At 45.8% G+C, this 113,412-nt stretch carries 120 protein-coding genes, 8 tRNA genes, 3 rRNA genes and 1 pseudogene (2 of these 132 running past the window's edge); 82 read left to right on the top strand and 50 right to left on the bottom strand.

Annotated elements, in window-relative coordinates:
* The 4 genes in view from mreC to rodA are tightly spaced (at most 9 nt apart) and all read left to right on the top strand, a layout consistent with a single transcriptional unit that may run on beyond the window.
* On the top strand, positions 1-553 hold the 3' portion of the coding sequence (gene mreC, locus LZT21_RS02165) for a rod shape-determining protein MreC (RefSeq protein WP_233924405.1). 395 nt of this gene lie to the left of the window's left edge; 553 of the gene's 948 nt are visible here — the last part of the coding sequence; the start codon falls outside the window, past its left edge; the stop codon is at positions 551-553.
* Positions 550-1,077 (top strand): rod shape-determining protein MreD, encoded by a 528-nt coding sequence (gene mreD / locus LZT21_RS02160; protein ID WP_233989156.1) that lies wholly within the window; start codon positions 550-552, stop codon positions 1,075-1,077. The genes mreC and mreD overlap by 4 nt, the downstream gene beginning before the upstream one ends.
* 9 nt (positions 1,078-1,086) lie before the next feature.
* The gene (gene mrdA / locus LZT21_RS02155) at positions 1,087-2,997 is read left to right on the top strand and encodes a penicillin-binding protein 2 (RefSeq protein WP_233924403.1); all 1,911 of its coding nucleotides are present in this window, start codon (positions 1,087-1,089) and stop codon (positions 2,995-2,997) included.
* Positions 2,979-4,121, top strand: coding sequence for a rod shape-determining protein RodA (gene rodA / locus LZT21_RS02150; protein WP_233924402.1), 1,143 nt, complete (start codon positions 2,979-2,981; stop codon positions 4,119-4,121). Before mrdA ends, rodA begins: the two co-directional genes overlap by 19 nt.
* Positions 4,122-4,225: 104 nt before the next feature.
* Here rodA and LZT21_RS02145 read toward each other — a convergent pair whose 3' ends face one another.
* Both LZT21_RS02145 and LZT21_RS02140 read right to left on the bottom strand, forming a co-directional pair.
* Positions 4,226-4,528 (bottom strand): HU family DNA-binding protein, encoded by a 303-nt coding sequence (locus LZT21_RS02145; RefSeq protein ID WP_370634770.1) that lies wholly within the window; start codon positions 4,526-4,528, stop codon positions 4,226-4,228.
* A gap of 96 nt (positions 4,529-4,624) precedes the next feature.
* Entirely contained in the window at positions 4,625-4,933 is a 309-nt protein-coding gene (locus LZT21_RS02140; protein ID WP_370634751.1) for a hypothetical protein, read from the bottom strand.
* A 105-nt stretch (positions 4,934-5,038) separates the two neighbouring features.
* Here LZT21_RS02140 and can point away from each other — a divergent pair, with 105 nt between their 5' ends.
* The 6 genes from can (at position 5,039) to LZT21_RS02110 (ending at position 11,330) form a co-directional block, all read left to right on the top strand.
* Positions 5,039-5,707, top strand: coding sequence for a carbonate dehydratase (gene can, locus LZT21_RS02135; protein WP_233924399.1), 669 nt, complete (start codon positions 5,039-5,041; stop codon positions 5,705-5,707).
* A gap of 81 nt (positions 5,708-5,788) precedes the next feature.
* Entirely contained in the window at positions 5,789-6,682 is an 894-nt protein-coding gene (locus LZT21_RS02130) for a lipid A biosynthesis acyltransferase (protein ID WP_233989155.1), read from the top strand.
* 15 nt (positions 6,683-6,697) lie between these two features.
* Positions 6,698-7,450, top strand: coding sequence for a metallophosphoesterase (locus tag LZT21_RS02125; protein ID WP_233989154.1), 753 nt, complete (start codon positions 6,698-6,700; stop codon positions 7,448-7,450).
* Positions 7,451-7,453: 3 nt separating this feature from the next.
* Positions 7,454-8,878 carry a bifunctional serine/threonine-protein kinase/universal stress protein gene (locus tag LZT21_RS02120; RefSeq protein ID WP_233924396.1) on the top strand — a complete coding sequence of 475 codons (1,425 nt, stop codon included), beginning with the start codon at positions 7,454-7,456 and terminating at the stop codon, positions 8,876-8,878.
* A complete protein-coding gene (locus tag LZT21_RS02115; RefSeq protein ID WP_233924395.1) occupies positions 8,879-9,634 on the top strand; it encodes a pseudouridine synthase in 756 nt (251 codons plus the stop codon).
* Between the two features lie 67 nt (positions 9,635-9,701).
* Positions 9,702-11,330 carry a peptide chain release factor 3 gene (locus LZT21_RS02110; RefSeq protein ID WP_233924654.1) on the top strand — a complete coding sequence of 543 codons (1,629 nt, stop codon included), beginning with the start codon at positions 9,702-9,704 and terminating at the stop codon, positions 11,328-11,330.
* Positions 11,331-11,357: 27 nt separating this feature from the next.
* Here LZT21_RS02110 and LZT21_RS02105 read toward each other — a convergent pair whose 3' ends face one another.
* The 3 genes from LZT21_RS02105 to LZT21_RS02095 are packed head-to-tail and all read right to left on the bottom strand — an operon-like array spanning position 11,358 to position 14,168.
* The gene (locus LZT21_RS02105; protein ID WP_233934795.1) at positions 11,358-12,254 is read right to left on the bottom strand and encodes an EamA family transporter; all 897 of its coding nucleotides are present in this window, start codon (positions 12,252-12,254) and stop codon (positions 11,358-11,360) included.
* Positions 12,247-13,869, bottom strand: coding sequence for a GMC family oxidoreductase (locus tag LZT21_RS02100; RefSeq protein ID WP_233934796.1), 1,623 nt, complete (start codon positions 13,867-13,869; stop codon positions 12,247-12,249). The genes LZT21_RS02105 and LZT21_RS02100 overlap by 8 nt, the downstream gene beginning before the upstream one ends.
* Before the next feature lie 56 nt (positions 13,870-13,925).
* Positions 13,926-14,168, bottom strand: coding sequence for a hypothetical protein (locus LZT21_RS02095; RefSeq protein ID WP_233924392.1), 243 nt, complete (start codon positions 14,166-14,168; stop codon positions 13,926-13,928).
* A 127-nt stretch (positions 14,169-14,295) separates the two neighbouring features.
* Here LZT21_RS02095 and LZT21_RS02090 point away from each other — a divergent pair, with 127 nt between their 5' ends.
* Entirely contained in the window at positions 14,296-14,454 is a 159-nt protein-coding gene (locus tag LZT21_RS02090) for a hypothetical protein (protein WP_233924391.1), read from the top strand.
* Here LZT21_RS02090 and crcB read toward each other — a convergent pair.
* On the bottom strand, positions 14,451-14,843 hold the full coding sequence (gene crcB / locus LZT21_RS02085) for a fluoride efflux transporter CrcB (protein ID WP_233924390.1): 393 nt from the start codon (positions 14,841-14,843) through the stop codon (positions 14,451-14,453). The genes LZT21_RS02090 and crcB overlap by 4 nt on opposite strands.
* Before the next feature lie 53 nt (positions 14,844-14,896).
* The gene (locus LZT21_RS02080; protein WP_233924389.1) at positions 14,897-15,583 is read right to left on the bottom strand and encodes a haloacid dehalogenase type II; all 687 of its coding nucleotides are present in this window, start codon (positions 15,581-15,583) and stop codon (positions 14,897-14,899) included.
* A gap of 188 nt (positions 15,584-15,771) precedes the next feature.
* Between LZT21_RS02080 and LZT21_RS02075 the strand changes: the two genes are divergently transcribed.
* The gene (locus LZT21_RS02075; RefSeq protein WP_233924388.1) at positions 15,772-16,020 is read left to right on the top strand and encodes a hypothetical protein; all 249 of its coding nucleotides are present in this window, start codon (positions 15,772-15,774) and stop codon (positions 16,018-16,020) included.
* 19 nt (positions 16,021-16,039) lie between these two features.
* Here LZT21_RS02075 and LZT21_RS02070 read toward each other — a convergent pair whose 3' ends face one another.
* The gene (locus LZT21_RS02070) at positions 16,040-16,609 is read right to left on the bottom strand and encodes an SRPBCC family protein (protein ID WP_233989153.1); all 570 of its coding nucleotides are present in this window, start codon (positions 16,607-16,609) and stop codon (positions 16,040-16,042) included.
* A 199-nt stretch (positions 16,610-16,808) separates the two neighbouring features.
* Here LZT21_RS02070 and LZT21_RS02065 point away from each other — a divergent pair, with 199 nt between their 5' ends.
* Positions 16,809-17,255 (top strand): hypothetical protein, encoded by a 447-nt coding sequence (locus tag LZT21_RS02065; RefSeq protein ID WP_233989152.1) that lies wholly within the window; start codon positions 16,809-16,811, stop codon positions 17,253-17,255.
* Between the two features lie 32 nt (positions 17,256-17,287).
* Here the strand turns inward: LZT21_RS02065 and LZT21_RS02060 are convergent, their stop codons facing one another.
* Positions 17,288-17,728, bottom strand: a complete 441-nt coding sequence (locus LZT21_RS02060; RefSeq protein ID WP_233925573.1) for a CBS domain-containing protein — start codon at positions 17,726-17,728, stop codon at positions 17,288-17,290.
* Positions 17,729-17,918: 190 nt separating this feature from the next.
* Between LZT21_RS02060 and LZT21_RS02055 the strand changes: the two genes are divergently transcribed.
* A complete protein-coding gene (locus LZT21_RS02055; protein ID WP_233989151.1) occupies positions 17,919-18,482 on the top strand; it encodes a YqhA family protein in 564 nt (187 codons plus the stop codon).
* Positions 18,483-18,521: 39 nt separating this feature from the next.
* Here the strand turns inward: LZT21_RS02055 and modA are convergent, their stop codons facing one another.
* The gene (gene modA / locus LZT21_RS02050) at positions 18,522-19,226 is read right to left on the bottom strand and encodes a molybdate ABC transporter substrate-binding protein (RefSeq protein WP_233989150.1); all 705 of its coding nucleotides are present in this window, start codon (positions 19,224-19,226) and stop codon (positions 18,522-18,524) included.
* A 140-nt stretch (positions 19,227-19,366) separates the two neighbouring features.
* On the opposite strand from modA, the gene LZT21_RS02045 reads away from it, so the two are divergent.
* Positions 19,367-20,011, top strand: a complete 645-nt coding sequence (locus tag LZT21_RS02045; protein ID WP_233989149.1) for a DUF1345 domain-containing protein — start codon at positions 19,367-19,369, stop codon at positions 20,009-20,011.
* Here LZT21_RS02045 and LZT21_RS02040 read toward each other — a convergent pair.
* The 15 genes from LZT21_RS02040 to LZT21_RS01970 all read right to left on the bottom strand — a co-directional run bounded on the left by LZT21_RS02040 (position 20,008) and on the right by LZT21_RS01970 (position 30,914).
* Entirely contained in the window at positions 20,008-20,280 is a 273-nt protein-coding gene (locus LZT21_RS02040) for a SemiSWEET transporter (protein ID WP_233989148.1), read from the bottom strand. The genes LZT21_RS02045 and LZT21_RS02040 overlap by 4 nt on opposite strands.
* A gap of 350 nt (positions 20,281-20,630) precedes the next feature.
* The gene (locus LZT21_RS02035; protein WP_233989147.1) at positions 20,631-21,683 is read right to left on the bottom strand and encodes a glycosyltransferase family 4 protein; all 1,053 of its coding nucleotides are present in this window, start codon (positions 21,681-21,683) and stop codon (positions 20,631-20,633) included.
* Positions 21,680-23,584, bottom strand: coding sequence for a tetratricopeptide repeat protein (locus tag LZT21_RS02030; protein WP_233989146.1), 1,905 nt, complete (start codon positions 23,582-23,584; stop codon positions 21,680-21,682). The genes LZT21_RS02035 and LZT21_RS02030 overlap by 4 nt, the downstream gene beginning before the upstream one ends.
* A gap of 53 nt (positions 23,585-23,637) precedes the next feature.
* Positions 23,638-24,024, bottom strand: coding sequence for a RidA family protein (locus LZT21_RS02025; protein ID WP_233934803.1), 387 nt, complete (start codon positions 24,022-24,024; stop codon positions 23,638-23,640).
* Positions 24,025-24,030: 6 nt separating this feature from the next.
* Positions 24,031-25,167 carry a DSD1 family PLP-dependent enzyme gene (locus LZT21_RS02020; RefSeq protein WP_233989145.1) on the bottom strand — a complete coding sequence of 379 codons (1,137 nt, stop codon included), beginning with the start codon at positions 25,165-25,167 and terminating at the stop codon, positions 24,031-24,033.
* The gene (locus LZT21_RS02015; protein WP_233925583.1) at positions 25,167-25,697 is read right to left on the bottom strand and encodes a peroxiredoxin; all 531 of its coding nucleotides are present in this window, start codon (positions 25,695-25,697) and stop codon (positions 25,167-25,169) included. The genes LZT21_RS02020 and LZT21_RS02015 overlap by 1 nt, the downstream gene beginning before the upstream one ends.
* A gap of 47 nt (positions 25,698-25,744) precedes the next feature.
* Positions 25,745-26,053 (bottom strand): hypothetical protein, encoded by a 309-nt coding sequence (locus LZT21_RS02010; RefSeq protein ID WP_233925584.1) that lies wholly within the window; start codon positions 26,051-26,053, stop codon positions 25,745-25,747.
* A gap of 114 nt (positions 26,054-26,167) precedes the next feature.
* Positions 26,168-26,665: a TlpA disulfide reductase family protein gene (locus LZT21_RS02005; RefSeq protein WP_233934805.1), complete on the bottom strand. Its 498-nt coding sequence runs from the start codon at positions 26,663-26,665 to the stop codon at positions 26,168-26,170.
* A 191-nt stretch (positions 26,666-26,856) separates the two neighbouring features.
* Complete coding sequence (locus LZT21_RS02000) at positions 26,857-27,429, bottom strand: HXXEE domain-containing protein (protein ID WP_233989144.1); 573 nt, start codon at positions 27,427-27,429, stop codon at positions 26,857-26,859.
* A 130-nt stretch (positions 27,430-27,559) separates the two neighbouring features.
* Complete coding sequence (locus tag LZT21_RS01995) at positions 27,560-27,946, bottom strand: hypothetical protein (RefSeq protein ID WP_233925587.1); 387 nt, start codon at positions 27,944-27,946, stop codon at positions 27,560-27,562.
* Positions 27,947-28,018: 72 nt separating this feature from the next.
* Positions 28,019-28,519, bottom strand: a complete 501-nt coding sequence (locus LZT21_RS01990; protein WP_255696350.1) for a DUF2165 family protein — start codon at positions 28,517-28,519, stop codon at positions 28,019-28,021.
* Between the two features lie 84 nt (positions 28,520-28,603).
* The gene (locus tag LZT21_RS01985; RefSeq protein WP_233934807.1) at positions 28,604-29,149 is read right to left on the bottom strand and encodes a nucleoside deaminase; all 546 of its coding nucleotides are present in this window, start codon (positions 29,147-29,149) and stop codon (positions 28,604-28,606) included.
* 114 nt (positions 29,150-29,263) lie between these two features.
* Positions 29,264-30,178, bottom strand: coding sequence for a DUF6803 family protein (locus LZT21_RS01980; protein ID WP_233989143.1), 915 nt, complete (start codon positions 30,176-30,178; stop codon positions 29,264-29,266).
* 73 nt (positions 30,179-30,251) lie between these two features.
* Entirely contained in the window at positions 30,252-30,620 is a 369-nt protein-coding gene (locus LZT21_RS01975; RefSeq protein ID WP_233934809.1) for a hypothetical protein, read from the bottom strand.
* Between the two features lie 21 nt (positions 30,621-30,641).
* Positions 30,642-30,914, bottom strand: a complete 273-nt coding sequence (locus LZT21_RS01970; RefSeq protein WP_233934810.1) for a heavy-metal-associated domain-containing protein — start codon at positions 30,912-30,914, stop codon at positions 30,642-30,644.
* Positions 30,915-30,979: 65 nt separating this feature from the next.
* Between LZT21_RS01970 and LZT21_RS01965 the strand changes: the two genes are divergently transcribed.
* The gene (locus tag LZT21_RS01965; RefSeq protein WP_233989142.1) at positions 30,980-31,585 is read left to right on the top strand and encodes a Crp/Fnr family transcriptional regulator; all 606 of its coding nucleotides are present in this window, start codon (positions 30,980-30,982) and stop codon (positions 31,583-31,585) included.
* Between the two features lie 39 nt (positions 31,586-31,624).
* Positions 31,625-32,005 (top strand): DUF3147 family protein, encoded by a 381-nt coding sequence (locus LZT21_RS01960; protein WP_233989141.1) that lies wholly within the window; start codon positions 31,625-31,627, stop codon positions 32,003-32,005.
* 88 nt (positions 32,006-32,093) lie between these two features.
* On the opposite strand, the gene LZT21_RS01955 is transcribed toward LZT21_RS01960, so the two are convergent.
* The 3 genes from LZT21_RS01955 to LZT21_RS01945 form a co-directional block, all read right to left on the bottom strand.
* Positions 32,094-32,606, bottom strand: coding sequence for an MAPEG family protein (locus LZT21_RS01955; RefSeq protein WP_233934813.1), 513 nt, complete (start codon positions 32,604-32,606; stop codon positions 32,094-32,096).
* 159 nt (positions 32,607-32,765) lie between these two features.
* On the bottom strand, positions 32,766-33,032 hold the full coding sequence (locus tag LZT21_RS01950) for a Txe/YoeB family addiction module toxin (RefSeq protein WP_370634750.1): 267 nt from the start codon (positions 33,030-33,032) through the stop codon (positions 32,766-32,768).
* On the bottom strand, positions 33,026-33,268 hold the full coding sequence (locus LZT21_RS01945) for a type II toxin-antitoxin system Phd/YefM family antitoxin (RefSeq protein WP_233925591.1): 243 nt from the start codon (positions 33,266-33,268) through the stop codon (positions 33,026-33,028). Before LZT21_RS01945 ends, LZT21_RS01950 begins: the two co-directional genes overlap by 7 nt.
* Before the next feature lie 225 nt (positions 33,269-33,493).
* On the opposite strand from LZT21_RS01945, the gene LZT21_RS01940 reads away from it, so the two are divergent.
* Together LZT21_RS01940 and LZT21_RS01935 are read left to right on the top strand one after the other, a co-directional pair.
* On the top strand, positions 33,494-33,817 hold the full coding sequence (locus LZT21_RS01940; RefSeq protein ID WP_233989140.1) for a type II toxin-antitoxin system RelE/ParE family toxin: 324 nt from the start codon (positions 33,494-33,496) through the stop codon (positions 33,815-33,817).
* Positions 33,814-34,125 carry a helix-turn-helix domain-containing protein gene (locus tag LZT21_RS01935; protein ID WP_370623372.1) on the top strand — a complete coding sequence of 104 codons (312 nt, stop codon included), beginning with the start codon at positions 33,814-33,816 and terminating at the stop codon, positions 34,123-34,125. Before LZT21_RS01940 ends, LZT21_RS01935 begins: the two co-directional genes overlap by 4 nt.
* Positions 34,126-34,243: 118 nt before the next feature.
* Here the strand turns inward: LZT21_RS01935 and LZT21_RS01930 are convergent, their stop codons facing one another.
* The 10 genes from LZT21_RS01930 to def form a co-directional block, all read right to left on the bottom strand.
* Positions 34,244-34,453: a BrnA antitoxin family protein gene (locus LZT21_RS01930; RefSeq protein WP_068949841.1), complete on the bottom strand. Its 210-nt coding sequence runs from the start codon at positions 34,451-34,453 to the stop codon at positions 34,244-34,246.
* A gap of 51 nt (positions 34,454-34,504) precedes the next feature.
* On the bottom strand, positions 34,505-34,789 hold the full coding sequence (locus LZT21_RS01925; RefSeq protein WP_233989139.1) for a type II toxin-antitoxin system RelE/ParE family toxin: 285 nt from the start codon (positions 34,787-34,789) through the stop codon (positions 34,505-34,507).
* A complete protein-coding gene (locus tag LZT21_RS01920) occupies positions 34,779-35,015 on the bottom strand; it encodes a CopG family ribbon-helix-helix protein (protein WP_233989138.1) in 237 nt (78 codons plus the stop codon). Before LZT21_RS01920 ends, LZT21_RS01925 begins: the two co-directional genes overlap by 11 nt.
* A gap of 100 nt (positions 35,016-35,115) precedes the next feature.
* Positions 35,116-35,191: transfer RNA gene (locus tag LZT21_RS01915), tRNA-Phe, on the bottom strand.
* An 18-nt stretch (positions 35,192-35,209) separates the two neighbouring features.
* Complete coding sequence (locus LZT21_RS01910; protein WP_233989137.1) at positions 35,210-35,902, bottom strand: response regulator; 693 nt, start codon at positions 35,900-35,902, stop codon at positions 35,210-35,212.
* A 1-nt stretch (position 35,903) separates the two neighbouring features.
* On the bottom strand, positions 35,904-38,225 hold the full coding sequence (locus LZT21_RS01905) for an ATP-binding protein (protein WP_233989136.1): 2,322 nt from the start codon (positions 38,223-38,225) through the stop codon (positions 35,904-35,906).
* A complete protein-coding gene (locus LZT21_RS01900) occupies positions 38,222-38,806 on the bottom strand; it encodes a DUF4390 domain-containing protein (protein ID WP_233923351.1) in 585 nt (194 codons plus the stop codon). The genes LZT21_RS01905 and LZT21_RS01900 overlap by 4 nt, the downstream gene beginning before the upstream one ends.
* On the bottom strand, positions 38,803-40,131 hold the full coding sequence (gene rsmB / locus LZT21_RS01895) for a 16S rRNA (cytosine(967)-C(5))-methyltransferase RsmB (protein ID WP_233934832.1): 1,329 nt from the start codon (positions 40,129-40,131) through the stop codon (positions 38,803-38,805). Before rsmB ends, LZT21_RS01900 begins: the two co-directional genes overlap by 4 nt.
* Positions 40,131-41,141: a methionyl-tRNA formyltransferase gene (fmt, locus tag LZT21_RS01890; RefSeq protein ID WP_233923349.1), complete on the bottom strand. Its 1,011-nt coding sequence runs from the start codon at positions 41,139-41,141 to the stop codon at positions 40,131-40,133. Before fmt ends, rsmB begins: the two co-directional genes overlap by 1 nt.
* 38 nt (positions 41,142-41,179) lie before the next feature.
* Positions 41,180-41,692: a peptide deformylase gene (gene def, locus LZT21_RS01885; RefSeq protein ID WP_233923348.1), complete on the bottom strand. Its 513-nt coding sequence runs from the start codon at positions 41,690-41,692 to the stop codon at positions 41,180-41,182.
* A 71-nt stretch (positions 41,693-41,763) separates the two neighbouring features.
* Between def and dprA the strand changes: the two genes are divergently transcribed.
* The gene (gene dprA, locus LZT21_RS01880; RefSeq protein WP_233923347.1) at positions 41,764-42,672 is read left to right on the top strand and encodes a DNA-processing protein DprA; all 909 of its coding nucleotides are present in this window, start codon (positions 41,764-41,766) and stop codon (positions 42,670-42,672) included.
* A gap of 132 nt (positions 42,673-42,804) precedes the next feature.
* On the top strand, positions 42,805-45,462 hold the full coding sequence (locus LZT21_RS01875) for a DNA topoisomerase III (protein WP_233923346.1): 2,658 nt from the start codon (positions 42,805-42,807) through the stop codon (positions 45,460-45,462).
* A 62-nt stretch (positions 45,463-45,524) separates the two neighbouring features.
* On the opposite strand, the pseudogene mnmC reads toward LZT21_RS01875, so the two are convergent.
* The 7 genes and pseudogenes from mnmC to rpmH all read right to left on the bottom strand — a co-directional run.
* Positions 45,525-46,571, bottom strand: a pseudogene (mnmC, locus tag LZT21_RS01870) (FAD-dependent 5-carboxymethylaminomethyl-2-thiouridine(34) oxidoreductase MnmC); the annotation flags it as partial.
* Positions 46,572-48,440 (bottom strand): phosphoenolpyruvate carboxykinase (GTP), encoded by a 1,869-nt coding sequence (locus LZT21_RS01865; RefSeq protein WP_233989135.1) that lies wholly within the window; start codon positions 48,438-48,440, stop codon positions 46,572-46,574.
* 97 nt (positions 48,441-48,537) lie between these two features.
* Complete coding sequence (gene mnmE, locus LZT21_RS01860; protein ID WP_233989134.1) at positions 48,538-49,926, bottom strand: tRNA uridine-5-carboxymethylaminomethyl(34) synthesis GTPase MnmE; 1,389 nt, start codon at positions 49,924-49,926, stop codon at positions 48,538-48,540.
* A gap of 11 nt (positions 49,927-49,937) precedes the next feature.
* Positions 49,938-51,626 (bottom strand): membrane protein insertase YidC, encoded by a 1,689-nt coding sequence (yidC, locus tag LZT21_RS01855; RefSeq protein ID WP_233923343.1) that lies wholly within the window; start codon positions 51,624-51,626, stop codon positions 49,938-49,940.
* A gap of 14 nt (positions 51,627-51,640) precedes the next feature.
* Complete coding sequence (gene yidD / locus LZT21_RS01850) at positions 51,641-51,883, bottom strand: membrane protein insertion efficiency factor YidD (protein ID WP_233923342.1); 243 nt, start codon at positions 51,881-51,883, stop codon at positions 51,641-51,643.
* Entirely contained in the window at positions 51,883-52,200 is a 318-nt protein-coding gene (gene rnpA / locus LZT21_RS01845; RefSeq protein ID WP_233934835.1) for a ribonuclease P protein component, read from the bottom strand. Before rnpA ends, yidD begins: the two co-directional genes overlap by 1 nt.
* 7 nt (positions 52,201-52,207) lie before the next feature.
* Positions 52,208-52,342 carry a 50S ribosomal protein L34 gene (gene rpmH / locus LZT21_RS01840; protein ID WP_233923340.1) on the bottom strand — a complete coding sequence of 45 codons (135 nt, stop codon included), beginning with the start codon at positions 52,340-52,342 and terminating at the stop codon, positions 52,208-52,210.
* 233 nt (positions 52,343-52,575) lie between these two features.
* Here rpmH and dnaA point away from each other — a divergent pair, with 233 nt between their 5' ends.
* The 26 genes from dnaA (at position 52,576) to priA (ending at position 79,297) form a co-directional block, all read left to right on the top strand.
* Positions 52,576-54,027, top strand: a complete 1,452-nt coding sequence (gene dnaA / locus LZT21_RS01835) for a chromosomal replication initiator protein DnaA (RefSeq protein WP_233989133.1) — start codon at positions 52,576-52,578, stop codon at positions 54,025-54,027.
* Between the two features lie 247 nt (positions 54,028-54,274).
* Complete coding sequence (dnaN, locus tag LZT21_RS01830; protein ID WP_233923338.1) at positions 54,275-55,390, top strand: DNA polymerase III subunit beta; 1,116 nt, start codon at positions 54,275-54,277, stop codon at positions 55,388-55,390.
* Positions 55,391-55,401: 11 nt separating this feature from the next.
* The gene (gene gyrB / locus LZT21_RS01825; protein ID WP_233934838.1) at positions 55,402-57,900 is read left to right on the top strand and encodes a DNA topoisomerase (ATP-hydrolyzing) subunit B; all 2,499 of its coding nucleotides are present in this window, start codon (positions 55,402-55,404) and stop codon (positions 57,898-57,900) included.
* 3 nt (positions 57,901-57,903) lie between these two features.
* Positions 57,904-58,398 carry an SET domain-containing protein gene (locus LZT21_RS01820; RefSeq protein ID WP_233989132.1) on the top strand — a complete coding sequence of 165 codons (495 nt, stop codon included), beginning with the start codon at positions 57,904-57,906 and terminating at the stop codon, positions 58,396-58,398.
* A gap of 15 nt (positions 58,399-58,413) precedes the next feature.
* The gene (locus LZT21_RS01815) at positions 58,414-58,629 is read left to right on the top strand and encodes a DUF3717 domain-containing protein (protein ID WP_233989131.1); all 216 of its coding nucleotides are present in this window, start codon (positions 58,414-58,416) and stop codon (positions 58,627-58,629) included.
* Positions 58,630-58,729: 100 nt separating this feature from the next.
* On the top strand, positions 58,730-59,497 hold the full coding sequence (locus tag LZT21_RS01810) for an ABC transporter ATP-binding protein (protein ID WP_233923334.1): 768 nt from the start codon (positions 58,730-58,732) through the stop codon (positions 59,495-59,497).
* Positions 59,494-60,198, top strand: coding sequence for an ABC transporter ATP-binding protein (locus LZT21_RS01805; protein ID WP_233923333.1), 705 nt, complete (start codon positions 59,494-59,496; stop codon positions 60,196-60,198). Before LZT21_RS01810 ends, LZT21_RS01805 begins: the two co-directional genes overlap by 4 nt.
* Before the next feature lie 28 nt (positions 60,199-60,226).
* On the top strand, positions 60,227-61,423 hold the full coding sequence (locus tag LZT21_RS01800) for an ABC transporter substrate-binding protein (protein WP_233989130.1): 1,197 nt from the start codon (positions 60,227-60,229) through the stop codon (positions 61,421-61,423).
* 3 nt (positions 61,424-61,426) lie between these two features.
* Complete coding sequence (locus LZT21_RS01795) at positions 61,427-62,311, top strand: branched-chain amino acid ABC transporter permease (RefSeq protein ID WP_233923331.1); 885 nt, start codon at positions 61,427-61,429, stop codon at positions 62,309-62,311.
* Positions 62,312-62,321: 10 nt separating this feature from the next.
* Positions 62,322-63,281: a branched-chain amino acid ABC transporter permease gene (locus LZT21_RS01790; RefSeq protein WP_233934839.1), complete on the top strand. Its 960-nt coding sequence runs from the start codon at positions 62,322-62,324 to the stop codon at positions 63,279-63,281.
* A 52-nt stretch (positions 63,282-63,333) separates the two neighbouring features.
* A complete protein-coding gene (locus tag LZT21_RS01785; RefSeq protein WP_233989255.1) occupies positions 63,334-64,083 on the top strand; it encodes a TSUP family transporter in 750 nt (249 codons plus the stop codon).
* 130 nt (positions 64,084-64,213) lie between these two features.
* Complete coding sequence (gene mnmG, locus LZT21_RS01780) at positions 64,214-66,133, top strand: tRNA uridine-5-carboxymethylaminomethyl(34) synthesis enzyme MnmG (protein ID WP_233989129.1); 1,920 nt, start codon at positions 64,214-64,216, stop codon at positions 66,131-66,133.
* A 13-nt stretch (positions 66,134-66,146) separates the two neighbouring features.
* Positions 66,147-66,821, top strand: a complete 675-nt coding sequence (rsmG, locus tag LZT21_RS01775; RefSeq protein ID WP_233923328.1) for a 16S rRNA (guanine(527)-N(7))-methyltransferase RsmG — start codon at positions 66,147-66,149, stop codon at positions 66,819-66,821.
* A gap of 24 nt (positions 66,822-66,845) precedes the next feature.
* Positions 66,846-67,652 (top strand): ParA family protein, encoded by an 807-nt coding sequence (locus LZT21_RS01770; protein ID WP_233923327.1) that lies wholly within the window; start codon positions 66,846-66,848, stop codon positions 67,650-67,652.
* The gene (locus tag LZT21_RS01765; RefSeq protein WP_233923326.1) at positions 67,649-68,545 is read left to right on the top strand and encodes a ParB/RepB/Spo0J family partition protein; all 897 of its coding nucleotides are present in this window, start codon (positions 67,649-67,651) and stop codon (positions 68,543-68,545) included. Before LZT21_RS01770 ends, LZT21_RS01765 begins: the two co-directional genes overlap by 4 nt.
* A 60-nt stretch (positions 68,546-68,605) precedes the next feature.
* On the top strand, positions 68,606-69,121 hold the full coding sequence (locus LZT21_RS01760; protein WP_233923325.1) for an ATP synthase subunit I: 516 nt from the start codon (positions 68,606-68,608) through the stop codon (positions 69,119-69,121).
* Positions 69,122-69,144: 23 nt separating this feature from the next.
* Positions 69,145-70,035: a F0F1 ATP synthase subunit A gene (gene atpB, locus LZT21_RS01755; RefSeq protein ID WP_233923324.1), complete on the top strand. Its 891-nt coding sequence runs from the start codon at positions 69,145-69,147 to the stop codon at positions 70,033-70,035.
* Positions 70,036-70,074: 39 nt separating this feature from the next.
* Positions 70,075-70,341 carry a F0F1 ATP synthase subunit C gene (gene atpE / locus LZT21_RS01750; RefSeq protein ID WP_233923323.1) on the top strand — a complete coding sequence of 89 codons (267 nt, stop codon included), beginning with the start codon at positions 70,075-70,077 and terminating at the stop codon, positions 70,339-70,341.
* 64 nt (positions 70,342-70,405) lie between these two features.
* On the top strand, positions 70,406-70,876 hold the full coding sequence (locus LZT21_RS01745; protein WP_233923322.1) for a F0F1 ATP synthase subunit B: 471 nt from the start codon (positions 70,406-70,408) through the stop codon (positions 70,874-70,876).
* Between the two features lies 1 nt (position 70,877).
* Entirely contained in the window at positions 70,878-71,414 is a 537-nt protein-coding gene (locus LZT21_RS01740) for a F0F1 ATP synthase subunit delta (RefSeq protein WP_233923321.1), read from the top strand.
* 40 nt (positions 71,415-71,454) lie between these two features.
* A complete protein-coding gene (gene atpA, locus LZT21_RS01735) occupies positions 71,455-72,993 on the top strand; it encodes a F0F1 ATP synthase subunit alpha (protein ID WP_233923320.1) in 1,539 nt (512 codons plus the stop codon).
* A gap of 7 nt (positions 72,994-73,000) precedes the next feature.
* The gene (atpG, locus tag LZT21_RS01730) at positions 73,001-73,867 is read left to right on the top strand and encodes a F0F1 ATP synthase subunit gamma (protein ID WP_233934840.1); all 867 of its coding nucleotides are present in this window, start codon (positions 73,001-73,003) and stop codon (positions 73,865-73,867) included.
* A gap of 56 nt (positions 73,868-73,923) precedes the next feature.
* Positions 73,924-75,333, top strand: a complete 1,410-nt coding sequence (atpD, locus tag LZT21_RS01725) for a F0F1 ATP synthase subunit beta (RefSeq protein ID WP_233923318.1) — start codon at positions 73,924-73,926, stop codon at positions 75,331-75,333.
* A 9-nt stretch (positions 75,334-75,342) separates the two neighbouring features.
* Positions 75,343-75,759 carry a F0F1 ATP synthase subunit epsilon gene (locus tag LZT21_RS01720; protein ID WP_233923317.1) on the top strand — a complete coding sequence of 139 codons (417 nt, stop codon included), beginning with the start codon at positions 75,343-75,345 and terminating at the stop codon, positions 75,757-75,759.
* Positions 75,760-75,777: 18 nt separating this feature from the next.
* Positions 75,778-76,881, top strand: coding sequence for a uroporphyrinogen decarboxylase (gene hemE, locus LZT21_RS01715; RefSeq protein ID WP_233923316.1), 1,104 nt, complete (start codon positions 75,778-75,780; stop codon positions 76,879-76,881).
* Positions 76,882-77,164: 283 nt separating this feature from the next.
* Positions 77,165-79,297 carry a primosomal protein N' gene (gene priA, locus LZT21_RS01710; protein WP_233989128.1) on the top strand — a complete coding sequence of 711 codons (2,133 nt, stop codon included), beginning with the start codon at positions 77,165-77,167 and terminating at the stop codon, positions 79,295-79,297.
* Positions 79,298-79,346: 49 nt separating this feature from the next.
* On the opposite strand, the gene LZT21_RS01705 is transcribed toward priA, so the two are convergent.
* From LZT21_RS01705 to LZT21_RS01695, 3 genes are all read right to left on the bottom strand, one after another.
* Complete coding sequence (locus LZT21_RS01705) at positions 79,347-79,532, bottom strand: hypothetical protein (protein ID WP_233923314.1); 186 nt, start codon at positions 79,530-79,532, stop codon at positions 79,347-79,349.
* Positions 79,533-79,579: 47 nt separating this feature from the next.
* Complete coding sequence (locus tag LZT21_RS01700; RefSeq protein ID WP_233989254.1) at positions 79,580-80,605, bottom strand: fatty acid desaturase; 1,026 nt, start codon at positions 80,603-80,605, stop codon at positions 79,580-79,582.
* A 188-nt stretch (positions 80,606-80,793) separates the two neighbouring features.
* Positions 80,794-80,869: transfer RNA gene (locus tag LZT21_RS01695), tRNA-Arg, on the bottom strand.
* A 93-nt stretch (positions 80,870-80,962) separates the two neighbouring features.
* On the opposite strand from LZT21_RS01695, the gene LZT21_RS01690 reads away from it, so the two are divergent.
* Positions 80,963-81,262: a hypothetical protein gene (locus tag LZT21_RS01690; RefSeq protein WP_233989127.1), complete on the top strand. Its 300-nt coding sequence runs from the start codon at positions 80,963-80,965 to the stop codon at positions 81,260-81,262.
* Positions 81,263-81,264: 2 nt separating this feature from the next.
* On the opposite strand, the gene rsmI is transcribed toward LZT21_RS01690, so the two are convergent.
* Entirely contained in the window at positions 81,265-82,158 is an 894-nt protein-coding gene (gene rsmI / locus LZT21_RS01685) for a 16S rRNA (cytidine(1402)-2'-O)-methyltransferase (protein ID WP_233923312.1), read from the bottom strand.
* Positions 82,159-82,169: 11 nt separating this feature from the next.
* Between rsmI and LZT21_RS01680 the strand changes: the two genes are divergently transcribed.
* From LZT21_RS01680 to LZT21_RS01670, 3 genes are read left to right on the top strand one after another with little or no spacing between them, the layout of a single operon-like run.
* Complete coding sequence (locus LZT21_RS01680; RefSeq protein WP_370634769.1) at positions 82,170-82,514, top strand: YraN family protein; 345 nt, start codon at positions 82,170-82,172, stop codon at positions 82,512-82,514.
* A gap of 45 nt (positions 82,515-82,559) precedes the next feature.
* The gene (locus LZT21_RS01675; RefSeq protein ID WP_233923311.1) at positions 82,560-83,162 is read left to right on the top strand and encodes a phosphoheptose isomerase; all 603 of its coding nucleotides are present in this window, start codon (positions 82,560-82,562) and stop codon (positions 83,160-83,162) included.
* A gap of 18 nt (positions 83,163-83,180) precedes the next feature.
* Complete coding sequence (locus tag LZT21_RS01670) at positions 83,181-83,837, top strand: BON domain-containing protein (RefSeq protein ID WP_233923310.1); 657 nt, start codon at positions 83,181-83,183, stop codon at positions 83,835-83,837.
* A 37-nt stretch (positions 83,838-83,874) separates the two neighbouring features.
* Here the strand turns inward: LZT21_RS01670 and LZT21_RS01665 are convergent, their stop codons facing one another.
* Complete coding sequence (locus LZT21_RS01665) at positions 83,875-84,537, bottom strand: GNAT family N-acetyltransferase (RefSeq protein ID WP_233989126.1); 663 nt, start codon at positions 84,535-84,537, stop codon at positions 83,875-83,877.
* A 347-nt stretch (positions 84,538-84,884) separates the two neighbouring features.
* Here LZT21_RS01665 and LZT21_RS01660 point away from each other — a divergent pair.
* The 31 genes from LZT21_RS01660 to rplP form a co-directional block, all read left to right on the top strand.
* Positions 84,885-86,417, top strand: a 16S ribosomal RNA gene (locus LZT21_RS01660).
* A 58-nt stretch (positions 86,418-86,475) separates the two neighbouring features.
* Positions 86,476-86,552: transfer RNA gene (locus LZT21_RS01655), tRNA-Ile, on the top strand.
* 30 nt (positions 86,553-86,582) lie between these two features.
* A tRNA-Ala gene (locus LZT21_RS01650) sits at positions 86,583-86,658 on the top strand.
* 257 nt (positions 86,659-86,915) lie between these two features.
* A 23S ribosomal RNA gene (locus tag LZT21_RS01645) occupies positions 86,916-89,790 on the top strand.
* A 110-nt stretch (positions 89,791-89,900) separates the two neighbouring features.
* Positions 89,901-90,014: ribosomal RNA gene (gene rrf / locus LZT21_RS01640) — 5S ribosomal RNA — on the top strand.
* Together the 16S, 23S and 5S rRNA genes with 5 tRNA genes alongside form the textbook arrangement of a ribosomal RNA operon.
* A 105-nt stretch (positions 90,015-90,119) precedes the next feature.
* Positions 90,120-90,205 (top strand) — tRNA-Tyr (locus tag LZT21_RS01635).
* A gap of 110 nt (positions 90,206-90,315) precedes the next feature.
* Positions 90,316-90,389: transfer RNA gene (locus LZT21_RS01630), tRNA-Gly, on the top strand.
* 23 nt (positions 90,390-90,412) lie between these two features.
* Positions 90,413-90,487 (top strand) — tRNA-Thr (locus LZT21_RS01625).
* A 62-nt stretch (positions 90,488-90,549) separates the two neighbouring features.
* Complete coding sequence (tuf, locus tag LZT21_RS01620; RefSeq protein ID WP_233923298.1) at positions 90,550-91,740, top strand: elongation factor Tu; 1,191 nt, start codon at positions 90,550-90,552, stop codon at positions 91,738-91,740.
* A 20-nt stretch (positions 91,741-91,760) separates the two neighbouring features.
* Positions 91,761-91,836, top strand: a tRNA-Trp gene (locus LZT21_RS01615).
* A gap of 20 nt (positions 91,837-91,856) precedes the next feature.
* Positions 91,857-92,234, top strand: coding sequence for a preprotein translocase subunit SecE (secE, locus tag LZT21_RS01610; RefSeq protein ID WP_233923308.1), 378 nt, complete (start codon positions 91,857-91,859; stop codon positions 92,232-92,234).
* Positions 92,235-92,241: 7 nt separating this feature from the next.
* Positions 92,242-92,814 carry a transcription termination/antitermination protein NusG gene (gene nusG, locus LZT21_RS01605; RefSeq protein WP_233923307.1) on the top strand — a complete coding sequence of 191 codons (573 nt, stop codon included), beginning with the start codon at positions 92,242-92,244 and terminating at the stop codon, positions 92,812-92,814.
* Between the two features lie 132 nt (positions 92,815-92,946).
* Positions 92,947-93,378 (top strand): 50S ribosomal protein L11, encoded by a 432-nt coding sequence (gene rplK, locus LZT21_RS01600; RefSeq protein WP_233923306.1) that lies wholly within the window; start codon positions 92,947-92,949, stop codon positions 93,376-93,378.
* Positions 93,379-93,380: 2 nt separating this feature from the next.
* Complete coding sequence (gene rplA / locus LZT21_RS01595; RefSeq protein WP_233923305.1) at positions 93,381-94,082, top strand: 50S ribosomal protein L1; 702 nt, start codon at positions 93,381-93,383, stop codon at positions 94,080-94,082.
* 231 nt (positions 94,083-94,313) lie between these two features.
* Positions 94,314-94,940 (top strand): 50S ribosomal protein L10, encoded by a 627-nt coding sequence (gene rplJ / locus LZT21_RS01590; protein WP_233989125.1) that lies wholly within the window; start codon positions 94,314-94,316, stop codon positions 94,938-94,940.
* 36 nt (positions 94,941-94,976) lie between these two features.
* Positions 94,977-95,354 (top strand): 50S ribosomal protein L7/L12, encoded by a 378-nt coding sequence (rplL, locus tag LZT21_RS01585; protein ID WP_233923303.1) that lies wholly within the window; start codon positions 94,977-94,979, stop codon positions 95,352-95,354.
* Between the two features lie 228 nt (positions 95,355-95,582).
* Complete coding sequence (rpoB, locus tag LZT21_RS01580) at positions 95,583-99,683, top strand: DNA-directed RNA polymerase subunit beta (RefSeq protein ID WP_233934846.1); 4,101 nt, start codon at positions 95,583-95,585, stop codon at positions 99,681-99,683.
* 1 nt (position 99,684) lies between these two features.
* A complete protein-coding gene (rpoC, locus tag LZT21_RS01575; protein ID WP_233989124.1) occupies positions 99,685-103,956 on the top strand; it encodes a DNA-directed RNA polymerase subunit beta' in 4,272 nt (1,423 codons plus the stop codon).
* A 193-nt stretch (positions 103,957-104,149) separates the two neighbouring features.
* Complete coding sequence (gene rpsL, locus LZT21_RS01570; RefSeq protein WP_233923300.1) at positions 104,150-104,530, top strand: 30S ribosomal protein S12; 381 nt, start codon at positions 104,150-104,152, stop codon at positions 104,528-104,530.
* A 157-nt stretch (positions 104,531-104,687) separates the two neighbouring features.
* The gene (gene rpsG, locus LZT21_RS01565; protein ID WP_068320103.1) at positions 104,688-105,158 is read left to right on the top strand and encodes a 30S ribosomal protein S7; all 471 of its coding nucleotides are present in this window, start codon (positions 104,688-104,690) and stop codon (positions 105,156-105,158) included.
* A gap of 24 nt (positions 105,159-105,182) precedes the next feature.
* A complete protein-coding gene (fusA, locus tag LZT21_RS01560; protein WP_233923299.1) occupies positions 105,183-107,285 on the top strand; it encodes an elongation factor G in 2,103 nt (700 codons plus the stop codon).
* Between the two features lie 71 nt (positions 107,286-107,356).
* Positions 107,357-108,547, top strand: a complete 1,191-nt coding sequence (tuf, locus tag LZT21_RS01555) for an elongation factor Tu (RefSeq protein WP_233923298.1) — start codon at positions 107,357-107,359, stop codon at positions 108,545-108,547.
* A 117-nt stretch (positions 108,548-108,664) separates the two neighbouring features.
* Positions 108,665-108,976, top strand: coding sequence for a 30S ribosomal protein S10 (gene rpsJ / locus LZT21_RS01550; protein WP_233923297.1), 312 nt, complete (start codon positions 108,665-108,667; stop codon positions 108,974-108,976).
* A gap of 207 nt (positions 108,977-109,183) precedes the next feature.
* The gene (rplC, locus tag LZT21_RS01545; RefSeq protein ID WP_233923296.1) at positions 109,184-109,837 is read left to right on the top strand and encodes a 50S ribosomal protein L3; all 654 of its coding nucleotides are present in this window, start codon (positions 109,184-109,186) and stop codon (positions 109,835-109,837) included.
* Between the two features lie 12 nt (positions 109,838-109,849).
* Positions 109,850-110,470: a 50S ribosomal protein L4 gene (gene rplD / locus LZT21_RS01540; RefSeq protein ID WP_233923295.1), complete on the top strand. Its 621-nt coding sequence runs from the start codon at positions 109,850-109,852 to the stop codon at positions 110,468-110,470.
* Positions 110,467-110,781: a 50S ribosomal protein L23 gene (gene rplW / locus LZT21_RS01535; protein WP_233923294.1), complete on the top strand. Its 315-nt coding sequence runs from the start codon at positions 110,467-110,469 to the stop codon at positions 110,779-110,781. Before rplD ends, rplW begins: the two co-directional genes overlap by 4 nt.
* A 2-nt stretch (positions 110,782-110,783) precedes the next feature.
* Complete coding sequence (rplB, locus tag LZT21_RS01530) at positions 110,784-111,614, top strand: 50S ribosomal protein L2 (RefSeq protein ID WP_233923293.1); 831 nt, start codon at positions 110,784-110,786, stop codon at positions 111,612-111,614.
* A gap of 25 nt (positions 111,615-111,639) precedes the next feature.
* Positions 111,640-111,918 (top strand): 30S ribosomal protein S19, encoded by a 279-nt coding sequence (rpsS, locus tag LZT21_RS01525; protein WP_233923292.1) that lies wholly within the window; start codon positions 111,640-111,642, stop codon positions 111,916-111,918.
* Between the two features lie 7 nt (positions 111,919-111,925).
* Positions 111,926-112,258, top strand: coding sequence for a 50S ribosomal protein L22 (gene rplV / locus LZT21_RS01520; RefSeq protein ID WP_233923389.1), 333 nt, complete (start codon positions 111,926-111,928; stop codon positions 112,256-112,258).
* Positions 112,259-112,266: 8 nt separating this feature from the next.
* Positions 112,267-113,142 carry a 30S ribosomal protein S3 gene (gene rpsC, locus LZT21_RS01515; protein WP_233923291.1) on the top strand — a complete coding sequence of 292 codons (876 nt, stop codon included), beginning with the start codon at positions 112,267-112,269 and terminating at the stop codon, positions 113,140-113,142.
* A gap of 2 nt (positions 113,143-113,144) precedes the next feature.
* On the top strand, positions 113,145-113,412 hold the 5' portion of the coding sequence (gene rplP / locus LZT21_RS01510) for a 50S ribosomal protein L16 (RefSeq protein WP_233923290.1). The gene runs 146 nt beyond the window's last position; 268 of the gene's 414 nt are visible here — the first part of the coding sequence; it begins with the start codon at positions 113,145-113,147; its stop codon lies beyond the right edge, outside the window.

Genomic DNA, 113,412 nt, shown 5'->3' with positions numbered 1-113,412 from the left:
AAATCCCATTTCACAACGGATCGTGATTAATCGTGGCAGCAATGATGGTTTGAAAGCAGGGAACCCCATTGCAAATGATGCTGGTATTTTGGGTCAGGTTGTACGAATTTATGAAAACTCAGCTGAGGTGTCGCTACTTGAGGATCGTGATTTTGCTATTCCTGTTCAAGTGGCGCGCAACGGTTTGCGGGCTGCGGTGTTTGGTACGGGTCGCAGTAATCCTTTAGAACTGCGGTATTTACCAGTTGCTAGCGATTTAGAGGTGGGCGATATTCTCTTAACCTCGGGAATTGATGGCACTTATCCTCCTGGGTTTGCGGTCGCCATGATTACCCGCATCGAACGCAATTTAGAAAAAAACGCTGCAAATGTATTTTGTGTACCGATTGCCCCAGTCAATCGCTATCGCCATGCACTGGCCTTGCTGTATGAAACACAAGGCGATGCTAAACCAGCCCTACAGAAGTCCTCTAGTAATCCAACGGGCCAAACTAGTGATAACGCAGGCTTTGCTCCCGGTCGCCGTCAAACCCGCACCAAAGGCATGCAATGATCGACTTTCAAAGCGGCTACATCCTCCGTCCAGTAAATCGTGGATTTATCTATGTCAGTTTATTGTGCGCTCTTTTACTCAATCTTTTACCGCTGGGCAACTACGCTTGGGTACCCGATTTTTTAGTGCTTGCACTCATCTTTTGGAATATTCATCAACACCGCCTGATCGGGGTTATATCTGCATTTGCGCTAGGCTTACTGATGGACGTACATAATTCTGATGTATTAGGAATTCATGCTTTTAGCTATTCCCTAGCGGCATATTTAGCCGTGACTTGGCACCGCCGCATTATTGCCTTGCCAGTAGTTTCGCAAGCACTGCATATAACCCCCTTATTTTTATTAGTAGCCCTTTTTCCCCCACTAATTCATTGGCTCTTAAGCGGCACGATTTATTGGTGGGCAATGGTTAGCGGAGTATTACAAACCTTGATTGAGGCACTACTTTGGCCGCTTGCCACCCGCATACTGTTGGCCCCGCAACGTCGCCCGCTGCATGTTGACCATACTCGACCCCTTTAAATTTTAAGTATGGGCGCGCTTAAAAAACCCGATTTAGGCTCCTTTCAAGAGCGTATCTACATTGCGACGCTATTTGTTTCTTTTTGTTTTTTACTTTTACTCTCTCGACTAGTGTGGTTGCAGCTTTTTAGTCACCATAAATACTCTACCCTAGCTGAAAGTAATCGCATTGCAATTGTGCCGGCACCAGCTAATCGCGGCTTACTAATCGATCGCAATGGTATTGTCATCGGCCGTAACTATTCAGCCCTAACTTTAGAAGTGAATGCTGGCGAAGTTCAAGGAAATATAGATACCTTAATCGACTCTTTAGCAAAAATTGTTTTAATTACGCCGCGCGATCGTAAAAATTTCAAACGTTCTTTGGACGATTCTCGCAACATGGGCACCATTCCCTTGCGCTCGATGTTAACTGATGCTGAAACTGCCCGCTTTATGGCAAATCGTTATCAATTTCCTGGGGTTGAAATTCGGGCGCGCAGTTTCCGTGAGTACCCTTATAACGAACTTGGCTCGCACCTCATTGGTTATATTGGTCGTGTATCGCAACGCGATAAAGAGCGCATGCTAAGTGAAATAGAAACTGCGCGTCCCGACATTAATCCTTATGCACTGCAAGCATCTTTTTTATCTGGCATTCAATACGTCGGCAAAATTGGCCTTGAACAAAGTTATGAGCCAGTGCTGCGAGGTACCCCAGGCATTGATCAAGTGGAGATTACTGCAGGTGGTAAACCCGTGCGGACCTTGGCCAGCTTTCCTTCAACTCCAGGGAAAAATGTTGTTCTTTCGGTAGACATTAAATTACAGTATTTAGTAGAGGAACTGTATGGCAACTTTCGCGGTGCCTTTGTCGCCATTGAGCCCGCTACTGGCGATATTTTGGCTTTTGTTTCTAAGCCCAATTTCAACCCCAATGATTTTGTTGAGGGCATCGACTCCGTCACTTGGAAAGAATTAAATGAATCGAAACAAAAGCCGCTTTATAACCGGCCTTTAAAAGGCATTTATCCGCCAGGCTCTACCTATAAGCCCTTCATGGCTTTAGCAGCGCTTGAAAATAATAAGCGCAAGCCTAGTGATGCAATTTCCGACCCGGGCTATTTTAATTTTGGCAATCACACTTTTAGGGACGATAAAAAGGGGGGCCATGGCATGGTCGATATGCAAAAATCGATTGTTGATTCTTGCGATACCTACTACTATACTTTGGCGCGTGACATGGGCGTCGACATGATTCATGACTTTATGAAGCCCTTGGGTCTTGGACAAATTACTGGCATCGATTTAGAAGGTGAAAATCGGGGCATCTTGCCTTCAACTCAATGGAAAAAAGCGAACTTTAAAAAACCTGAGCAGCAAAAATGGTATGAAGGAGAAACCATTTCTCTGGGTATTGGTCAAGGCTATAACACCTTTACGATTTTACAATTGGCGCATGCGCTAGCCAACATTGCTAATAATGGGGTTGTGATGAAACCGCACCTTGTTAAGGCGATTGAAGACCCTTTTACGCGGCAAAAAGAATTAACTACCCCCAAAGAAAGTTATCGTTTGCAATTCAAGCCAGAAAATATTGAGGTCATTAAAAAGGCCATGGTTGAAGTAAACCGCTCTGGAACCTCTGCCGCCGTCTTTAAAGATGCGGCGTACCAAACTGGGGGAAAAACGGGCACTGCGCAAGTATTCAGTCTCAATTCACAAGAATATAAGCATTCTGCAACCAGTGAATATTTACGTGACCATGCGCTATATATTGCATTTGCACCTGCAGAAAAGCCGACTATCGTGATTGCCATGGTGGTGGAAAACGCTGGCTTCGGGGCCCAATACGCAGCCCCAATTGCCCGTAAAGCACTTGATTATTATCTTGAAGGCAAATGGCCAAAGGGGGTTCCTGAATGGAAAAGGGCGCCTTAAAAAAATGGTTTAGCCAATTCTTTTTTGGCTTTGACCGCCAACTTGGTCTGATATTTTTAGGTCTCGCCACCATTGGCTTCATTACCTTTTTATCCGCTAGCCAAAATACTGCAGTACGTATTGAAGATGAAATTCGCAATTTTTTCTTGGCCTTCATCCTAATGTACCTAGTTTCTCGAATTCCACCGAAATGGCTCGAAGTTGCTGCGGTCTGGGTTTATAGCATCGGCATAGCGCTGTTGCTGGCAGTAGCAGCATTTGGCTTAATTAAAAAAGGGGCGCGGCGTTGGCTCAATCTTGGCGTGGTTATTCAGCCTTCAGAAATTATGAAAATTGCCATGCCCCTTATGCTCGCTTGGTATTTTCAAAAACGCGAAGGTGTACTGAAAACCTGGGACTATGCCATAGCGGGCTGTTTATTGGCTTTACCCGTCTTCCTGATTGCCCGACAACCCGACCTCGGTACTGCTTTATTGGTCTTTGCAGCCGGCCTCTATGTCATTATTCTGGCGGGCTTTCCCTGGCGCTGGCTTATCCCCGTGGTCGTAGCGGCCGTTATCGGTATCATTTTAATTATTATTTTTGGGAATACCATTTGTACTCCCGAAATGATTTGGCCCCTAGTTAAAGAGTATCAAAAACATCGCATCTGTACTCTTTTAGACCCTTCTAGCGATCCTCTTGGCAAAGGTTTTCATACTATTCAAGCAATTATTGCGATCGGCTCAGGCGGTCTTTTTGGCAAAGGCTGGACTATGGGCACACAATCACACCTTGAATTTATTCCCGAAAAACATACCGATTTTGTTTTTGCGGTTTACTCCGAAGAGTTTGGCTTAATTGGTAATATTGTTTTACTGGGTTTATTTTTTGCCTTAATTAAACGCGGCTTGGCTATTTCAGCAAGTGCACCAACCTTGTTTACCAGACTGCTGGGTGCTTCGATTACCTTAATTTTCTTTACTTATGCATTTGTCAATATTGGTATGGTAAGCGGCTTGCTACCTGTCGTTGGCGTACCATTACCCTTTATTAGTTATGGTGGCACTGCTTTAGTAACCCTTGGATTTGGTGCCGGAATTCTGCTGAGCATTCATCGCCATCGCCGTTTAGTGCAAACTTAAAATTTCCTTTTCAGCCATATATTAATTGGGCTTGGGCTTAATGAAGATAAACCAAATGGCAATAAAAAAGCCCGGCTAGCCGGGCTTTGCTGTAGACAAACGAATTACTTCTTACGCTTATTAACAGAATCTTTAAAGGCTTTACCAGCAGAAAACTTAACAGTTTTAGCTGCGGCAATTTTTAAAGGCTCGCCCGTTTTTGGGTTACGTCCCATGCGTGCAGCACGCTTACCAGATGAGAAGGTACCAAAACCAATTAACTGTACTGAGTCACCTTTAGTAACTGCTTTAATAATATTTTCAATTGATGAATTTAATGCAAATTCAGCTTTCGCTTTTGAAATTTCGGCATCGTCAGCAATTGCTGCGATTAGTTCTGCTTTGTTCAAGTGAGGCTCCTTGTGGATTAGGTTGCGCACAACGCGCTAATAGGATTTTAACCACAATTTATTACAAAAATAAAGTCAATTCGTAAAAATTCCTTATAGGATCGACCCTGAGGGCTAGTCTAGTACAATGAGTTCAGTAACAAAATATTCGGTCTCGCCAAAACAACTAGTCGGCAAGCCAATGTGTTGTTCGTACTTTAAAGCAACTTTTTTACCTAAATTTGCATTAATTTTCTGCGCTACTGCATCATTCCGCACGGTAAAAAGGAATTTTTCCGACATCGTTCCGGGCATCGAAACCATTGCTAATTCACCTTCCCAGGTTTTGCAAATAAAGCCGCGATTCGAGAATTTTTGAACATAGCCAGCTCGCTCGCCACTAGAATAGCTCCAGTTCAAGGTAGCCCAAGTATAGGCAGCCAACAAGCCCCCTATCACCAGGAGGGGCAAAAATAGGTATTTAAATAGCTTGTACATGTGTTTCTTTCATTTCTCTTGGTAATTTAAAAGTACTTTAAACTTTACTCTATGTCGACCAAAACTTCAGATAAAACCCTTGAGCAGCTATTTATAAATAATCGCCAATGGGCTGAAAATCGGGTTAAACAAGATCCTAATTTCTTTAAGCGCCTTGTTAATCAGCAAGCTCCTAAGTATCTCTGGATTGGCTGTTCAGATAGCCGAGTACCTGCTAACGAGATCGTTGATCTTCTTCCAGGCGAGCTCTTTGTCCATCGCAATGTAGCTAATGTAGTGGTGCATACCGACCTAAATTGCCTCTCGGTTTTACAGTTTGCGATTGATTTACTAAAAGTTGAGCATGTTTTAGTCGTTGGCCATTATGGCTGTGCTGGTGTGCATGCTGCACTTAGTGGGCGACGCGTGGGGCTTGCTGATAATTGGTTGCGCCATGTAAAAGATGTAGGGCAAATGCATGAGCGCTATTTAGGTGAAGCGGTGCCAACTGCAAAAAAACAAGATCGCTTATGTGAACTAAATGTAATCGAACAAGTTGTTCATGTGTGCGAAACAACCATCGTACAAGACGCCTGGTCGCGTGGACAAGATTTAACTATTCATGGCTGGGCTTACCGCTTAGAAAATGGCCTGATTAACGATTTAGGTATCACCGTTAGCGACCCTGCTGAACTGGCGATTGCCTATGCTAAGAGTCTCGCACGCTATCAAGCCGAATAATAAAAAACGTGGGCCTGCCATTTTAGGCTTTGCTCTTTTAACTCTTCATTTATTTTCTGCCATTACTTTTATGGAGCTGTTTTGAGCTGGCTTAAATCTGTACTGAATCATCTGCTAGTAGGGCTTTTAAATGCTTTAACCTATTTACCCTATCCGGCCTTAGTTCACCTAGGTTATGGTTTAGGGTGGCTGGCAGCGCATATTCCAAGTGAACGACAGCGGGTTGTTAAGGCTAACTTACAACGCTGTTTTCCAGAGCTTAGTTCGGTAGCTATTGCCTCTTTAGCCATTTCGCATTGGCGCTTATTAGGCCGTAGCTTATTAGAGCGCAGTATCATTTGGCGCGGCTCGGTAAAGCAATTGAGCAAAATGATAGAAGTACGAACAGCAGTTGATCTAGCGGACCGTAAACCCCGCATTCTAGTCAATCCGCACTTTGTCGGCATTGAGGGTAGCATTATTATTAGCGCCCTAGCCACTGAACGCAATTGGCCACGTACTTCGGGATTTTTTCAGCGCATGAAAACCCCCTTCTTTAATCAAAAAATTATTACTTGGCGCAATCGCTTCGGGGGAAACTCGATTGAACGCGAGGGCAATATGATTCAGTTGATTCGCGAAATACGCGATGGTAATTTTGTGATTATTGCTCCTGATATTGATTTAGGTCTTAAAGACTCGGCTTTCGTACCCTTTTTTGGCATCCTCACGAATACAATTACGGCTGTTTCCCGTCTAGCACAAGTAACTAAAGCCGAAGTTTGTATTATGAGTACGACCTTAAAAGCGGATGAATCGGGTTATCTTTGTGAAATTCGTGAGCCCCTAGTTGACTTTCCTAGTGCCGATATCAATGCGGATACTGCTTTTTTAAATCAACAAATCGAAATCCTAGTACGTGAGCGTCCGGCAGAATACTATTGGGTGCATAAACGCTTCAAAAATAGGCCAAATGGTGAAAGCAGTTTTTATTAGGCTTTATCATGAGGGATGACCGAGCGCATTGGATTATTTGCTGACTTACACAGTAATTTAGAAGCTTTTGAAGCTTGTATGGCTCGCGCGAGCGAGCTTGGCGTAACCCGCATAGTCTTTTTGGGTGATCTCGTCGGCTATAACGCTGATCCCGTTGCCATACTAGATCGCATTGGCGATCTCATTGCTGCCAAAAAAGCCTTGGCGGTACTGGGTAATCATGATGCCGCCGTCTTTGAGGATTACAGCAAACGTATGAATAAATCGGCTTGGACTGCGATCGAATGGACTCGGTCCCAATTATCTACCCAGCATATTCATTTCTTAAAAAATCTCCCCTTAATTTTGCATGAGGAAGAAATTTGTTTTACTCATGCTTCCGCTCATCATCCAGAAGAGTGGAATTACATTACCGATAGCCTCAGCGCTTGGAATTGTGTTGAAAGCTCTGGCAAACCCTACACCTTTGTGGGACACGTTCATGAGCAAGCACTTTTTTACCAAACTGCCGTTGGCAAATTATTGCGCTTTGCACCTCAACATAGTGATCCGGTGCCAGTATGGCGCTATCGCCGTTGGGTAGGTATTGCGGGATCCTTGGGTCAGCCACGCGATGGCATTGCTCAAGCCTGCTTTGCTATTTTTGAGCCTGCAATTGAAAGTCTTACTTTTCACCGTGTGCCATACGATAACTACAGTGCCGCCGAAAAAGTTCGCTTAGCTGGTCTGCCAGAAGATTTGGCCAACAGACTGATTACGGGCAGATGATTCATGACCGCGCTGACAACACCTGCAATAGAGGCAGTTGATGATATTTTTCAAGCAGGCAAAATTGTTGATGGGTTTTTATTGGGCGAAGAACTTCATCGTGGTGGCATGGCAAGTCTCTACTCAGCAAAAAAAACGGGGATTGATTTTCCGATTCTGTTAAAAATCCCGCGCGTAGGGCGTGATCAGCCAGTTGAAAGTCTGGTTGCCTTTGAAACCGAATTAACTATTCTTCGTTCTCTTAAAAGCCCTTTCATTCCTCAATTTTTGGGTGCTGGGAATATGGCTACTCGACCTTATATTGCGATGGAACAAATTCCTGGTCGCGCATTAGAAGAAGCCATCAAAGCTGGAAAATTATTTTCAATTCCTGAAGTGATAAAAATTGGTGTCGATCTGGCAAATGCTGTGCAATCTATTCATGCCCAGGATGCAATTCATCTCGACCTAAAACCCGATAACATTTTGCTGGATGATAAGGGTAAATTAACCCTAATTGATTTTGGCCTGGCACATCATGCCCGTTATCCCGATTTACTAGCAGAAGAAATGCGCAAAGGCGTTGGCTCTGCGCCTTATATTTCGCCAGAACAAGTCATGGGTGTACGTGATGATTGGCGAAGTGATATTTTTTCAATTGGCGTCATTCTGTATGAATTATTAACTGGGGAATTGCCTTTTGGTAATCCCCAAACCATGAGGGGGTTGCGAAACCGTATGTGGGAGGAGCCCTTACCACCGCGGGCGCTGCGCAAAGAAATTCCTCGCTGGCTTCAAGAAGTAGTGCTGCGTTGCATAGAGCCTCGGGCTGCCGATCGCTACCAAAGCGCCGTCCAATTGCGCCAAGCGCTACTGCATCCCGAGTCCGTTAAATTAACTGAAAGGGCTGAACGAATTGAGCCTCCCAGTCTTTGGGGGAAAATGAAGCGCTGGTTTAGAGCCTCAGGCTATGAGCCCTCGCCCTGTCCATTACCAAGTACTGCTATCCAGCATGCACCGCTGATTATTGCAGCGCTTGACACCCGTCAAGGTGATGCTCTTTTATTGGAGCGGATGCAAAGCGCAGCAAAAAATCTGCTTTTTGCTGCTCCCGAAAGTCGTCTCATTTGCCTAGCAGCCATTACAGGAACCCCAACTTATGAAGGTAATAAAGAAATTGAAACGGCTAGCGGTATTATGCGTGGCCATTTAGTGCAATTAATGGAATGGGCTAAACCGTTAAAGTTACCTCCCGAGCGAATTTCGTATCATGTCGTTGAGGCCTTAGATCCTGCCAGCAGAATAGTAGAGTTTGCTAAAGATAATGATGCTTCGCTTATTTTAATTGGCGCCTCTCATAAAGCCCCCAATCTCGTTACGCCATGGCGAACTGCGATGACCAAAATTGTTGAAGAATCGCCCTGTAGTGTTCATATTGTGCGCACCTAAATGAATCTTGCTAATTCGCCTCCAGAAAAAGTTCGGGTTTCCAAATTACTATCTGAGCTGGGATTATGCTCACGACGTGAAGCGGATAACTATATTGAACAAGGGCTGGTGACAGTCGATGGTGAGTTGGTAGTGGAACTTGGGACGCGCGCATTTCGACACCAAAAAATCGAGCTTCGGGTGGCAGCCCAACGACAGCAAGAGGCGCGTATCACTGTTATTTTAAATAAGCCAATTGGTTATATTTCTCATTTAGATGATGCTCAAGCTTATGAACCGGCTGCCGCTCTCATTACTGCGGAGCATTATTTTGCCAATCCACTTGACCCCCAACGGGATGCACACTTTAATACCCGCGGTCTTGCCCCAGCTGGTCGTCTTGATATTGATTCTTCTGGCATGTTGGTTTTAACCCAAGATGGTCGTGTCGCTAAGCTTCTGATTGGCGAAGATAGCCCAATTGAAAAAGAATATCTCGTGCGTGTTACCGGCAAATTATCGGCCGCCGGGCTTGAGCAACTCAACCACGGCTTATCACTCGATGGTCAATTACTTAAACGCGCTAAAGTGAGCTGGCAAAATGAAGATCAATTGCGCTTTGTTTTACGCGAAGGGCGTAAAAGGCAAATTCGGCGCATGTGTGAACTCGTTGATCTGAAGGTAGTTGGATTAAAACGAATTCGAATTGGGCAAATTAGCTTGGGGCCCCTACCTTTAGGACAGTGGCGCTACCTCAAAGCGGGCGAGCGGTTTTAATTTCGGTTGTCCTTATACTCTCACACTTATAATGAGCGCTGTTCTGTTATTCCATAGATAGCGCCCCATCGAAACACTTTCATCCAATAGCACAGCCGGAGAAGTTCAGCGACGCCGTAGCTTTGCCATTATTTCCCACCCCGATGCGGGGAAAACAACGCTGACAGAAAAATTGCTGCTGTATGCAGGCGCAATTCAGATTGCTGGCAGCGTTAAAGCCCGCAAAGCCAGCAGGCACGCAACTTCCGATTGGATGGAGATTGAAAAGCAACGCGGTATTTCGGTAGCCAGCTCTGTTATGCAAATGGAATATCGTGATTGCATTATTAATTTGCTAGATACACCTGGTCACCAAGATTTTTCGGAAGATACCTATCGCGTATTAACAGCAGTCGATTCTGCTCTCATGGTTATTGACGCTGCGAATGGCGTTGAATCACAAACCTTACGGCTATTAGAAGTTTGTCGGGCGCGTAATACGCCCCTAGTAACCTTTATTAATAAAATGGATCGAGAAGTAAAAAGTCCACTGGACTTGATGGATGAAATTGAAACTGCCTTAGGTATGGCGGTAGTACCGTTTACTTGGCCAGTTGGCATGGGTAAATCGTTTGCAGGAGTGATCGATATTGCCCAATCTAAAATGCGTTTATTTAAAGCGGGCGAAGATCGGGTTTCCGAAAGCAGTAATACATTTATTGATATTCATGATCCTGAATTAAAAAAACGGCTTGGCAGTGATTTAGATGAAGCGCTTGCTGCAGTCGATTTAATTCGTAATGCGATGCCGGCATTTGATCGTGCAGCTTTTTTAGCTGGCAAACAATCCCCCGTTTTTTTTGGTTCAGCAATTAATAATTTTGGCGTACGGGAAATTCTCAATACTTTAGTTGAGCTTGCACCAGCACCCGGCTCGCGCAAGGCTTTGCAACGCGAAGTAGAGCCTGCCGAGCCTAAATTTTCGGCGATGGTGTTTAAAATTCAAGCCAATATGGATCCTGCGCACCGCGACCGAGTCGCTTTTCTGCGCATTTGCTCTGGCCACTTTAAGCGCGGCATGCGTTTAAAAATTTGTCGTAATGGTAAAGAAATCCGCACCAATAATGCGCTGTCTTTCTTGTCTCAGCGCCGCGATATATTAGATGAGGCCTTTCCGGGCGATATTATTGGACTGCCTAACCACGGCTTACTGCGTTTGGGCGATAGCTTAAGTGAAGGTGAAGAATTGCAATTTACTGGCCTGCCCTTTTTTGCACCAGAAATTTTTCGCATGGTTGAATCGGCCGATCCAATGCGTTCTAAACAATTGCGTATCGGTCTAATGCAGTTGGGCGAAGAAGGTGCAATTCAAGTTTTTCGTCCCATTGCTGGCGGCCCGATGTTACTGGGTGCTTTTGGACAATTGCAATTTGAGGTTGTCAGCCATCGCTTAAAAAGTGAATATGGGGCAGAGGTGCGCTTACTGCCTGCTCGCTTTAATTTAGCCCGCTGGGTTAGTTCAGATGACCCTCTTATCCTCAAAAAATTTATTGAAGAAAATTCCCACCGCATGGCTGAGGACGTCGTTAACGCGCCCGTATTTTTAGCGGCGCATAAATCTGAACTTGATGTTGCCCAACAACGCTGGGAGTCTATTCGTTTTCATGCTTTACGCGAACATGCGGGCCTGGTTTATCAATCTGCACTGGCAGGATAAGGCGTTGAGTTATGCGCATTCTGTAAATTAGGCGCTGCTTTTAAGTCTTGCCCTAATGATTGGCCAATAAATATTAATTCCTAAACCTGCTATCACTAAAGTAGCGGCGGCAATTTTCCAAAGTGGCAAAGGCTCGCTCAAGAAAATTGCGGCCGAGCCGATTCCTAAAACGGGAACTAATAATGAAATGGGCGCAACAACTGCGGCTGGATGGCGGGCTAAAAGCCACGCCCAAGCGGCAAACCCAAATAAGGTATTGCCCCAAGACTGCCATAAGATAGCAGCCCATAAGGTGCTGTTAAGGCCGCCTAAACTAGCCTGTATTAAATCCCACCCTTCAAAGATCAGCGAGAGAATAATTAAAGGGATAACGCTGAAGATACTCGACCACACTACATAGGCGAGCATATTGACTTTACCTGCGTTACGGCTAACCGTGTTACCGATGCCCCAAGATAATGCTCCCAGCAAGACTAAGGCCAAACCTAAGAAATCAGTATCTTGATCAGTATGGCTTGCAATGATGCCTAATCCAATGAGGCAAACCAATAAAGCAATAAATTGAAATTGACGAATCTGCTCACGCGCAAAATACATGGCTAGGCCAATAGTAAAGAAGGCCTGACTTTGGACAACCACGGAAGACAGGCCCGCCGAAATATGGCTTTGAACAGCAATATATAAGAGGCCAAATTGACCAACGCCAATAAAAAAACCGTAAGCGGCTAAGTTTAGCCAGGATACTTTTGGTTTGGGTAAAAAAAAGATCGCCGGCAATAAGGCGAAGACAAAGCGTAAGGCGGCGAATAATAAAGGTGGCAGAGTAAAAAGTGTGAGCTTAATAACCACAAAATTACTGCCCCAAACGGCCACTACTGCGAGAGCTAAAAGAAAGTGGCTAGTAGGTAATTTTTCATTACCCATTCAATGGCTTTGACTGAATTAACTCTGCTAGCCGCTGGGCCAGCATCATCGTGGGCGCTGCTGTATTACCCGAGGTAATAGATGGCATAGCAGCAGCATCGGCTACTCGTAATCCGTCAATTCCTTTAACCCGTAATTCTGCATCTAGGACGGCTTGTAGATCATCCTTTGCGCCCATCTTGCATGTTCCCACTGGATGAAAGATTGTCGTGCCAATATTACGAGCAGCATCGATTAGCTCAGCCTCACTTTGAAATTGCATACCCGGTTTATATTCCTTAGGTTGAAATGGTTTAAATGCTGAACTACTGATAATTTTACGGGTTAAAGCTAACGCTTCAACTGCAACTTGGCAATCTGCTGGAGTAGATAAATAATTAGTGATAATTGTCGGCGCTGCATTGCAATCTGTTGAGCTAATATGTACGCTGCCCCGAGAAGTCGGTCTTAAATTACAAACGCTGGCAGTAAACGCATTAAAGTCATGTAAATTTTCACCAAATTTTTCAAGCGATAAAGGTTGCACATGGTATTCCAAGTTAGGGCGCTTTTGTTGCTCTGAACTATAAGCAAATGCGCCTAGTTGTGAGGGTGCCATTGCCATTGGACCTGTGCGCCGTAAAAGATACTCCAACCCAATCAACGCTTTTCCCCACAGCGAATTGGCTTTAGTGTTCAGTGTGGCAATACCCTTAATCTGATAGATTAATCGCAGCTGTAAATGATCTTGTAAATTTTCACCAACCCCTGGCAAGTCGGATTGCACGGGAATGCCTAATTGTTGCAGATGTTTGCCGCCACCAATACCCGAGCGCTCTAAAATTTGTACACTGCCAATAGCGCCTGCACATAAGATTACTTCTTGCGCACAAGCGACGCTGTGCAAGCGCTGGTCTTTGATAAACGTTACGCCCTCGCAACGCTTAGTAGAGGAATTGATGATGAGCTTTTGTACCAATGCTTCAGTAATGACCTGAAGATTCTTCCTGCTAGCAGCATCTTTTAAAAATGCGCGCGCAGCGTTCAAGCGCCAGCCAGACTTTTGATTTACATCAAAATAGCCCACGCCAAAATTATCTCCACGATTGAAGTCAGCACTTGCAGGAATGCCCTGCTCTTGCGCTGCCTCCTTAAATATCTCTAAGATCGGCCAATTTAAACGCTGGCGCTCGACCCGCCACTCGCCACCAACCCCATGCCAAGTATTTTGGCCGCCAAAGTAATCTTCAAATTGTTTATATCGCTTTAGGCTTGGCTGCCAGCCCCAAGCTGGTTCGCCAGTTTCCTGCGCCCACGATTCATAATCGGCGGCCTGCCCCCGCATATATATCATGCCGTTTATCGAAGAAGAGCCGCCTAAAACTTTGCCGCGTGGATAAATTAAACTTCGGCCATTTAAACCTGGGTCGGCAGTAGTACGAAAGCGCCAATCGGTACGGGGGTTATCAATACAATATAAATAGCCAACGGGAATATGAATCCAGAGGTAATCATCTTTTTTGCCGGCCTCTACGAGTAATACGGAAACTGTAGGGTCTTCCGTCAGGCGTTTAGCCAGCAAGCAACCGGCACTACCAGCGCCAATTATGATGTAGTCGTATTTTTTATCATTCATGCAATAAACTTCAATTTATCAATTTAAGGCTGAATGTTTAATCTTGTTTTTTTAAATTAATTACAGTTAAAAATATTAACAAATTGACTTTCGTTTTCTTTAAAAGACGCTTTTTTGCCGTACTTCACGCAATACGCATTGGCTTGCTCCGTTAACTTCTCCATCGATTCAGTGCCGCTACTAATTAAAGTAACTTGATTTGAGTTCGATGCATTAGTGACGATATTGGCACAAGCAGTCATTCCAAGGGTAATAAAAATGGGCGCCAAACTCATTGTCATATTTTTTTTCTGATTCATTTTGTAACCGCCTTAATTTTGATGATTTTGCTTAATTTTAGCTTGTGCGCTCTTAGGCCTGCTGGCTTTGCTAAAATTGGTCGTTGATTGTTGTAAAGGGAACCAGATTAATTAATCGAGGCAAGGCATGAGGAAATTGAGCAAAAAAGCTAAGTTAACCATTGGTTGGACCGTGTTAATGACAGTAATAGGTACCGCAATCTTGCATCAGCTGGCTTTTTTCTTATTGGGATGTGTTTCCATTGCCTTATTGCTCATCGCCAATCAAATGGGTAAGCTTGACTAATTTCGGCTGGGCACGAGTAAAAAACCAATTGATAAAACCAGCAAGCCTGCGATTACGCTAGCCAACACATAACTGCCTGCAACTAAAAATTCTTTTTCACGAATTAAATAAAATGTTTCGAGTCCAAAAGCTGAAAAAGTTGTAAAGCCACCCATGATTCCAGTAATTAAAAATAAACGCGACTGGGAAGAAAATAGTTCAAATTTTAAAATGAGTCCCGCTAAAATTCCAATCGCTAAACAGCCGATCACATTGACTAAGAAAGTGCCTAAGGGAAAGCGCCAGTTAATTGTTTGATAAAGCACAAAGCCACTTAACTTGTAGCGGCAAACCGAACCAACGGCGCCGCCGAGAGCAACTAAGATGATCGGGTGAAGGGTTTCAAACAAGGGGTAAGTTCGCGAGTAGGATTAGCATAGGTGCAGTATATAAAAAATATTATTCAGTCTATTTTTTTTAATATTTCAATTAATCCGCTGGCTTCATAAGTTGGTGGCGGCCCGATTTCTTCAAATGGTAGCGCATGTCGATTCACCCAGAAGGTGTCAAATCCATACCAGCCAGCGCCCACCACATCCCAGGCATTACTAGAAACAAATAAGACCTCCTGCCTAGCTACTGGAAAATGATCTAGTAACAGTCCGTAAGTTTGGGGGGCTGTTTTAAACAGCCTGATATCTGCGACTGAAATAATTTGATCTAAATAAGGGGCCAGATGATTACTTTCAACAGCAGTGGCAAGCATCTCTTTGCTACCATTCGACAGGATTGCGCTTCTGATGCCAGCTGCTCGGAGGCCCTTTAGCACTTCTGTGCTTTCGGTAAATGCTGCTAATTTTGCATACTGACCCATTAATTGGTCTTCCTGTGCCTGCGAGAGCAGCAAACCTAAGCGCTTGCAACTATAGCGTAAGGCTCGGGCAGTAATTTCCCAAAATGATAAGTAATAACGACTCCCCGCAGGATTAGGGTCACTGATGGTGACTAGGCGGGTATATTCAATTTGCCGTTCGCGCCATAGCTCTGTAAGTTGCTTGCCCTTAGCGGGGTAAATTGACTCAGCCAGCTGACTAATCGAGTAAACATCAAAGAGGGTGCCATAGGCATCAAAGGCAATTAATTTATACATCGGTCTATTTTCCTTGAAGTGGCCTACTAAATGCTATTATTCTCGCCTGAGATCACCATTCTGTGCCCCCATGGGGGAATTAATCAAGCCTAACTTCCCAAGCTAGCCTTCCTTAAGTCATCGCTAATTTTATTGAGGGCTTTTTTATGGCTGTTGGACAAAATCAAAGAACTAGAAAAAATGATTCTATGCTCACTAAAACGGGAAAACCCCGCTTAGGACCGCTGAATCACGCGCAATTAAGCAAGTTGATTGAATCATCAACTAAACCTAAAGACAAAAATAAGTTGGCTCGTGCGCTTGCTAAGCAAAAGCCATCAGCAGCCACGCTTGCTGCTGCTGCAAAAACTGCCAGTGCTGCCGCGGCTATTGAGGCTGTGCAGCCCGCCGCAGAAGCCCCAGTAGTAGAAGTCGCGCCAAACCCAGCAACCGAATAAATTTCAAATTGTTGATAACCTAGTTACAAGCTAAATAGGTTTTTGAATTATTGGTAATCGAATGCTTCGCAATTTCAAGGAATTGCTGCTGAAGGTCGTTTTTAATATAACTGCTAATGATAAAATTAGGCACAATAGTATTGGGCTCAATAATACTGCGGTAAATAAAATTGGTTCCTGTATCTTCTGGCTTTATGCGCCAAGTGCCTTTAAACATTTTAGCGTCGCCAGCAATTTGCTTAAAATCTGCGCCTGCATAAGGTAACTCGGTGTATTCAATAGTTGTTTTGATAGTGATCGAAAAAAATAGAACTGATTGGCTAATAGTGCGATTGACAATGGCCACTGAATCCGATTTACGTGTTACCTCTGACTCAAGAACGCCAGAAATTTTTTTGGCTGCAGCGTAATCAGTTAAATATCGATAAGCGTCACAATTATTTAATGGAGTCTTAAAACTGGCGTTAATTTCAAATAAATCCCCAGTATTGCTTACATTCACTTTGACCTGATGATCGAAACTCTGCGCTAAGGCAGGCGGGCATATTGCCCATAGTAACGCGATGAAAAGGCTGATAATGAGTTTCATTTAAGTGCGTTTAGTGAAAAGTTTAAATACTGATGCAAGGCCTTTTATTTTAGGCAAGAATTTTAGTTTCTGCTTAAGTCATCAATTTGGCTGCAAAGTAAAATCATGATTAAACTCCATGAACTGAGGTGAGCTTTAATATTTACAAAGTCTAGATTTATTTGGTTTAGTATTTAATTAATACAAAATAAGGTTAAACATGAAAAAGTCTCTTTTTGGCATCTTTTTACTAACGGTCTCTTTTGGCGCAATTGCTGCCTGCCCCGGATCTCAACAGTCGCTTATTATTGCTGGGGAAAATATGTGTGGCATGGTTAGTCCAGCTACTGGCAAGGGCATTAAAGCTGGCGCAATTTCTATTACTATGCCCGCCGGCCCAGATTCACAACTTTATAAGCTGCATAAAAATCAGTTAAATAAATTAAAGCCGGGAATTTTTAAAGACTATGTTGAAGATCTCAAGAAAGATGAAATTCCTGTGGGCGTTTCTCATGCTATTAGTTCAGTAAAATTTGCTGCAAACAGTTTGCCACAATACGCCAACAAAACTTATGACTGCGACCTGCCCCACATCAATGAAGCTCCCAAGGGCAATGTCTCTTCAGCTACCTTATTAATTCCTAACTGTGTACTAGCAGCCAAATAGTCCGGCCTAGCCGACAAAGCCGTGCTTAATGATTAGACTACGCCGTGACCTTTGATATAAGTTTCAAGATATTTAATTTGATCGCCCTGTTGGCTAATAATATTTTTTACAATATCGCCAATTGATACCACTCCAACTACCTGATTCTGCTCCAGAACAGGCAAATGACGGATGCTACTTGAGGCCATCAAACCCATGCAATGATCTAAATCATCATTAAGACTAACTGTAATCAAGTTTTTAGTCATGATTTCATGAATCTGAGTAGTTTTTGGATTTAACTCAGGCAATAAAACTTTAATTGCACAATCACCTTGGGAAACAATGCCTAGTAGACTCTTGCCCTCAATTACCAGAACTGCGCGTACTCGGTTATTGCGCATTAATTGTAAAGCCTCGCTAACGGATGCGTTTGGTTGTACCGAAATAATGACGCCAGATTTTTGCTCTAAACAACTTTTAACGCTTGCCAAAATATTCTCCTTTTAGCCTTGAGATAAATGCCAATGGAGCTACATAAATACGCCCGTATTAGTATTTGCCATTTGCTAACTTGTTGCGTAGTATTACATAACTCCTATTATTATTAATGGCTGTTGCGCCTATAATTAGAACGATATACTTATTAAATCTGTAGTTAAGTTCATTGCGATAAGGAAAAAAATGTCAGACCATAATCAAAAAAATACTCTCGTCGATGAGAGCGATTCAGCATTTTCACTTGAAAACATCATTGAAAAATTTATTTTTAATAGTCGCTGGATTCTTTCCATTTTTTATCTTTTTTTGGTGCTTACCTTGGTTTTAGTGGCGATCAAATTTCTCCATGAGTTTCAGCATTTTGCACTTAACTTTTGGGCAGACTCTGAAGCGAAATTTTTAACGGGGGTACTTTCGCTGGTAGATAAAACCCTGCTAGCAAACTTATTGCTATTAGTTATATTTTCGGGCTATGAAAATTTTGTTTCCGTTATTGGTGTTGCAAGACGTAGCACTGATCGCCCTAAGTGGATGGGTGGAGTTGATTTTGCCAGCCTAAAACTCAAGTTAATTGGCTCGATTGTGGCGCTTTCAGGTATCAATCTCTTGGCTGCATTTTTAGAGATTGAAACCACCGATAAAGTAGATTTAGCTTGGCAAATTGGCTTGCATGTGGTTTTTCTATTTACTGGCGTGTTATTTGCCCTATCAGAAAAAATTGCAGCACATGCTGAAGGTCATCACTAACCCCACTCTTAATTACGGCTTTCTTGAAACGCTATTTGTTTAAGGTGCTTTATACCCAAACTGTATTAAGAGCTCTTGGGCTTTTTTACTTTGTAAATATTGGTAAACCTCTTGAGCTAGCGGAGTTGGATTTTTAATTAATACCATGCGCTGTTTAATTGGCCCATATAGTTTGTCATGAATCACGAGGTAATGGGTTTCTTTAGTAAGCGCTGGTGACTGCGCTAAAGAGAGCGCCGTAATACCCATATCGGCTGCTCCGGTCAGCACAAACATCGCTGCTAAAGCCACATTATCGGCAAAGACTAACTTGGGTTTTGCTAATTCCCATAAGCCCATGGCCTTTAAATACTCCTCTGCAGCCCTACCGTACGGCGCAAGCTCTGGTTTAGCCAGTGCTATTTTATTGGCTTTATTTATGGCTTTTATAAGCCCCTCCCTGTCGCCCGTCAGTGATATTCCTGATGAGTTGTTTGCAATTAGAACAATTTTGCCCTGGGCATAAATTTTGCCTTGATCGACTGTTTTCCCTAATTTATATAATTCAAGTGGATATTGCTCATCAGCAGATATAAATAAATTAAATGGTGCGCCATTCATTATTTGCGTGGTGAAATGTCCTGATGAACCATAAATAATTTTTAGTTGATCTAATTTAAGCGCTTGGTTAGCTGCCAGAATGCTTGTAAATGCTTCTTTCAGATTTGCCGCTACTGCAATAGTTGTTGTTTGGCTGCGTGCCACATTGCTAATAAGTAATAAACTTATTAAAACTATTATCACTTTGGTGTGTGGTTTAATCATTAATGAAGTATATTCTTCTCCTGAGTTAAATTATCTGGCCTCGGCATTCTATGCTCCCAATTCTAATTTCTATACAACACATGATGGTAGCTAGATGGCGCTTAATAATTTCTTGTTTATCAGGTTTTTTTATTGCCTTTTTTTTGCTACCTTCGCTAAACTTAGATCTAATTTCTCGCTATATTATTGGCTGGAATTTATCAGCCTTGCTCTTTGTTTTATTCATTATTCATTTAATGTTTAGTGCAAATCACACTTCGATACGTGCCCGCGCCTTAGTTGAAGATGAAGGGCAGTATTTAGTCTTAGCCATCACGGTTGTTGCAACCATTACTGCCATTGCTGCAGTTATTGTAGAGCTTGCTTCAATTACTGAAATTCATGGTAACGCTCGTTTATGGCATATTGCTTTAACGATTTCCACTATTCTTGCAACTTGGATCTTTACTCAATTTATTTTTGCCTTGTACTATGCTCATTTTTTTTATCTTTCCCAACCTGATGGCAAGTTACAAGAGGGCTTAATTTTCCCTGGCACTCCATTGCCTGATTACGCAGACTTTTTATACTTTTCTTGCATCATTGGCACGTCGGCTCAAACTGCTGATGTTAGTTTCTCTAGTAGCGTATTACGGCGCATTGGTACGATTCAGTGTATTTTGGCCTTTTTTTTCAATACGACTATTTTGGCGCTAACTATTAATATTGCTTCTGACTTAATTTAAGCCGACTTTTTCTCAAGCGTCTGCTTTATTTTCATAAATAAAATACAAAGCGCAAATGTTAAGGTAAAGCCATTAGCTAAGATTAATGGCCAATTTTCTAGGGCAATGCCGTATACGAGCCACAGAGAAACGCCGCCGGTAAAAATGACGTACATGCCTATTGAAATTCCCGCCAGGTCTTTAGTGCGATATGATTTAATCGCTTGCACTAAAAATGCGGCGGTAGTTAAAAATGCGGCAAAGTGCCCTATTGCTTCAATATTTATCATCCTGCCATTGATTCTATTACACCGCTTGCTGCCCTAATTAAGAATCGTTTTTTTTGCAGTAATCTTGGCAATCAGTTAAACAGCTTTCTGTATTTTCGCACCAGCTGCGCATAACTAAACCCTGTACGCTTGTCTTCAATTCTGCTGACCTGTTTAATTTGTGCGCTTGCGCGGCATTTTTTTGACTACTAGTGAAATTAAAGATTTTTTTTATGCTGCTTAAGCTGTATTTATTTTTGCCCATCATGACCTTCTCCATTCGACCTTTTGATTACCTTAAGAATGGTATTTTCTACTATTGATCAATTGATTATTTGATCTAAGTCAAAAGATTGTCTATATTTAAGGAATTAGGCTATTTTTATTGCTTCTATGGCCTTGGTGATCTGCTTTAAATAGGTATCGAAAGGTAGCGATTGGGCTAACTCAAAGCCGCCCTGTGCCAGCTTGGCAGCTAGCTTGGGGTCTTCCTGCACTCGGCGGATAGCTTTTTCAAGTTCAGCCAAGTTGCCTACTGGGTAAAGCAAACAATTCACTTCGTGTTTCCAACCAATCTGCCTATAGGGGGCTAAGTCTGCCATAACAACGGGAATTTTGAGATTCGCTGCCTCGAGTGGCGCCAATGGAAAGCTTTCATCTCCAGATGGAAAACAAAATAAATTAGCCTGCGCTAACTCGGCATTAATTTGTTCATGGGGAATAATGCCAACCCACTCATGGCACGGTAGTTTTTGGTTGATGTAATGTGTAAATTCTGGGCCAAATGTATGAGCATGCTGTAAATCGCCAATGAACTTACAAATAATTGAAGTGTCTTGGGCCATCTTTTCAATTACGCTAGCCAAATCTGCTTGTCGTTTTCTTGCATATACCGAGCCTACATTGACGACTCGAAATGTAGAATCCTTTATAGGGTACTGTATTTCTGTTGCCGCCAAATAAGAAGGTGTAATACCATTCGGTATTACCGCAACTCTATTTTTTTCTAAGCGGTAAATAAAGCTACGAAACACTTCCAGCCGTTGCCAATCAGTTTGAAAAATAATTAAGTTAAATTTTGCAAAAAGTCGGGTTAAGTCACCCGCGGTCATGGTTGAATTGTCAAGCCAGGTTTCACCTTCATGAACCCAAAGGACAACTGGAATACTAGCATTTAGTCGGTCGATTTGTGGCGCATCCAATAAGGTATTAATGAGGACAACATCATAATTCTTAAGGTCGACATTTTTAACTGGCTGAATGCCATTTTTTTTAAAATCTGCTTGATATAACACTTCCATTGCGTCATTCACTGCGGCAGCTACTGTCCAACCTAATTCATTAACCCAATAATGAATAGTTTTATTTAACATTATGGCTGCACCATCGGCACCGTAGCTGTGGGTTAAAGATAAAATTTTCATGGGCTTGCTTGGGTTGTCTCTATATCAGCTGGGCTTAAATTAGCTCGCGCGCGCTCGATCATTTTATAAAAGACACCTTCGAGGTGTTCAGTAAATAATTCAGTATTAAATAATGGTAAGTTTATTTTATTTGCTAATAATTTTTGTTTTATTTTCAGGATTTTTTCAGGATTATTGCCATACTCAATGGCTAAAGCTTCGTATCTGATTTGGTTTTCTGCAATTAACTCTGGCAAACCCACGGCCTGCAAAAGACTGGCTGATACCCTCCCCGGGAAGGTTGTACCTTGCTTTGTCAACAACGGTAAACCAGCCCATAAGGCATCACTAGCTGTAGTGTGAGCATTGCAAGGTGAAGTATCTAAAAATAAATCCGCTTGCTGATGACGAGCAAGATGCTCTGCAAGGGGTAAGCGATTCGCAAAAATAAGGCGTGTTGGGTCGATTCCCTGCGTCTTGGCTGCATTACATAGATTTTCTTTTGCCACTAAATTATCGGCCAGCAGCCATAAAACGCTACCCTTTACTGCGCGCAAAATATTCATCCACGCCGTAAATATTTCTGGGGTAATTTTGTAATTATTATTAAAGCAACAATAGACAAATCCGGATGCTGGCAAGCCTAATTCAGTTCGTGAAAACTCGCGGTTAGCAATTACGCGTTTAGCATCATTAACTTGGTAAGAGTTGGGGAGGTAAGCGATTTTCTCATCATAAAATTGCTTGCTACTGGGAGGTATTACGACTGGATCGGCGATGAGATAGTCAATATAGCGAGCCCCGAGAGTTCCTGGAAAACCTAAAAAATTGACTTGTATGGGACTAGGTTTGTACGCAAAAATGCCTTGCCGCCCTTTGCCAAAGTAGCCATTTAGGTTGACTAAAATATCAATCTCCATTTGTTTGATTAATTGCGCCGCCTCTAAGTCTGGTAACGTGCGAATATCAATTAGTTGATCAAATGCTTTTTCTAGGCGCGCACGAATTTCGCTACTGTCGGCAACACCATTATCAAAGGCAATAATTTCAAACTGTTCTGGATTATGATTTTCATAGAGGCCTGTCATTAAAATTGATGTGGCCTGCTCTCTAAATTCTCCACACAAGTAGCCAATGCGAATTTTTGACTTAGGTTCTTTTTTTATGTTTTCTGCAATTATTGTCTGGGCGGGATAAAAATCGGCTGCAAATATTTCGGCACATAGCTGCAAATCGTGTTCTGATTCTGTAAAGGCCATTAATCCAAATGGCTCGGCAACTTTATTTCCAGCAATTAGTCCTGCATGAATGTTGCTATATAACTCATCTAACCCCGTCCATTCGCAAATTAACATTTTGTGGTGCAGTAAAATTCCGAGCAAGAAATTTTCTTGGGGATTGATTTGGTACGCTTGGGTATAAGCTGCTAGCGCCTCTTGATATTGTCCTAATTCACTTAATGTCTTGCCCTTATTAAACCAAGGCTGGATAAAACTAGGTTGAATCGAAATTGCTTTCTCGTAGCAAGTTAAAGCCTCGTTACTTTTGCCCAAATGATCTAGGCATTTTCCATAATTAACCCATGCATTCACGTTATCAGGCGCCAAGCGAGTTGCTGTCTGATGGTGTTGTAATGCCTCGCGATCATGTTGGGAGTCGGAAAGGGCTTTGGCTAAGTTGTAATGTAGTTCACTATCGTTCGGGGTAAGCTTAACTGCTTTTCTAAAATACTGAATTGCTTCTGCATGTCTTTTTGCTAAACCACACACTACTCCCATTAAATGCAGGGCAGCGCTATTTTTAGGTTGCGCACGGATAAATTGCTGCAATAACGATTCTGCACCAATGAGGTTGCCATTTTCTAATGCCATGATGGCTTGATAAAACAGCGGATGGGCTTGAGGATTCACTAATCTATTCACGTCAATTTATTCTGTCATTATTACAGCTGCAACCTTTATTTGGGCTGAAGCTGTTATTCAACCAAAGCTAATGCTTCGATCTCCAGCAGAAAACCATAATGCAGTTCAGATACGGGAATTACAGCTCGCGCTGGCAATGCTGTGCCTGCCCAATTAGCATAAATAGTATTAAAGAGAGGCCAATTACTCATATTAGTGATATAAACCCGCACCTGAACTAGCTTGGAGATACTGGTACCAGCGGCTTCGAGTGCGGCCTGCAGGTTGGCAAGCACTTGATTGGCTTGTTCCTCAAAGCTAGCGGCATTCAATTGCTTGCCTGCCGCTGTAATCGGTAGCTGGCCCGAAATATAAGCGCTACCATTGGCAACGACAACGTGGCTGTAATGCCCACCAGGAGGCGCCATCGTTTTAGGATTGCAATACTTTATCTTGGCCATTAGCAATTACCATCCATAAAAACGCTGCCATGCTGGGCCAATAACCTGCTCATCATTAATTGGATAGTAAGTCGGAAATTGTGCTCCAGTTGCACATGCATGATTAGGCAAAATGCGTAATTGTGAGCCCACTGGAAAACGAGTGGCGATCGTTTGATTGCTGTCTCCCTTTACTTGACTGAGGATGCCATGCTCTTGATTTGCGGCAATGAGTTGATAACCCTCAATTACCTTACCGTTTACATCACAAATTTGCCCATAGCCATAATCGTTAGCCTGTTTTTGCGTTCCTCGATCACGACTCATTGCCATCCAGCCTGCATCTACAATTGCCCAGCCTTTATCAGCCTGATGACCAATCACGGTAGTTAAAATACTAAGTGCAATGTCGTCTAACGAACAAACGCCTACGTTAGACATGACTAAATCAAAAAAAACATATACTCCCGCTCGTACTTCAGTTACACCCTCGAGCTGCACTGCTGATAGTGCAGTTGGAGTGGAGCCAATACTCACATTTGGGCAGGGTAGGCCAGCAGCACGTAGTCGAGTTGCTGCGTGCACACACAAGCTACGTTCTTGCTCAGCAAGGATTTGCAGGGCTTCTGGGGTATGAAGATCATAGCTTGAGCCAGCATGGGTCATTACACCGCCTAAGGTATTTTCTTGCTGATTCAATATATGGCCAATGCTCAGTAATTCATCGCTCTGCGGATTAATGCCAGAACGATGCCCATCTGTATCAATTTCAATCCAAACTTCAAAGGAAATAGAGTGGGCCCTTGAGTAAGCAATAATTGCAGCGGCAGACTCAGCACTATCAGCAATAATTTTTAGTGCACACCCCTGCTGTATAAGTGAAGCTGCTTGCTTCAGCTTAGGCGCAACCATGCCTACCGCATACACAATATCGCTGATACCAGCAGCAAAAAATTGCTCTGCCTCTTTAAGGGTAGAGACGGTTATTCCTTTGGCCCCAGCAGCTATTTGAGCATGAGCGATATCAATACATTTAGTGGTTTTTACATGCGGCCTAAAGGCAACGCCTAGTGTATTCATGCGTTGCTGCATCGCTTGAATATTGCGTGACATCCGCGCTGTATTTACTAATGCAGCAGGTGTGGTCAGCTCATGAATTTGCATTATGCAAGTTGCCGCCTTAAATAGCTAATTACCCAAGCTGCATCGCTATCACTTGGAAATATGGGATAGTGGACCGCTTCTATTACGCCATGATTAGCAATCAAAGTTACACGCTTTAAAAGGGTCATTCCTGCGGCTACAAAGGTCGGCATGTTTAATGCTTTTTGAAATTGATAGTTCTCATCACTCACAATCGGAAAAGGAAGATGCAGCCTTTCAGCCATTTCTTTTTGATATTCTGGGGTTTGCACGCTAAGCCCAATTACTTTTGCGCCAAGCGCTTTAAGTTCCTGGTAATGATCTCTATATGAACAACTTTGCGGGGTACAACCCCTTGCTCCTGGAATTTGATCCCAGCCATCTGGCAGGGCAACATTGGGTTGCCCTGTCATTGGGTAGCAATAAATAACTAACCTGCCTTCGCTATCGTCTAGCGTAATCGACTCACCATTCGTTGCACTTAATGTGACGGCTGGCAGCCGCATTCCTGTTAAATGACGGCTAGCGCCATCATCTTGAGGTATCGGCAAATCGGGGGGAAGTTGACTATAGTTCGATATTGAAATATTCCCTCAAATTACGCTTTTGGCTTCATCCGATAAAAAACCAATAAATCATTTCTTTGAACGGGCTCTGCTAAGTCAGCTTGAACATCATTTAAGAAGGCCGCAAAGTCAGCGGTATCTTCTAGTGAAGCTGCATCAGCGGCATTTTCCCAAATACCAAAACCTTCAATATTATTTTGTGCTTGATTGCCCATAATAATGACGTCATGCAAATCGGGATGATGCGCCATTACTTGTTCTGCAAATTGATGATAGCGTTCGCAGACTTTTGTAAATGAACCTGGCTTTGATTTTAGTGAAATGTGACCAACATGTGACATAAATAAACTTTCTTAAAATTAGTAATTTAAATTCTTGGGGGGATTCAGTGTAATGCTGAGCAATTACTATACTACAATGCGCTTGGTTTGCCTAAAAGTATTATATTAGCCGCATCATTTCGCATATTTACTTAATTCAGCAAAATCCTCTTCAAAAACTTCGCCAATTTCTTTATAAATTAGCTTATTTTTAGAATCTAGGATTAACAATACCGGCACTCCGCGAATTTTCCCAATGGCTTGGCTTAGTTCTGGCGTCATCATTGCCGCCGAAAAGGTATAGCGGTGTTTGCGCATATATTCCTTGGCAATTACTGGCGTTTTATCAATTGAAATAGTAATAATATGCATTGACCCAGGAGGTATTCGTTTAGTAAAGTTTTCTAAGTAGGTGTTTTGACGTTGGCAAAATGGACACCATGATGCCCACAATTGAATTAAGGTGTTTTTGGTATTATTTTTGGGAACTTCAAAATAGGTCCCGTCTAAGGTTTGAATTTTTTGTAAGGGCAATGTTTGACCAATCTCAATTGCCATTGCCGGTCCGGGCATGGTGATGCTAAATACCAAAATGAGCCTGGCAATAATTAATTTGGGTAGTAGTTTTCGCATTTACGGGAAAGCAAGGCAGTTGACTTTATTGACCGATGACTATTAATTTACTCTATATGCTGACTTATTTTCATTTTGGCGATATTTCATCTTGTTATTTATTATGCTTAGCTAGCCCACAAATTCAAGTGATTTAATGCTTCTGGTCTTGGCGCAGCATCGATCAGGAACGAGAATGCCTGACTCTAGCCTTATTTAAAATTCTTGGTGAGTTGTTTTCGTCTTCTTAGTAGATGCCAGATTATGCTCACATGTATCAATATGGCTATAGTAATTCCAAAATATTGAAAGGCGTCATCACTATGCGCATTTTCCCGATAAATTGTATAAAAGCCCAAGGGCATGAATAAAACAATTGCGGTAATAAGCCCAGGGTTGTAGGAGCGTAGAACGAATCCGGCCAAAATATGAACCAACGCATTTACTAAAACAAGATAAGTGGCTATTAATCCATAGCCTTGATTTACATAAAAAGCCAGATAAAGAGAAATAGCAATAACTCCCCACACTCCAAAAATATTGATTACAAAACCTGCTTTATGAGTTAAGAGGTTCTTGCCGTGCCCCAGATGATTATTAATAAATATCCTGAAACGATCATCATCCCACTCTTCATACTGGTGCAGCATGTAGACAGGTAGGGTTAAATAGAAAAGCTTCAGTTCGGTTGGCCAGCCTAAAGTTAGTAGTGGCATCAACAGAAGCATGAGCAATCCGGCCAAGAGGCCGCCATAAACCCAATTTGAATATATTCTGCTCATCATCAAGCATCACCTTACTACAACTATAAACAACAGCCAAGTTAAAAATTTACTTGAAGAAGGTTTTGGGAGGCCAGCGTGGCATTAAACAGTGCCGAGGTGCCTGAGTTAAGCCATAAAATTCTAGATTCTTTTAATCAATGCTTGAAGAATGATCTCGTAAATGTAGAAAAATTTTCTTGCCAAGTTCATTTAAGGCTAAAGAAATTAAAGCGGTAAAAGCGCCCGTTATGAATGCTTCTGTAGTTACCCCGCTATAGTGACTTGGGTGGACATAATAGTCAGCTATAAAGCACATGCCCCCAGTAATACCAGCCACCACATATTTATTGCCAAGCCAACGTTGCGTAAATATGGAAAGAAACAGAACACCAGCACCCGTAATAAAACCGGTCTCTACTGCCTTTTGAAGATGCCCTATAGTTGCCAACCAAATATTACCCTCAACCATGACGAGCAAGCACGCAGGTGAAGCTTCGCAAAAAGGGGTTATAAACATCTTTAATTTTTCTTTAAGCATCCCTAAACCCTCAAGTAGTCTTCGATATGTAAAGGTATCACAACTAAAAAGGAATGCCAAAGATGTCTTACTCTATTTCTTAGCGTTTTCAGATTCAGGCATTGCGGTAAATAGTAATGTAAACATAATAAGGACAACAAAACGAAAAGCTGCTTCTACACCATTCCACTTCTCGGATTGCCACATACAAAACCATTCACCACCAACAACAATAAAACCAAAAAACCACAGCAAAAAACCAGTCAAGCAACCAAGATAAATCCAATTTTTGGCCCTATTAAATGCCAACGGGGAATTCATATTTTTGAGTAGGCCAATAGCGCCTATTAACAACAGAAGGCCCGTTAAAAACTCGGCAAATATGATTAATCCATAAGCAAGACTCCAAACGAAGGGATCAAGAATAGCCCGGTACCTCAAAGTATTATCTGGAAAAACAGTATCCATAGAAAGGGTGTGCCGAACAAAAGCGTAATTAGAGCCGTAGTCCGCCAGATTATTCAAGCAGACTAAAAGAGCGAAATTAGAGAGCGACAGGCAAATGATAATTTTAGAAATCCGAAGAATATTCAACTCTGTTCACCCTGTTAATTACACCAATATTTGATTCTAAAGTATTGGCATAAAGTGAAATTACTTTTTTTCAGTGAGATTTTGTCAGGCTCGTATTCGATTGGCAAATAGTACGTCGCACTCTGACTCAAGAATGCCACCCAACAACTGGGTTTGGCTAAAGCCTCCCTTGTTGATATCTTTTGCGCTAAAGATAAATTGATCAATGCCCGATCTCTTAATCATGCCTATAGAGCTTCCAAAAACAACGCCTTGAATTCCGGCCCAAATTAAGGCACTCATACACATGGGGCATGGCTCTCCTGTTGTATACAAAATAAGATTCCCCCAATTTATATTTCCGTATTGTCTGACGTAGTTATTCATGCATACTATTTCACCGTGATAAGTCGGATTTTCGTATGTTGTATTAACGCCTTTAGCCAGGATAGCTCCATTGCTCGCATTAGTAATTACTGCACCAAAGGGATACATGGGATTTTGTAATGCCATAGCTATTGCTGCGCGCATTGCTAACTCATGCTGTTTTAGCGGAATTGCATCAAGGGTTTTGCTTGTTGGTGGAGCGGCTCGACTCATTCCAAAAGCCCCAATACTGCATAGACAAAGTAAGGCCCGGCGGCGGTTCATATTCTTATCCCAGATAATCTCTACCTAAGCATAATAGAAAAAACTACCCTCAGGTGGTTTCGAGAATTCTTGGTGGCCCAGGGCGGAATCGACCAAGGCCGAGGATGTCTTAATCTATTTCACCTTGTAGCCAGCATGACAAGCAACGCATGCTTGTGTTGTATTGCCCAGCGCAATTAATGCGGGCTTGATATCGCCTGTTGCTGCTGTATTTTGAGCTTCAATTGCAAACTTACTGGCATTTCGATGCATAGCGGTTCCAGCTTCTTGCATACCCTTTGGCATGAACTTAGAATTTTCATATGCCCCATGTAGCTTGAGAGCATTCATACCCAAACGATCTTCTGCAAGCCGTGCGGCTTTGTCATATTGTCCCTTGCCCATCACCTCTTGTATTAGAGAGATTGTTTGCAAGTGATCGCGCATATTCGTCAAAATATGCTCTTTCATTGGCGCAGGAAAATCCACTGCAATACGGTTATCTTGAGTAGCGCTATTACCAGCATGCATCATATGCATTTGTTGCATTTGCTCCCCGTGCATCTGGTGCGTATCGGCGCCTTTATAGCCAAGTAAAGATGGATCCAACATTCCGCTAACCATGGCAATGTGCCCAAAAACTAAGAACAAAGCTACGCAGATCGCATGAATCTTGAGTTTACCCATTTGATCAAGACTTTTATTTACAAAACCAAATTCTTGCAGGGCAATCCAAATTAAAGGCAAGCCACCAATTAAATATGTTGATACCGCCACCACATCAATCACTGTGCGCCATTCACCGGCCTTAGTGATTGGCAAAACAGCAGTTGTCATCAGGTAAGCAATGATGCCAATGAAATACAAGCCTACGGTAGTGCCAGCAAAGCGGTTTAGGTGATAGACAAAACCATCAAACTTACGTGTAAATAAAATATAAAGCTCGGTGATAGCCAGCGTCTCAGCGAGCACAATTGGAATACCCATAAAGATCAACAAATTCCAAGGCTGATTATCAGCAAGTAACTGCATGTAGTGAGTCATATTCATTTGTATCTCCCGAAACTTCAACGCACAAAACCACCCGAAGGTGGCCTTGTAACAACTAACAACACCTTATAGCCTATCCGCAGTTTCTGCTGGACATCATTTGGGGGCTATGTCCTGCAGGCAAAGTAATGCCTTTTTCTTTGGCGCGCTTTTCCATCTCTGTATGTGTAGTGGTCATAATTGCTTGACGCTCTTTTACTGTCTTGGCATCAATCATCTTGTCCATCATGGCAAGTCTTTCTGATGGGGTCATCAACTCACGCATAATTTTCATGTTGGCGTTTTGCCCCATCATTTGACCTTGCATCATTTGGCTGCGCATCATGCCTGGGCCCATGCCATTTCCCGCATTCCCCATTGGTCCTGGCTGAGCATAGGCTACGGCCAATCCAAGGCTCATGACAGTAGCAACACTGATTGCGATTTTATTTACAGTTTTCATTTTGATTTCCTATTAATTTATTTAGTTACAGCAACAACTTGACCCACTCTTACAAGCACCGCTTTTTTCTGTATTAGAAGCCTCTGTGCTCACTTGTGCTCGATAGCCATCCTCCTCTAAAGCCGCAACAATTTCTTGCGCATGTTGCGAGATATTGCCAACAACCTTAACTGCTCCACAGGCAAGGTCTACTTCAACCTTCTGCACCCCAGCAATTGAATTAATGACTTTTTCCACCTGCTTTACACAGGCGTCACAAGTCATGTCGCTTACCGTTAAATTAATTGTTTCCATAGCAGCCTCCTTTGTATGGATTCATTATTGGGCCAATCGTCTAAAGGGCGTATGATTTAGATCATATGGATATCTATATTCCTGAACTGCTAAAGGACCTCCTGCCTAAAGAGCTACTGGGGCAAAGTCATGCCTATCATTTTGAAAAAGGTGATTACCTTTTTCATCAAGGTAAAAAGCCTGAATACATGTTTTTTATTGTTTCCGGTGAAGCTGTTCTTACTAGGACCAGTAACCATGGAGAACCCACCACCTTACAAAGATGCAAAGGTGGCTTCTTAAGTGAGGCGAGCTTATTGTCAGACGCTTATCACTGCGATGCTTTTGCAACTCAAGACGGACAAGCGATTACGCTACCAATTAAATACTTAAGAGACGCACTGACTGATAGCAAGTTCTCACTTAAATGGGTGCAACTACTCAGCAAAGAGATCATGCGACTGCGAACGCAATCAGAACGTTTAGGTCTAAAAGACATTCGAAGTAAGCTAATCCACCTCATCGAGACTGAAGGTAAAAATGGTGTCTTAACGCTCCAGTCTGATTTCAAATCTATGGCCTCAGAGATTGGCGTTACCCATGAGGCTTTATATAGAGTAATTGCCTCACTAGAGAAAGAAGGATTGATGAGGAGGCAAGCCAACTCTTTGGAGTTCCTAAAGAAAAAATGATGCCGATTAGATGCTATCGTTTTAAACGACATTCCTATAATGGGTCAACCCTCTAACGCCAAAGGACCATATGAATGGATCATTACAAAGTATCTTTTAACAGCCGGAATGATTGTATTCATCTCTGAGGCTGCCAAACGTAGTGATCGATTAGGTGGTTTTATTGCGGCATTGCCACTGATGACTCTTTTAACTTTAGTGTGGCTCTATGTAGAAAACCAACCTGAAGAGAAAATTGCTAATCACGCCTATTACACCTTTTGGTATGTGATCCCAACATTACCGATGTTTCTTTTATTTCCATATTTACTCCCTAAGCTGGGATTCTGGTTGACGATGGGTGCGTGTGTTGTAGCAACGGTTATCTGCTTTGGCCTATTTGCCCTGGCAATGAAGAGCTTTGGAATTAATCTTCTTTAAATCAAAACCATCCGCAGGTGGTTTCGAGAATTCTTGGTGGCCCAGGGCGGAATCGACCAAGGCCGAGGATGTCAAACTAAACTTTTAATTAAATAATCAATAAAGCGGAAAGTAGAAGCAAAATTAAGTTGCTATAAAAAGTTGTGGCGAAACCATACGCTCTCATAATTGGATTCTTGCCATACCCCAACCAAAAAAGGAGTCTATAAATATTAAAAGCAACTGCCAAAATGATTAGCATTGCTAAATGCGTACTTGGCAACCCCACGCTTAATCCAAACAGGGCAATTGAAAAAAGTAAAAATTGTTCATGAGTGTTATTTAAAACCTTCACATTGAGCTCTACCTGTGGATCCGAATGGTCGCCTCCAATCGCGGCGCCAAAAAATCTTAAGTAAGCCACTCGGGCAATTAAGACAACAATTGGTATGAGGCCAATTGTTATGGCTATCCAAAGCACATTAAGTCGCCCAGAAATATTTCCAATGAATTCAAATTGAAAAAGAGGCGTAACCCACCAGGAAAATAAAATGATAAGTATTGAAGTCAAAAGACCCAAAACCATCATTTTTCTAATGTAGCTTTGGCTGTTGGTAAGCATATAAGAATTATCGTTAGATTAGTGGCTGCTGTAAAACACTAATCTATCAAATTACACAAAAAAAATCTCCTGCAGGTGGTTTTGATGTTTCTTGGTGGCCCGGGGCGGTATCGACCAAGGCCGAGGATGCCTACATCCACGCTTAGACCAATGCCTACTTTATTCGTAATGAGTCCACATTCTTAAGATTCGAACCGTCTTCTCCTTGCGCAAAATTTCATAAACTAAGCGATGTTGAATATTAATTCTGCGTGAGTAAGCCCCTTTTAGATCACCAACCAACTTCTCATAAGGCGGCGGATTTTGGAGGGGGTTTGCCTCTAAAATATCCAATAAGTCTTGGGCTTTATCTTTAAGACCTGCGGCAGATAGTTTTTTAGCATCCTTAATGGCATATTTGGAATAAGCTAAATTCCAAGTCACCACTTCAACGCCCTTTTACTTTTAGTAATAGGCTCAGCCATAGCGTCTTTAATTGACTCACGCATTCCTGGAATGGCCAATAGATAAAGCGTCTCCTGAATGGCACTCCAATCTTCTTCAGAAACTAAAACAGCATTTGCCCGCTTACCAGAGATGAGTACTGGCTTGTGTGACTCTGCCGTCTGATCAATCAAGCGGTAGAGATCTGCTCGAGCTTCACTTGCGGTTAATGTAGTCATGATTTCGCTCCTTTGCAATATAGTACGTAAAAGCGTACGTTTTGTCAAGTGATTATTCTACCCGCCAGCCCAAAAGAAAATAGCCCAGCAAGTGGGCTATTTACATTCTTGGTGGCCCGGGGCGGAAGCGTCCAGGGCCTAGGATGGTTGATCCTATTTCTAGACTATCGTTTTAAAAGACAATTTTCTCTTGCTCAATATTAACAAATTTGTTAATATACTTGGATGAGCTATTCCATCTTTTATTACAGCGAACAAGTTCAAGAAGACATCATGAATTTACCTGTAACGCTTCAAGCTCGCTATATTGGATTGACCGCCCGAATGATTGAGCATGGGCCGAATTTAGGCTTGCCTCATACGGATTCATTTGGCGGCGGCTTATTTGAATTAAGACTTAAAGGTGCTGAAGGTATTGCCCGAGTTTTCTTTTGTACGATGGTGGAGAAAGAAATAGTGATGCTCCATAGCTTTATCAAGAAGACTCAAAAGACGCCTGAGAAAGAATTAAAGATTGCGAAAGCACGTATGAAGGAGTGGGAAAAATGACAACGCAGAAGAAAACAAAAATGCTTACCCATAAACAAATGATAAGCAAAATGCTTAAAAAGCCCGCTGTCAAAGCCGCAGTCAAAGAACTTGATCGCACTGAATTTGCTATTCTTGATGAGATTCTTACGGCAAGGAAAGAGGCTGGATTAACGCAAGCTCAAGTGGCAAAAAAGATGGGAACGCAAACCCCAGCTATTGCTAGATTAGAAAGCTCTCTGGCTACCGGCAAACATTCCCCAAGCCTAACTACCCTAAGAAAGTATGCGGCGGCCTTGGGCAAGAGGGTTGAGCTTCATTTAGTCTAAAAGGCTCATCCACCCGACCAAAATAAAATACCCCGCATAAAGCAGGGCATTATTTAAATGTTGGTGTCCCGATGCGGAATCGACTAGGGCCTCAGGAGATTCTCATCCTACATCTAGACTACTTCCAGCTAAGGTTCAATTTCTTATGCGAAGCGGCGCAATCTCTCAAATAAAGATTAATGAGGCTTTGATACGGAATGCCCACCTCTTCTGATACAGATTTGAAGTAGCTCACTGAATCCTCATCCAATCTAATGGTTATGGGCTTCTTGAGCATGGAAGCATATGGATTTTTACGGGCTTTTGAGAAATCATATTCTTTACGCATCTTCATCACCTTTTTAATAAGCTATCACTATTAATCTCTACTAAATGTAATTTAAAGTTTTTTAGGCCACATTCTTGACGTGTGAAATACTCGCAATATTTCCACATTTCCGTCCTTTATACGGTACGGGACAATATACGGATATCCAAAAATAACCAACTCCCTAGTTCCTGGGACTCTGCCGGCTCTCCCAAGCTCTGGATATTGAGCTAATTTATTAACACTTTCAATGGTATGAATTAAAAATTCTCTAGCTACTTTAGGGTTATCGTCCGCAATATACTCTGTAGCGTCATTTAGGTTTTTGGCGGCATTACGTAACCACTTAACCTGCATGCTTTTTCACTAACTTAGCAAACTCTTTCTCTGAAATGAAGTCTTGGTTGTCAGCCTCTTTTAAGGCGCCCTTAATTTCATTAACCTGCCAGGCCTCAACTTCTAAATAGCGCTCTATCGCCTCTGAAGCTAAAAAAGATTTTGTGCGTTGAGTGGCCCCTGCCAATTTATCTAGCATTGACTTTGTTTTGTTGCTAACCCGTATGGTTAAAACCGAAGTTTCCATAATCTTTCACCCCAAAGAATACTTTGTATACATTATATACAAACAGGGCTGAACGCACAAAAGAAAATGCCCCGCACGAAGCAGGGCATTATTTAAATCTTGGTGGCCCGGGGCGGAATCGAACCACCGACACAAGGATTTTCAGTCCTCTGCTCTACCGACTGAGCTACCAGGCCAAGACTCGCAATTATAAATCAATCGCCCTTATTTCTTGAGGTGTCTATCCCTAGTGCTTTGAGTTTACGGTAAAGGTGTGTCCGTTCGAGACCCGTAAATTCAGAAATTTTCGTCATACTCCCGCCCATTATTTGCATTTGATTTTCAAAGTAGGCCTTTTCAAATAGGTCTCTGGCCTCACGCAAAGGTAAATCAAAATAACTTTTTGCAATGCCGCTAATTAACTCTAATTCAGGCTGGCCGCTCTTGGCGATGGCCGCGGCATCGAGCGCTACACCAGTTTTAAGTTGGCCCGGGGAATATGCGCCATTTGCGGCCAAAGCATCTTCTGGTTCGGGTCTTTTCAGCGATTTTTCTAATGCCTTATTTACCGTCTTCAGTAATTTTTGCAAAGCAATCGGCTTTTCTAAAAAATTCATTGCCCCTATGCGGGTTGCCTCTACGGCGGTATCGATCGTGGCATGCCCCGACATCATCACCACTGGCATGGTGAGCTGGCCACTCTTTGACCACTCTTTTAGCAATGTAATGCCGTCGGTATCAGGCATCCAAATATCGAGCAAGACCAAATCGGGCCGCATTTGCTCACGAATCGTACGCGCCTGAATGGCACTTTCTGCAGAATAAACGGTATGGCCTTCATCACTCAAAATTTCATTGAGTAATTCTCTTATACCCATTTCATCGTCAACAACTAAAATATTTGCCATATTAAGCGGGCTCTTTTGCAAGGTTCATAAATACAATGGCAACTTTGGCTCCAATCAGTATTTCGCCTTGTAAACGATTCTGAATCTCAATTTTGGCGCCATGATCATCAATGATTTTTTTTACCACCGCTAAGCCCAAACCTGTTCCCTTACTCTTGGTTGTAACATAGGGCTCAAACGCCCTTGCCAATATCTTAGCTGGAAATCCGCAGCCTGAGTCACTTATTGTGAGACGTACTGCATTTTGTTGGGGATGGGCCCCAATCCCATAAGGTACAACACTAGTCCTTACTTCCACCAAAGCGGTATGGTCTTTACCTTCAAGCGTAGCATCTTGGGCATTTTGGAGTAAGTTATGAATAACCTGCCGCAGTTGAGTGGGGTCACCCAAAATGTCTGGGCATTTGGGGTCAAGCTGAACCTCCATTGGGCTGCCTTCGTATAAGCCCAAAATTTCCTGTATTAAGGCATTCAGCGAAACAGGTCGTAATTGTGGCAATGGGGTTTTTGCAAAATCACGAAACTCATTGACCATTTGCTTCATTGCTTGCACTTGACCAATAATAGTTGCGGTATTACGCTTCATCATTTCTTCCAACTCGGGGGTTACTGCGCCCGTTAATTTCTGTTGCAAACGCTCGGCAGACAATTGAATTGGTGTCAAAGGATTTTTTATTTCGTGCGCTAGTCTCCGTGCTACTTCGCCCCAAGCAATGGAGCGCTGGGCCGTAACGACATCAGTAATATCATCAAAAACAATCAAGCGCAATTCATGACTTAACTCGGTGCCGCGCACAAAAAGCGTTACACCAACTTCATTTTCATACTCATTTATCGCATGTAGCCGAATTTGCTTCTGCCATATGGTGGCGCTAGGTTTTTTATGGTTGGCTTGGCTTGCTTCACCTGAAATTGCCATATGCAAAGTTGCAAAGCCTTCGCGAATGGCAGCATCAAACTCTCCTAACAAGGGAAAAGCGTTGATTTGTTGGCCCCGCATTGGCGCTAATTCGGTCCCAAAAATACGATCGGCGCCTGGGTTACTGGAAACCAAACGATATTGCTGATCAAAGATACATACCCCCGCAGTAAGACTATCTAAAATCGACTGTAAAAATGATTTGGATTCTTCTTGCGCTGTGCGTGCATCGGCAATTTGTTTGGTCATCATATTAAATTGACGCGTTAACATGCCTAGCTCGTCGCCTGTATCTAACTCAGGCTTGGGCGATAAATCGCCTTGTGCAACTGCCTCTGTCCCCCGCAAAAGCATTAATAGGGGTTTAGCCAATTCTCCGCCCAACAATAACGCAAGGCTTACTGCGACAAACAGGGCAAAAAATAGGGTTAAGGTTAAGGTACCAATATACATTTTGCGTAAGCCAGTGCGCCCTAAAGCCTTTTCCTGATAATCGCTGTATGCAGTTTGAATTGCCAGGGTATTTTTAGTGACACTAGGAGGAACCTGCTTAACTAATTGCAAATACCTAGCCTCTCGAAGGCCTTGTGGGCTGATCCCAAAGTTGCCAGCTGCTGAGGTCACTCTGCCCTGACTTATCGGGACTACTGCACGTAAAAAATAACTTTGGGAACCATCCCCCTCAATACGCTCATCAATGGTGCCAGTTCCTTTTAATTTATTAGCCTGTGCCAATAAACTCGCTGAGGGAGGCGGGGCTTCCTGAATATTGCTACCAGAAATAGCAATCGCAATTAGCTGCTGCCGAGTATTAAAAATTGCTAATTCTTGAGTATTAGTTTGGGCGCGTAGCCGCGATAATATAAGTGTTAATTCGGCAGCGCTGGCATTATTTGGCAGGCGCGTCAATTGTTCAGCGATATTGCTACCATCATCTTGCAATTCTTGTAAAGAGGCATCCAAGGTAGTGCGCCCTAACTCAAGCGCAGCTCCAAGCGCTGTTTCAACTTTGACATCAAACCATGTTTCAATACTACGCGAGACAAACTGCCAAGAAACACCATACAAAATTAAACCTGGCACCACTCCGACTAAAGCAAAAATCATGGCTAATTTAGCCACCAAGCGCGCGCCAAAACGGCGCTCTTTCCAGCGTACCGCTATCACTGCGCCCAGCACCAAAATGATCGTTAACAAACAAAGTCCAACAACAACGTTGGCACTATAGAGCCAAATAAAATTGTTATCGAAAAATGCGGTGTTGGATGAAGCAACTGAAAGTAATATTAATAACACTAAAGCCAAAAATCCAGAAGCGGTTACGGCTATAGGTAGGGCGCGTCGTTTCCAGCCCTCCCTTGCTAGCGCAGCGCTCCAACGGGCAGGAATAGGGCTACTTATCATTGCGCGATGACGTTCTGGAAACTGGGTGAGAATGGAAAACGCAACCAATCGCTTGAAACATTCCAGTCGCGATTATTTAACGCATTAACTTGAAATGGTTTGGGTAGCTTACTTAAATCTAGGGTCATGCGCAATGCCGCAATATAGGTTTTACCCAAATCAATATTGGCGCGCTCAATAACGCGCCAACCCCCGATCGTACCGGCTGCCTGTAGGGCCTCACGCATAGTTGCTACAGAGAAACTAAAACCCTCCGTAGAGATTCGATATTGCTTGGTGAGAGGCTGGTAAGAAACCCGCGTTTGTCGCGTCACCTGTGAGGGTCTTTCATCAAACCAATACCAACGCCCCCGAGTTAGTTCAAACTCAGTTTGAAATGTTAAAACCAAACCTTTTTGTAAAGCATCCTCTAACCCGGGCGATAGCTCAATATTAAAAACGGCGTTTAACAGCCAGTCGGTGTCAACCCGTTCAATTTCTGCTGCCTTAACTTTAATTCCTTCGGCATAGATTAATGGGCTCAGCCCTAAACCTAAGCCTAAAATTAAATACAAGATCCAATTGTTAAGTCGCCGCGTCATGAACCATTCTTTTTAAATAGAGCATAGTAAAAGCCATCGTGCGTTTTGGCCGGCAGAAGCTGGCCAATAGACTCTAATCGTAATGCATCGGCATAATTTGCTTCAAACCAGCTAGCTTGCTCCTCTCCCTCGGCTGGAAAAAGTGAGCAAGTGACATACAACATTAAACCGCCAGGCCTTAATACTTGCCATAAGGAGTTTAGTAAGGCACGTTGGCTTAGTTGTAGTTGCGCAATATCGTTTTCTCGGCGTAAAAAAGGAATGTCCGGATGGCGCCGCACAATTCCTGAGGCTGAACAGGGGGCATCTAATAAGACCTTATCAAATAATTGCCCATCCCACCAATTGCTTAGAGCAGCATCTGCCTGTTTAATAAGGTGGGCTTCGGATGCTAGCCCCAAACGGGCTAGATTGCTAGCAATTTTGCTAATGCGGTGTGGGTCTATTTCTAGGCTAAGTAACTTAATGTTGGCAGTTTCAAGTAAATGCGCTGTTTTTCCTCCAGGTGCTGCGCAAGCATCTAAAACCCGCTCGCCCGGCTGAAGATTTAACAAGAGCCCTGCCAGCTGTGCACCCGCATCCTGAACCGATACTAAGCCAGTTGTAAAGCCAGGGATTTCTGTCACTGGACGTGGTACTTGCAAAGAAAGTGCGCCTTCTAAGGTATGGCCTGCAATAGGCGGAATTTCTTCATAAGCTAGGCCAGCCTGCGCCAATAGTTCGAGATAAGCGACGCGGGTAATTTTGCTTAAATTAATACGTAAACTTAGCGGCGGGTGTTGTGATTGATGAAAGCAGAGTTGTTTCCATTGACTTGGGTAGCTAGCCTTTAGTTGGGCTAACCACCATGGCGGTAGATACCCGCCCCCTACATCAATCTTGGCAACCTTATTGGGTCCTTGGTCCAGCTCGGTGATTGCCATGCTAATTTTTCGTAATACTGCGTTCACTAATCCCTTCGCGTGCTTGGTCTGAACTGAGGCGTCACACGCCTTCACTGCTTCGTCGACCACGGTATGAGCAGGATACCCCCGCTTCATATTTATCTGGCGCTGCATTAATAGCACAATGGCGATGCTCAAAAGATGGTCTAGTCGCTGGCTGGGCGCTTTAGGCACATATTCTTTAATTAGCTGATGCGCCCCCCGCCACTGGCGCAAGGTCTCGAATGTGAGGCTTTGCACAATGGGTCGCTCTTGGGCGGGTAAGTCTTCAATAATTTGCGTTAATGATTGGCCTGCCATGATCCCATCTATTGCGGTAGCAGACAAACTAATGGCTTTTGCCAGGCCGATACTTTGTTGGGTTTGCCTTAACTGCCCCATTAACAAGATTCGTTATGAAACTGCTGCTGGGGATGTTGTTCTAAAGCTAAAAACCAAATGCGTGCACTGATTTTATTTCTTCCCGGCTTTTGTACTTCAAGCAATTCAATCATGCCTTCCCCGCACCTCACCAACACCTCACCATTGGGGCCACAAAAAATTGCTCCAACTAATGCAGTGCCTGCAGTCACTTCCTTTGGCATCGTATAGCTAGCTATTTGTGAATGCCAAATTTTGAGCACCTCACCATTTAACCGAGTACTAGCCCCAGGAAAGGGATTAAACGCACGAATCTGCCGATTAATTTCGTTAGCACTTTTAGACCAATTTACAACAGCCTCACCTTTGAGAATTTTTTGCGCATAGCTAACGCCTTCGTTTGCTTGAGGCATGCGCCTGAGTGACTGGCCCATTTGTAGCGTTGTTAAACATTGGGTTATTAATTGTGCGCCCATAATGGCTAATCGATCGGTCAAGCTGGTGCTAGTCTCATCAGCAGCGATGGGCGTCTTTTGCAACGCGACCTGATCCCCGGTATCAAGCCCTGCATCCATGCGCATAATCGTGATACCAGTTTGCCTATCGCCCGCTTGGATTGCCCGCTGAATAGGTGCTGCCCCGCGCCAACGCGGCAAAAGAGAAGCGTGCACATTAAAGCAGCCCCAGCGTCCATTGGCTTCGGTTAAATCTAAAATGGCCGGGGGAATTAGCAACCCATATGCAACCACTACCATTAGATCGAAATCGGTTTGAGTGATAGCATCGAACGCTGCTTGGACTAAAGAATTGTTTTCTAATTCACCCGGCTTTATTTTTAAACTGGGCGGTTGCAGCACCGGAATATCATGTTCTAGAGCCAGTACCTTTACGGGGCTTGCTTGCATTAACATGCCCCTACCAGCAGGCCTATCAGGCTGAGTAAGCACTAACACTACTTGATGACCAGCAGCCAAAATTGCCCGTAATGACTGCGCAGCAAACTCAGGTGTGCCAGCAAAAATAACCTTCATAAATGGCTCACCTGTTTTTAGGCCGCTGTGCTGATGCACTAACGAGTTAATAAATCGATCGCGCGCTTTTTCATTTTTAAAGCAATTCGCGCGCGCTTTAAAGGTGAGAGGTACTCGATAAAAACCTTGCCCATTAAGTGATCCATTTCGTGTTGTAGGCAAACCGCTAATAAACCATCGGCCTCAAGCTCAAATTCATTTCCGCTAGGGTCTAATGCTTTAACTTTAATGCTTTCTGCGCGCTCTACTTCATCAAAGTATTCTGGTACCGACAAACAACCTTCCCGCCAAGATTTTTTTTCTGTGCTCGCCCAAACTAACTCGGGATTAATTAAAGCAATAAGTTGATTTTGCTCTTCAGTAATATCAATCACAATAATGCGTTCATGAATATCAACCTGGGTTGCAGCTAAACCAACACCCGGTGCCGCATACATTGTTGCGGCCATATCGCGCACAATATTTTGAATGCGAGAGTCGACCTGTGCCACTGGCTTGGCAATTTTATGCAAGCGCTTGTCGGGATATTGGAGAACTTCTAATAGTGCCATGTAAGAATTATCCAACAGAGTAATAAAGCTGTCCTGACAGACAAAAATTTCCCTACGCCGACAATGAATTGATGCAAACTTCTACGATTTTGGCTATTAGCCGTGGCGCACCCAACTATCCACCCCAGCTTCTCGACCTTCACGACCCGCCGGCGACAATTTATGCCTCGGGCGATGTAGCGCTAATTAATCGCCAGCCCCTAATTGCCATTGTGGGTGCAAGAGCTGCCTCTCGACAAGGCTTGCTCGATGCCGCTTTTTTAGCACAAGGCCTAGTAGAAAGGGGTTTTGGAGTAGTTTCTGGCCTAGCGCTAGGGGTTGACGGCGCCGCGCACCGCGGCACCTTGAGGGCCAAAGGCTTCACTTTAGCCGTTGGTGCAACTGGGTTAGATGTGGTTTACCCCCCACAGCATGAGCAACTTGCTCAAGAAATTGCCTGCCAAGGCCTACTTTTATCCGAATTTCCTGCGGGAACCGCCCCCAAAGCCTTTCATTTTCCGCGCCGTAATCGCTTGATTGCAGCACTCTGTTTGGGGGTTGTGGTAGTTGAGGCTGCGACGAAGTCCGGATCTTTAATTACCGCGCATCTTGCAGCCGAACTAGGTCGCGAAGTCTTCGCTCTGCCAGGCTCAATCCACTCAACGCTTGCCAAGGGCTGCCATCGACTCATTCAATCTGGGGCGAAGTTAGTGACCAGTATTGACGATATTGTGAGCGAATTGCCCGCTTACGGGCTTCAAACCAGCCGACAAATACCCCTGCACAGTGAAATCACCGGTGATTTATCCCCTAAATCACCCGTTTTTGCAGATTTTCCGCTGCTTCGGTGGATTAATTATCACCCCAGCTCCATCGACGAAATCTGTCTTTTAAGTGGCATTTCTACCCAAGAAGCCCTGGTTCAGGCCTTATTGCTAGAGGCTAAGGGCTTAATTGAGCGACTGCCTGGAGAGCGCCTGCGTTTGTTGCAAAAACAATGAATTTGGACTTTTCCTAAAAGATCGGTTAATAATAAAAAAGGGTGAATTTGCCGATGACTAACAAAATCAGGTTAAATTACCCTTCTTTTTAATAATTCTCATTTCTTTTTAAGTTCAACTTTAGGCTCCCGCGTGGCAAAAGCACCTACCAAAACTAAACCCTCCGCTTCTGCAGACGGTGAAACTAAAACCTTGATCATTGCTGAGAAGCCCTCGGTAGCGAATGATATTGCGAAGGCCTTAGGTGGTTTCCAAAAATACGACGATTATTTTGAAAACGCCGATTTTGTAATTTCTTCAGCAGTTGGTCACTTGCTGGAAATTGCTGCACCAGAAGAGTATGAGGTTAAACGGGGCAAATGGTCTTTCGCTAACCTGCCGGTGATTCCGCCCCACTTTGCCTTGCGACCAATTGTTAAAACTGAATCACGCCTCAAGGTGTTACAAAAACTGATTAAACGTAAAGATATTACTGGCTTAATTAATGCCTGCGATGCAGGACGTGAAGGCGAGCTCATTTTTCGCTTAATTGCACAGCACGCCAAAGCCTCACAATCGATCAAGCGACTCTGGCTGCAATCAATGACTCCCAATGCCATTCGCTCTGGGTTTGAAAATTTACGGCCCGACCTTGACATGCAACCCTTAGCTGATGCCGCCCGCTGCCGCTCAGAGGCCGACTGGCTAGTAGGCATTAATGGTACGCGCGCCATGACTGCTTTTAATAGTAAAAGTGGTGGCTTTTTTCTGACTACGGTAGGCCGTGTGCAAACCCCAACCCTGTCGGTGGTGGTTGAGCGAGAAGAACAAATACGGCAATTTATTTCTAAAGATTATTGGGAGGTAAAGGCTGAGTTTATCGCTGCTGCTGGTATTTATGAGGGCCGCTGGTTTGATCCGAAATTTAAGAAGGATCCAGCCGAGACTGATCTGCGTGAAAATCGCCTCTGGAGCGAAGCCGCCGCCCAAAGCATTGTGGCCGCCTGTCGCGGTAAAAAAGGCACGGTAAAAGAAGAGGCTAAACCCGCTACTCAGCTTGCCCCGCAGCTTTTTGATTTAACCAGCTTGCAACGCGAGGCCAACGCCCGCTTTGGTTTTTCAGCAAAAAATACTTTGGGCTTAGCGCAGGCATTGTATGAGCGCCATAAAGTATTAACCTACCCGCGTACCGACGCTAGAGCATTGCCCGAAGACTATCTCGATACGGTTAAACAAACCATCGAAAATTTGGCTGAGCATTCGCAGGAATATAAGCCCTTTGCAAAACAAATCTTACACGGCGACCCGACCGATCCCAAAGCTAAAGCGGGTTATGGTTGGATTAAGCCCAACAAACGTATTTTTGATAACTCGAAGATATCTGATCACTTTGCCATCATTCCCACCCTTGAGGCACCGAAAAATTTAAGCGAGCCTGAATACAAGTTGTATGACTTAGTAGTGCGCCGCTTCCTGGCGGTATTTTTTCCTGCAGCTGAGTTTCGCGTTACCACGCGTATTACTGAATCATCAGGCCATCACTTTAAAACTGAGGGGCGTGTCTTAGTGAGTCCTGGCTGGCTTACTGTTTACGGTAAATCGATTCAGGCTGACGATGAATTAGTGCCTGTTCAAGCAAATGAAACAGTACAAAATGAGGCGGTAGTGGTAGTGCCGCTTAAAACCAAACCGCCTGCTCGCTATACCGAAGCTACTTTGCTCTCGGCCATGGAAAGCGCTGGTAAATGGGTTGATGATGATGAGATGCGCGAGGCAATGGCCGAAAAGGGCCTGGGAACGCCAGCCACGCGCGCAGCCATCATTGAAGGCTTACTATTTGAAAAATACATGGTGCGCGAAGCACGGGAATTAATTCCCACCGCCAAAGCCTTTCAGTTAATGACCTTGCTGCGTGGTCTTGATGTTGAGGAGCTTACACGCCCCGACCTTACTGGCAACTGGGAAAATAAACTGGCTCTGATTGAGCAGGGCAAAATGAAGCGCGAAACTTTCATGCAAGAAATTGCGCAGATGACGCAACGCATTGTGAAGCGCGCTAAAGAATATGATAGCGATACCATTCCGGGCGATTACGCCACCCTAAAAACTCCATGCCCTCATTGCGGCAAAGCAGTTAAAGAAAACTACCGGCGCTTTGCTTGCGAACAGTGTGGCTTTACGATTAGCAAAACTCCGGGTGGGCGAGCTTTCGAATATCCCGAAGTAGAAAGTCTGTTGCAAGAAAAAACCATCGGTCCATTGCAGGGGTTTCGTAGCAAAATGGGCCGTCCTTTTGCGGCCATTATTAAATTAAGCGAAATTCCCGAGGATGACAAAGATTATCCCAATGCGGGCTTTAAGCTAGAGTTTGATTTTGGCAATAGTGCTAACGATGAAACTGAGGCCATTGATTTTACGGGTCGCGAAGCTTTGGGCGTGTGTCCAAAATGCTCGGGCGCCATTTATGAAGACGGCATGCGTTATATCTGCGAACACAATACTGGCCCGAATAAAACGTGTGACTTTAAAACTGGCAAGGTAGTTTTACAACAAGAAATTTCCACAGAGCAGTTGAAAAAATTATTAACTACGGGCAAAACCGACTTGCTCACTAACTTCAAATCAAATCGTACGGGTCGCGGCTTTAAAGCTTATTTGGCACTAGATCCTAGTGGAAAAATTGGTTTTGAATTTGAAGCTAAAGCGGCAGGTAAGGCACCAGTCAAAAAGCGGGCGGGCGAGACGGCAGCAAGTAAATCGGCCGATAAGCCCAAGCGCGCCAGTCGCGCTAAAGCGGCTGAGGGCGCTTGATCGCTAGCGCCAGCTAAGGCTTGTTGCTCAACGCGCGCCTGCACTTGCGCTGAAATAATAGCGGCCGCTAAAGCCGACCACAACACGCCCCTCGAGCCCAGCGCAGTAGCAATGTAGAGGCCCGGCAAAGCGCACACCTCACCAATAATCGGCAGTCGATCGTGAGCAGCGCAGCGTATGCCGACATAACTGCCAGCAAGCTTCAGTTCGGCTAAATTGCCCCGCTCATAATGAAGTAGCGCTGCAGCTTGCTGACGATTGTGCGCATCGCTACTTGGCCATGCTGCTAGGCTAGTTTCATTTTCATCGTAACTCGAGCCAACTACCCAGGAATACGTTTTACTTACTTCATCATATTGCGCAGGCAAACAATAACCTTCGCCTGAAATGGCCGCACTGGGCAAATAGGCTGCCCAAGCACTATTTGCTGAAATTTGAAATTGATTCAGCTGACCACGAACGGGTTTTAGGGGAAGCTGAATTTGCCAATCTGCCACTAACTGTTTTGCGCCATGGGCGCATGCCAATACCAATGATGTTGCTTTCGCTAGCGATTGGCCTTGTCGATCAAGCGCGTGCCAATTTACACCGTCATGACGAATGCTGGCAACTTGTGTATTTGCTTGATACATTAGCGCATCGGGTTGACTAAAAATGGTGGCGCAGGTTTTTTCTAAATTGATGGTTGCGCCCTGTGGAAACCAAATACCATCACGGGCAACACCAGTTAATTGCCGTGCTTCACCAGCGCGCAGAATTTGCGCAGAGGCGTCATTAAAGCCTACACTCGCCAATTGTTCGTTCAGCAAAGCTTCATTTAATCCGGTGTTGGGTTTAAGTGGCTGAAAAATACCTTCTTCGCGCCAATAGGGCTGCCATGTTTGTTTGGCTAAAGCAAAAGCAATGTACGTTAAGCGCTGTAGTAACGGACGCGCGCGTATTAGGCCTGGATGGGCTAAAGCAAAAGCATGAGCTGAGGCTCCAGAGGCGGGCTTGGGTCCACCATCTAATACCCGCACGCGTTTGCCTTGTTGTAAAAATACTTGCGCAATTGCTGCGCCAGCAATGCCAGCCCCAACTAATAAAATGTCGTCTTGGTAAGGCGACACTTAACTACTAAGGCGCGCTTCAATTTTGCTGCGGGTTTCCAATAGCTCTTGGGGCAAGCGCTCTTTTAATTGCTCGAATAACTCTGCATGTAATTTCAACTCGGCATTCCATGCTGCTTTATCAACCGAGATAACGGTATTAAATTGCTCGCATGAAAAATCGAGGCCCGCCCAATGTAAATCAGCATGCTCTGGACAAATACCAAAAACGGTTTCTTGGCCTTTGCCCGTTCCCTCCACGCGCTCCAAAATCCAAGCTAGCACGCGCATATTTTCTCCAAAGCCCGGCCAGACAAACTTACCTTGCGCATTCTTACGAAACCAATTGACACAATAAATTTTTGGTAGCACTGCGCCCTCGCTGGCTAGTTTTTTGCCCACATTAAGCCAATGCTGAAAATAATCGCTCATGTTGTAACCGGCGAAAGCAATCATGGCAAATGGGTCGCGTCGCACTACACCCACTTCGCCTGTAATTGCTGCGGTGGTTTCAGAGCCCATCGTCGCAGCCATATAAACGCCCTCTACCCAATCACGGGCTTCGCTGACCAACGGGACAGTGCTAGAGCGACGTCCACCAAATAAAAATGCATCGATTGGCACGCCTGCGGGATCATTCCAATTAGGATCTACCGCGGGATTATTGGTGGCAGCCATCGTAAAGCGCGAGTTTGGGTGTGCTGCTTTGCGCCCTGCTACTCCATCTGCGGGAGTCCAATCTTTGCCCTGCCAATCGATTAAATGAGCTGGCGGGGTCTCTGTTAGCCCCTCCCACCAAACATCGCCATCGTCAGTCAGCGCGACATTCGTAAATATCACATCGCGATTTAAAGAATCAATGCAATTGGGATTCGTAACTCGATTGGTCCCTGGAGCAACGCCGAAATAGCCTGACTCTGGATTAATGGCATATAAACGCGTTTTCCCGGTTAGTGGATCTTTCCGCGGCTTAATCCAGGCAATATCATCGCCAATGGTGGTGATCTTCCAGCCCTCAAAACCTGCGGGCGGAATCATCATGGAAAAGTTAGTTTTGCCACAAGCCGATGGAAAAGCTGCGGCGATATGATATTTTTTTCCAGCGGGATTGGTAACCCCCAAGATCAGCATGTGCTCGGCTAACCAGCCTTGATCACGGCCCATGGTTGAAGCGATGCGCAAAGCAAAGCATTTTTTACCAAGCAAAGCATTGCCGCCATATCCCGAACCATAAGACCAGATTTCACGGGTTTCGGGAAAGTGCACAATATATTTGGTTGAGTTGTTGGGCCAAGCAACGTCTTTTTCGCCGTGGGCCAGAGGCTTGCCAACAGTATGTATACAGGGCACAAAATTACCCGTGGCGCCCAACTGATCGATTACTGCTTTTCCCATGCGGGTCATGATGCGCATATTAATTGCTACATAAGGGCTGTCGGAAAGCTCAACTCCGATATGGGCAATTGGCGAACCAATTGGCCCCATTGAAAATGGGACCACATACATGGTGCGGCCACGCATACAGCCTGAAAACAAAGGATTTAAGGTGGCGCGCATTTCTTTTGGATCAACCCAATTATTCGTTGGGCCTGCGTCGACCTTTTTCTCTGCGCATATAAACGTACGATCTTCTACGCGTGCTACATCTTGTGGGTCGGATAAGGCCAAGTAGGAATTTTTGCGTTTAGCAGAATTAAGCCGCTTGAAAGATCCCGCTTGCACCAGCAGTTCACAAAGCTGATCGTATTCTGTCTGTGAGCCGTCACACCAATGCACTTGATCTGGCTTTGTAAGGGCGGCAAGATCTGCAACCCATTGAATTAATTGCTGATTTTTAACATAGGCAGGGGTGTTTAAGTTCAGCACGCCTTGGATTGCTGGTTGGTTCATTGGAAACCCTCACTGCATTTTTTATAAAGAAAATGATTTTAACATTTACGGCTTATTTAAGCCCTTTTTCCCTTGGGGCCAATCCCAGCACTGAGCCCTACTTACCAATGCAAAATTGGCTAAATATTTTGCCCAATAAATCATCTGGCAAGGTTCTGCCAGAAATGTCCTCGAGTCGCTCTTGTGCAAGGCGCAATTCTTCTGCTAAGAGCTCAAGGGTTTGATTACCATTCGCGCTATGGCCTTTGGCATTGTGTAAGTGGCTTGCCGCCAAACGAATAGAATCAACATGACGTTGTCTGGCAATGAGAAGTCCCTCGTTGGTACCAGACCATCCCACAGACTTGAGAATGTGCTGGCTAAGAGCCTCAATGCCATAACCCGTTTTAGCAGAAATACTTAAAGCGCCCGCCAGATTGCTGGCTTGATTATTTTCATCTGCGCGTAAATCGGCTTTATTAATCACCAGGAATATTGCACAACTTGCGGGAGCGGTAGTGGCAACGCGTTTTTGTAATTCCAGCTCGGCTTGTTCTGCCTCAACACTTTGTTTACTGCCATCGCGCAAAAAAAGAATTGCGTCGGCCTGTTGTACTGCTTGCCATGTGCGCTCAATGCCCGCCTGCTCAACCAGATCTTGAGTAAGGCGCAAGCCGGCCGTATCAATTACGTGTACTGGTAAGCCCCCCATATTAATTGTGGCTTTGATGCGATCACGGGTGGTTCCGGCAACCGGCGTAACAATTGCCAGCTCATCCCCAGCAAGCCGATTGAGTAGTGCGCTTTTACCAACATTGGGTGCGCCTACCAATACAAGTTGAATACCATCCCGCAAGATTGTCCCCTGAGTTGCAGCTTGCTGTAAGTCAGCCAAGCGCAAGCCAATGCTTTGGAGGCGCTGATGTGCCTGTGCATTTTCTAAAAAATCAATTTCTTCTTCTGGAAAGTCAAGGGTTGACTCAACCAAAATTCGTAAGGCAATAATTTCCTCAACTAGGGCATCGATTGTTTGTGAAAAAGCCCCCTGCAATGAACGTGTGGCGGCCAGCACCGCGGCTTCGCTCTGGGCGCCAATTAAATCAGCAACTGCCTCGGCCTGAGCTAAATCAATTTTGCCGTTGAGGTAAGCGCGCTGTGTAAATTCACCAGGCGCAGCAATGGTTAGGCCGCATTTTTTTCCAAGCTCTAAGCAGCGCTTAACGATCAACTGCAATAATTGTGGGCCGCCGTGACACTGCAGCTCTAAAACATCTTCACCAGTAAACGAAGCAGGCGCTGGAAAGAATAGTGCTAGGGCTTGGTCTAGGGTTTGTCCAGCGGCATTTTTAATCGACACTAAAGTGGCTTGTCGCGCTACCAGTGTGGTGCCCACCAGCGTTTGCATTAAATCGGGTGGGATGGGGGCGCCACTAATGCGCACAATACCAACCCCCGCGCCGCCAGTCGCCGTAGCAATCGCAATAATAGGGGTTTTTCTAGCAAGCATTATTAGCGGGCCTAGGCCGCCTGTTTTTTTCCAAACATTTTGTTAATTTGCCATTGCTGGGCAATCGATAACAGGTTATTAACGACCCAGTAAAGCACTAAGCCCGAGGGGAAGAAAAAGAACATGACCGAAAAAATGAGTGGCATGTACATCATCACTTTAGCCTGAATAGGGTCGGGTGGCTTGGGGTTTAATTTGGTTTGAACAAACATCGATATAGCCATAATGACTGGCAAAATATAATATGGGTCGGGCATTGAAAGATCGTGAATCCAACCAATCCATGGTGCATTGCGCATTTCAACCGACGATAGCAGCACCCAATACAAAGCAATAAATACCGGGATTTGAACCACGACTGGCAAGCAACCACCAAGCGGGTTAATTTTTTCCTTCTTATACATTTCCATCATTGCGGCATTTAATTTCTGTGGATCGCCTTTATATTGTTCGCGCATGGTTGTTAAGCGAGGCTGCACTTCTTTCATTCTTGCCATCGATTTATAGCTAGCCGCGGAGAGCGGGAAGAACACTAGCTTAATTAATACGGTTAACAAAACAATCGACCAACCCCAATTGCTAACCACACCGTGAATTTTTTCCAACAGCCAAAAAATTGGCTTCGCCAAAATGGTGAGATAGCCGTAATCTTTTAATAGCTCGAGACCAGGTGCTATGCCCTCAAGCATGCTTTCTTCTTGCGGGCCAATAAATAAACGGGTCTTTTCGGTAACGGTTGTACCAGCAGCGATTGTCCCTAGCGGAATTTGCATGCCCACCCGAAATAGGTTCTTGTCTATTTTTCCGACATAGATATCGCGTACAGTTTTGTCAGCGGGTATCCAAGCGCTCGCAAAATAATGCTGCACCATGGCAATCCATGCCGGAGAAGCCGCCGGTACATCTTTGGGAATTTCTTGTTTGCCTTTATCGATATCAGCAAAGCTCAGCTTTTGAAACTTATCTTTTTGGGTATAGACCGCAGGCCCTGTAAAAGTACTATAAAACTGGCTCTCTTGTTTTTCGCTACCGTCACGCACTAATTCGGTATATAAAATAATGGGTCCGGCGCTGGCACTGCTCTGCGTTACGCTATGGCCAACCTGAACCACATAAGAGCCAGGAGTTAACAAAAATAATTTCTCTAACTTCACCCCATTGCGTTCTGCGCCCATCACCAAAAATGGCCGGCCCGCACCATCTTTGCCAGAGGACTGCAGCTTAAATACTGAGTTGTGATTGGGTAGCTCAAGATTGGCGCCAGCGATCAGTCCTGAGCGCGCAATATATTGATGGGTTGCGTTTAATTGCAATAGCTCGACGGGGGTTTTGTCGGCATTAAATTCTTGTAATAATTTTGCATTAACAATATTTGCACCGTTGGCACTAAGCTCTAAACGCAAAACATCGTTTTCTAGTACAAATTTTTCGCCGTTATTTTGCTCCAACACGCTAAGGTTTGAGAGGTTGACGTCTTTTGCTGGGCTTGCTGGTGCATTGCTGGGCGGCGCTACTGCGGCCCCCGCTTGCGGCGGTAAATCACCTTTGTTGGCATCAAGTGGTTTTGTGCCACCGCTAAGCGCGGTTGGTGTTGGCCCGCCGAGCAAACTCGGACGCCCTTCATGTACCAACCAATTGTTGTAAAGCATTAGCCCAGAAATGGCAAAAATGGCCCAAAGTATTGTTCTTTTAATATCCATAAAAAATAATTCGCCTAGGTCTTGAGGGTTTGTTTAGATTTTGTTGCCGGATCGTAGCCGCCATGAGTCCAGGGGTTGCAACGCAAAATTCGCCATACACTTAAGCGTACGCCTTTAAGAAAATGGTGGCTGCGCAAACAATCGCAGGCGTACTGCGAACAACTTGGCTCAAACTTACATTGGCCGCCCACATAAGGTGCCAAGACGATTTGATAACCGCGGATGCAGTAAATTCCCAAGAGGCTCAATACGCGCATTAAATTAATTCCGCTATTTTGTTGCGTAAGTTGCTGAACTCGGCTTGGCGCAAGCGCCCACGTGTGGTTTTCCCCACAGCATGGCGCAACTTAATTACTTTATCGTGATGCAGGGTTTGTGCTTGTGTGGTGCGCGCTATGTTGCGGAGCATACGCTTTAATGTATTGCGATCAACCGCCCTTCTTACCCATTTTTTTGCTACTGCAATGCCTAGGTCGGGGTGGTTTTGGTTTTGGGGTTCGGCAACATACACGCCCCAAGATTTATTGCTTTTGGGGGGCGTTTTTAGAAGCTCTGCAATTCTGGCGCTTTTCAACGCAAACTTAAACTGCGAGGCGTTTGCGACCCTTGGCGCGACGGGCATTTAGCACTAGGCGTCCACCGCGCGTTTTCATGCGGATGCGAAAGCCGTGCGTGCGCTTGCGGCGGGTTACTGATGGTTGGTAAGTTCTTTTCATGATCAATCCTGGGAAAGCCGACCATTTTCCTTGCTACGGCCCAAAAGGTCAACCATTGATTCAATTTCGTGATCGAGAATTCACAATTTTTGCGAGTTATTTTGATATTTTTATGAGCATTGCGCTGATTTTATTACGATTTTTTTACTTGTTAACAAGTTATCCACAGGTTTTCCACGCTTTTAGTGCTTGTGGGTAACTTTCAGAGCTAGCTACAATCAATATCTCATAATATGTCTAATCCCCAAATTCCCCCCTCACTGCAAGCCTCTAGCCCCCTTATATTTTGGGATGAGGCCTTAAGTTTGCTAGCGCGTGAGCTGTCGCCGCAGCAGTTTAAAACCTGGATCCAACCCCTTAAGCTGGGCTCCTTTGTTGAGAGTGAGCAATTGCTAACTATTACAGCCCCGAATCGCTTTAAGCTCGATTGGATTAAAAAAACCTTTGCTGAACGCTTTCAAGAGTTAGCTACGGCCTATTTTGCCACCCCGATAAACCTCAGTTTTGTCCTTGAAGTTGATCCTGATGCAGTCGATCGCGTCCTGAATAGTGCCGCGACACCCGCTTTGGTGGGCGCCACCCAAATTGGTCTTGACCCCAACTCCGCCCTTGATGACGAAGAGTTAGTTGGCTTTAGCGATGAGCAGGTATTTGATATCGAAGACCACTCTAAGCTAAATCCAGCCCTAACTTTTGATACCTTTGTCACCGGTAAGGCCAATCAATTAGCTCGAGCCGCTTCAATTCAAGTGGCCCACAACCCGGGCACCTCATATAACCCGATGTTTTTATATGGTGGGGTGGGGTTGGGTAAAACCCACTTGATTCATGCCATTGGCAACCACCTTTTAAAAGAAAAGCCTGGTGCACGAATTCGATATATTCACGCCGAACAATACGTTTCCGACGTGGTTCGCGCTTACCAACAAAAGGCTTTTGATCGTTTCAAGCGCTACTATCACTCATTAGACCTGCTGTTAATTGATGATATCCAGTTTTTTAGCGGCAAATCGCGCACCCAAGAGGAGTTTTTCTACGCCTTTGAGGCCCTTTTAAGCAATCGCTCGCAAGTCATTATTACGAGTGACACCTATCCAAAAGAGATCGTGGGCATCGACGAGCGCTTAATTTCGCGCTTTGATTCGGGCCTGACGGTGGCAATTGAACCACCAGAGCTTGAGATGCGGGTCGCTATTTTGATGAAAAAGGCGGCTCAAGAGGGCATTCCCATGTCGGAAGATGTGGCTTTTTTTGTTGCCAAGCATCTGCGCTCCAACGTGCGCGAGCTTGAAGGCGCCCTGCGGAAAATTTTGGCCTTTGTACGCTTTCATGGTCGCGAAGTCACAATCGATGTTGCGCGGGCGGCCCTCAAAGATTTGTTATCAATCCAAAATCGCCAAATTTCTGTCGATAGTATTCAAAAGGCGGTGGCAGACTTCTATAATATAAAGGTGGCAGACATGTATTCGAAAAAGCGTCCAGCAAATATTGCCCGGCCGCGTCAAATTGCGATGTTTATGGCGAAAGAATTAACCCAAAAGAGTCTCCCTGAAATTGGCGATCTTTTTGGTGGTCGTGACCACACGACGGTTTTACATGCGGTAAGAAAAATTAATGAGGAGCGTGCGCACGATAGTCACTTAAACCACGAGATTCACGTTATTGAACAAACCCTAAAGGGCTAGTTTGCTTAATTTTGCTTGTGGATAAGCCTTTGGATAATGTGTGAATAAGTTGTGAAGAACTATTGGTTGAGGAGAAAATCGACTGCCACTAGGAAGTTATACAGATTTTGTCCACGGCTTATACAGAACTTATCCACAGCTTTTTGTGATTGTAAATTGTTGTTTTAAAATACCTATTTGAGTTATCCCCTGTTTTGGCCGCCCTTATTACTACTACTATAAAGATATATACAAGGACTTAAAAGCAATGCAACTGGTTAATACATCTCGTGATAATTTATTAAAGCCTTTACAGGTCGTTAGTGGCATTGTTGAGCGCCGCCATACTTTGCCTATTTTGGCAAACCTGTTATTTAAAAAATCGGGCGAGCAAGTCGCCTTCGTCTCGACCGACATTGAAATTCAAATTACCACCACGGCAAATTTTGGAGTTGGTGCTGAAGACGTAATCACGACTGTTGCTGCAAGAAAGTTGTTAGATATTTTGCGTTCATTGCCCGAAGGGCCGGTTGCGCTGAGCTTAAAAGAGGGACGCATGGTGGTGCAAAGTGGGCGCAGCCGCTTTACTTTACAAACGCTGTCGGCCTCTGAGTTTCCAGTAATGCAAGGCGTGGGAGAAACAACAGCATCTTGGAATATGCCCCAAAAAGATTTTCGTCAACTAATTAGCCAAGTGCACTTTGCTATGGCACAGCAAGATATTCGCTACTATCTAAATGGCATGCTGTTGGTGGTAGAGGGTAAGCAAGTTATTGCGGTGGCCACTGACGGCCATCGTTTGGCGTTTAGTCAAATTGAGCTTGCAAGCCCGCCAAGCGGAAACGGCGAAAGACAAGAAATTATCATTCCCAGAAAAACCATTCTTGAGTGTCAGCACCTGCTTGAAGAATCAGACGCGCCACTGCAAATCAGTTTGACCAGCAACCAGGTGAAATTTAATTTTGGTGAGATCGAATTAATTTCTAAATTAGTTGAGGGCAAGTTTCCCGACTTTCAGCGGGTCATTCCAAAAGGACAAAAAAACACCTTATCCATGAAACGCGAAGAGTTGCAGGCAGCCCTGCAGCGCGCCGCCATCTTAACCACTGAAAAATTTAAAGGCGTGCGCTTCTCTTTGAGCCCAGATCGCATTACGATTCAATCTACCAACGCCGAGCAGGAAGAGGCACAGGAAGAGATTGAAACGCAATATAATGGCGATGCGATTGAAATTGGCTTTAATGTTGGTTACTTGCTCGATGTGCTGGCCAACCTAAAGCACGAAACATTACAAATAAGCCTTGGTGATGCCAATAGTAGCGCCGTCATAACCCTTCCAGGATCCGAGTCCTTTAAGTATGTTGTGATGCCAATGCGAATTTAAATTAGAAAAAAATGACTGAAGAAATTAAAGTAGTTGAGCAGTATGGTGCGTCATCAATTCAAATTCTCGAGGGCCTTGATGCGGTACGAAAGCGTCCCGGCATGTATATTGGCGACACCTCGGATGGTACGGGCTTGCATCATTTGGTATTTGAGGTTTTAGATAACTCGATCGATGAGGCTTTGGCCGGGTATTGCACAGAAATTACCGTAGTGATTCAAACCGACAACTCCTTATCCATTGTTGATAATGGCCGCGGCGTGCCCACTGGAATTAAGTACGACGACAAGAATGATCCCAAGCGCAGCGCCGCAGAAATTGTCATGACCGAGCTCCACGCTGGTGGCAAGTTTGACCAAAATAGCTACAAGGTTTCAGGTGGACTACATGGCGTAGGGGTGAGTTGCGTTAATGCGCTATCCAAATGGTTAAAGCTCACCATTCGACGGGACGGCAAGTCGCACTATATGGAGTTTGCGCGCGGCGTGATTCAAAACCCAAACATTCAAATGGAAAATGGCGTGGCCATTTCGCCCATCACCGTCACTGGTGAAACGGAAATGTCGGGCACCGAGGTGCATTTTTTGGCCGACGAAACCATTTTCGGCAAGGTTGAATATCACTATGAAATTTTGGTGAAGCGCATTCGCGAACTTTCCTTTTTAAATAACGGGGTGCACATTCGGCTAATTGATCAGCGCAGCGGCCAAGAAGAAGACTTCGCTTTTTCTGGCGGGGTGCGTGGGTTCGTTGAATATATTAACCAGACCAAAACCGTGCTCCACCCCAATATTTTTTATGCCGAAGGTATGCGGCCATCCGATCTAGGTGGTCAAATTACGGCAGAAGTATCTATGCAGTGGAATGATAGCTTCAGTGAGCAGGTCCTCTGTTTTACCAATAACATCCCTCAGCGCGATGGAGGAACCCACCTAACCGGTCTTCGCGCCGCAATGACGCGGGTGATTAACAAATATATCGACGAGCACGAAATTGCTAAAAAAGCCAAGGTTGAAATTTCGGGCGATGATATGCGTGAGGGCCTCACATGTATTTTGTCGGTAAAGGTTCCCGAGCCCAAATTTTCTAGTCAAACTAAAGATAAGTTGGTTTCAAGCGAGGTGCGCGGCCCGATAGAAGAAATTGTGGCCGAGGCTTTAAGTGCCTATCTACAAGAGCGCCCACAAGACGCAAAAATATTGTGTGGAAAAATTGTTGATGCGGCGCGGGCTCGTGAGGCCGCTCGCAAGGCTCGCGACATGACGCGCCGTAAGGGCGTGCTCGATGGCCTTGGTTTGCCCGGAAAGCTAGCCGACTGCCAAGAAAAAGACCCCGAAAAATCTGAATTATTTATTGTCGAGGGCGACTCAGCGGGCGGCTCTGCCAAGCAGGGGCGCGATCGTCGCTTTCAGGCCATTTTGCCACTCAAGGGAAAAATATTGAACGTTGAAAAGGCGCGCTTTGACAAGATGTTAGCGAGCCAAGAGGTTGTTACCTTAATCACCGTATTGGGCACCGGCATTGGCGCGGAAGAATATAAGGCCGATAAGTTGCGCTATCACCGCATCATTATCATGACCGACGCAGACGTTGATGGCAGCCACATTCGAACCTTATTACTTACCTTCTTTTACCGGCAAATGCCAGAGCTAATTGAGCGGGGCCACATTTATATTGCCCAGCCCCCCTTATATAAAGTGAAGTTTGGGAAAAACGAGCAATACATTAAAGATGATGTTGAATTAAATCAGCTTCTCTTAAAAATAGCGCTTGAGTCTGCGTCGATTGAAACTCCCGATGGCGAGCTTATTTCTGGTGACGGTTTGGTCGACCTAGCAAAGAACTATCAAGTGATTCAGTCGGTGGTCGATCGTCTTTCGCGCACAATTGATGAAGACGCGTTGCGGGCCATTGCTGCTGGTGTCCCGCTGAATTTAGATACCGAGGCACAGGCCAATGACTCCGCAAAGCGCTTGCTTAGCGCTCTATCGGAAGGCTTAAACCCCTTGGTTTTGCCGCCCGAAATTACGGTTCAAAAAGAAGATCGCACTGAGCGCTTTAGGTTGTTATTGTCCAGACGCATTCACGGGAACTTAAAACTGTCAGCAATCAATTCCGATTTTGTCCATGGCAACGATTATCAAAGTTTGACCAGTGCCGCCCAAGCGCTTGCCGGTAAGGTGTTGCCAGGCTCTCGCGTACGTCGAGGCGATCCTGAAAAAAATCAAAAAGAGCAGGTTGTGCAAAACTTTCGTGCCGCCTTTGCTTGGTTACTGGCAGAGGCCGAGCGCACCGTGAGCCGGCAGCGTTACAAGGGCTTGGGTGAAATGAACCCCCAACAGCTGTGGGAAACAACAATGGACACAGCAACGCGACGATTGTTAAGGGTACAAATTGAAGACGCCATCATGGCCGATCAAGTATTTACAACCCTCATGGGCGATGAGGTTGATCCACGCCGTGCGTTTATCGAAAAGAATGCGTTGATTGCTCGCAATCTTGACGTTTAACAGATGGCAAAGAAGAATCTTCAACTACCTAAGGTAGACCGCTCACGCATAGTGGTTAAGTCTTCGGCCATTCATGGCAAAGGTGTTTTTGTTGCTAAGCCAATTAAAAAAGGGACGCCAATCATTGAGTACAAGGGCAAGCGCATCTCGTGGAAAGAGGCGGAGCGTATCCATCCCCATGATCCAAAACAACCTAATCACACATTTTATTTTTCTTTGGACGATGGCAGGGTAATCGATGCCAACCAGGGGGGCAATGCAGCACGCTGGATTAATCACTCCTGTAAACCCAACTGCGAAACTGAGGAAGAGTTCTATGGTGGCAAGGCGCGCGTATTTATTTTGGCGAAGCGTAATTTAAAGGTTGGTCAAGAATTGTTTTACGACTATTCGTTGGATGTGGAGGGGCGCATAACGAAGGCCATGAAGCGCGATTACGCTTGCCGTTGTGGGGCAAAAAAGTGCCGTGGCTCGATGCTTGCTGTGTCAGCCAAATAAACCCAGGCAATAACCGTGTTTGTCACAATTCAAGAGTTGGAGGCGGCGATCAATTTTTGGCGTCAGCGAACGCCGCCGGTAGGTGATGAGCAAGCCCTTTCTACCGAGGTTAGCGCCTTAGCAAAGCCGTATGCAATTTTAATTATGCAAGGCGCACAGCGGATGCCGCTCGACCTGATGGGCGCCTCAGCGCAGCTGGCCATTAAGCAATATCAGACTGAAATTTCCTAGCTTAGGGCCTATTCTCAGCCACTTCGGGGTTATCCCTATGCAATGCTGCGCGATCCTGGGTTATCCTCAAATGCTTATCTGCGCAAGCAATTGAGGCTTTGTGGACCATAACGACATTATTTTAAAAACAGTAAATTTAGGGAAGGCCTTTAAAGGGTTTGCGGCGGTTAGCGACGTTAATCTTCAGGTTGCGCGCGGCGGTATTCATGCCCTAATTGGCCCCAATGGTGCTGGCAAAACCACTTGCTTCAATTTATTAACGAAATTTTTGGAGCCTAGTACGGGCCATATTTACCTGAATGGCACCGACATCACCAAAGAGCGGCCGGCGCAAATTGCTCGTCGAGGCGTAATTCGTTCGTTTCAAATATCGGCCGTATTCCCCCATCTTAGCGTTTTAGAAAATGTGCGCATTGCTTTGCAGCGCCAGCTTGGTAGCGAGTTTCATTTTTGGAAATCACCCAGCTCATTAAATATTTTGAATGCGAGGGCCATGGAGTTGTTGCAGGAAGTGGGCTTGGCGGAAATGGCAGATGAGCAAACAGTCAATCTACCCTATGGCAGAAAGCGCGCCCTTGAAATTGCGACGACCTTGGCGATGGAGCCAGAACTGATGCTGCTAGATGAGCCTACGCAAGGCATGGGTCATGAGGATGTGGCTCGCGTTACAGAGTTGATTAAGCGAGTTGCGCTGGGGCGCACGGTGTTGATGGTGGAGCACAACATGAAAGTGGTTTCGGCAATTGCTGACCAAATTACAGTTTTGCAAAGGGGCTCGATCTTGGCCGAGGGGCCCTATAGCGAGGTTTCTAAAAATCCCCTCGTGATTGAGGCCTACACCGGCAGCGAGCCTGAGGCAGAGGTATGAGCGCGGCGGCCTTAAATGTAAAGCAACTTGAAGCGTGGTATGGCGAGTCGCATATTTTGCACGGCATCGATTTTCGTGTTGCTGACGGCGAAGTTGTTACTCTACTTGGTCGAAATGGCGCTGGCCGCTCCACTATTCTTAAGGCTATTTTGGGATTAACGGGTAAGCGCACTGGATCAATTGAGGTAAATGGCAAACAAACCATTGGCATGCAAACCTTTCAAGTGGCGCACCTTGGTATTGGATATTGTCCCGAAGAGCGCGGTATTTTTTCAAGCTTAACGGCCGAAGAAAATCTACTCTTACCCCCAGAGGTCATGCAGGGCGGTATGACCTTGGATACGATTTACGACATGTTTCCAAATTTGTATGAGCGAAGGTCAAGCCCGGGCGCCCGCTTGTCGGGTGGTGAGCAGCAAATGCTAGCAATTGCCCGCATCTTACGCACGGGCGCTAAATTACTTTTGCTGGATGAAATTACCGAGGGCTTAGCCCCAGTCATTGTGCAGAAGTTGGGCGAAGTAGTTACCAAACTTCGTAATAGTGGTTTTACGATTGTCTTGGTTGAGCAAAATTTTCGTTTTGCTGCGAAGTTGGCAGATCGACACTATGTCATTGAAAGCGGACATGTAGTCGAAGTGGTGCAACGTTCAGAATTGGCTGCTAAGGCTGAATTGCTGAACGGGTATTTGGGGGTTTGATGGGGTCAATATTTACTAAAGGAAAAAAATGAAACAGACATTAATTTCAAGTGCCGTGGCAGTGCTGATGGCAGCCTCTGGTTTTGCGCAGGCCGCCGATCCGGCGCCAGTCAAAATTGGTTTTATTACCGATATGTCCGGGCTCTACGCCGATATTGACGGCGATGGTGGCCTCGAAGCGATCAAAATGGCCATTGCCGATTTTGGCGGCACAGTGTTGGGCCGCAAGATCGAAGTGATCTCTGCAGATCATCAAAATAAGGCTGATATTGCAGCGTCAAAAGCGCGTGAGTGGGTTGATCGTGATGGCGTAACCGTACTTTTCGGCGGCACAAACTCAGGTACAGCGCTAGCAACGGCCAAGGTTGCTTCGGAAAAGAAGCGTATTTATATTAATAATGGCGCAGGTTCATCGGCACTTACTAACGAACAATGCAGCCCCTATACTGTGCATTACACCTATGACACCATTGCAATGGCTAATGGCACAGGCAAGGGCATGATTGGCAAGGGTGGAAAAACCTGGTTTTTCTTAACCGCAGACTATGCTTTTGGTTACGCACTTGAAAAAGATGCAGCCGCAGTAGTTGTAGCAGATGGCGGTAAGGTGCTGGGTAATGTACGACACCCCTTAAGCGCTAGCGATTTTTCATCTTATCTCCTACAGGCGCAAAACTCCAAGGCACAGGTTTTAGGCTTGGCGAATGCGGGTGGCGACACGATCAACTCAGTAAAAGCAGCTAATGAATTTGGTATTACCAAGACCATGAAGATTGCCGGCCTATTGGTCTTCATTTCTGATGTCCATAGCATGGGCTTAAAAAGTGCCCAAGGCCTTTATGCAACTGAAGCATGGTATTGGGATCAAAACGAAGAGACCCGTAAGTTTGGTAGGCGCTTCTTTGGCAAAATGAAGCGCATGCCCACGATGGTTCAGGCCGGCAATTACTCATCAACCATGACTTATCTTAATGCGGTAAAGGCAGCAGGTACCGATAACGCTGATAAAGTGATGGAGCGGTTGCGCAAGGTGAAAATTAATGACATGTTTACTAAGGGCGGCTACATTCGCAAAGACGGAACCATGGTGCATACCATGTATTTGTTTGAAGTTAAAACGCCAGCTGAATCAAAGTCTCCTTGGGATTATTACAAGTTGATTTCCACCATTCCTGGTGAGAAGGCGTTTCCCATTGCGTCTTATTCGCAGTGTGCCCTGAAGTAATCCTTGGAAATTTTTGGTCTATCCACTTCAGCCCTGTTAAGCCAACTCCTCTTGGGGTTGGTTAACGGGAGCTTCTATGCCATTTTAAGTTTGGGCCTAGCGGTTATTTTTGGCCTCTTAAATGTCATTAACTTTTCGCACGGCGCGATGTTTATGCTGGGCGCAATTGTGACGTGGATGGCTGGCCAATATTTTGGCTTGAACTATTGGGCGATGTTATTGTTGGCGCCGCTAGTCGTTGGCGCGATTGGCGTGGTGATTGAACGGCTTTTATTGCGGCACCTGTATCAGTTGGATCATTTGTATGGGCTCTTATTGACTTTTGGTTTGACGCTTTTTATTGAGGGCATCTTGCGCTCAATTTACGGTTCTTCAGGTCTGCCATACTCAACCCCTGAATTACTTACTGGTGCGACTGATTTAGGCTTTATGATGCTGCCAAACTACCGCGCATGGGTTGTGTTTGCATCGCTCTCGGTGTGCTTTGTAACGTGGTATGTCATCGAAAAAACGAAACTGGGCTCTTACTTACGGGCTGGAACCGAGAATCCAAAATTAGTTCAGGCGTTTGGCATTAATTTTCCGCTAATGATGACCTTAACTTACGCCTTCGGGGTTGGCTTAGCAGCATTTTCGGGCGTGCTTGCCGCGCCCATTATTCAAATTTCTCCGCTGATGGGCTCAAATTTAATTATTGTGGTCTTTGCGGTTGTTGTTATTGGCGGCATGGGTTCAATTTTGGGTTCAATTTTGACGGGCCTAGGGCTTGGTTTAATCGAGGGGCTTACTAAAGTTTTTTATCCCGAGGCCTCAAACACCGTGGTGTTTGCAATTATGGCGATTGTTTTGTTATTCCGACCTGCTGGTTTATTTGGACGGGAAAAATAACATGTTCTCGATGAAATCGTTTAAATCGATTTTTTATCTGCTTCTGCTTTCGATCGGCATACTTGCGCCGTGGTTTTTTTATCCGATCTTTTTAATGAAGATTTTATGTTTTGCTTTGTTTGCTGCGGCATTTAATTTGTTATTGGGTTACACCGGCCTGCTCTCGTTTGGCCATGCAACTTTTTTTGGCGGCGGTGGCTATGCCTTGGGATTTTTCATGCGCAATGCCGGACTTTCGCCGGAGCTCGGAATTATTTTAGGAACTACTTTCGCAGCTTGTTTAGGCGCAGCAATGGGTGGTTTGGCAATTCGTCGACAGGGAATTTATTTTTCGATGATTACTTTAGCCTTGGCGCAAATGTTTTATTTCATTTGTTTGCAAGCCCCCATTACCGGTGGTGAAGATGGCTTTCAGGGCATTCCAAGGGGAAGTTTATTTGGCTTGATTGATTTAAGCGATGATCTGACCTTATATTATTTTATTTTAGGTTTGGTGGTATTTGGATTTTTACTAATTGCGCGTATTGTTGCTTCGCCTTTTGGACAGGTCTTAAAAGCGATTAAAGAAAATGAGCCGCGTGCAATTTCTTTGGGCTACGACGTGAATCAATTTAAGTTTTTAGTCTTCCTTTTATCTGCCGCCCTAGCGGGCTTAGCAGGCAGTGCGCAGGCTTTGGTGCTTGGCTTCGAAACGCTTAGTGATGTGCATTGGTCGATGTCTGGTCTAGTTATTTTAATGACCTTAGTTGGTGGCGTTGGCACCTTGATCGGCCCCTTAGTGGGCTCACTAGTCATTGTGGTGCTTGAACAGAGAGTCGGTGAGATTGGTAATTTTTTAGCTAAGCTAACTAGCGTACAGTGGTTTAATTCGCTGGGCGAGTCGGTCACCATTGTTACCGGCCTGATTTTTATTTTGTGTGTAATGCTCTTTCGCAAAGGCTTGGTTGGCTATTTTGTAAAACCAAAATAAGTTTTTATTTTTTAAAGAGCGCATCATCGAATTTTCAATTTACTTATGGCCACTGTTATTGGCGCTCGCTTTTTTTGCGGGGCTGGTTGATGCCGTGGCTGGCGGCGGGGGCTTAATTCAATTGCCAGCATTATTTGCCGCCTATCCCGAACTACCCCCAGCTGCGCTGATGTCAACTAATAAAGTAGCCGCCATTGGTGGCACGCTCAATGCAGCGCGGCGCTATTTGCGGCACGTTGATTTACCTTGGGCGATTGTGGGCCCCGCCATTGTGTTTGGTTTTATTGGCGCACTACTTGGTGCTCAGGCGGTGACGGTATTTCCTGCCGAACCCTTGCGGAAGGCACTGCCATTCGTACTCTTATTTTTATTGTTCTATACCTGGTTTCAACCAGCATTGGGTGGTGCGCACGACCCAGTGGAGAAGAATTTTTTGGTGCAACTCAAGGCGGCTTGCCTGGGCCTAATCATCGGCTTTTATGATGGTTTTTTTGGACCAGGCACGGGCAGCTTTTTGTTATTCGCCTTTGTGCGCTTTTTTAACTTTGATTTCTTACATGCCTCGGCTGCGACTAAGCTAGTTAATGTGGCTACAAATTTGGCTGCAATTGGCTTATTTGCTAGTTTGGGCTACATTCATTGGCCGCTGGCTTTGGCGATGATGGTCGCCAATATTGCCGGCAGTCAGTATGGCAGTAAGCTAGCCATTCGCCACGGCAGTACCTTTGTGCGCAAAACCTTTTTAATTGTTGTGAGCGCGCTCATTTTAAAATCAGCTTACGACGGCTTTTTTACCAATTAAATCAATAACTTACTGATATAATTAGGACTTAGTCCGAACCAAATTAACTAGAGTTGCATTTGCATGGAACAAATTTGTTTCACGTGAAACAGACAAAATGCTATGATCATCGCCCTATCTTGGTTAATTCATGCGCTATTCCAAAAATTTTGAGGTGATTGTTGTCGGTGGGGGCCATGCTGGCACCGAAGCCGCGCTTGCAGCCGCCAGAATGGGTTGCGATACCCTGCTAATCACCCATAACATTGAAACCTTGGGTGCCATGAGCTGTAACCCCTCAATTGGCGGAATTGGCAAAGGCCATTTGGTGAAAGAAATTGATGCATTGGGCGGCGCGATGGCAGCGGCAACGGATGAGGCGGGGATTCAATTCCGCATTCTTAATTCAAGCAAGGGGCCAGCTGTGCGCGCCACTAGAGCCCAAGGCGACAGGGTCTTGTATCGAGCGGCCATTCGTCGACGCCTAGAAAATCAGCCTAACTTAACCCTATTTCAAGCCGCAGTAGATGATCTTGTAGTTCTGAACAATCAGGTTCAGGGTGTAGTTACGGCCCTTGGCTTAACCTTTTGTGCACCTCGCATTGTATTAACAGCAGGCACCTTTTTGGGCGGTAAAATTCATGTTGGGCTAGATAGTCACGCGGGCGGTCGTGCCGGTGATCCCGCAGCCAATACCCTGTCTCTGCGCCTGAAAGAGCTGCAATTACCTCAGGGGCGGCTTAAAACTGGCACCCCACCGCGAATTGATGGCCGCACCATTGATTTTTCAGTCATGCAAGAGCAGCCTGGTGATCTTGATCCCGTTCCAAGCTTTTCATTTTTGGGTCGTCCAGAACAGCACCCTCCTCAAGTATCCTGCTGGATTACCCATACGAATGAACAAACCCACGACATCATTCGCCGTGGGCTTGATCGTTCACCCATGTATACCGGCGTGATAGAGGGCGTCGGACCACGATACTGCCCGTCAATTGAAGACAAAATCCATCGTTTCAAGTCTAAAAATGCCCATCAAATCTTTTTAGAGCCTGAGGGCTTATCAACCAATGAGTTTTATCCTAATGGCATTTCTACCAGCCTACCCTTTGATATTCAGTGGGATCTGGTAAGAAGTATTCGGGGCATGGAGGCGGCAACGATCTTGCGCCCCGGCTATGCAATCGAGTACGACTTTTTTGATCCACAACACTTGCGTCACACCCTAGAGACAAAAGCCATCACAGGGCTCTATTTTGCTGGCCAAATCAACGGCACAACTGGCTATGAAGAGGCCGCTGCACAGGGTTTGTTGGCAGGCATTAATGCTGCTTTAGCTATTTTGGGCAAAGAGCAGTGGATACCCAAGCGGAGTGAGTCCTATATTGGCGTCTTGGTGGACGACTTAATAACCCGCGGAGTGCAAGAGCCCTACCGGATGTTTACAAGCCGGGCCGAATACCGTCTCAGCTTACGTGAAGATAATGCTGATTTGCGCCTGACAGCTATCGGGCGCCAATTGGGCTTAGTCGACAATATCCGTTGGGGGTTCTTTTGTGAAAAAGAAGCTGCTGTTTCACGTGAAACATTGCGCCTCAATAGCATTTGGGTTGGTCCCCGGCACGAAAAAGCAGGTGCATTGGTACTTATTTTGGGGCAAGCACTGGCACACGAGTGCTCTTTGGCTGAAATACTCCGGCGCCCTAGCATAGGTTATAGCGAGTTAATGGCAGCCGAAAAAGGTTTTTGGCATCCAGGCGATTTGGCAGACGACCCCATTTTGGACCAGCAAATTAAAGATCAAGTAGAAATTGCCATCAAATATCAAGGTTATATCGATCGACAAAGCGCAGAAATTGCGCGTCATGCCCATTTTGAGGGCCTAAGCTTACCCATAAACTTGGATTACCTCGAAGTTCATGGTTTATCGGCTGAGGCTCAGCAGAAGCTAAACTTTCATAAACCCGCTACGCTTGGCCATGCTGCCCGCATTTCAGGAGTAACCCCTGCCACCATTTCTTTATTGCTCGTGCACCTGAAGAAGGGGCTTGGTAAGGGCACTGTTCTCTTATGAGATTAGGCGCCCAATGAGCCAGCTAGCAGATGGGCTCCAAGATTTAAGCGTGGCTTTATTGCCAGCGGCAGTCGCTGACCTCGAGCTATTTTTGCTAGAGCTTGAGCGCTGGAATCGGGTTCATAACTTAACTGCTATTACTGAAGAAAACGCCTCTATAAGTCTGCATCTCCTTGATTCTATTGCAATTTTACCTGGAATGCTGGTGGCTTTAGAGGCGCAAGCGGGGAGCACATCACAAACCAGTACGCAGCCCTATAGAATTGCCGACCTCGGGTCTGGAGGGGGCCTACCCGCAATTCCTTTGGCCATTGCACGGCCAGACTGGCGTTTTAGCCTAATTGAAAAAGTCCGTAAAAAAACCGCTTTTTTACAGCACCTTAAAGGTCGGCTGCATTTAAATAATGTGGAAATACTAACTATGCGGGTTGAGGATGCGGGCGCGAAATTTGCAGGCGAGTTTGACGCAGTTATTTCGCGGGCTTTTACCAATTTAGCTGATTTTTTGCGCTTAGCCGAACCCTTTTTAAAGCCAACCGGCGTGGTTTTTGCCATGAAAGCAAAACACGTTGAAGCTGAAATTAGCTCGCTCCCTCAAGAACGGTGGCGCTTAGTTGCCGATTTGCCGGTGCATCTACCCAATTGCACAGTCGAACGCCATTTACTCACCTTTACCCAACTGCACTAATCTTTTATAGAGCATTTTTTTACTATGGCTAAAATTTTTTGTGTTGCCAATCAAAAAGGCGGGGTCGGTAAAACTACCACCGCTGTTAATTTAGCAGCGGGCTTGGTGGGTCATCAGCAACGCGTACTATTGGTAGATCTAGACCCGCAAGGTAACGCCACTATGGGTTCCGGTATAGAAAAAAGCGACTTAAGCAAAACAGTCTATCAAGTATTAATTGGTCATGCAGCAGTGCAAGAGGCCGTGCAGCGTTGCCCTAGTGCTGGCTACGACGTATTACCAGCAAACCGTAATTTGGCTGGCGCAGAAATTGAATTGGTCGATCTTGATGAGCGTGAGCTGCGTCTCAAAAATGCTTTGCATAGCGTTGCGCACGACTACGATTTCGTTTTGATTGATTGCCCACCAGCCCTTTCATTGCTTACCTTAAACGGCTTATGCGCAGCGAATGGTGTAATTGTGCCAATGCAATGTGAGTACTTTGCACTAGAGGGTTTATCCGACCTAGTGAATACGATTAAACAAGTGCATGCCAAGTTAAATCCAGACCTCGTCATCATAGGATTGTTGCGAGTGATGTTCGATGCACGGATGACATTACAGCAGCAAGTGTCTGAGCAGTTACTGGCCCATTTTGGCGATAAAGTTTTTAGCTCTATTATTCCGCGCAATGTGCGCTTGGCCGAAGCCCCCTCATACGGTATGCCCGGAGTCACCTTTGATAAGGCTTCCCGTGGTGCCCAGGCATATTTGGAGTTTGGTGCCGAAATGATTCAGCGGGTGCAGACAATGAACATAATGCAGGGCAATTCAGCAGAGGTGAAACCATGAGCGTTGCTAAGAAAAAAGGCTTAGGCCGAGGGCTTGATGCCCTTTTGGGCGAAACAAATCAGTCTGAGGTAGCAGGATCAAGCATTGCCTCCTTACCACTTACCGCTTTGCAGGCCGGCAAGTATCAACCTCGTCAACAGATTAAGTCAGAGGGTTTGCAAGAGTTGGCTGAGAGTATTCGTGAGCAGGGCATTATGCAACCGCTATTGGTGCGTGAGGTGGCTCCAGGCAAATATGAAATTATTGCCGGCGAACGACGCTTTCGCGCGGCCCAATTGGCTGGCTTATCCGCTGTGCCGGTATTAATTAGCATGGCGAACGATCGCTCTGCAGCGGCAATGGCATTAATCGAGAACATGCAGCGTGAAGATTTAAACCCCCTTGAAGAGTCTCAGGGCTTGGCGCGCCTCATTGCAGAGTTTGGTTTTACCCATGAGGCTGCTGCCAAGGCAGTTGGCAAATCGCGTAGCGCCATTAGCAACTTATTGCGTCTCTCTCAACTAGCCAAGCCGGTGCAAGCCATGCTCATGGCTGGTGAGCTCGATATGGGTCACGCACGCGCCCTCTTGCCGTTACCCGGCGCAAGCCAAATTATTTTGGCGCAACGCATTGTGGCTCAAGGCTTGTCAGTTCGCGAGGCAGAAAAAATGGCAAGCGCAGCCACTATTGCTATGGGTCAAATTGGGCAGAGTAAAAAATCGTTGGTAAATTCCGCCTCAGCTGCGGCCAATAAAGATCCTGATTTACGCCGTTTAGCCCAAGAGATAGCTGATCTAATCGGCTTAGCAGCACAATTTAAAATAAAAAGTAAGGGCGGCGAGCTCTGTATTCGTTTTAGCCAATTTGATGAGTTAGATGCCTTACTAAAAAAGTTGGGTATTGCGCATGTGTAGAAAAAATACCCGGCAAAAAGTTCAAAATCAATTGACCAATCATGTTGGTAACACTAAAATATGCGGGCTAAATTGATTACCCAAAAAAATCAATTTCCGCCGAAGTGTCAATGGGAAGAGCCCGAAGAGGCCTTTCGGACCTACAGCAAAGCAGAAATGAGCGCCTTACGGGCTGCACAGCCCGCGCAATTTTTTGCCTTGTCGTCTTGGCGAATAATTTTGGGTCAGGTGGTAGTAACACTGCTTAGCGCGGTTATTTGTAGTTTTTTTGGGAGCCCGTTGGGTATAAACCTTTATACTCAGTCGGCTTTGGTGGGTGGCTTAATTGGGTTTTTACCAGCGAGTGTCTTTTTATTGCGGCTGCAAATCGCGAGTAATTCCACCAAACCTAGCGCAGGGCAGTTTTTGGCGGCGGTGATTTCTGGAGAGTTAATTAAGATCACTTTAACTTTAGCCTTGTTTGTGGGGTTTGCGGTCAAGCAGCCAGATTTAAAATGGTTGCCGTTGTTGCTGACTTATTTTTTAACCTTGAAGTGCTATTGGTTTATGTGGCGCTTCAAGCAGGTAGCAAAATGATTGAAACAGGGAATTGTTGATAGATGTCTAGCGAAGCAAATCTGGCAAATGGAGTCGCATCGCACGGTGCAACTGAAGCCATTACGCCCACCTCATATATTGCTGAGCATTTGCAAAACCTCAATAATATCGGCGGCAAACAAGCTTCAATTATTGACTTTAGCGTTATTAATTTAGATACCGTTTTTTGGACCTCGTTAATGGGCGTCTTAGCGGTTGTCTTGTTGTTAATCGCTGCGCGGCGTGCAAGCCCCGGAGTTCCAGGGCGCTTCCAAGCATTGGTGGAAATGCTGGTTGAAATGGTCGAAACCCAATCCAAAAGCATTATTCATGGGAACCGCACTTACATTGCCCCTCTCGCCCTATTCGTGTTCTGTTGGATCATTTTGCTAAACACCCTTGACCTCATCCCGGTTGACTGGATTGTCGGCGTGAATCAGTTCGTTGGAAGTTTTGGCCTGCATGTGCCCCATCACAAAATTGTGCCGACTACCGATCTCAACGCCACTCTCGGACTATCCTTTTCAGTGCTCTTGTTAGTGCTTTTTTATAGTTTCAAAATTAAGGGCGTTGGCGGTTTTATGCATGAATTAATTTCTGCGCCATTTGGGGCTAAATGGTATTTGGCGCCAATTAATCTAGCATTAAATTTAATTGAGTATGTAGCTAAGGGCGTCTCCTTAGGTATGCGACTTTTTGGCAACATGTATGCAGGCGAATTAATTTTCTTGCTCATTGCGCTTCTGGGTAGCATTTGGACCTTTAGTCTGGACATGACGATGTTTGGATTTGTCGGTAACGTCATAGCCGGATCAGCGTGGGCGATATTTCACATACTTGTTATTTTGTTGCAAGCGTTTATTTTCATGATGCTGACTTTGGTCTACATTGGCCAAGCGCATAGTCACCATTAATTTTTTCAACCTCACCCCTTTTAATACTTAGGAGTTAACATGCAAGCATTTTTAGCCAACATCCAGGGACTGACAGCCGTCGGTATCGGTCTTATCATTGGTTTGGGCGCCTTAGGAGCCTGTTTGGGCATTGGCCTTATGGGCGGAAAATTTATTGAAGGTGCAGCCCGTCAACCTGAGTTGATGAACGAACTGCAAACCAAAATGTTCCTTTTGGCTGGTTTAATCGACGCAGCGTTTTTGATCGGCGTTGGTGTGGCAATGTTGTTTGCCTTTGCAAACCCACTGCTTGCCGTCATCAAGTAATTGTTGCGGTTTAGATGACTAAATTGGTCATCTCTCCGCTTTTAACAATACCGAAAGGAACATCGTGAATCTGAACGCGACCTTATTCGCGCAAATGATCGTTTTCTTCATACTATGGTGGGTTGTTGCACGCTTTGTGTGGCCGCCGTTGGTGAAGGCATTAGATGATCGCGCCACGAAAGTAGCCGAAGGCTTGGCTGCTGCAGAGCGAGGCAAAGCCGATTTGGCATCTGCTAGCAAAATTGCTGAACAAGAATTAGCCGGTGCTCGCCAAGAAGGTGCACAACGGGTTGCCGAAGCTGAAAAGCGGGCACAAATGGCCGCCGAAGAAATTCGTTCCAATGCCCAAGCCGAAGCTGCCCGAATTTTGGCGCAGGCTAAAGAAGATGCAGACCAACAAGTGAGTCGCGCCCGGGAAATTTTACGGCTTGAGGTGGCCGCCCTAGCAGTACAAGGCGCTCAACAAATTTTGCAACGTGAAGTCGATGCTAAATCCCACGCAGCATTATTAGATCAATTGAAGGCGCAACTTTGATATGGCTGATTTAGCAACGATTGCCCGCCCTTACGCTGAGGCCTTATTTGCTAGCGCTCAGCCAACTGATTTAGCGCCGTGGGCAGCTCAACTAAACGAGCTAGCGCAAATTGCTTCAGCACCAGAATTGGTCTTGTTGGCCAATAACCCCAAGGTGTCTGCCGCAGACTTAAGTCAGCTCATTGTAGGCATGGCCAAAACACCAATAAGTGAACGGGTTTTGAGTTTTTTGCGCTTACTTAATCAAAATCAGCGCTTAGGTGTTTTGAGTGAAATAGCGGCGCAATTTAGTTTATTAAAAAATCATAGCGAAGGCGCTGCAGAGGTCATGATTACTAGCGCATTTCCACTTGAGGGCGAGGCCTTAAGTAGTTTATTGGTCAGCCTAAAAAAGCGCTTCGGCGGCAAAGAATTGCGCCCAACGATTGCTCTTGATCCCAGCTTAATTGGCGGCATTCGGGTGCAAGTTGGCGATGAAGTGTTAGACGGCTCAGTAAAAGCGCGCTTGGCTCAGATGCAAATTAGCCTAAGCGCATAAGTTAATGAAGAACATACGAATTAAGACCCAGGAGTAAGCAATGCAACTCAACCCTTCCGAGATCAGCGAGCTGATCAAAAGCCGAATTAGTGAATTAGGCATTGATACGCAGATGCGTAATCAAGGTACCGTTATTTCGGTAACTGATGGTATTTGCCGAGTATATGGACTGTCTGGGGTGATGCAAGGAGAGATGTTAGAGTTTCCTGGCGGCACCATTGGTCTTGCTTTAAACCTAGAGCGTGATTCGGTTGGTGCGGTGGTGTTAGGTGAATACACCCATATTAAAGAGGGCGATCCAGTTAAGTGCACGGGCCGAATTTTGGAAGTTCCCGTAGGGCCTGAATTATTAGGTCGAGTGGTTGATGCATTAGGCCAGCCCATCGATGGCAAAGGCCCCGTTAATGCAAAATTAAGCGACTTCATTGAAAAAGTTGCACCAGGCGTGATTGCTCGCCAATCCGTTAGTCAACCCGTACAAACTGGCCTAAAGGCAATCGATGCAATGGTGCCCATTGGGCGCGGTCAGCGCGAATTAATCATTGGCGATCGTCAAACCGGTAAAACTGCCGTCGCAGTTGATGCCATCATTAATCAAAAAGGCAAAGGCGTTTATTGCGTTTACGTGGCTATTGGACAAAAAGCCTCCACTATCGCCAACGTCGTGCGCAAGCTCACCGAGCTGGGCGCCATGGAGTACACCGTGGTGGTTGCAGCTAGTGCGTCCGATTCGGCGGCAATGCAATATTTATCGGCTTACGCGGGTTGCACCATGGGCGAATACTTCCGCGATCGCGGCGAAGATGCCTTAATTGTTTATGATGATTTAACCAAGCAAGCAGTTGCTTACCGTCAAATTTCGCTGTTATTGCGCCGTCCGCCTGGTCGTGAAGCCTACCCTGGCGACGTGTTTTATCTGCACTCACGCTTACTTGAGCGCGCTGCTCGGGTGAATGCGGAATATGTTGAAAAGTTTACGAAAGGCGCCGTAAAAGGTAAAACAGGATCGCTTACAGCATTGCCCATTATTGAAACCCAAGCGGGCGACGTCTCTGCATTTGTGCCAACAAATGTGATCTCGATTACCGATGGACAAATCTTTTTAGAAACCGACTTATTCAATGCTGGTGTGCGCCCGGCTATTAATGCTGGTATTTCTGTATCACGGGTGGGCGGTGCTGCACAAACTAAAGTGATTAAAAAATTATCGGGCGGTATTCGTACCGACTTAGCGCAATATCGCGAGTTAGCGGCGTTTGCACAATTTGCTTCCGACCTCGATGATGCTACGCGTAAACAGCTTGAGCGTGGGCGTCGAGTGACTGAACTACTAAAGCAGCCACAATACATGCCCATGCAAGTTTGGCAAATGGCTGCATCACTCTACGCTGTCAACAACGGCTTCTTCGATGACATTGATGTGAAGCAAGTGCTGCCCTTTGAAAAAGGTTTGCATGAGTTTTTAAAATCCAAATATGCTGCGTTAGTAGCCAATATTGAAGATACCAAAGACTTAAGCAAGGATGATGAAGCTGCATTACGTGCAGCGGTTGAAGACTACAAACGCGCGGCCGCATAAATAGACTATGGCAAGCACAAAAGAAATCCGCTCCAAGATTAAAAGCGTACAAAATACGCGCAAGATCACCAAGGCCATGGAAATGGTTGCCGCCTCGAAGATGCGGCGTGCGCAAGAGCGGATGCGTGCAGCTCGCCCCTATGCTGAAAAAATTCGTGAAATTGTTGCTAATTTAGCCAAAGCAAATCCCGAGTACCGCCCAAGTTATATGACGGTGCGTGAAGTCAAAACCATTGGCACTATTTTGGTCAGCACTGATAAGGGCTTGTGTGGCGGCTTAAATACCAATGTACTGCGCTTAGTGATGAATCAGGCACGCGAAATGCAAGAGGCCCAGATTGAAATTGAATTTACCGCCATTGGCGCTAAGGGTCTGCAATTTTTAAATCGGTCTAAGGCAAAAATTCTATCCGAAGTGATTCAGTTGGGTGATACGCCCCACATGGATATTTTGATTGGCTCTATCGCTGCACAATTGACAGCTTTTGAAAAAGGCGAAGTTGACGCGGTCTATTTGGCCTATACCCGCTTTATCAATACCATGAAACAAGAGCCCGTGTTAGAAAAACTTTTACCTCTCGAGCCAAGTGCTTTAGAGCCGCAACAGTCAGCCCATGCATGGGATTATATTTACGAGCCAGATGCCGAGTTGGTGCTCAATGGTCTATTAAAACGCTATGTCGAGGCTTTAATTTTTCAAGCTGTAGCTGAAAATAAAGCCTCGGAACAATCGGCGCGCATGGTCGCTATGAAGTCGGCTTCGGATAATGCAAAAAATGTGATTGGTGAATTGCAACTGGAATACAACAAAACGCGTCAAGCGGCGATTACCAAAGAGTTGTCAGAAATTGTTGGCGGCGCGGCGGCGGTATAAGCCGAGCCTATTTAGTAGCAAGAAAGAATTTTAGGAATTAAAAGCGGAGAAATACGATGAGTAACGTAAGCAACGGCAATATCGTGCAGTGCATTGGTCCTGTAGTAGACATTCAATTTCCACGTGATCAAATGCCCAATATTTATGATGCCTTGACTCTGGTCGATAGCGGGGAAGCATCGTTTGCTGAAAAGGGGCTCACCTTTGAAGTGCAACAACAAATTGGCGATGGTGTCGTACGTACGATCGCGATGGGCGCCAGTGATGGTTTGCGCCGCGGCATGGAAGTAAAGTCGACCGGCAAACCAATCTCAGTACCGGTTGGCCCCGCAACGTTGGGCCGCATTATGGATGTGTTGGGTCGCCCAATTGATGATGCTGGTCCAATTGCAACCGATGTGCGGCGCGCAATTCATCAGCCCGCCCCTAAGTTTGAAGATCTCGCCCCTTCAGTAGACTTGCTTGAAACGGGCATTAAGGTAATCGATTTAGTTTGTCCATTCGCTAAAGGCGGTAAGGTTGGCTTGTTTGGTGGAGCAGGAGTAGGTAAAACTGTCAACATGATGGAGCTCATTAACAATATTGCTAAACAACACTCGGGATTATCTGTATTTGCCGGTGTTGGCGAGCGTACCCGTGAAGGTAATGACTTTTATCATGAGATGAAAGAGTCAAATGTAATCGATAAAGTGGCCATGGTGTTTGGTCAAATGAACGAGCCCCCAGGAAATCGTTTGCGCGTGGCCTTAACGGGTTTAACCATGGCCGAAGCATTCCGTGATGAAGGCCGCGATATTTTGTTCTTCGTCGACAATATTTATCGTTACACATTAGCTGGCACAGAAGTCTCCGCTTTATTGGGGCGGATGCCCTCTGCTGTAGGTTATCAACCAACTTTGGCTGAAGAGATGGGGAAATTGCAAGAGCGTATTACCTCAACTAAAACTGGCTCAGTGACATCAATTCAAGCGGTTTATGTCCCTGCAGATGACTTAACCGATCCCTCTCCGGCGACAACCTTTTTGCATTTAGATTCCACCGTGGTGCTCTCAAGGGATATTGCAGCTTTAGGTATTTATCCCGCAGTTGACCCACTCGATTCAACTAGTCGTCAGCTTGATCCGCAGGTCGTTGGTCAAGAGCATTATGAAGTGGCTCGCGAAGTGCAGATGACCTTGCAACGCTATAAAGAGTTGCGCGATATTATTGCTATTTTGGGGATGGATGAATTATCGCCAGAAGATAAGTTAGCCGTATCGCGCGCGCGTAAAATTCAACGTTTCTTGTCGCAACCATTCCACGTCGCTGAAATTTTTACTGGCTCGCCGGGAAAATATGTGCCTTTAAAGGAAACCATTCGTGGCTTTAAAATGATTGTGAGTGGCGAATTAGATCACCTGCCAGAACAAGCTTTTTATATGGTTGGATCTATCGACGAAGCGATTGAAAAAGCCAAGAAGCTTTAAGGACAAAACATGGCAACAATTCGGGTTGATGTTGTGAGTGCTGAGCAGTCCATTTTTAGTGGCGAAGCCAACTTTGTTGCGCTTCCTGGTGAAAGTGGCGAGCTGGGAATTTTGCCTGGTCACACGCCACTCATTACCCGTATTCGTCCCGGATCAGTGCGCATTGAGAAGGTAGATGGCGAGGAAGAATTTGTGTTTGTTGCGGGCGGCTATTTAGAGGTACAGCCCGATCACATTACAGTTTTGGCCGATACGGCGATTCGCGGTCACGATCTGGATGAAGCAAAAGCCCTCGAGGCAAAAAAACGCGCGGCAGAGGCTATGCAAAATCGGGGTAGCGAATTTGATTTGGCTTTAGCACAATCCGAATTTGTTATGGCCGCCGCTCAATTAGCTGCACTTGCGCGCTTTCGGCGCAAAAAATAATTCTTTGTCAAGCTAGCCTTGCTGAACGATCGATTCCTTAAGGCCTGCCTTGGCGAGCCAACGGATCGAACGCCGTTGTGGCTGATGCGCCAAGCTGGTCGTTATTTGCCAGAGTACAACGCTACGCGCGCCCGCGCGGGCAGTTTTTTAGCGCTAGCCAAGAACCCCAGTTTAGCTACTGAAGTTACCCTTCAGCCACTTGATCGCTACCCCTTAGATGCTGCAATTTTATTTTCCGACATCTTAACTATTCCTGACGCCATGGGCCTTGGTTTGCAATTTACCGCTGGCGAAGGCCCCAGCTTTGAAAGGCCTTTGCGCACAGCGGATGATGTAGCTAAGTTGCAAGTGGCGGATATGAATCAGCTGAAGTATGTTTTTGATGCGGTTGCAGAAATTCGCCGCGCGCTAATGCAAAATGGTCAGCAGCGTATGCCACTGATTGGTTTTTCAGGATCGCCGTGGACACTGGCTTGTTACATGATTGACGGCTCAAGCGCTGATGACTTTCGTCATGCTAAAACCATGATGTTTAGTCGGCCAGACTTACTGGCACAGATTCTCAAAATCAATGCCCAGTCTGTAGCCCAATATTTAAGCTTGCAATTAGAGGCCGGCGCTCAAGCATTAATGATTTTTGATACATGGGGCGGCATGCTGCCCGACAAGTGGTATCAAAGTGTATCTTTAGCAAGCATGCGCGAAGTAATAGCGCAGCTGCCCCGAGAGCACCAAGGGCGAAAAGTGCCGATTATTATTTTCACCAAAGGGGGTGGCCTCTGGTTAAACGATATGGCACAAGCTGGTGCTGATGTCATTGGTCTAGACTGGACTATCTCTCTGCAGCACGCGCGCGCAGCACTGGTAGCGGCTAATACCCCCATAGCACTTCAAGGCAATATTGATCCCCTTGCCCTATTTGCCGAGCCCGCCCAAATTCAGCAATTAGCGTGTGAAATACTCGATGGATTGGCGTCAGCGCCGCCTATGCGCCCCAAACTACATCCCTTAGATGGACATATCTTTAATTTGGGCCATGGCATTTCACAATTTACCCCCCCAGAGCACGTTTCTGCGCTAGTTGAGGCGGTCATAAGCCACTCCCAAGCCCTTAGAAAGTAGGCTAAACCAGAGCCGCTTGGCCTGTTAATTTGGTGCATTGCGAAAAGTTATGCACATAGTTATGCACAGCCAAACACGAGCATAAGAAATTCAGTAAGATTCGCTCGAAGCTTCAGATTACCCCTGCATAATTTAGTCTAAGTAATTGTTTTAATTGAATAAATAGTCGTAAAGCACCCCTCACGTAAGACTTTAAAAATGAACGCTAATGAAAAGATAATGGCAAACTTAGCGATATCCACAGACTTATCCACAAGTAAAGTTAACCCGCTAAAGCGCTGTAATGACTAAGCCCCTCATTGTTCAGGTTGCGATTGATAAGCCCCTGCGCCAATGCTTTGACTATATTTGGAATAGTGAAAAATTAGGGCAAGATCCCCTTATTGGCCAATTGGTTGAGGTACCATTTGGCCGCGGAAATTTAGTTGGGGTTGTGGTTCAAGTAAGCCATGACACTGCCCTAGAGCCGGCCCAATTAAAGACAGTTACGCAACTTGCACCGATTCCGGCCTTAGACCCCCAATTAATGCAGCTCATGGTATTTGCCAGCACGTACTATATTCAAGGGCTTGGCGAAACCCTCATTCCAAGTATTCCGCAATATTGGAAAAAACCCAAAAATTGGCCAAAACTACAACTTGCGCTAATGGATCAGGCGGCCATTAGTCAGGATAGTGGCCCCCACTCCAGCAGCAAAAGCGCTAAGGCTACCGGCGCCATTCTGACGGCAGCGCTAAATGCAGAGCAGGCCGCTGCGTTAACAAAATTAAATAATCAAAAACAAGACAGCCAGAAGAGCGGCTTGCGCGCCACATTATTGCAGGGCAGAACAGGTAGTGGCAAAACGGCCGTTTTTTTAAATTGGCTGGCTAATATATTGGCAGAAAAAAATGCTCAAGTGCTGATTTTGGTGCCCGAAATTAATTTAACCCCGCAATTAGAGAGAAGTGTGCGTGCGCATTTTCCAGGGCACACACTAGCTGTCTTACATAGTGCGTTGGCAGAAAAAAAACGCGGCATGGCCTGGTATGAAGCACAAATTGGTCGGGCGCAAATCATTCTTGGTACCCGTTTAGCTGTCCTTACTCCCATTCCGCACTTAAGGGCAATCGTCGTTGATGAAGAGCACGATACATCGTATAAACAGCAAGAAGGTACGCGTTATTCAGCACGTGATTTAGCAGTTTGGCGCGCTCATAATTTACACATTCCTATTGTTCTTTCTTCTGCTACACCCTCTTTAGAAACTTGGTTGGCCGCACGCAATAGGCGCTATGACTTAATCCAGCTAAACCAGCGAGCACAAGGCGGTGCAATGCCAGAAATACGCTTGATTGATTTAAAAGACAAAAATAATCAATCTGCTGGTGCTAAAAAAATTCATCTTTCAAGGCCTCTGGCCAATGCAATTGATGCTAACTTACAGCAGCAGGAGCAAAGTTTAGTGCTAATTAATCGCCGTGGGTATGCTCCTGTTTTAACTTGCTTATCTTGCGGCTGGCTTTCACAGTGCGCGCAATGCAGTGCATATTTAGTCTTGCATAAGCCAGGTGCAATTACTGCTAAGCCGATTTTGAGTTGTCACCATTGTGGCTTGGTAAAGTCTGTACCTAAGAGTTGTCCTGAATGCGGAGATGCCGATATACGACCCATTGGGCAAGGAACACAAAAAATTGAAGATGCAATCGGCCTAGCTTGGCCAAACGCCCGCATCTTGCGGATTGATGCTGATAGTAGTCGCAGGGGGCGTGGCGCTGAAGATATGATGCAGGCGGTGCATGCTGGTGAAATCGACATTATTATCGGCACACAAATGATTGCGAAGGGTCATGACTATCAAAATATCCGTGTAGTTGGCGTATTAGATGCTGATGCGCGTTTATATTCTCACGATTATCGTGCTCCGGAACGCTTATTTGCACAACTCGTTCAGGTCGCTGGGCGCGCTGGTCGAAGCGATGGTGTAGAAAAAATAAGTCAAATTTATATTGAAACCCGCCATCCAAATGCCGCTGTTTTTCAATACTTAATTCAGCATGATGTCGATGGTTTTTTAGCGCAGTTAGCAACTGAACGTGAAGAAGCGCAGTTGCCGCCTTTTACTTTTCAGGCCTTGATTCACGCCGAGGGAAAAGTGTTAAGCAAGGTATTGGTATTTTTAGCGCAGCTTAAACAAGAGGCAGCCAGCCACTTTGACGCCGAACAGCAGGTAAAAATATACGATCCCGTAGCGAAGAGTATGGTGCGAATTGCAGGCTTAGAACGCGCCCAATTAGTTATTGAAGCCAATCATCGGAATCATTTACAAGGTGTTTTAGAGCAAATTGATACCTTCTTACGAGGTCAGTCGCAAGGGCGTATTAGTAAGAAGGACAAAATACGCTGGTCGATTGAGCGCGATCCAGCGCTTATTTAAACTAAAGGCCCTACCTACTCTGTAGACCTTAGTTATACCCAAGCCGACGTTAGGTTTTAGCTGAGCCCGTACGATGAGTACGGTTATAGAGGCAGCTGGCACAAATCCAGCGCTGTTTGCGATTGCTCGTAGGAATCCACGTACCACCTTCTAAGCGCTTCTCGCGACTACAAGATGAGCAAAATTTAAGGCTTTGTGAGGTGTCTTGGGTTGGGGCGGTGGTTGAGGTGGTCATAAGCATTCCGAGGGGTACTAATCTACAGAAATGCTATTTTACCCGTTTTAGCAAGCTGGGGCAGGCGTCAGCATAATTTTCACTGAATCAGCGGTTTTATTGCCATCAAAATCTAGCCAGGCCTTATTTTCAAAGTCATACAGCTTACAAGCTCTGGCAGTATCAAAATACCATTTCCAGGAGAATTTTTGGATAAAAATTCGCTCTGGTAAAACAGTTTCTAGCTTCGCCTGAGCCTCTTTAAGACGATATAGGGGAATCGACATATCTACATGGTGAGCCGTGTGCTCCATGATATGGTGCATTAATGCGCCCCAGACAAAATTAAAAGTCAGATGAACGGTGGTAGAAACAAAGGGCTGAGCCCTTAACCATTCCGATTTTTTATCGTACCAAGACACTGAGGGGTGGGTGTGGTGTACGTAAACTACAAAACCAATCATGCCATTCCAAAATAAAAATGGCAAAGCAAAACCGGTGAGCAGGGTAATCCAAATCGATTGGTCGGTAAGCCAAGCCCCAGCAATGAGTGAGCCAAGCCACAGAACCGCAAAGGCCGAGACCAAATAGTTATCTTTCATAAAAATGGCACGGTTCGCTGGCTTATAAGTGGCATTGGGAAAGTATTCTCTTTTCCACCAGATTTCAATCATGTAATACAGTACTGGGCCCCAGCCGCTGCGATAAATGCGCTCAAGGGTTTGGCGCCATGCAGGTAAAGCATCAAACTCGGCTTTTGAAAGTGGCGCCCACACAAAATCAAAACCTTTTAAATTCGTTTGCCCGTGATGAACAACGTTGTGACCAATGTCCCAGAGGCTGTAGGGGGTTAACGAAGGCAAAAAGGCAATGCGTCCAAGTACTTTATTCAGTTCGCGATTAGCGGTAAAGCTTTGATGACAAGCATCGTGCCCAAGGATAAAGATACGTCCTGTGATAAATCCTGCGATTACGCCAAAAAGTATTTTAAGCAAAATATGTTCAAAATAGACGGTGGCAAAAATGGCGCCTAGCCAAAGTGTTGCGTCAAACATAAGTAAAGCAATTGCCCGACTCGTTTCGCCCTTCGCCATCGGCTCTAACCAGCTGCGAATAATTTTACGGTGAGGCAATGGTTGATCGGGCGTTAGCGGCGCAACGCGCGAAGAATCAACATAGGAGGGGTTTAAAGAGTTGGACACAATGTAAATAGAGGTTTAGACGCTTGAATGATAGAGCTTTTTGGTTTTTTCCGCTTGATTTGGATCAAAGTTACCCATGCTGGTGCGCCCGGCGCGAATCGAACGCGCGACCCTTGGCTTCGGAGGCCAATACTCTATCCACTGAGCTACGGGCGCATTAAGAACTAAGGCTCTATTGTAAGTGCCGGAATCGTTCGGGCTGGCTATAATTAACAAATCAACGAAAAAAACTAGCAAAAGAGCAAAATAATGAGCAATGGTCACGGTAGTTTAATTAAAACCCCAAAACAATTAATTGTGGTGGTTAGCCTCAGTTTTTTTGTACCGCTTCTCATTATTTTATTGTTAATGGTTTATGTTAATAGCGGCCAACGCGAATCTGGCGGCAGCATTGAGGCAGAAAAAGGAATCGCACAACGGATTAAACCGGTTGGGCAGGTTACCCTGAGTGCGGCCGCAGCACCACCCTCAGTGGCGGAAAATACAGCGCCAGTGCCACCCGCGGTCGCTGCAATCACAGCTCCGGCCGCGAAGGCCGCAGCCAAATAGAGTTAATGTTTTTTAGCCATCAGCGCTAATTGATACGCCGCTTTTTGGGGCATGCCGGTAGCCGTAGACACCACCTTAGCAATCTCTTTGCTACCTAAATATTCAGCAAGTACATTAATCCAGCGATGTACTGCCACTGCGTCGGCTGACTGTGGTTCACTAGACTTCTCCCCGGCGACTAAAATAATAAATTCTCCCTTAAGACTAATTGCGTTGGCAAGCCAGTCTTTTAAGGCGCCTGCAGTTAAAAAAGCGATTGCTTCAAATTTTTTAGTCAGCTCACGACCAATAATGATTTCGCGCTCAGGTTTAAGAATCGCTGATAGATTCAATAAGCTAGATTGGATTTGATGTGGCGACTCAAGAAAAATACTCGCTTGCGCAGACAAATTAATTTCATTTAAAACGCGCTCACGCTCTTTTACCTTATGGGGCAAGAAGCCAATAAATTGAAAGCGGCCTTGTAAATGATCAAGTGCCCCGCCGCCAACTGAGGCAATCGCAGTAAGCGCACTGGGCCCCGGAATGGGGATCACCCGAAACCCCGCTTGCTGAACAGCGCCGACGAGCTTAGCGCCGGGATCTGAAATGCCTGGCGTACCAGCATCCGAAATATAAGCCCAACGTTGCGACTGCTTTAAGTGGGAGATCATTTTTTTAGTAGCCGCAACCTCATTGTGCTCATGTAGCGCTACACATTTCTTATGAATGCCAAATGCCCGCAACAGGGCAGCGCTATGACGCGTATCTTCGCAAGCAATGCCATCAACTGCATTTAATACATGTAACGCGCGCAAGGTTATATCACCTAAATTACCGATCGGTGTAGCCACTACATACAATGCACTAGCCGGTAAATCTTGTTGTTGTAGAAAATCCGCTATACCCAATTCCATGGTGACACTCCATTCACATTCACAACATCGGTAAAAAAGCTGAAGCAGCAGCAAAAGAGTATCTTCAATGCGCAGGTCTCAACTTCGTCACCTTAAATTATCGCTGCCGCATGGGCGAGATTGATTTGATTATGCGTGATCAAGCTACTTTAGTGTTTGTAGAAGTCAGGGCGCGTAGCTCAAGCAATTGGGGCGGCGCCCTAGCTAGCATTAACGCCAGCAAACAAAATAAGATTTATAAAACAGCTCAATACTATTTGCAATCCCACTATCGCGCTAAGGACTATCCGTCGTGCCGCTTTGACGTGATTGCTATAAAAGGCGATCAACTAGAGTGGCTTAAGGCCGCATTTTGATGGCAGCTTATCGCCCCTTGGTAAAACTAGGGGCATAATATTAGGATGAATAACCAGACCCTGCCGAGCTTAGAGACGCGAACCGCGCAGCATTTCTTAGATAGTATTGCGTGCCAAGAAGAGGCTGCGAAGACTCTGTCAGCGCTAGCAGCCCAAGCCATTTTGGCGATGGCTAACTGTCTTCAGGCCGGCGGCAAGATTATGGCGTGTGGTAACGGGGGTTCAGCCGCCGATGCACAACATTTTGCTGCCGAACTGATCGGTCGTTTTGAGCGCGAGCGGCGGGAGTTAGCAGCAATCGCCCTCACCACCGACACCTCTATTTTGACTGCAGTGGGTAATGACTACAGCTATGACGAAGTGTTTAGCAAGCAAGTGCGCGGCCTTGGCAAAACCGGTGATATTTTATTGGCCATCACTACTTCTGGCAACTCTAAAAATGTGTTGAAAGCAATTGTGGCGGCGCAGTCCATGGGCATTCAAGTCATTGCCTTCAGCGGCAATGGCGGTGGTCAGTTAAGCAACTTACTAGGCGTAAACGATTTACTTTTATGTGCGCCCGCGTCGCGCACGGCACGAATTCAAGAAACACATTTAATTCTGTTGCATGCCTTATGCGATGGGATTGATCATGTTTTGCTCGATTAACTTTAGAGGTCAGGTCAGATGAAAACGCTATTTCGTTCAGTGAGTGCGCTGTTATGTCTGTTGTCATTGCTGGGCTTATTAAATGCCTGCGGTGTCATTGCGGTCGGCGCAGTTGCAGGCAGCGCAAGCGTGCTAGCCGACCGGCGCACCGCAGCTGCTCAAGCAACCGACATTGGAATTCAGTTAGAAGCTGGGGCGCAGCTCAGCAATAAGTTTGGCAAAGACGCGCACATCAATGTAACGTCATTTAATCAACAGGTTCTTTTAACTGGTGAAGTAAAAACAGCAGAAATGAAAAGCCAAGCAGAAGCAGATGTGAAGCAATTAAAAAATGTTCGTACTGTCTTTAACGAACTTACCATTGGGCCCATTAGTTCTTATACGGCACGAGCCAATGATGCCTATCTCACTTCAAAAATTAAAACGGAAATGATTTTTACTAATAATCTCCCATCCAATTCAATGGATATCGTGACTGAAGGTACAAACGTTTATATGCTCGGTATTTTGACCGCAGCCGAGGCTGCAAGTGCAAAGAAAATTGCGAGCTCAACAAATGGTGTGAAAGCGGTTTATACGTTTTTTGATTTGATTTCTGAGGCTGACAAAGAACGCATTGATCAGGCCAATAAAAATTCAGCTGCAGCGGCTACTAAGCCGGCACCACAAAACTAAGCTAGCAACCCAATAAAGATGCCAGCGCTAGGCCTGCTTATTGGGCCTTGGTTTTTTTCAGCAACCAGCGTAAAGCTTTATTTGATTGATTTAGATTGGATTTAACGGCGAAATCAAAATCTGCAAGCTGGACATTAACGGCCTCAGCAAAAATCGTGCTGGAATTTGCGGGTGGTAGCTTTAAGCAGGCTTCCGCTTCACCATAGGCATAGTCAATTTGCATACCTGCTTTTAGTGCCAAATGCACCATGATTTTATTTTGCGCTAAGCAATGCACAAATAAAGTGGTGACCTGAGTATTGCGCGCATGGACGATTGCTCGTTCTAGTAATGCAGCGCCACACCCTTGATAACGATTTTCGGCTAGAACGGAAACCCCAAATTCGGCAGCTTTACTGCGTTTGTTCCCAACCGGTAAATAGGCTAGGTGAGCAATCGCGATCAGCTTTAAGTTGGTATCGAAAATTCCAAAAATTGCATCCCGCTTAAAGTCAAGTTCGGCAACATAGATTTGAATAACGACATCAGTAGACGGAAGGCCAAAGCGTAAACGGCGATCTTCCGCTTCTAAAAGCAAAAAATGCGCCAAGATAGCAGCGCGATGACCGGCATGCAGTTCTCTCACTGGCAGGCTATTAAGCCCACAAATAAATGGTTTGCGGGTAGGTTTTGCGGCACCCTTAAAGCATATTTTGTGCATTGCATCATTTTACCCTGTTTTGCGCTTTTGACTAGGGTTTTCCCTAATCTTCAGATTTGGCCGTTTTTTGTAAAGAATTTCTGAAAATATCAGCAGAAATACCTAGATGGGTGTTGACATCTTGCAATTCTTGTGTCATAGTAGCGGACTTCGCTGAAATTTCTTAAAAAAGCCATTTCAGCCCTCTTTAAAAATTAGTCAATCGATAATTGTGGGTACTGGGTAAAGGCATCCAGTCCTTCGGGACAGATGTAAATAAAACAGTACTCAAGACAGTAAAAAGATTTGGTTTTTAACCAAGTCAATTTCTTGAATGAGTGCGACGATCCGCAAGGATCACAGGAATTAAACTGAAGAGTTTGATCCTGGCTCAGATTGAACGCTGGCGGCATGCCTTACACATGCAAGTCGAACGGCAGCACGGGTGCTTGCACCTGGTGGCGAGTGGCGAACGGGTGAGTAATATATCGGAACGTGCCTCATAGTGGGGGATAACGCAGCGAAAGCTGTGCTAATACCGCATACGCCCTGAGGGGGAAAGCGGGGGACCGTAAGGCCTCGCGCTATGAGAGCGGCCGATACCTGATTAGCTTGTTGGTGGGGTAAAAGCCCACCAAGGCGACGATCAGTAGCTGGTCTGAGAGGACGATCAGCCACACTGGGACTGAGACACGGCCCAGACTCCTACGGGAGGCAGCAGTGGGGAATTTTGGACAATGGGGGCAACCCTGATCCAGCAATGCCGCGTGAGTGAAGAAGGCCTTCGGGTTGTAAAGCTCTTTTGTCAGGGAAGAAACAGCAGCTCTAACACAGTCTGCGAATGACGGTACCTGAAGAATAAGCACCGGCTAACTACGTGCCAGCAGCCGCGGTAATACGTAGGGTGCGAGCGTTAATCGGAATTACTGGGCGTAAAGCGTGCGCAGGCGGTTATACAAGACAGGCGTGAAATCCCCGGGCTTAACCTGGGAATGGCGCCTGTGACTGTATAGCTAGAGTGTGTCAGAGGGGGGTAGAATTCCACGTGTAGCAGTGAAATGCGTAGATATGTGGAGGAATACCAATGGCGAAGGCAGCCCCCTGGGATAACACTGACGCTCATGCACGAAAGCGTGGGGAGCAAACAGGATTAGATACCCTGGTAGTCCACGCCCTAAACGATGCTGACTAGTTGTTGGGAATTTACATTCTCAGTAACGTAGCTAACGCGTGAAGTCAGCCGCCTGGGGAGTACGGTCGCAAGATTAAAACTCAAAGGAATTGACGGGGACCCGCACAAGCGGTGGATGATGTGGATTAATTCGATGCAACGCGAAAAACCTTACCTACCCTTGACATGTCACTAACGAAGTAGAGATACATTAGGTGCCCGTAAGGGAAAGTGAACACAGGTGCTGCATGGCTGTCGTCAGCTCGTGTCGTGAGATGTTGGGTTAAGTCCCGCAACGAGCGCAACCCTTGTCTTTAGTTGCTACGAAAGAGCACTCTAAAGAGACTGCCGGTGACAAACCGGAGGAAGGTGGGGATGACGTCAAGTCCTCATGGCCCTTATGGGTAGGGCTTCACACGTCATACAATGGTGCATACAGAGGGTTGCCAACCCGCAAGGGGGAGCTAATCTCAGAAAATGCATCGTAGTCCGGATCGAAGTCTGCAACTCGACTTCGTGAAGCTGGAATCGCTAGTAATCGCGGATCAGAATGTCGCGGTGAATACGTTCCCGGGTCTTGTACACACCGCCCGTCATACCATGGGAGTGGGTTTTGCCAGAAGCCGTTAGCCTAACCGCAAGGAGGGCGACTGCCACGGCAGGGTTCATGACTGGGGTAAAGTCGTAACAAGGTAGCCGTATCGGAAGGTGCGGCTGGATCACCTCCTTTCTAGAGAAAGATGCTGGAACTTTAGTGCCCACACTTATCGATTGACAACAAAAGCCACGGGTCTGTAGCTCAGCTGGTTAGAGCACCGTCTTGATAAGGCGGGGGTCGTAGGTTCAAGTCCTACCAGACCCACCACCAAAAGCAATACAGACTTAGTGGGTCGATGGGGGATTAGCTCAGCTGGGAGAGCACCTGCTTTGCAAGCAGGGGGTCGTCGGTTCGATCCCGTCATCCTCCACCATCAAACTAAATAGCAAAACTAAGCGATTCAAAACGTTTAGTTTTGCCATTTTCTTTTGGCTGTTCTTTAAAAATTTGAGTAAGCAAAGTGTCTGATGTATCTTTGAGAGTGCATCAGACAAGTAATATGGGTAGTGATTGAATCATCAATCAAAAGTAATACAAGCAAGAGTTTTAAATTGTTTGGATTACGGCGCAAACATGTCAGAAGTAGAAGTAAAAACCTGTAACGGTTACTAGCAATGGTGCTCGTTATAGGATCAAGTGAATAAGTGCATGTGGTGGATGCCTTGGCGATTACAGGCGACGAAAGACGTTATAGCCTGCGATAAGCCCCGGGGAGCTGGCAAATAAGCTTTGATCCGGGGATTTCTGAATGGGGAAACCCGCCGCTTTTGCGGCACCCACACCTGAATACATAGGGTGTGTGGAGCGAACCTCGTGAACTGAAACATCTAAGTAGCGAGAGGAAAAGACATCAACCGAGATTCCCAGAGTAGTGGCGAGCGAAATGGGAAGAGCCTTCTAGTGATAGCTCAGTAATTAACAAAATGGAATGGAAAGTCCAACAATATAGGGTGATAGTCCCGTATGTGAAAATTATTGGGTGGTACTAGGCTAGAGACAAGTAGGGCGGGACACGTGAAATCCTGTCTGAATATGGGGGGACCATCCTCCAAGGCTAAATACTCGTAATCGACCGATAGTGAACAAGTACCGTGAGGGAAAGGCGAAAAGAACCCCGGGAGGGGAGTGAAATAGATCCTGAAACCGCATGCATACAATCAGTAGGAGCCTCGTAAGGGGTGACTGCGTACCTTTTGTATAATGGGTCAGCGACTTACATTCAGTAGCAAGCTTAACCGAATAGGGAAGGCGTAGCGAAAGCGAGTCCGAATAGGGCGTTAGTTGCTGGGTGTAGACCCGAAACCAGTTGATCTATCCATGGCCAGGTTGAAGGTGCGGTAACACGTACTGGAGGACCGAACCCACTAACGTTGAAAAGTTAGGGGATGAGCTGTGGATAGGGGTGAAAGGCTAAACAAAACTGGAAATAGCTGGTTCTCTCCGAAAACTATTTAGGTAGTGCCTCGTGTATCACCATAGGGGGTAGAGCACTGTCATGATTGTGGGGTCCATTGCGGATTACCGCGTCATAGCAAACTCCGAATACCTATGAGTGCAAGCACGGGAGACAGACATCGGGTGCTAACGTCCGGTGTCAAGAGGGAAACAACCCAGACCGCCAGCTAAGGTCCCTAATATATGCTAAGTGGGAAACGAAGTGGGAAGGCTAAAACAGTCAGGAGGTTGGCTTAGAAGCAGCCATCCTTTAAAGAAAGCGTAATAGCTCACTGATCGAGTCGTCCTGCGCGGAAGATGTAACGGGGCTAAGCATATAACCGAAGCTGCGGATCACAGCAATGTGATGGTAGGAGAGCGTTCTGTAAGCCTGTGAAGGTGTGGTGTAAACCATGCTGGAGGTATCAGAAGTGCGAATGCTGACATGAGTAGCGATAAAGGGGGTGAAAAGCCCCCTCGCCGTAAGCCCAAGGTTTCCTGCGCAACGTTCATCGGCGCAGGGTGAGTCGGCCCCTAAGGCGAGGCAGAGATGCGTAGCTGATGGGAACAAGGTTAATATTCCTTGACCATTGTTAGATGCGATGGGGGGACGGATCGCGGAAAGTTGTCCGGGTGTTGGATATTCCCGGTTCCTGCATTGGAGATGGCTATTAGGTAAATCCGGTAGCGTAATTCAAGGGTGTGGGACGAGTGAGCTTGCTCGCGAAGCAATTGGAAGTGGTTCCAAGAAAAGCCTCTAAGCTTCAGTCTAACAAGACCGTACCGCAAACCGACACAGGTGGGCGAGATGAGTATTCTAAGGCGCTTGAGAGAACTCAGGAGAAGGAACTCGGCAAATTTGCACCGTAACTTCGGGATAAGGTGCGCCCTGGTAGCTTGACCGTGAACAACGGAAGGGCAAAGGGGTTGCAATAAAAAGGTGGCTGCGACTGTTTAATAAAAACACAGCACTCTGCAAACACGAAAGTGGACGTATAGGGTGTGACGCCTGCCCGGTGCTGGAAGATTAAATGATGGGGTGCAAGCTCTTGATTGAAGTCCCAGTAAACGGCGGCCGTAACTATAACGGTCCTAAGGTAGCGAAATTCCTTGTCGGGTAAGTTCCGACCTGCACGAATGGCGTAACGATGGCCACACTGTCTCCTCCTGAGACTCAGCGAAGTTGAAATGTTTGTGATGATGCAATCTACCCGTGGCTAGACGGAAAGACCCCATGAACCTTTACTGTAGCTTTGCATTGGACTTTGAACCGGTCTGTGTAGGATAGGTGGGAGGCTTTGAAGTTAGGATGCTAGTCCTGATGGAGCCAACCTTGAAATACCACCCTGGTTTGTTTGAGGTTCTAACCTTGGCCCATTATCTGGGTCGGGAACAGTGCATGGTAGGCAGTTTGACTGGGGCGGTCTCCTCCCAAAGTGTAACGGAGGAGTACGAAGGTACGCTTGGCACGGTCGGACATCGTGCCTAAAGTGCAATGGCAAAAGCGTGCTTAACTGCGAGACCGACAAGTCGAGCAGGTGCGAAAGCAGGTCATAGTGATCCGGTGGTTCTGTATGGAAGGGCCATCGCTCAACGGATAAAAGGTACTCTGGGGATAACAGGCTGATACCGCCCAAGAGTTCATATCGACGGCGGTGTTTGGCACCTCGATGTCGGCTCATCTCATCCTGGGGCTGTAGCCGGTCCCAAGGGTATGGCTGTTCGCCATTTAAAGAGGTACGTGAGCTGGGTTTAAAACGTCGTGAGACAGTTTGGTCCCTATCTGCCATGGGCGTTGGAGATTTGACGGGGGCTGCTCCTAGTACGAGAGGACCGGAGTGGACGTACCGCTGGTGTACCTGTTGTTTCGCCAGAAGCATCGCAGGGTAGCTATGTACGGAAGAGATAACCGCTGAAAGCATCTAAGCGGGAAACTTGCCTGAAGATGAGATCTCCCGGAGCTTTAAGCTCCATAAAGGGTCGTTGAAGACCACAACGTTGATAGGTCGGGTGTGGAAGCGCAGTAATGCGTTAAGCTAACCGATACTAATTGCCCGTTAGGCTTGATCCTATAACCAGCACCATTGGTGTTGGATGTTTGTGCGATTGATATAAATTGAATCGCTATCCAAATTTGCTTACTCAAATGGGGTTGTTGAATAAACAACCCCACCCTCTACGCCCGGTGACCATAGCGAGTTGGAACCACCCCTTCCCATCCCGAACAGGACAGTGAAACGACTCAACGCCGATGATAGTGCGGATTACCCGTGTGAAAGTAGGTAATTGCCGGGCACCAATGTAACGCCCAGACCCTCTTAGGTCTGGGCGTTTTTACTTGTGGGAAAAGGACTTACAGATTGACATGCCGGCTGGTTCAGGTGAAAATGTTCGGTTCGCGGAGAGATGCCCGAGCGGCTAAAGGGGGCAGACTGTAAATCTGTTGGCTTACGCCTACGTTGGTTCGAATCCAACTCTCTCCACCAGATGTAAAGAATACAGTAGTGCTTCTCAGTAGTGGCGGTAGGAATTAGCAATAAGCAGCGGGTTAAGAGATTTGAGTGAAGATAGTTGGCGAATGAGTTGATAAAACGCTGCGGGTGTAGCTCAATGGTAGAGCTGAAGCCTTCCAAGCTTATGACGAGGGTTCGATTCCCTTCACCCGCTCCAGCTGAATATCAGCAGTAGATTTTGCCCATGTGGCTCAGTGGTAGAGCACTCCCTTGGTAAGGGAGAGGTCGGCAGTTCGATCCTGCCCATGGGCACCATGTTTTTTGTGCAAGTGAATAGATTTAATTAATTAAAGAGTTAAACAGAAGGCAGATAAAAAATGGCAAAAGAAAAATTTGAACGGACTAAACCGCACGTTAACGTCGGTACGATTGGCCACGTTGACCATGGCAAAACAACCCTGACTGCGGCAATTACCACCGTGCTCTCTAAAGTGTTTGGTGGCGAAGCAAAAGCGTACGATCAAATTGACGCTGCGCCAGAAGAGAAGGCTCGCGGTATTACCATTAATACTGCCCACGTTGAGTATGAGACCAAGAATCGTCACTACGCGCACGTCGATTGCCCAGGTCACGCCGACTACATTAAGAACATGATTACTGGTGCTGCACAAATGGACGGCGCCATCTTAGTGGTCTCTGCTGCCGATGGCCCAATGCCCCAAACCCGCGAACATATTTTGCTCGCCCGCCAAGTTGGCGTGCCTTACATCATCGTCTTTTTAAATAAGTGCGATATGGTCGATGACGCTGAACTACTCGAGTTAGTCGAAATGGAAGTGCGTGAGCTCTTATCCAAATACGACTTCCCTGGTGATGACACCCCCATCGTTAAAGGTTCGGCTAAGCTTGCCTTAGAAGGCGACAAGGGCGAACTCGGTGAAGGCGCCATCATGGCCTTAGCCGAAGCCTTAGATACTTATATTCCCACCCCCGAGCGTGCAGTTGACGGCGCGTTCTTGATGCCAGTAGAAGATGTCTTCTCGATCTCCGGTCGCGGTACAGTCGTTACTGGCCGTATCGAGCGTGGCATTGTTAAAGTTGGTGAAGAAATTGAAATCATCGGTATTAAGCCCACCATCAAAACCACCTGTACTGGGGTTGAGATGTTCCGCAAATTACTCGATCAAGGTCAAGCAGGCGATAACGTCGGTATTTTATTGCGCGGCACTAAGCGTGAAGAAGTCGAGCGCGGCCAAGTCTTAGCGAAGCCCGGTTCAATTACACCGCATACCCACTTCACCGCTGAAGTCTATGTGCTGTCAAAAGATGAAGGTGGTCGTCATACGCCCTTCTTTAACAACTATCGCCCCCAGTTTTACTTCCGTACTACTGACGTAACCGGATCGATTGAGTTGCCAAAAGATAAAGAGATGGTGATGCCAGGCGATAACGTCACGATTACCGTAAAACTGATTGCTCCCATCGCCATGGAAGAAGGCTTACGTTTTGCGATTCGTGAAGGTGGCCGTACAGTTGGTGCTGGTGTAGTTGCAAAGATTTTGGCTTAGGGTTTGATTAATTGAAAAATAGGGGCGTAGCTCAATTGGCAGAGCGTTGGTCTCCAAAACCAAAGGTTGGGGGTTCGATGCCCTCCGCCCCTGCCACACGTTTGAATTGAAATTACATGTCACAACAGTCGCTTAGTCATAACGAATCTAAATCTGCTTGGGTTACCTTCCTTGCAGTAGCTATCGTTATTGTTGCTTTAGTTTTGTATTACATCCTGATTGATCAAACAATTTGGCTGCGTTTAGCAATTTTGTTTGGCGGTATTGCACTGGCAGTAGGTATTGTTGCCATCTCCCCAGAGGGCAAACGTTTCATTGTTTATGCAAGAGAGTCTTGGTATGAGGTCAAAAAGGTAGTCTGGCCCACCCGCAAAGAAGCAACCCAAATGACTCTGGTTGTTTTTGGCTTTGTCCTAATCATGTCGCTATTTTTATGGTTTGCAGACAAATTAATTGAATGGTTAGTTTTTTCAGTCCTGTTGGGCTGGAAGTGAGTAAAAAATGATTGATGCAGAATTAGCCACCAACCCCCAAGCCACTGGCAATATGCGCTGGTACGTGATTCACGCCTACTCCGGCATGGAAAAAAGCGTGAAAAAGGGCCTGGAAGAGCGGATCGCCCAATCGGGCATGCTCGATAAATTTGGCCGTATTTTGGTGCCATCTGAAGAGGTTGTAGAGATTAAAGCGGGGCAAAAGTCGGTTTCAGAGCGGCGTTTTTTCCCTGGATACGTACTCATTGAGATGGAAATGACCGATGAAAGCTGGCATTTGGTCAAAAATACCCCCAAAGTTACGGGTTTTGTCGGTGGAGTGCGCAATCGCCCTTCCCCCATTTCAACTGCCGAAGTCAGCAAAATCATGGATCAAATGCAGGCTGGGGTTGATAAACCTAAGCCGAAGACCTTATTTGAAGTTGGCGAGATGGTGCGGGTTAAAGAAGGCCCGTTTACCGATTTCAATGGCAATGTCGAGGAAGTGAACTACGAGAAGTCACGTTTACGTGTTTCTGTTACAATCTTCGGTCGCGGTACGCCAGTTGAGCTCGAGTTTGGCCAAGTGGAAAAGATGTAATTTGTTTTAGTTTTTTCGTATTTGCAGTAACCGAGGAGCCGATCCAGCATTGCCAAATCTGGTGAAGCGTCTACTCAACGGCGGCTTTGTATTCTATTAATGAACACGCGGCGCGCTTTTTAGGAGTAATTCATGGCAAAGAAAATTATTGGCTTTATAAAACTGCAGATTCCTGCAGGAAAAGCCAACCCATCACCCCCCGTTGGACCAGCTTTAGGTCAGCGCGGCCTCAATATTATGGAATTTTGTAAAGCGTTTAATGCTCAAACCCAGAGCATGGAGCCTGGCTTACCTATTCCCGTCGTGATTACTGCCTTTGCAGACAAGAGCTTCACGTTTGTGATGAAGACCCCGCCTGCTTCAATTTTAATTAAGAAAGCGGCCAAAATTGAAAAAGGTTCGCCGCGTCCTCATACCGATAAGGTGGGAAAAATCAGCCGGGCACAAGCTGAAGAAATTGCTAAAACAAAAATGCCCGATCTTACTGCTGCCGATATGGACGCTGCCGTGCGCACGATCGCAGGTAGCGCTCGCTCGATGGGCATTACGGTTGAGGGCCTCTAATCATGACAAAATTATCCAAGCGCACCAAAGTCATTCAAGCCAAAGTAGACCGTAACAAGTTTTACTCCTTAGATGACGCGCTCAACTTAGTTAAAGAATGTGCCACTGCTAAATTCGATGAGTCGATTGACGTTGCTGTGCAATTGGGCATTGACGCTAAAAAATCCGACCAAGTGGTGCGTGGCGCAGTAGTATTGCCCGCAGGTACTGGTAAGCATGTGCGAGTAGCAGTTTTTGCCCAAGGCGAGAAAGCCGAACAAGCTAAAGCTGCTGGTGCAGAAATTGTTGGCATGGAAGATTTAGCTGAACAAATTAAAGGCGGAAAAATCGATTTCGATATTTTGATTGCCTCGCCAGACACGATGAAAATCGTTGGCACCTTGGGCCAAGTTTTGGGCCCACGCGGTTTAATGCCGAATCCTAAAGTTGGTACGGTGACGCCAGATGTTGCTACTGCAGTTAAAAATGCTAAAGCAGGTCAAGTGCAATTTCGTGTAGATAAGGCCGGCATTGTGCATGCAAGTATTGGCCGTCGTTCGTTTGAGCCAACTGCGCTAAAGAGTAATTTACTTGCTCTGCTTGAGGCATTAAACAAGGCGAAGCCTACTTCAACTAAAGGTATTTATTTAAAGAAAGTCGCGGTTAGCAGCACGATGGGTGCTGGTGTACGCGTGGATCAAACTTCGTTACAAGCGGCTCAGTAAGGCGCTGGTAACAAAAAAGAACTTTGGGTCGGCACTGTAAAAGTGTCGAACATCAAAGACCGTTGGTGGGGTAAATGGTGGTACTCATTGAACCCTTAATCATTGCAATTGCAATAACCAACGCAGATGGCGAGCCTGGAACCCATTCGTAGCAGTTTGTGCGATTGACGAATCAGACGCTGGTGTATGAAGCACCCAACTGGTAGCAGTTGGTTTTGGAGGAGTTAAACCGTGCCTTTGAATGTAGAAGACAAAAAAGCGATTGTTGCTGATGTCGGCGCACAATTGGCGGCGGCTCAAACGGTGGTGTTGGCTGAATATCGGGGCATTCCCGTTGGCGAGCTGACGACGCTGCGTGCAAACGCGCGTGCCCAAGGTGTTTATTTGCGTGTTCTAAAAAATACGTTGGCGCGTCGTGCTGCACAAGGAACCCAATTTGAGCCTCTGGCCGATTCGATGGTTGGACCCTTGATTTACGGCATTTCTGTTGACCCTATTGCATCTGCAAAGGTCCTGCAGCAATTTGCTAAAACTCAAGAGCATCTAGTCATTAAAGCAGGTCTGTATAACGGCAAGATGTTAGACGTCAATGGTGTGAAAGCGTTGGCAACGATTCCAAGTCGTGACGAATTGCTTTCGCAGTTGTTGGGTGTCATGTTGGCCCCTGTCTCAGCGATGGCCCGAGTGTTGGGTGCAGTTGCTGCGCAAAAAGCCGCTGGTGCTCCTGCACCTGCAGCTTCACCAGTTGCAGCAAGCGAAGCAGTAGCAGAAGCAGCGCCTGCTGAAGTTGTCGCCGAAGCAGCGCCCGCTGTCGAAGCAGCCGACCAACCCAATGTTGAACCCCCCGCTGCTGAATAAGCGCCGGATTAATTATTTAAGTATTAGGAGCTAAAAATGGCAATTACCAAAGAAGAAATTATTGAAGCAGTAGGCACAATGTCGGTAATGGATCTGAACGATCTAGTGAAGGCATTTGAAGAGAAGTTTGGCGTATCAGCAGCAGCAATGGCTGTAGCTGGCCCAGCTGGCGGCGGCGGTGGAGCAGCTGCTGCCGAAGAGCAAACCGAATTTACGGTTAACTTGCTTGAGGTTGGTGGTAACAAAGTTGCTGTGATTAAAGCAGTACGTGAAATCACTGCACTTGGCCTTAAAGAAGCAAAAGACTTAGTCGATGGTGCACCCAAGCCAATTAAAGAAGGCGTCGACAAGAAATCTGCTGAAGAAGCCAAGAAGAAACTTGAAGAAGCCGGCGCTAAAGCCGAAATTAAGTAATTTAAAAAAGCCATGGTCCTGCATTGCAGGGCTTTGGCTATTTTGGTTTGACTTTTTAGAGGTCAAACCCGATTTCATTTGTTGAATTGAAATCAGGTTTGCCTTCTGATACGACTGCAGAAGACAAGTTTGGTCGGGCACTAAATCGATACGGTTTAGTGTTGTCCGCCAGTGGTTGGTAGAGGCCAACCGCCAAATCTTTGCTCAGTCGCTGAATTCGGAGATGAAATGAACTATAGCTTCACCGAACGTAAGCGTATTCGCAAAAGTTTTGCTAAACGCGTTAATAATCACCAGGTTCCTTACCTGATTGCAACCCAGCTTGAGTCCTATGCAAAATTTTTGCAGGCCGAAAAACCGGCCATGTCTCGCATTAATGAGGGCTTACAGGCAGCCTTTACTTCAGCGTTTCCCATTGTGTCAAACAATGGATATGCACGCATGGAGTATGTCTCATATCAATTATCGCAACCCCCATTTGACGTTAAAGAATGTCAACAACGGGGCTATACCTACCACTCTGCCTTACGCGCCAAGGTGCGTTTGATCATCTATGATCGCGAAGCGCCAACTAAGGTTAAGGAAGTAAAAGAGAGCGAAGTATATATGGGCGAGATTCCGCTCATGACCCAAAATGGCTCTTTTGTAATTAACGGTACCGAGCGTGTGATTGTTTCGCAGTTACACCGTTCGCCTGGCGTGTTCTTTGAGCACGACAAAGGTAAAACGCATAGTTCCGGCAAATTGCTGTTCTCTGCTCGCATTATTCCTTACCGTGGCTCATGGCTCGATTTCGAGTTTGATCCTAAAGATATTTTGTATTTCCGGGTTGACCGCCGTCGCAAGATGCCCGTAACCATTTTGCTGAAGGCAATTGGTTTAAGCAACGAACAGATTTTGGCCAATTTCTTTAATTTTGATCATTTCACCTTAAGCCCTAATGGCGCCTCGATGGAATTTGTGCCACAGCGTTTGCGTGGCCAATTAGCCAACTTTGATATTTTGGATAAAAACGGCGAAGTCGTGATTCAGAAAGACAAGCGCATTAATGCTAAACACATTCGTGATCTTGAGGCCGCTAAAACGAAGAGCATTGTTGTGCCTGATGATTATTTAGTTGGTCGGGTAGTGGCAAAAAATATTGTTGATCCCGAGTCGGGCGAAATCCTAGCTTATGCCAACGATGAAATTACCGAAGAACTATTAGCGACATTGCGTGATGCCAACATTAAGCAACTGGAAACAATTTATACCAATGATTTAGATTGTGGTGCTTATATTTCGCAAACCTTGCGTGCTGATGAAACTGCCGATCAAACTGCTGCTCGTATTGCTATTTATCGCATGATGCGTCCTGGTGAGCCGCCTACAGAAGATGCAGTAGAGGCCTTGTTCCAACGCTTGTTTTATAACGAAGACTCCTACGATTTATCCCGCGTCGGTCGCATGAAGGTAAATAGCCGCTTGGGTCGTCCAGAAATGGAAGGCGCAATGGTTTTATCCAATGAAGACATTCTCGACACCATTAAGTGTTTAGTTGACCTGCGGAATGGCAAAGGCGAAGTGGACGATATTGACCACCTCGGTAATCGTCGTGTACGTTGTGTAGGTGAGTTAGCAGAGAATCAATTCCGCGCTGGTTTATCTCGAGTAGAGCGTGCAGTTAAAGAGCGTTTAGGCCAAGCTGAAACTGAAAACTTGATGCCGCATGATTTAATTAATAGCAAGCCAATTTCGTCGGCAATTCGTGAGTTCTTTGGCTCATCACAGCTCTCGCAATTTATGGACCAAACCAACCCGCTGTCAGAAATTACGCATAAGCGGCGTATTTCTGCTTTAGGACCTGGCGGTTTAACGCGCGAACGTGCCGGCTTTGAGGTGCGTGACGTACATCCAACGCACTACGGTCGAGTTTGCCCAATTGAAACGCCAGAGGGACCAAACATTGGACTAATTAACTCCCTCGCTTTATTTGCCCGCTTAAACGAGCACGGTTTCTTAGAAACCCCATATCGTAAAGTTAATAATGGCAAGGTAACTGATGAAGTCATGTATCTATCGGCTATCGAAGAAGCGAAGTATGTTATTGCTCAGGCTAATGCCACGATCGATAAGAACGGGAAATTAGCCGATGAATTAGTTTCTGCACGTCAGGCTGGTGAAACCTTAATGCTTAGCCCAGATCGGGTTGACTTTATTGACGTCGCCCCAAGTCAAATCGTTTCTGCGGCTGCATCATTAGTGCCCTTCCTTGAGCACGATGACGCTAACCGCGCCCTGATGGGTGCGAACATGCAACGTCAAGCAGTGCCTTGTTTACGTCCTGATAAGCCATTAGTAGGAACTGGTTTAGAGCGTATTGTGGCAGTTGACTCGGGCACTGTCGTGTTGGCGATGCGTGGCGGTTTAGTTGATTATGTTGATGCCAATCGAATTGTGATTCGGGTTAATGATGATGAAACCGCAGCTGGCGAGGTTGGTGTAGATATTTATAACCTCACTAAATACACGCGCTCGAATCAAAATACGAATATTAATCAGCGCCCCATCGTGCAGGTTGGCGATCAGGTTGCGCGCGGCGACGTAGTTGCTGATGGCGCTTCAACCGATTTAGGTGAGTTGGCATTAGGGCAAAACATGACCGTGGCATTTATGCCGTGGAATGGCTATAACTTCGAAGATTCGATCTTAATTTCTGAACGGGTTGTTGCTGAAGATCGCTATACCTCAATTCATATTGAGGAATTATCGGTCGTGGCCCGCGATACTAAATTAGGCTCGGAAGAAATCACCCGTGATATTTCTAATTTAGCGGAGTCACAACTTTCTCGCTTGGACGAGAGCGGTATTGTTTACATTGGCGCTGAAGTTGAAGCAGGCGATGTCTTGGTAGGCAAGGTAACCCCGAAAGGCGAAACCACGCTGACTCCTGAAGAAAAGCTCTTACGGGCTATCTTTGGAGAAAAAGCATCTGATGTGAAGGATACGTCTTTGCGTGTGCCCTCCGGCATGATTGGTACTGTTATCGACGTACAAGTCTTTACGCGTGAAGGTATTGATCGTGATGCCCGCGCACAAGCCATTATTCAAGAAGAGCTACAGCGTTATCGGCTCGACTTAAATGATCAATTGCGTATCGTAGAGGGCGATGCATTTAGCCGTCTAGAGAAATTGCTCATGAATAAGGTCGCTAATGGCGGTCCGAAAAAATTGGCCAAGGGTAGCAAAATAACCCAAGAGTATTTGACTGACTTAGATAAATACCATTGGTTCGATATTCGCCCGGCGGATGATGATGTCGCTATGCAAGTAGAGGCGATTAAATCTTCCATTGAAGCCAAGCGTAAGCAATTTGATGATGCGTTTGAAGTGAAGAAGACCAAGCTGACTCAAGGCGATGACTTGCAGCCAGGCGTAACCAAAATGGTGAAAGTCTATTTAGCGGTGAAGCGCCGCTTACAGCCTGGCGACAAAATGGCTGGACGTCACGGCAACAAAGGTGTGGTTTCTAAAATTGCACCTGCCGAAGATATGCCTTTTATGGCTGATGGCCGTCCCGTCGATATCGTACTGAATCCCTTAGGCGTTCCCTCACGGATGAATGTGGGTCAAATCTTAGAGACCCACTTAGGTTGGGCTGCCCAAGGTATTGGTAAGCGAATTGACAGCATGATTAAAGATCATGTGAAGCAGGCCGAAATGCGCAAGTTCTTGAAGCAGTTGTATAACGAAACTGGGCGCGTTGAGGATATCGACAGCTTTACGGATGAACAAGTCAATATGCTGGCTGAAAATTTGCGTCAAGGTTTGCCATTCGCGACGCCCGTGTTTGACGGGGCTACCGAAGTAGAAATTGGCAAGATGCTCGATTTAGCTTATCCAGAAGAGGTTGCTGCTGCACTCCAAATGACACCGTCACGGCAACAAATGATTTTGCGTGACGGTCGTACTGGTGATCAATTTGAGCGTCCTGTCACAGTTGGCGTAATGCATGTCTTAAAACTCCACCATTTGGTCGATGACAAGATGCACGCCCGCTCAACTGGGCCGTACTCGCTGGTAACCCAGCAGCCATTGGGTGGTAAAGCCCAGTTTGGTGGTCAGCGCTTTGGTGAAATGGAAGTGTGGGCCTTAGAGGCTTACGGTGCAGCGTATGTATTACAAGAAATGCTTACCGTGAAGTCGGATGACGTTACAGGCCGAACCAAAGTGTATGAAAACATCGTCAAAGGCGAGCATACGATTGATGCGGGCATGCCCGAATCATTCAATGTGCTGGTAAAAGAAATCCGTTCGTTGGGTATTGACATTGACATGGAGCGTAACTGATATGAAAGCATTGCTCGATCTATTTAAGCAAACACAGGGCGAAGAGCAGTTTGATGTCATTAAAATTGGCCTCGCTTCTCCCGAAAAAATTCGTTCGTGGTCATTTGGTGAAGTACGCAAACCAGAAACGATTAACTATCGCACTTTTAAACCAGAGCGCGACGGCTTATTCTGTGCCAAGATTTTTGGTCCAACTAAAGACTATGAATGTTTATGCGGTAAATACAAGCGCTTGAAATTTCGTGGGGTTATTTGCGAAAAATGTGGCGTTGAAGTTACTTTGGCGAAAGTGCGCCGTGAGCGCATGGGTCATATTGAGTTAGCAGCACCCGTTGCGCATATTTGGTTCTTAAAATCATTGCCATCCCGCTTGGGCATGGTGCTCGATATGACTTTGCGTGATATCGAGCGGGTGCTGTACTTTGAAGCATATGTGGTGGTTGATGCTGGCTTAACTCCCGAGGGAGCGATGAAGCGCGGCCAAATTATGTCGGAAGAAGAGTACAACGCGAAACTTGAAGAATTCGGTGATGGCGCATTTACAGCCATTATGGGAGCTGAAGGCATTCGTGATCTGTTGCGCTCAATCGATATTGATCGCGAGGTTGAAACTATCCGTGCCGATTTAAAGGCAACCGGTAGCGATGCCAAGATTAAGAAGTATGCAAAACGCTTGAAAGTATTAGAGGCATTCCAGAGCTCAGGAATCAAGCCTGACTGGATGATCATGGAAGTGCTGCCAGTGTTACCCCCCGAGTTGCGCCCCTTGGTGCCCTTGGATGGCGGTCGGTTTGCTACCTCTGATTTGAATGATCTTTATCGCCGTGTTATTAATCGTAATAATCGCTTAAAGCGTTTACTAGAGTTACGCGCACCTGAAATCATTGTGCGTAATGAAAAACGCATGTTACAAGAAGCCGTTGATTCATTACTTGATAACGGTCGTCGCGGTAAGGCCATGACTGGCGCCAATAAGCGCCCTCTCAAGTCTTTGGCTGAAATGATTAAAGGTAAGAGTGGTCGTTTCCGGCAAAACTTGTTAGGCAAGCGCGTTGACTATTCTGGCCGTTCAGTCATTGTGGTTGGCCCAACCTTGAAATTGCATCAGTGCGGTTTGCCAAAATTAATGGCCTTAGAATTATTTAAGCCATTTATTTTCAACAAGCTTGAAACTTTAGGAATTGCAACTACCATTAAAGCTGCAAAGAAAGAAGTTGAGAGTCAAACGCCAATCGTATGGGACATTCTCGAAGAAGTCATTCGTGAACATCCAATCATGCTCAATCGTGCACCTACATTGCACCGTCTTGGTATTCAGGCTTTCGAGCCAATGTTGATTGAAGGCAAAGCGATTCAGTTGCATCCCTTAGTTTGCGCAGCATTTAATGCCGACTTTGACGGCGACCAAATGGCGGTGCACGTGCCTTTGTCGCTCGAAGCGCAAATGGAAGCACGCACTTTAATGTTGGCCTCGAACAATGTCTTGTTCCCTGCTAACGGCGAGCCATCCATTGTGCCGTCACAAGACGTTGTATTGGGCTTGTACTACGCTACTCGCGACAAGATTAACGGCAAAGGTGAAGGTATGGTTTTTGCCAATATCACTGAAGTTGTGCGGGCTTATGAAGCTGGTGTAGTTGAGTTAGCTTCCCGTGTTGCCGTGCGAATTACCGAGTTTGATATTGTTGATAAGAAGGCCGAGGGCGACGCCCGTTTTGCCGAGAAAAAAACGATTTATCAAACCTCAGTAGGCCGTGCCATTTTGTCTGAAATTTTGCCTAAAGGCATGTCCTTTGAAGAGATTAACAAGCCACTTAAGAAGAAAGAAATTTCGCGGCTTATTAATACTTCATTTCGGAAGTGTGGCCTGCGCGAGACGGTGATTTTTGCTGATCGACTCTTGCAAGCGGGTTTCCGTTTAGCCACTAAAGCAGGTATCTCAATTGCAATTGATGACATGCTAATTCCGCATGCTAAAGAGCGCATCATTACTGATGCTTCCAATAAGGTGAAAGAGTACGACAAGCAATTTATGTCGGGCTTAGTAACCAATCAAGAGCGTTATAACAACGTGGTTGATATTTGGGGCGCGGCTGGCGATCAGGTTGGTAAAGCCATGATGGATGAGTTATCGCACGTTGAGGTTTTAGATCGCAACGGCAATAAAGCCCGTCAAGAATCATTTAATTCCATTTACATGATGGCCGATTCAGGTGCGCGTGGTTCAGCTGCGCAAATACGTCAGTTGGCTGGTATGCGTGGATTGATGGCAAAGCCTGATGGCTCAATCATCGAGACGCCAATTACGGCTAATTTCCGTGAAGGTTTGAATGTTTTGCAGTATTTCATTTCTACCCACGGTGCACGTAAAGGCTTAGCCGATACAGCGTTGAAGACCGCAAACTCGGGTTATTTAACACGCCGTCTATGCGATGTGACCCAAGATTTAGTGGTCATTGAAGATGATTGTGGTGCTACCAGTGGCGTGACCATGAAGGCGCTAGTTGAGGGCGGGGAAATTATTGAGGCCTTACGCGACCGCATTTTGGGTCGGGTCTGTATCGAAGATATTCTCAATCCCGAGACGCAGGAAGTCATCATTCCACACGATACCTTGCTTGATGAAGATCATGTCGATCAAATTGTGGCACTGGGTATCGATGAAGTGAAAGTACGCACCGTCTTATCTTGCTTAACTCGTTATGGTTTATGTGCGAAGTGCTATGGCCGTGATCTTGGACGTGGTGGTCTGGTTAACGTTGGTGAGGCAGTGGGCGTGATTGCTGCTCAGTCAATTGGCGAGCCTGGCACACAGTTAACGATGCGTACATTCCACATCGGCGGTGCTGCATCACGGGCACTAGTGGCAAGTAATGTTGAAGCAAAATCAAGCGGTACTTTGAAGTTTTCCTCATCGATGCGCATGGTTAAAAATGCCAAAGGTGAGCAATTGGCGATTTCTCGTTCAGGCGAAGCACTCATCGTTGATGATAATGGCCGCGAACGCGAACGGCATAAAGTACCTTATGGCGCAACATTAGTTTTAAAAGAAGGCGCTGCAGTTAAAGCAGGCGCTAGTTTGGCCACTTGGGATCCCTTAACTCGTCCTATTATTTCAGAGTACGCTGGTATTGCGCGCTTTGATAATGTGGAAGAGGGAGTGACGGTTGCCAAGCAGGTCGATGAGGTGACGGGTCTTTCAACCCTAGTCGTTATTGACGGCAAGCGGAGAAGTGCAGCTAGCAAAGGGGTTCGGCCGGTGATTAATTTGATCGACGATCAAGGTGCTGAAGTCATGATTACGGGCACCGACCATCCGGTCACCATTGGTCTGCAAGTGGGCGCTTTAATTACCGTTAAAGATGGCCAGAAGGTTGAAGTTGGCGAAGTCTTGGCACGTATTCCCATAGAGTCACAAAAGACTCGCGATATTACAGGGGGCTTGCCGCGCGTTGCCGAATTATTTGAAGCGCGTTCGCCAAAAGATGCCGCAGTATTGGCAAAAGTAACGGGCACAGTATCGTTCGGTAAAGAAACGAAAGGTAAGCAGCGTTTAGTTATTACCGATATGGATGGCGAGGCCAATGAGTTCTTAATTGCCAAAGAGAAACAAGTGTTAGTGCATGACGGCCAAGTAGTAAATAAGGGCGAGATGATTGTCGAAGGCCCAGCTGACCCACACGATATCTTGACACTCAGAGGCGCAGAAGAGCTAGCCATTTACATTGTTGATGAGGTTCAAGACGTTTATCGCTTGCAAGGCGTGAAGATAAACGACAAACACATTGAAGTCATCGTGCGGCAGATGTTGCGCCGTGTGCAGATCTCCGATCCAGGCGATACCGGCTTTATTATGGGCGAGCAAGTTGAGCGCTCGAAGTTGTATGACGCCAATGATCGGGTGATTGCTGAAGGTAAGCACCCTGCTCAGTTTGAAAATGTGCTCTTAGGTATTACTAAAGCCTCTTTATCAACCGATAGCTTTATTTCGGCAGCTTCTTTCCAAGAAACCACACGTGTTTTGACCGAGGCCGCAATTATGGGCAAAGTCGACACCTTGCGTGGTCTCAAGGAAAACGTCATTATTGGGCGCCTTATTCCAGCGGGCACCGGCTTGTCTTATCGCCGTGCGCGTAAGGTTCGTGAACAATTTGAGCGTGATCGCGCACAGATGATCGCTGCCGAGGAAGAGGCCTTAGCAAATGCACCCGAGCTCGCGGTTGAGGGCGAAGTGCTTGTTGCAGCCCCCGAAGGAGAGGCAGAGCAAAGCTAAGCTCAGTTCACCATTTTGTTGCCATTCTGGCCAGTTTTTCTCGTTGCAGGTTGACGGGAAAGGCTGGCCAAGCTAGAATGCTGAGTTCTACTGAATTAGTAGGAAATCAGCTTTATTTGGCAATCTGAGATTAGTTGCCTAAGTTACTGATTTTCTTATAAAAAAGCATTAAGAAGTACTAACCGAGCCATTTATGCCGACAATTAACCAGTTATTGCGTAAGCCTAGAAGTAGGCTTACCGTTAAGAGCAAAAGTCCAGCCCTGCAGAATAGTCCGCAGCGCAGGGGTGTTTGTACACGTGTTTACACCACTACCCCAAAGAAGCCTAATTCTGCTTTACGCAAAGTAGCAAAAGTACGATTAACCAATGGTTTTGAAGTTATTTCGTACATTGGTGGCGAAGGCCATAACTTGCAAGAGCACTCGGTTGTGCTGATCCGCGGCGGCCGTGTAAAAGATTTGCCTGGCGTGCGTTATCACATTGTGCGTGGTTCGCTTGACTTGCAGGGCGTAAAAGATCGCAAACAGTCGCGCTCAAAATATGGCGCGAAACGCGCTAAGAAGTCTGCTTAAGTTTTGCTGTTGTAGTAGGTATTTGTAGTATCTGACTGAAAAGTCAAGTAAGTGGTTACTTCGTTTTTAGTCCTAGGAATTTAAAGCTAAAAATAGTTGAGTAACCGAAGCGGGAGTCTGATATTAGTCTCCCCTAACTGAACTGATAGGAGTTGTTATGCCGCGTCGTCGCGAAGTCCCCAAAAGGGAAATTCTTCCTGATCCAAAATTCGGGAATGTAGAAGTAGCTAAATTCATGAACGTCCTGATGTTGGACGGCAAAAAATCGGTAGCCGAGCGTATCGTTTATGGCGCTTTTGATCACATTGAGAAAAAAGCCAATAAAGAGCCACTAGAGATTTTTTCAACCGCGATGGGTAATGTAAAGCCCATGGTTGAAGTTAAGAGTCGCCGTGTTGGCGGCGCAAACTACCAGGTTCCAGTAGAAGTTCGTCCATCCCGCCGCTCTGCTTTGGCAATGCGCTGGTTGCGTGAGGCCGCTAAAAAGCGTGGCGAAAAATCGATGGCACAGCGCCTTGCTAATGAATTACTCGAAGCTGCTGAAGGTCGCGGCGGGGCAATGAAAAAGCGCGAAGAAGTACACCGTATGGCTGAGGCTAATAAGGCCTTCTCCCATTTCCGTTTCTAAGAATTCAGTCAAGAAGAGGCAACAGTGGCACGTAAAACACCTATTGAGCGATATCGCAATATCGGCATCTCAGCTCACATCGATGCAGGTAAAACTACCACGACTGAGCGCGTGCTGTTCTATACCGGCGTGAATCACAAAATTGGTGAAGTTCACGATGGCGCTGCCACCATGGACTGGATGGAACAAGAGCAGGAGCGCGGAATTACGATTACGTCTGCGGCTACCACCACCTTCTGGAAAGGCATGGGGGGAAATTATCCAGAGCATCGTATTAACATTATTGATACCCCTGGCCACGTCGATTTCACGATTGAAGTAGAGCGTTCAATGCGCGTGCTGGATGGCGCATGTATGGTTTATTGTGCAGTAGGCGGAGTACAGCCACAGTCTGAAACAGTGTGGCGTCAGGCCAATAAGTATGGCGTACCCCGTTTAGCGTTTGTGAATAAAATGGATCGTACCGGTGCGAATTTCTTCAAGGTCTACGATCAAATGAAGGCCCGCCTTAAAGCCAATCCTCTCTTAATTCAAATACCTATTGGCGCTGAAGAAAAGTTTCAAGGTGTGGTCGATTTAGTGAAGATGAAGGCGATTTATTGGGATGAAGAATCGCAAGGTACTAAATTTACCTATGCTGATATCCCTGCAGAACTACAAGCTTCTGCTGAAGAGTGGCGTGAAAAAATGCTCGAAGCTGCTGCCGAAAGCTCTGAAGTGCTGATGGATAAATACCTCAGCGGCGAAGCCTTAACGGAAGAAGAAATTAAAGCCGCTCTACGCCAGCGTACTATTGCCGGTGAAATTGTGCCAATGCTTTGCGGCACTGCGTTTAAAAACAAAGGCGTACAGGCCATGTTAGACGCGGTTATCGATTTTCTACCCTCACCATTAGATGTACCGCCAGTCGATTGTGAAAAAGAAGACGGTACCCCAACGACCAGAGCAGCTGCGGATAGCGAAAAATTTTCCGCCTTAGCATTTAAGATCATGACCGACCCCTTCGTCGGTCAGCTCATCTTTTTCCGTGTCTATTCTGGCGTAATGAAATCAGGGGACACCATTTACAACCCGATCAAGGGTAAAAAAGAGCGTGTGGGTCGCCTCTTACAAATGCACGCAAATCAACGCGAAGAAATTAAAGAAGTTTTCGCTGGCGATATTGCTGCAGCAGTAGGCCTAAAAGATGCAACTACTGGCGAAACGCTATGCGATCCCGATAGTATTGTGATTCTCGAGCGGATGGTTTTCCCAGAGCCGGTTATTTCTCAAGCTGTCGAGCCTAAAACCAAAGTTGACCAAGAAAAAATGGGCTTAGCTTTAAATCGCTTAGCGCAGGAAGATCCATCGTTTCGGGTAAAAACCGATGAAGAGTCTGGTCAAACCATTATTTCTGGTATGGGTGAGTTGCACTTAGAAATTTTGGTCGATCGCATGAAGCGCGAGTTTGGCGTTGAGGCAACTGTAGGCAAGCCGCAAGTTGCTTATCGCGAAACCATTCGAAAAAATTGTGATGAAATCGAAGGCAAGTTTGTTAAGCAGTCTGGCGGCCGTGGTCAATATGGCCACGTCGTATTAAAGCTAGAGCCACAAGCACCAGGTAAGGGTTTTGAATTCGTCGATGCAATTAAAGGCGGTGTAGTACCGCGCGAATATATTCCTGCAGTTGAAAAGGGTATTGTTGAAACCTTAAATGCTGGTGTGCTAGCTGGATATCCGGTAGTTGATATCAAGGCTACCCTCTTCTATGGTTCGTATCACGATGTCGACTCGAATGAAAACGCATTTAAGATGGCAGGCTCCATTGCCTTTAAAGAAGGCATGCGCCGCGCATCACCCGTATTACTAGAGCCAATGATGGCGGTCGAAGTTGAAACCCCGGAAGATTTTATGGGCAACGTAATGGGCGATCTATCTTCACGCCGCGGTATTTTGCAGGGCATGGATGATATTCCTGGTGGCGGCAAAATTGTGCGCGCTGAAGTGCCTTTAGCAGAAATGTTTGGCTATTCAACTAGCTTACGTTCGCTAACGCAAGGTCGTGCTACATACACCATGGAATTTAAGCATTACTCAGAAGCACCCAAGAATGTTGCCGAAGCAGTGATGGCAGCCAAATCAAAGTAAATCGGTAAAGTAATTTTACGTAACCTTAATTTTTGAAGACTGAACTTAGTTAAACAGAAGGCAGATAAAAAATGGCAAAAGAAAAATTTGAACGGACTAAACCGCACGTTAACGTCGGTACGATTGGCCACGTTGACCATGGCAAAACAACCCTGACTGCGGCAATTACCACCGTGCTCTCTAAAGTGTTTGGTGGCGAAGCAAAAGCGTACGATCAAATTGACGCTGCGCCAGAAGAGAAGGCTCGCGGTATTACCATTAATACTGCCCACGTTGAGTATGAGACCAAGAATCGTCACTACGCGCACGTCGATTGCCCAGGTCACGCCGACTACATTAAGAACATGATTACTGGTGCTGCACAAATGGACGGCGCCATCTTAGTGGTCTCTGCTGCCGATGGCCCAATGCCCCAAACCCGCGAACATATTTTGCTCGCCCGCCAAGTTGGCGTGCCTTACATCATCGTCTTTTTAAATAAGTGCGATATGGTCGATGACGCTGAACTACTCGAGTTAGTCGAAATGGAAGTGCGTGAGCTCTTATCCAAATACGACTTCCCTGGTGATGACACCCCCATCGTTAAAGGTTCGGCTAAGCTTGCCTTAGAAGGCGACAAGGGCGAACTCGGTGAAGGCGCCATCATGGCCTTAGCCGAAGCCTTAGATACTTATATTCCCACCCCCGAGCGTGCAGTTGACGGCGCGTTCTTGATGCCAGTAGAAGATGTCTTCTCGATCTCCGGTCGCGGTACAGTCGTTACTGGCCGTATCGAGCGTGGCATTGTTAAAGTTGGTGAAGAAATTGAAATCATCGGTATTAAGCCCACCATCAAAACCACCTGTACTGGGGTTGAGATGTTCCGCAAATTACTCGATCAAGGTCAAGCAGGCGATAACGTCGGTATTTTATTGCGCGGCACTAAGCGTGAAGAAGTCGAGCGCGGCCAAGTCTTAGCGAAGCCCGGTTCAATTACACCGCATACCCACTTCACCGCTGAAGTCTATGTGCTGTCAAAAGATGAAGGTGGTCGTCATACGCCCTTCTTTAACAACTATCGCCCCCAGTTTTACTTCCGTACTACTGACGTAACCGGATCGATTGAGTTGCCAAAAGATAAAGAGATGGTGATGCCAGGCGATAACGTCACGATTACCGTAAAACTGATTGCTCCCATCGCCATGGAAGAAGGCTTACGTTTTGCGATTCGTGAAGGTGGCCGTACAGTTGGTGCTGGTGTAGTTGCAAAGATTTTGGCTTAGGGTTTGATTTAGTTTTTTAGTTTTCGGTTTGCAATTCACCTGGCCTTGTGCTGCAAAGTCAGGTGCGCTCTTTAGATAGATAACCGCGGCAGCACCGCATTGCTCTTTGGAAAAATTATGCAAAACCAAAAAATTCGTATTCGTCTTAAAGCATTTGATTACCGCTTAATTGATCAATCTGCAGCTGAGATTGTTGATACCGCAAAGCGTACGGGGGCAGTTGTTAAGGGTCCTGTGCCATTGCCAACCCGCATTGAGCGGTTTGACTTGCTGCGTTCACCGCACGTGAATAAAACCTCGCGCGATCAGATGGAAATCCGTACCCATTTACGTTTAATGGATATCGTTGACCCAACTGAAAAAACCGTTGATGCGTTAATGAAGCTTGATTTGCCAGCGGGTGTAGATGTAGAAATTAAGCTGCAGTAAGGTTATATAGCCCAGGTTTCTTGCTAAGCGCCTGAATCTGGGATAGAATCATAGGCTTTTCCGGGTTTATAGCAGCATCAAAACCCCTAGTTTTCATGCATTTTTGTTGAAATATTGTTTTAAGTCATTGATTTATAAGTAATATTTTACTTATAAATTAGTTATTAAATTATTGCCGGCCAATCGAAGTCGGCGTGGAGTTTGAAAATGAGCTTAGGCTTGATCGGCCGTAAGGTCGGCATGACCCGTCTTTTTACGGATGAAGGTGAAGCAATTCCCGTCACGGTAATCGACGTTAGCGATAACCGAGTTGCACAGGTGAAAACCCTGGCTACTGATGGCTATGATGCTGTTCAGTTAGCTCACGGTACCCGTAGAGCAAGTCGCGTTACTAAATCTATGGCTGGGCACTTTGCTAAAGCAGGCGTTTTGGCAGGTAACGGTCTTAATGAATTCACCCTAGACTCAGCTAAAGTTAGCGAATTCGCGCCCGGTCAAGTTGTCGGCGTCGATACGTTTACTGCTGGTCAAAAAGTTGACGTACAAGGCGTGACTATTGGTAAAGGTTACGCTGGCACGATTAAGCGTCACCACTTTAAGTCGGGGCGCGCTAGTCACGGTAATTCGCGTTCACATAATGTCCCCGGTTCGATTGGTATGGCTCAAGATCCAGGTCGAGTTTTTCCTGGCAAGCGTATGACCGGTCACCTTGGTGATGAAACTCGTACTGCACAAAATTTAGTCATAGCCCGTATCGATGCAGAACGTAGCCTCATTATGGTTAAGGGCGCAGTTCCAGGAGCGCCTGGCGGCAAAGTCATTGTTACTCCAGCGGTTAAAACACCGCTGAAGAAAAAATAAGGAGAGCCCCAAATGGAAATTAAGCTTCTCCAAGATAACGGCACATTAGCAGCTGGTATTCAAGCATCACCAGAGATTTTTGAGCGCGAGTATAACGAGGCACTTATTCATCAAGTGGTGGTTGCTTATCAAGCCAATGCGCGCAGCGGTAATAGCGCTCAAAAAGACCGTGAACAAGTAAAGCACAGCACGAAAAAACCGTGGCGCCAAAAAGGCACAGGTCGGGCCCGTGCTGGTATGACTTCATCACCACTGTGGCGTGGAGGCGGTCGGATATTCCCGAATTCACCAGAAGTAAATTACAGCCACAAAGTAAATAAAAAAATGTATCGCGCTGGCATGAAATCGATTCTGTCGCAGTTGGCTCGCGAAGGTCGCCTAAATATCATCGATGAATTTAAATTAGACGCCCCAAAAACGAAGCAATTAGCCGATAAAGTCAAAGCCATGGGTCTTGACTCAGTGCTTATCATTGTTGACCAAGTTAGTGAAAATTTGTACTTGGCTTCACGTAATCTGTACAAAATTGCAGTCATGGAGCCACAGCATGCAGACCCATTGGCATTGGTGCAGTTCCAAAAAGTATTGGTTAGCAAAGCAGCGATTGCAAAAATCGAGGAGTTGCTGAAATGAATCTAGTGCGCAAAAATGATCACAAACTAATGAAGGTATTGCTAGGTCCAGTTATTTCGGAAAAAGCAACCATGGTGGCTGATAAAAATGAACAAGTGGTTTTCCAAGTTGCTCGCGAAGCCAATAAGTTAGATGTCAAGCAAGCGGTTGAATTACTCTTTAAGGTGCAAGTTGACTCGGTACAAATTGTCAATCAAAAAGGCAAGCCGAAGCGCTATGGCCGTTTTGAAGGACGTCGTGACCACACCAAAAAAGCCTATGTCAATTTGAAGCCTGGTCAAGAAATTAACTTTGAAGCGGAGGCAAGTTAACCATGCCACTGATGAAAACAAAACCGACTTCGCCAGGTCGTCGTTCAATGGTCAAGGTGGTCAATCCCGATCTGCATAAAGGCAAGCCTTTTGCAGCGTTAGTTGAACCACAGTTTCAAAAAGCAGGCCGTAATAATAATGGCCACATCACTACTCGTCATAAGGGTGGCGGTCATAAACACCATTATCGGGTAGTAGATTTCAAGCGGAATGATAAAGATGGCGTGCCAGCAAAAGTAGAGCGCTTGGAATACGATCCCAATCGCAGCGCCAACATTGCTTTATTGTTATTCGCTGATGGCGAAAGGCGTTACATCATTGCCACTAAAGGCATGACTGTTGGCCAACAAATTATGAATGGCTCTGAGGCTGCAATTAAGGCGGGCAACAATTTACCGATTCGTAATATTCCGATTGGTAGCACGATCCATTGCGTTGAAATGTTGCCAGGCAAGGGCGCACAAATTGCTCGCTCTGCGGGTGCTTCGGCAGTATTGTTAGCGCGCGAAGGCGTTTACGCTCAAGTCCGTTTACGCTCAGGCGAAGTTCGTCGGGTGTTAATTGAGTGCCGCGCCACAATTGGTGAAGTGGGCAATGAAGAACACAGCTTGCGCCAAATTGGTAAGGCAGGCGCAAATCGTTGGCGGGGAATTCGTCCAACTGTACGTGGCGTTGCAATGAACCCAGTTGATCACCCACATGGTGGTGGTGAAGGCAAAACTGGCGAAGGTCGTGTACCTGTATCGCCATGGGGAACGCCAACCAAAGGTTATCGTACGCGTCGCAATAAGCGCACGACGACCATGATTGTTCAGCGTCGTCAGAAGCGTTAATGACTAAGCGATTAAGGAAAAATACATGACACGTTCCGCGAAAAAAGGCCCATTTTGTGATGCCAGCTTGGTAAAAAAAGTTGAAGTTGCACAGGCCAATAAAGATAAAAAGCCGATCAAAACTTGGTCGCGCCGTTCCACAATATTGCCAGACTTCATTGGCTTGACGTTAGCTGTGCATAACGGACGTCAGCATGTGCCAGTCTACGTATCAGAAAACATGGTGGGTCATAAGCTAGGTGAGTTTGCCTTGACCCGTACTTTCAAAGGTCACTCGGCCGATAAGAAAGTTGTGAAGAAGTAAGGGGATGATGATGGAAGTGAAAGCAACTCATAAAAGCGCCCGTATTTCGGCACAAAAAACGCGTTTGGTCGCCGATCAAATTCGTGGTTTGCCAATTGCTCGCGCAATGCATATTTTAAATTTCAGCCCAAAGAAGGCAGCTTTTATTGTTAAAAAAGTAGTTGAATCGGCGATCGCAAATGCTGAGCACAATAAAGGTGCCGATATTGATGAGCTCAAAGTAGCCACCATCATTGTCGATAAAGCAACGTCATTAAAACGTTTTACTGCGCGCGCTAAGGGCCGTGGTAATCAAATTGAAAAACAAACTTGTCACATTTGTGTGACCCTGAGTAATTAAGGAAAGTTATGGGCCAAAAAATAAATCCCACTGGATTCCGACTCTCGGTAACCAAGAATTGGACTTCACGTTGGTATGCTAACAATACCGATTTTGCCAAGATGCTGAAAGAAGACGTTGATGTTCGTCTTTATCTCAAAAAGAAATTAAAGAATGCATCCGTTAGTAAAGTCATTATTGAGCGCCCTGCAAAAAATGCGCGGATCACAATTTATAGTTCACGCCCAGGTGTTGTTATTGGCAAGAAGGGCGAAGATATTGAAGTGCTTCGCCGCGAATTACAAAAGCGTATGGGCGTTCCTGTGCATGTCAATATTGAAGAAATTCGTAAGCCAGAAGTGGATGCGCAGTTAATTGCAGATTCGATCACACAACAACTTGAAAAACGCATCATGTTCCGTAGGGCAATGAAGCGTGCCATGCAAAGCGCAATGCGTTTGGGTGCTCAAGGCATCAAAATTATGTCTTCAGGTCGTTTAAATGGTGCAGAAATTGCGCGCCGCGAATGGTACCGTGAGGGCCGCGTGCCATTGCATACCTTGAAGGCCGACATTGATTACGCGACCTCGGAAGCAGAAACTACTTACGGCATCATTGGCGTAAAAGTTTGGGTTTATAAGGGCGATACCTTGGGCCGTGGTGCTGAAGCGCCACCCGTAGCCAGTGCGCCAGCCATTGAGCCTAGTGTTGATGATAAAAAATCCCGTCGCGCTCCTGCCAAAACTGCACGTCGTGGTCCAGCTGGCGATAAGGCGGCAGTAGCAGCAGATGACAAACCAAAAGTAACAACTAAGCCCCTTGTGAAGCGGGTACGTAAAGCAGTTGAAGTGGGTGCTGCAGAAAACGCAACCCCTGCTGCTGATACGAAGAAGTCAGGAGATTAAGTATGTTACAACCTAAGCGTCGCAAATTTCGTAAAGAGCAAAAAGGCCGTAATACAGGCGTTGCTACTCGTGGTAGCTCTGTATCATTTGGCGATTTTGGCTTAAAGGCTGTGGGTCGCGGGCGTTTAACTGCCCGCCAAATTGAATCAGCAAGACGAGCCATGACGCGCCACATTAAGCGTGGCGGTCGAATTTGGATTCGTATTTTCCCCGATAAGCCTATTTCACAAAAACCTGCTGAAGTACGTATGGGTAACGGCAAAGGTAATC

The organism is Polynucleobacter sp. IMCC 30228 (assembly GCF_021395205.1).
Lineage (GTDB): Bacteria > Pseudomonadota > Gammaproteobacteria > Burkholderiales > Burkholderiaceae > Polynucleobacter.
Note: the sequence above shows the minus strand (reverse complement) of the source record. Positions and strands in the feature narration are given on the sequence as shown.

What these genes read in the sequence shown, in the direction of transcription:
- mreD (WP_233989156.1), top strand. Translation starts at nt 550, where the DNA reads ATGATCGACTTTCAAAGCGGCTACATCCTCCGTCCAGTAAATCGTGGA.
- mrdA (WP_233924403.1), top strand. Translation starts at nt 1,087, where the DNA reads ATGGGCGCGCTTAAAAAACCCGATTTAGGCTCCTTTCAAGAGCGTATC.
- rodA (WP_233924402.1), top strand. Translation starts at nt 2,979, where the DNA reads ATGGAAAAGGGCGCCTTAAAAAAATGGTTTAGCCAATTCTTTTTTGGC.
- can (WP_233924399.1), top strand. Translation starts at nt 5,039, where the DNA reads ATGTCGACCAAAACTTCAGATAAAACCCTTGAGCAGCTATTTATAAAT.
- LZT21_RS02125 (WP_233989154.1), top strand. Translation starts at nt 6,698, where the DNA reads ATGACCGAGCGCATTGGATTATTTGCTGACTTACACAGTAATTTAGAA.
- LZT21_RS02120 (WP_233924396.1), top strand. Translation starts at nt 7,454, where the DNA reads ATGACCGCGCTGACAACACCTGCAATAGAGGCAGTTGATGATATTTTT.
- LZT21_RS02115 (WP_233924395.1), top strand. Translation starts at nt 8,879, where the DNA reads ATGAATCTTGCTAATTCGCCTCCAGAAAAAGTTCGGGTTTCCAAATTA.
- LZT21_RS02105 (WP_233934795.1), bottom strand. Translation starts at nt 12,254, where the DNA reads ATGGGTAATGAAAAATTACCTACTAGCCACTTTCTTTTAGCTCTCGCA.
- LZT21_RS02100 (WP_233934796.1), bottom strand. Translation starts at nt 13,869, where the DNA reads ATGAATGATAAAAAATACGACTACATCATAATTGGCGCTGGTAGTGCC.
- LZT21_RS02095 (WP_233924392.1), bottom strand. Translation starts at nt 14,168, where the DNA reads ATGAATCAGAAAAAAAATATGACAATGAGTTTGGCGCCCATTTTTATT.
- LZT21_RS02090 (WP_233924391.1), top strand. Translation starts at nt 14,296, where the DNA reads ATGAGGAAATTGAGCAAAAAAGCTAAGTTAACCATTGGTTGGACCGTG.
- LZT21_RS02080 (WP_233924389.1), bottom strand. Translation starts at nt 15,583, where the DNA reads ATGTATAAATTAATTGCCTTTGATGCCTATGGCACCCTCTTTGATGTT.
- LZT21_RS02075 (WP_233924388.1), top strand. Translation starts at nt 15,772, where the DNA reads ATGCTCACTAAAACGGGAAAACCCCGCTTAGGACCGCTGAATCACGCG.
- LZT21_RS02070 (WP_233989153.1), bottom strand. Translation starts at nt 16,609, where the DNA reads ATGAAACTCATTATCAGCCTTTTCATCGCGTTACTATGGGCAATATGC.
- LZT21_RS02065 (WP_233989152.1), top strand. Translation starts at nt 16,809, where the DNA reads ATGAAAAAGTCTCTTTTTGGCATCTTTTTACTAACGGTCTCTTTTGGC.
- LZT21_RS02055 (WP_233989151.1), top strand. Translation starts at nt 17,919, where the DNA reads ATGTCAGACCATAATCAAAAAAATACTCTCGTCGATGAGAGCGATTCA.
- LZT21_RS02045 (WP_233989149.1), top strand. Translation starts at nt 19,367, where the DNA reads ATGATGGTAGCTAGATGGCGCTTAATAATTTCTTGTTTATCAGGTTTT.
- LZT21_RS02040 (WP_233989148.1), bottom strand. Translation starts at nt 20,280, where the DNA reads ATGATAAATATTGAAGCAATAGGGCACTTTGCCGCATTTTTAACTACC.
- LZT21_RS02035 (WP_233989147.1), bottom strand. Translation starts at nt 21,683, where the DNA reads ATGAAAATTTTATCTTTAACCCACAGCTACGGTGCCGATGGTGCAGCC.
- LZT21_RS02025 (WP_233934803.1), bottom strand. Translation starts at nt 24,024, where the DNA reads ATGGCCAAGATAAAGTATTGCAATCCTAAAACGATGGCGCCTCCTGGT.
- LZT21_RS02020 (WP_233989145.1), bottom strand. Translation starts at nt 25,167, where the DNA reads ATGCAAATTCATGAGCTGACCACACCTGCTGCATTAGTAAATACAGCG.
- LZT21_RS02010 (WP_233925584.1), bottom strand. Translation starts at nt 26,053, where the DNA reads ATGTCACATGTTGGTCACATTTCACTAAAATCAAAGCCAGGTTCATTT.
- LZT21_RS02005 (WP_233934805.1), bottom strand. Translation starts at nt 26,665, where the DNA reads ATGCGAAAACTACTACCCAAATTAATTATTGCCAGGCTCATTTTGGTA.
- LZT21_RS02000 (WP_233989144.1), bottom strand. Translation starts at nt 27,429, where the DNA reads ATGATGAGCAGAATATATTCAAATTGGGTTTATGGCGGCCTCTTGGCC.
- LZT21_RS01995 (WP_233925587.1), bottom strand. Translation starts at nt 27,946, where the DNA reads ATGCTTAAAGAAAAATTAAAGATGTTTATAACCCCTTTTTGCGAAGCT.
- LZT21_RS01985 (WP_233934807.1), bottom strand. Translation starts at nt 29,149, where the DNA reads ATGAACCGCCGCCGGGCCTTACTTTGTCTATGCAGTATTGGGGCTTTT.
- LZT21_RS01980 (WP_233989143.1), bottom strand. Translation starts at nt 30,178, where the DNA reads ATGAATATGACTCACTACATGCAGTTACTTGCTGATAATCAGCCTTGG.
- LZT21_RS01975 (WP_233934809.1), bottom strand. Translation starts at nt 30,620, where the DNA reads ATGAAAACTGTAAATAAAATCGCAATCAGTGTTGCTACTGTCATGAGC.
- LZT21_RS01970 (WP_233934810.1), bottom strand. Translation starts at nt 30,914, where the DNA reads ATGGAAACAATTAATTTAACGGTAAGCGACATGACTTGTGACGCCTGT.
- LZT21_RS01965 (WP_233989142.1), top strand. Translation starts at nt 30,980, where the DNA reads ATGGATATCTATATTCCTGAACTGCTAAAGGACCTCCTGCCTAAAGAG.
- LZT21_RS01960 (WP_233989141.1), top strand. Translation starts at nt 31,625, where the DNA reads ATGGGTCAACCCTCTAACGCCAAAGGACCATATGAATGGATCATTACA.
- LZT21_RS01955 (WP_233934813.1), bottom strand. Translation starts at nt 32,606, where the DNA reads ATGCTTACCAACAGCCAAAGCTACATTAGAAAAATGATGGTTTTGGGT.
- LZT21_RS01945 (WP_233925591.1), bottom strand. Translation starts at nt 33,268, where the DNA reads ATGACTACATTAACCGCAAGTGAAGCTCGAGCAGATCTCTACCGCTTG.
- LZT21_RS01940 (WP_233989140.1), top strand. Translation starts at nt 33,494, where the DNA reads ATGAGCTATTCCATCTTTTATTACAGCGAACAAGTTCAAGAAGACATC.
- LZT21_RS01935 (WP_370623372.1), top strand. Translation starts at nt 33,814, where the DNA reads ATGACAACGCAGAAGAAAACAAAAATGCTTACCCATAAACAAATGATA.
- LZT21_RS01930 (WP_068949841.1), bottom strand. Translation starts at nt 34,453, where the DNA reads ATGCGTAAAGAATATGATTTCTCAAAAGCCCGTAAAAATCCATATGCT.
- LZT21_RS01925 (WP_233989139.1), bottom strand. Translation starts at nt 34,789, where the DNA reads ATGCAGGTTAAGTGGTTACGTAATGCCGCCAAAAACCTAAATGACGCT.
- LZT21_RS01920 (WP_233989138.1), bottom strand. Translation starts at nt 35,015, where the DNA reads ATGGAAACTTCGGTTTTAACCATACGGGTTAGCAACAAAACAAAGTCA.
- LZT21_RS01910 (WP_233989137.1), bottom strand. Translation starts at nt 35,902, where the DNA reads ATGGCAAATATTTTAGTTGTTGACGATGAAATGGGTATAAGAGAATTA.
- LZT21_RS01905 (WP_233989136.1), bottom strand. Translation starts at nt 38,225, where the DNA reads ATGATAAGTAGCCCTATTCCTGCCCGTTGGAGCGCTGCGCTAGCAAGG.
- LZT21_RS01900 (WP_233923351.1), bottom strand. Translation starts at nt 38,806, where the DNA reads ATGACGCGGCGACTTAACAATTGGATCTTGTATTTAATTTTAGGCTTA.
- rsmB (WP_233934832.1), bottom strand. Translation starts at nt 40,131, where the DNA reads ATGGGGCAGTTAAGGCAAACCCAACAAAGTATCGGCCTGGCAAAAGCC.
- fmt (WP_233923349.1), bottom strand. Translation starts at nt 41,141, where the DNA reads ATGAAGGTTATTTTTGCTGGCACACCTGAGTTTGCTGCGCAGTCATTA.
- def (WP_233923348.1), bottom strand. Translation starts at nt 41,692, where the DNA reads ATGGCACTATTAGAAGTTCTCCAATATCCCGACAAGCGCTTGCATAAA.
- dprA (WP_233923347.1), top strand. Translation starts at nt 41,764, where the DNA reads ATGCAAACTTCTACGATTTTGGCTATTAGCCGTGGCGCACCCAACTAT.
- LZT21_RS01865 (WP_233989135.1), bottom strand. Translation starts at nt 48,440, where the DNA reads ATGAACCAACCAGCAATCCAAGGCGTGCTGAACTTAAACACCCCTGCC.
- mnmE (WP_233989134.1), bottom strand. Translation starts at nt 49,926, where the DNA reads ATGCTTGCTAGAAAAACCCCTATTATTGCGATTGCTACGGCGACTGGC.
- yidC (WP_233923343.1), bottom strand. Translation starts at nt 51,626, where the DNA reads ATGGATATTAAAAGAACAATACTTTGGGCCATTTTTGCCATTTCTGGG.
- yidD (WP_233923342.1), bottom strand. Translation starts at nt 51,883, where the DNA reads ATGCGCGTATTGAGCCTCTTGGGAATTTACTGCATCCGCGGTTATCAA.
- rpmH (WP_233923340.1), bottom strand. Translation starts at nt 52,342, where the DNA reads ATGAAAAGAACTTACCAACCATCAGTAACCCGCCGCAAGCGCACGCAC.
- dnaA (WP_233989133.1), top strand. Translation starts at nt 52,576, where the DNA reads ATGTCTAATCCCCAAATTCCCCCCTCACTGCAAGCCTCTAGCCCCCTT.
- dnaN (WP_233923338.1), top strand. Translation starts at nt 54,275, where the DNA reads ATGCAACTGGTTAATACATCTCGTGATAATTTATTAAAGCCTTTACAG.
- gyrB (WP_233934838.1), top strand. Translation starts at nt 55,402, where the DNA reads ATGACTGAAGAAATTAAAGTAGTTGAGCAGTATGGTGCGTCATCAATT.
- LZT21_RS01820 (WP_233989132.1), top strand. Translation starts at nt 57,904, where the DNA reads ATGGCAAAGAAGAATCTTCAACTACCTAAGGTAGACCGCTCACGCATA.
- LZT21_RS01805 (WP_233923333.1), top strand. Translation starts at nt 59,494, where the DNA reads ATGAGCGCGGCGGCCTTAAATGTAAAGCAACTTGAAGCGTGGTATGGC.
- LZT21_RS01800 (WP_233989130.1), top strand. Translation starts at nt 60,227, where the DNA reads ATGAAACAGACATTAATTTCAAGTGCCGTGGCAGTGCTGATGGCAGCC.
- LZT21_RS01790 (WP_233934839.1), top strand. Translation starts at nt 62,322, where the DNA reads ATGAAATCGTTTAAATCGATTTTTTATCTGCTTCTGCTTTCGATCGGC.
- mnmG (WP_233989129.1), top strand. Translation starts at nt 64,214, where the DNA reads ATGCGCTATTCCAAAAATTTTGAGGTGATTGTTGTCGGTGGGGGCCAT.
- rsmG (WP_233923328.1), top strand. Translation starts at nt 66,147, where the DNA reads ATGAGCCAGCTAGCAGATGGGCTCCAAGATTTAAGCGTGGCTTTATTG.
- LZT21_RS01770 (WP_233923327.1), top strand. Translation starts at nt 66,846, where the DNA reads ATGGCTAAAATTTTTTGTGTTGCCAATCAAAAAGGCGGGGTCGGTAAA.
- LZT21_RS01765 (WP_233923326.1), top strand. Translation starts at nt 67,649, where the DNA reads ATGAGCGTTGCTAAGAAAAAAGGCTTAGGCCGAGGGCTTGATGCCCTT.
- LZT21_RS01760 (WP_233923325.1), top strand. Translation starts at nt 68,606, where the DNA reads ATGCGGGCTAAATTGATTACCCAAAAAAATCAATTTCCGCCGAAGTGT.
- atpB (WP_233923324.1), top strand. Translation starts at nt 69,145, where the DNA reads ATGTCTAGCGAAGCAAATCTGGCAAATGGAGTCGCATCGCACGGTGCA.
- atpE (WP_233923323.1), top strand. Translation starts at nt 70,075, where the DNA reads ATGCAAGCATTTTTAGCCAACATCCAGGGACTGACAGCCGTCGGTATC.
- LZT21_RS01740 (WP_233923321.1), top strand. Translation starts at nt 70,878, where the DNA reads ATGGCTGATTTAGCAACGATTGCCCGCCCTTACGCTGAGGCCTTATTT.
- atpA (WP_233923320.1), top strand. Translation starts at nt 71,455, where the DNA reads ATGCAACTCAACCCTTCCGAGATCAGCGAGCTGATCAAAAGCCGAATT.
- atpG (WP_233934840.1), top strand. Translation starts at nt 73,001, where the DNA reads ATGGCAAGCACAAAAGAAATCCGCTCCAAGATTAAAAGCGTACAAAAT.
- atpD (WP_233923318.1), top strand. Translation starts at nt 73,924, where the DNA reads ATGAGTAACGTAAGCAACGGCAATATCGTGCAGTGCATTGGTCCTGTA.
- LZT21_RS01720 (WP_233923317.1), top strand. Translation starts at nt 75,343, where the DNA reads ATGGCAACAATTCGGGTTGATGTTGTGAGTGCTGAGCAGTCCATTTTT.
- priA (WP_233989128.1), top strand. Translation starts at nt 77,165, where the DNA reads ATGACTAAGCCCCTCATTGTTCAGGTTGCGATTGATAAGCCCCTGCGC.
- LZT21_RS01705 (WP_233923314.1), bottom strand. Translation starts at nt 79,532, where the DNA reads ATGACCACCTCAACCACCGCCCCAACCCAAGACACCTCACAAAGCCTT.
- LZT21_RS01700 (WP_233989254.1), bottom strand. Translation starts at nt 80,605, where the DNA reads ATGGCGAAGGGCGAAACGAGTCGGGCAATTGCTTTACTTATGTTTGAC.
- LZT21_RS01690 (WP_233989127.1), top strand. Translation starts at nt 80,963, where the DNA reads ATGAGCAATGGTCACGGTAGTTTAATTAAAACCCCAAAACAATTAATT.
- rsmI (WP_233923312.1), bottom strand. Translation starts at nt 82,158, where the DNA reads ATGGAATTGGGTATAGCGGATTTTCTACAACAACAAGATTTACCGGCT.
- LZT21_RS01675 (WP_233923311.1), top strand. Translation starts at nt 82,560, where the DNA reads ATGAATAACCAGACCCTGCCGAGCTTAGAGACGCGAACCGCGCAGCAT.
- LZT21_RS01670 (WP_233923310.1), top strand. Translation starts at nt 83,181, where the DNA reads ATGAAAACGCTATTTCGTTCAGTGAGTGCGCTGTTATGTCTGTTGTCA.
- LZT21_RS01665 (WP_233989126.1), bottom strand. Translation starts at nt 84,537, where the DNA reads ATGCACAAAATATGCTTTAAGGGTGCCGCAAAACCTACCCGCAAACCA.
- tuf (WP_233923298.1), top strand. Translation starts at nt 90,550, where the DNA reads ATGGCAAAAGAAAAATTTGAACGGACTAAACCGCACGTTAACGTCGGT.
- secE (WP_233923308.1), top strand. Translation starts at nt 91,857, where the DNA reads ATGTCACAACAGTCGCTTAGTCATAACGAATCTAAATCTGCTTGGGTT.
- nusG (WP_233923307.1), top strand. Translation starts at nt 92,242, where the DNA reads ATGATTGATGCAGAATTAGCCACCAACCCCCAAGCCACTGGCAATATG.
- rplK (WP_233923306.1), top strand. Translation starts at nt 92,947, where the DNA reads ATGGCAAAGAAAATTATTGGCTTTATAAAACTGCAGATTCCTGCAGGA.
- rplA (WP_233923305.1), top strand. Translation starts at nt 93,381, where the DNA reads ATGACAAAATTATCCAAGCGCACCAAAGTCATTCAAGCCAAAGTAGAC.
- rplL (WP_233923303.1), top strand. Translation starts at nt 94,977, where the DNA reads ATGGCAATTACCAAAGAAGAAATTATTGAAGCAGTAGGCACAATGTCG.
- rpoB (WP_233934846.1), top strand. Translation starts at nt 95,583, where the DNA reads ATGAACTATAGCTTCACCGAACGTAAGCGTATTCGCAAAAGTTTTGCT.
- rpoC (WP_233989124.1), top strand. Translation starts at nt 99,685, where the DNA reads ATGAAAGCATTGCTCGATCTATTTAAGCAAACACAGGGCGAAGAGCAG.
- rpsL (WP_233923300.1), top strand. Translation starts at nt 104,150, where the DNA reads ATGCCGACAATTAACCAGTTATTGCGTAAGCCTAGAAGTAGGCTTACC.
- rpsG (WP_068320103.1), top strand. Translation starts at nt 104,688, where the DNA reads ATGCCGCGTCGTCGCGAAGTCCCCAAAAGGGAAATTCTTCCTGATCCA.
- tuf (WP_233923298.1), top strand. Translation starts at nt 107,357, where the DNA reads ATGGCAAAAGAAAAATTTGAACGGACTAAACCGCACGTTAACGTCGGT.
- rpsJ (WP_233923297.1), top strand. Translation starts at nt 108,665, where the DNA reads ATGCAAAACCAAAAAATTCGTATTCGTCTTAAAGCATTTGATTACCGC.
- rplC (WP_233923296.1), top strand. Translation starts at nt 109,184, where the DNA reads ATGAGCTTAGGCTTGATCGGCCGTAAGGTCGGCATGACCCGTCTTTTT.
- rplD (WP_233923295.1), top strand. Translation starts at nt 109,850, where the DNA reads ATGGAAATTAAGCTTCTCCAAGATAACGGCACATTAGCAGCTGGTATT.
- rplW (WP_233923294.1), top strand. Translation starts at nt 110,467, where the DNA reads ATGAATCTAGTGCGCAAAAATGATCACAAACTAATGAAGGTATTGCTA.
- rplB (WP_233923293.1), top strand. Translation starts at nt 110,784, where the DNA reads ATGCCACTGATGAAAACAAAACCGACTTCGCCAGGTCGTCGTTCAATG.
- rpsS (WP_233923292.1), top strand. Translation starts at nt 111,640, where the DNA reads ATGACACGTTCCGCGAAAAAAGGCCCATTTTGTGATGCCAGCTTGGTA.
- rplV (WP_233923389.1), top strand. Translation starts at nt 111,926, where the DNA reads ATGATGGAAGTGAAAGCAACTCATAAAAGCGCCCGTATTTCGGCACAA.
- rpsC (WP_233923291.1), top strand. Translation starts at nt 112,267, where the DNA reads ATGGGCCAAAAAATAAATCCCACTGGATTCCGACTCTCGGTAACCAAG.